111 protein-coding genes and 1 riboswitch (2 of these 112 running past the window's edge) are annotated in these 112,261 nt (G+C 66.1%); of the genes, 51 read left to right on the plus strand and 60 right to left on the minus strand.

What is annotated here, in order from left to right; all coding sequences use genetic code 11:
- Positions 1-103: the 5' portion of a DUF1622 domain-containing protein gene (locus PRN20_RS01105; RefSeq protein ID WP_273955094.1), read on the minus strand. The gene continues 272 nt to the left of window position 1, outside the view; the window shows 103 of its 375 coding nt (coding positions 1-103); its start codon is at positions 101-103; its stop codon lies beyond the left edge, outside the window.
- A 97-nt stretch (positions 104-200) separates the two neighbouring features.
- Between PRN20_RS01105 and PRN20_RS01110 the strand changes: the two genes are divergently transcribed.
- Positions 201-422, plus strand: a complete 222-nt coding sequence (locus PRN20_RS01110; protein WP_273955096.1) for a hypothetical protein — start codon at positions 201-203, stop codon at positions 420-422.
- A 32-nt stretch (positions 423-454) separates the two neighbouring features.
- On the opposite strand, the gene PRN20_RS01115 is transcribed toward PRN20_RS01110, so the two are convergent.
- Complete coding sequence (locus PRN20_RS01115) at positions 455-904, minus strand: YidH family protein (protein WP_273955099.1); 450 nt, start codon at positions 902-904, stop codon at positions 455-457.
- A 430-nt stretch (positions 905-1,334) separates the two neighbouring features.
- Here PRN20_RS01115 and PRN20_RS01120 point away from each other — a divergent pair, with 430 nt between their 5' ends.
- Positions 1,335-2,837 carry an arylsulfatase gene (locus PRN20_RS01120; RefSeq protein ID WP_273955100.1) on the plus strand — a complete coding sequence of 501 codons (1,503 nt, stop codon included), beginning with the start codon at positions 1,335-1,337 and terminating at the stop codon, positions 2,835-2,837.
- A gap of 157 nt (positions 2,838-2,994) precedes the next feature.
- On the opposite strand, the gene PRN20_RS01125 is transcribed toward PRN20_RS01120, so the two are convergent.
- Positions 2,995-3,747: an SDR family oxidoreductase gene (locus PRN20_RS01125; RefSeq protein ID WP_443112537.1), complete on the minus strand. Its 753-nt coding sequence runs from the start codon at positions 3,745-3,747 to the stop codon at positions 2,995-2,997.
- Positions 3,748-3,846: 99 nt separating this feature from the next.
- Between PRN20_RS01125 and PRN20_RS01130 the strand changes: the two genes are divergently transcribed.
- From PRN20_RS01130 to PRN20_RS01150, 5 genes are all read left to right on the plus strand, one after another.
- Positions 3,847-4,860 (plus strand): phosphotransferase family protein, encoded by a 1,014-nt coding sequence (locus tag PRN20_RS01130; RefSeq protein ID WP_273955102.1) that lies wholly within the window; start codon positions 3,847-3,849, stop codon positions 4,858-4,860.
- A 7-nt stretch (positions 4,861-4,867) separates the two neighbouring features.
- Complete coding sequence (gene eno / locus PRN20_RS01135; RefSeq protein WP_273955104.1) at positions 4,868-6,169, plus strand: phosphopyruvate hydratase; 1,302 nt, start codon at positions 4,868-4,870, stop codon at positions 6,167-6,169.
- A 12-nt stretch (positions 6,170-6,181) separates the two neighbouring features.
- Positions 6,182-7,207: a LacI family DNA-binding transcriptional regulator gene (locus PRN20_RS01140; RefSeq protein ID WP_273955105.1), complete on the plus strand. Its 1,026-nt coding sequence runs from the start codon at positions 6,182-6,184 to the stop codon at positions 7,205-7,207.
- Positions 7,208-7,351: 144 nt separating this feature from the next.
- Positions 7,352-9,163 (plus strand): IlvD/Edd family dehydratase, encoded by a 1,812-nt coding sequence (locus tag PRN20_RS01145; protein WP_273955107.1) that lies wholly within the window; start codon positions 7,352-7,354, stop codon positions 9,161-9,163.
- A gap of 139 nt (positions 9,164-9,302) precedes the next feature.
- Positions 9,303-9,758: a Crp/Fnr family transcriptional regulator gene (locus PRN20_RS01150; protein WP_273955108.1), complete on the plus strand. Its 456-nt coding sequence runs from the start codon at positions 9,303-9,305 to the stop codon at positions 9,756-9,758.
- 215 nt (positions 9,759-9,973) lie between these two features.
- Here PRN20_RS01150 and PRN20_RS01155 read toward each other — a convergent pair whose 3' ends face one another.
- Entirely contained in the window at positions 9,974-10,360 is a 387-nt protein-coding gene (locus tag PRN20_RS01155) for a DUF3307 domain-containing protein (protein WP_273955110.1), read from the minus strand.
- Positions 10,361-10,549: 189 nt separating this feature from the next.
- Between PRN20_RS01155 and PRN20_RS01160 the strand changes: the two genes are divergently transcribed.
- Entirely contained in the window at positions 10,550-11,314 is a 765-nt protein-coding gene (locus PRN20_RS01160; RefSeq protein WP_273955111.1) for a FecR family protein, read from the plus strand.
- Positions 11,315-11,335: 21 nt separating this feature from the next.
- On the plus strand, positions 11,336-13,504 hold the full coding sequence (locus PRN20_RS01165) for a CHASE2 domain-containing protein (RefSeq protein ID WP_273955113.1): 2,169 nt from the start codon (positions 11,336-11,338) through the stop codon (positions 13,502-13,504).
- A gap of 100 nt (positions 13,505-13,604) precedes the next feature.
- Here the strand turns inward: PRN20_RS01165 and PRN20_RS01170 are convergent, their stop codons facing one another.
- The 8 genes from PRN20_RS01170 to PRN20_RS01205 form a co-directional block, all read right to left on the minus strand.
- A complete protein-coding gene (locus tag PRN20_RS01170) occupies positions 13,605-15,011 on the minus strand; it encodes a protein adenylyltransferase SelO (protein WP_273955114.1) in 1,407 nt (468 codons plus the stop codon).
- 163 nt (positions 15,012-15,174) lie between these two features.
- Positions 15,175-16,368 (minus strand): class I SAM-dependent RNA methyltransferase, encoded by a 1,194-nt coding sequence (locus PRN20_RS01175; RefSeq protein ID WP_273955115.1) that lies wholly within the window; start codon positions 16,366-16,368, stop codon positions 15,175-15,177.
- A 190-nt stretch (positions 16,369-16,558) separates the two neighbouring features.
- Entirely contained in the window at positions 16,559-19,411 is a 2,853-nt protein-coding gene (locus PRN20_RS01180) for an FAD-binding and (Fe-S)-binding domain-containing protein (RefSeq protein WP_273956755.1), read from the minus strand.
- Positions 19,412-19,641: 230 nt separating this feature from the next.
- Positions 19,642-20,475: a PadR family transcriptional regulator gene (locus tag PRN20_RS01185; protein ID WP_273955116.1), complete on the minus strand. Its 834-nt coding sequence runs from the start codon at positions 20,473-20,475 to the stop codon at positions 19,642-19,644.
- 164 nt (positions 20,476-20,639) lie between these two features.
- On the minus strand, positions 20,640-21,446 hold the full coding sequence (locus PRN20_RS01190; RefSeq protein WP_273955117.1) for a hypothetical protein: 807 nt from the start codon (positions 21,444-21,446) through the stop codon (positions 20,640-20,642).
- Between the two features lie 82 nt (positions 21,447-21,528).
- Positions 21,529-22,140 carry a hypothetical protein gene (locus PRN20_RS01195; RefSeq protein WP_273955118.1) on the minus strand — a complete coding sequence of 204 codons (612 nt, stop codon included), beginning with the start codon at positions 22,138-22,140 and terminating at the stop codon, positions 21,529-21,531.
- 88 nt (positions 22,141-22,228) lie between these two features.
- The gene (rplS, locus tag PRN20_RS01200) at positions 22,229-22,777 is read right to left on the minus strand and encodes a 50S ribosomal protein L19 (RefSeq protein WP_273955120.1); all 549 of its coding nucleotides are present in this window, start codon (positions 22,775-22,777) and stop codon (positions 22,229-22,231) included.
- Between the two features lie 245 nt (positions 22,778-23,022).
- Positions 23,023-23,607, minus strand: a complete 585-nt coding sequence (locus PRN20_RS01205; protein WP_273955121.1) for a HupE/UreJ family protein — start codon at positions 23,605-23,607, stop codon at positions 23,023-23,025.
- A 40-nt stretch (positions 23,608-23,647) separates the two neighbouring features.
- A riboswitch (cobalamin riboswitch) is annotated at positions 23,648-23,843 on the minus strand.
- A 74-nt stretch (positions 23,844-23,917) separates the two neighbouring features.
- Here PRN20_RS01205 and PRN20_RS01210 point away from each other — a divergent pair.
- Together PRN20_RS01210 and PRN20_RS01215 are read left to right on the plus strand one after the other, a co-directional pair.
- On the plus strand, positions 23,918-24,292 hold the full coding sequence (locus PRN20_RS01210) for a hypothetical protein (protein ID WP_273955122.1): 375 nt from the start codon (positions 23,918-23,920) through the stop codon (positions 24,290-24,292).
- 41 nt (positions 24,293-24,333) lie between these two features.
- Entirely contained in the window at positions 24,334-24,849 is a 516-nt protein-coding gene (locus PRN20_RS01215; RefSeq protein ID WP_273955123.1) for a copper chaperone PCu(A)C, read from the plus strand.
- Positions 24,850-25,027: 178 nt separating this feature from the next.
- Here the strand turns inward: PRN20_RS01215 and trmD are convergent, their stop codons facing one another.
- The 4 genes from trmD to ffh are packed head-to-tail and all read right to left on the minus strand — an operon-like array spanning position 25,028 to position 28,280.
- Positions 25,028-25,708, minus strand: coding sequence for a tRNA (guanosine(37)-N1)-methyltransferase TrmD (gene trmD, locus PRN20_RS01220; RefSeq protein ID WP_273955125.1), 681 nt, complete (start codon positions 25,706-25,708; stop codon positions 25,028-25,030).
- The gene (gene rimM, locus PRN20_RS01225) at positions 25,705-26,247 is read right to left on the minus strand and encodes a ribosome maturation factor RimM (RefSeq protein ID WP_273955126.1); all 543 of its coding nucleotides are present in this window, start codon (positions 26,245-26,247) and stop codon (positions 25,705-25,707) included. The genes trmD and rimM overlap by 4 nt, the downstream gene beginning before the upstream one ends.
- A 3-nt stretch (positions 26,248-26,250) precedes the next feature.
- Positions 26,251-26,646 (minus strand): 30S ribosomal protein S16, encoded by a 396-nt coding sequence (gene rpsP / locus PRN20_RS01230; protein WP_273955127.1) that lies wholly within the window; start codon positions 26,644-26,646, stop codon positions 26,251-26,253.
- Between the two features lie 29 nt (positions 26,647-26,675).
- The gene (ffh, locus tag PRN20_RS01235; RefSeq protein ID WP_273955128.1) at positions 26,676-28,280 is read right to left on the minus strand and encodes a signal recognition particle protein; all 1,605 of its coding nucleotides are present in this window, start codon (positions 28,278-28,280) and stop codon (positions 26,676-26,678) included.
- Between the two features lie 509 nt (positions 28,281-28,789).
- Here ffh and PRN20_RS01240 point away from each other — a divergent pair.
- The 5 genes from PRN20_RS01240 (at position 28,790) to PRN20_RS01260 (ending at position 33,831) form a co-directional block, all read left to right on the plus strand.
- A complete protein-coding gene (locus tag PRN20_RS01240; protein ID WP_273955129.1) occupies positions 28,790-29,332 on the plus strand; it encodes a DUF2087 domain-containing protein in 543 nt (180 codons plus the stop codon).
- 267 nt (positions 29,333-29,599) lie between these two features.
- Positions 29,600-30,475: a diaminopimelate epimerase gene (gene dapF / locus PRN20_RS01245; protein ID WP_273955130.1), complete on the plus strand. Its 876-nt coding sequence runs from the start codon at positions 29,600-29,602 to the stop codon at positions 30,473-30,475.
- Between the two features lies 1 nt (position 30,476).
- Entirely contained in the window at positions 30,477-31,742 is a 1,266-nt protein-coding gene (gene mtaB, locus PRN20_RS01250; RefSeq protein WP_273955132.1) for a tRNA (N(6)-L-threonylcarbamoyladenosine(37)-C(2))-methylthiotransferase MtaB, read from the plus strand.
- Positions 31,742-33,208, plus strand: coding sequence for a signal recognition particle-docking protein FtsY (gene ftsY / locus PRN20_RS01255; protein WP_273955133.1), 1,467 nt, complete (start codon positions 31,742-31,744; stop codon positions 33,206-33,208). Before mtaB ends, ftsY begins: the two co-directional genes overlap by 1 nt.
- Complete coding sequence (locus PRN20_RS01260) at positions 33,205-33,831, plus strand: septation protein A (RefSeq protein WP_273955134.1); 627 nt, start codon at positions 33,205-33,207, stop codon at positions 33,829-33,831. The genes ftsY and PRN20_RS01260 overlap by 4 nt, the downstream gene beginning before the upstream one ends.
- 39 nt (positions 33,832-33,870) lie before the next feature.
- Here the strand turns inward: PRN20_RS01260 and PRN20_RS01265 are convergent, their stop codons facing one another.
- From PRN20_RS01265 to ccmA, 6 genes are all read right to left on the minus strand, one after another.
- The gene (locus PRN20_RS01265; RefSeq protein WP_273955135.1) at positions 33,871-34,245 is read right to left on the minus strand and encodes a hypothetical protein; all 375 of its coding nucleotides are present in this window, start codon (positions 34,243-34,245) and stop codon (positions 33,871-33,873) included.
- A gap of 76 nt (positions 34,246-34,321) precedes the next feature.
- Positions 34,322-34,861: a DsbE family thiol:disulfide interchange protein gene (locus PRN20_RS01270; protein WP_273955136.1), complete on the minus strand. Its 540-nt coding sequence runs from the start codon at positions 34,859-34,861 to the stop codon at positions 34,322-34,324.
- Positions 34,858-35,031 (minus strand): heme exporter protein CcmD, encoded by a 174-nt coding sequence (locus tag PRN20_RS01275; protein WP_273955138.1) that lies wholly within the window; start codon positions 35,029-35,031, stop codon positions 34,858-34,860. Before PRN20_RS01275 ends, PRN20_RS01270 begins: the two co-directional genes overlap by 4 nt.
- Positions 35,028-35,792: a heme ABC transporter permease gene (locus tag PRN20_RS01280; RefSeq protein ID WP_273955139.1), complete on the minus strand. Its 765-nt coding sequence runs from the start codon at positions 35,790-35,792 to the stop codon at positions 35,028-35,030. The genes PRN20_RS01275 and PRN20_RS01280 overlap by 4 nt, the downstream gene beginning before the upstream one ends.
- 10 nt (positions 35,793-35,802) lie before the next feature.
- Positions 35,803-36,456 (minus strand): heme exporter protein CcmB, encoded by a 654-nt coding sequence (ccmB, locus tag PRN20_RS01285; protein ID WP_273955140.1) that lies wholly within the window; start codon positions 36,454-36,456, stop codon positions 35,803-35,805.
- Positions 36,453-37,133 carry a heme ABC exporter ATP-binding protein CcmA gene (ccmA, locus tag PRN20_RS01290; protein WP_273955141.1) on the minus strand — a complete coding sequence of 227 codons (681 nt, stop codon included), beginning with the start codon at positions 37,131-37,133 and terminating at the stop codon, positions 36,453-36,455. Before ccmA ends, ccmB begins: the two co-directional genes overlap by 4 nt.
- A 138-nt stretch (positions 37,134-37,271) precedes the next feature.
- On the opposite strand from ccmA, the gene acnA reads away from it, so the two are divergent.
- The 4 genes from acnA to PRN20_RS01310 all read left to right on the plus strand — a co-directional run bounded on the left by acnA (position 37,272) and on the right by PRN20_RS01310 (position 42,094).
- Positions 37,272-40,037, plus strand: a complete 2,766-nt coding sequence (acnA, locus tag PRN20_RS01295) for an aconitate hydratase AcnA (RefSeq protein ID WP_273955143.1) — start codon at positions 37,272-37,274, stop codon at positions 40,035-40,037.
- Between the two features lie 163 nt (positions 40,038-40,200).
- Positions 40,201-40,932 carry a DUF1223 domain-containing protein gene (locus PRN20_RS01300; RefSeq protein ID WP_273955144.1) on the plus strand — a complete coding sequence of 244 codons (732 nt, stop codon included), beginning with the start codon at positions 40,201-40,203 and terminating at the stop codon, positions 40,930-40,932.
- 308 nt (positions 40,933-41,240) lie between these two features.
- Positions 41,241-41,627 (plus strand): DUF2794 domain-containing protein, encoded by a 387-nt coding sequence (locus PRN20_RS01305; RefSeq protein WP_273955145.1) that lies wholly within the window; start codon positions 41,241-41,243, stop codon positions 41,625-41,627.
- A complete protein-coding gene (locus tag PRN20_RS01310; RefSeq protein ID WP_273955146.1) occupies positions 41,624-42,094 on the plus strand; it encodes a GNAT family N-acetyltransferase in 471 nt (156 codons plus the stop codon). Before PRN20_RS01305 ends, PRN20_RS01310 begins: the two co-directional genes overlap by 4 nt.
- A gap of 10 nt (positions 42,095-42,104) precedes the next feature.
- Here the strand turns inward: PRN20_RS01310 and PRN20_RS01315 are convergent, their stop codons facing one another.
- Together PRN20_RS01315 and PRN20_RS01320 are read right to left on the minus strand one after the other, a co-directional pair.
- Positions 42,105-42,602 (minus strand): GNAT family N-acetyltransferase, encoded by a 498-nt coding sequence (locus PRN20_RS01315; RefSeq protein WP_273955147.1) that lies wholly within the window; start codon positions 42,600-42,602, stop codon positions 42,105-42,107.
- Between the two features lie 85 nt (positions 42,603-42,687).
- Positions 42,688-43,428: a Bax inhibitor-1/YccA family protein gene (locus PRN20_RS01320; protein WP_273955149.1), complete on the minus strand. Its 741-nt coding sequence runs from the start codon at positions 43,426-43,428 to the stop codon at positions 42,688-42,690.
- A 287-nt stretch (positions 43,429-43,715) separates the two neighbouring features.
- Between PRN20_RS01320 and thpR the strand changes: the two genes are divergently transcribed.
- The 3 genes from thpR (at position 43,716) to PRN20_RS01335 (ending at position 45,534) form a co-directional block, all read left to right on the plus strand.
- Positions 43,716-44,255, plus strand: a complete 540-nt coding sequence (gene thpR / locus PRN20_RS01325) for an RNA 2',3'-cyclic phosphodiesterase (protein ID WP_273955150.1) — start codon at positions 43,716-43,718, stop codon at positions 44,253-44,255.
- 197 nt (positions 44,256-44,452) lie between these two features.
- Positions 44,453-44,986, plus strand: coding sequence for an invasion associated locus B family protein (locus PRN20_RS01330; RefSeq protein ID WP_273955152.1), 534 nt, complete (start codon positions 44,453-44,455; stop codon positions 44,984-44,986).
- A gap of 41 nt (positions 44,987-45,027) precedes the next feature.
- On the plus strand, positions 45,028-45,534 hold the full coding sequence (locus tag PRN20_RS01335) for a hypothetical protein (RefSeq protein WP_273955153.1): 507 nt from the start codon (positions 45,028-45,030) through the stop codon (positions 45,532-45,534).
- A gap of 16 nt (positions 45,535-45,550) precedes the next feature.
- Here the strand turns inward: PRN20_RS01335 and PRN20_RS01340 are convergent, their stop codons facing one another.
- Positions 45,551-46,402 (minus strand): 23S rRNA (adenine(2030)-N(6))-methyltransferase RlmJ, encoded by an 852-nt coding sequence (locus PRN20_RS01340; protein WP_273955155.1) that lies wholly within the window; start codon positions 46,400-46,402, stop codon positions 45,551-45,553.
- A gap of 47 nt (positions 46,403-46,449) precedes the next feature.
- Complete coding sequence (locus PRN20_RS01345) at positions 46,450-47,097, minus strand: LysE family translocator (protein WP_273955156.1); 648 nt, start codon at positions 47,095-47,097, stop codon at positions 46,450-46,452.
- An 86-nt stretch (positions 47,098-47,183) separates the two neighbouring features.
- Here PRN20_RS01345 and PRN20_RS01350 point away from each other — a divergent pair, with 86 nt between their 5' ends.
- The 12 genes from PRN20_RS01350 (at position 47,184) to PRN20_RS01405 (ending at position 59,374) form a co-directional block, all read left to right on the plus strand.
- Complete coding sequence (locus PRN20_RS01350; protein ID WP_273955158.1) at positions 47,184-47,672, plus strand: GNAT family N-acetyltransferase; 489 nt, start codon at positions 47,184-47,186, stop codon at positions 47,670-47,672.
- A 194-nt stretch (positions 47,673-47,866) separates the two neighbouring features.
- Positions 47,867-49,987 (plus strand): EAL domain-containing protein, encoded by a 2,121-nt coding sequence (locus tag PRN20_RS01355; protein WP_273955159.1) that lies wholly within the window; start codon positions 47,867-47,869, stop codon positions 49,985-49,987.
- A 48-nt stretch (positions 49,988-50,035) separates the two neighbouring features.
- Positions 50,036-50,671: an RNA polymerase sigma factor gene (locus PRN20_RS01360; RefSeq protein ID WP_273955161.1), complete on the plus strand. Its 636-nt coding sequence runs from the start codon at positions 50,036-50,038 to the stop codon at positions 50,669-50,671.
- Positions 50,668-51,057, plus strand: coding sequence for a VOC family protein (locus PRN20_RS01365; protein WP_273955163.1), 390 nt, complete (start codon positions 50,668-50,670; stop codon positions 51,055-51,057). The genes PRN20_RS01360 and PRN20_RS01365 overlap by 4 nt, the downstream gene beginning before the upstream one ends.
- Positions 51,058-51,177: 120 nt before the next feature.
- Positions 51,178-52,992, plus strand: a complete 1,815-nt coding sequence (typA, locus tag PRN20_RS01370; protein ID WP_273955166.1) for a translational GTPase TypA — start codon at positions 51,178-51,180, stop codon at positions 52,990-52,992.
- Positions 52,993-53,103: 111 nt separating this feature from the next.
- On the plus strand, positions 53,104-53,718 hold the full coding sequence (locus tag PRN20_RS01375; RefSeq protein WP_273955168.1) for a DedA family protein: 615 nt from the start codon (positions 53,104-53,106) through the stop codon (positions 53,716-53,718).
- 127 nt (positions 53,719-53,845) lie between these two features.
- Positions 53,846-54,139, plus strand: coding sequence for a YggT family protein (locus PRN20_RS01380; RefSeq protein WP_273955169.1), 294 nt, complete (start codon positions 53,846-53,848; stop codon positions 54,137-54,139).
- A 2-nt stretch (positions 54,140-54,141) separates the two neighbouring features.
- On the plus strand, positions 54,142-54,582 hold the full coding sequence (locus tag PRN20_RS01385; protein WP_273955171.1) for a GNAT family N-acetyltransferase: 441 nt from the start codon (positions 54,142-54,144) through the stop codon (positions 54,580-54,582).
- Entirely contained in the window at positions 54,579-54,887 is a 309-nt protein-coding gene (locus PRN20_RS01390) for a DUF167 family protein (protein WP_273955173.1), read from the plus strand. The genes PRN20_RS01385 and PRN20_RS01390 overlap by 4 nt, the downstream gene beginning before the upstream one ends.
- 138 nt (positions 54,888-55,025) lie before the next feature.
- Positions 55,026-57,185: a sodium-translocating pyrophosphatase gene (locus tag PRN20_RS01395; RefSeq protein ID WP_273955174.1), complete on the plus strand. Its 2,160-nt coding sequence runs from the start codon at positions 55,026-55,028 to the stop codon at positions 57,183-57,185.
- Positions 57,186-57,357: 172 nt separating this feature from the next.
- Positions 57,358-57,954 carry a hypothetical protein gene (locus tag PRN20_RS01400; protein ID WP_273955175.1) on the plus strand — a complete coding sequence of 199 codons (597 nt, stop codon included), beginning with the start codon at positions 57,358-57,360 and terminating at the stop codon, positions 57,952-57,954.
- A 184-nt stretch (positions 57,955-58,138) separates the two neighbouring features.
- Positions 58,139-59,374: an AGE family epimerase/isomerase gene (locus PRN20_RS01405; RefSeq protein ID WP_273955176.1), complete on the plus strand. Its 1,236-nt coding sequence runs from the start codon at positions 58,139-58,141 to the stop codon at positions 59,372-59,374.
- Positions 59,375-59,572: 198 nt separating this feature from the next.
- On the opposite strand, the gene PRN20_RS01410 is transcribed toward PRN20_RS01405, so the two are convergent.
- On the minus strand, positions 59,573-60,451 hold the full coding sequence (locus PRN20_RS01410; RefSeq protein ID WP_273955178.1) for a heme-dependent oxidative N-demethylase family protein: 879 nt from the start codon (positions 60,449-60,451) through the stop codon (positions 59,573-59,575).
- A gap of 13 nt (positions 60,452-60,464) precedes the next feature.
- The gene (locus PRN20_RS01415) at positions 60,465-61,292 is read right to left on the minus strand and encodes a polysaccharide deacetylase family protein (protein WP_273955179.1); all 828 of its coding nucleotides are present in this window, start codon (positions 61,290-61,292) and stop codon (positions 60,465-60,467) included.
- A gap of 116 nt (positions 61,293-61,408) precedes the next feature.
- Between PRN20_RS01415 and PRN20_RS01420 the strand changes: the two genes are divergently transcribed.
- Both PRN20_RS01420 and PRN20_RS01425 read left to right on the plus strand, forming a co-directional pair.
- Positions 61,409-62,062 carry an NAD(P)-binding oxidoreductase gene (locus tag PRN20_RS01420; protein WP_273955181.1) on the plus strand — a complete coding sequence of 218 codons (654 nt, stop codon included), beginning with the start codon at positions 61,409-61,411 and terminating at the stop codon, positions 62,060-62,062.
- On the plus strand, positions 62,059-62,796 hold the full coding sequence (locus PRN20_RS01425; RefSeq protein WP_273955183.1) for a phosphotransferase family protein: 738 nt from the start codon (positions 62,059-62,061) through the stop codon (positions 62,794-62,796). Before PRN20_RS01420 ends, PRN20_RS01425 begins: the two co-directional genes overlap by 4 nt.
- Here PRN20_RS01425 and PRN20_RS01430 read toward each other — a convergent pair.
- Genes PRN20_RS01430 through rlmN form a run of 4 tightly spaced genes read right to left on the minus strand, consistent with a single transcriptional unit; the run spans position 62,793 to position 65,449 of the window.
- Positions 62,793-63,212, minus strand: coding sequence for a GNAT family N-acetyltransferase (locus tag PRN20_RS01430; protein ID WP_273955185.1), 420 nt, complete (start codon positions 63,210-63,212; stop codon positions 62,793-62,795). The two genes, PRN20_RS01425 and PRN20_RS01430, sit on opposite strands and share 4 nt — an antisense overlap.
- On the minus strand, positions 63,212-63,910 hold the full coding sequence (locus PRN20_RS01435; RefSeq protein ID WP_273955186.1) for an HAD family hydrolase: 699 nt from the start codon (positions 63,908-63,910) through the stop codon (positions 63,212-63,214). Before PRN20_RS01435 ends, PRN20_RS01430 begins: the two co-directional genes overlap by 1 nt.
- 9 nt (positions 63,911-63,919) lie before the next feature.
- The gene (locus tag PRN20_RS01440) at positions 63,920-64,216 is read right to left on the minus strand and encodes a restriction endonuclease (RefSeq protein ID WP_273955188.1); all 297 of its coding nucleotides are present in this window, start codon (positions 64,214-64,216) and stop codon (positions 63,920-63,922) included.
- Positions 64,217-64,225: 9 nt separating this feature from the next.
- Positions 64,226-65,449, minus strand: a complete 1,224-nt coding sequence (gene rlmN, locus PRN20_RS01445) for a 23S rRNA (adenine(2503)-C(2))-methyltransferase RlmN (protein ID WP_273955190.1) — start codon at positions 65,447-65,449, stop codon at positions 64,226-64,228.
- Positions 65,450-65,621: 172 nt separating this feature from the next.
- Here rlmN and dinB point away from each other — a divergent pair, with 172 nt between their 5' ends.
- The 3 genes from dinB (at position 65,622) to PRN20_RS01460 (ending at position 69,856) form a co-directional block, all read left to right on the plus strand.
- Positions 65,622-66,866 (plus strand): DNA polymerase IV, encoded by a 1,245-nt coding sequence (gene dinB / locus PRN20_RS01450; protein ID WP_273955192.1) that lies wholly within the window; start codon positions 65,622-65,624, stop codon positions 66,864-66,866.
- 58 nt (positions 66,867-66,924) lie between these two features.
- A complete protein-coding gene (locus PRN20_RS01455) occupies positions 66,925-68,082 on the plus strand; it encodes a serine hydrolase domain-containing protein (protein ID WP_273955193.1) in 1,158 nt (385 codons plus the stop codon).
- A 286-nt stretch (positions 68,083-68,368) separates the two neighbouring features.
- The gene (locus tag PRN20_RS01460) at positions 68,369-69,856 is read left to right on the plus strand and encodes an MDR family MFS transporter (RefSeq protein ID WP_273955194.1); all 1,488 of its coding nucleotides are present in this window, start codon (positions 68,369-68,371) and stop codon (positions 69,854-69,856) included.
- Positions 69,857-70,056: 200 nt separating this feature from the next.
- Here PRN20_RS01460 and PRN20_RS01465 read toward each other — a convergent pair whose 3' ends face one another.
- The gene (locus PRN20_RS01465; RefSeq protein WP_273955196.1) at positions 70,057-70,662 is read right to left on the minus strand and encodes a chloramphenicol phosphotransferase CPT family protein; all 606 of its coding nucleotides are present in this window, start codon (positions 70,660-70,662) and stop codon (positions 70,057-70,059) included.
- 161 nt (positions 70,663-70,823) lie between these two features.
- Positions 70,824-71,357 carry an inorganic diphosphatase gene (gene ppa / locus PRN20_RS01470; RefSeq protein ID WP_273955197.1) on the minus strand — a complete coding sequence of 178 codons (534 nt, stop codon included), beginning with the start codon at positions 71,355-71,357 and terminating at the stop codon, positions 70,824-70,826.
- A gap of 108 nt (positions 71,358-71,465) precedes the next feature.
- Here ppa and PRN20_RS01475 point away from each other — a divergent pair, with 108 nt between their 5' ends.
- Complete coding sequence (locus PRN20_RS01475) at positions 71,466-72,032, plus strand: hypothetical protein (RefSeq protein WP_273955199.1); 567 nt, start codon at positions 71,466-71,468, stop codon at positions 72,030-72,032.
- 119 nt (positions 72,033-72,151) lie between these two features.
- On the opposite strand, the gene PRN20_RS01480 is transcribed toward PRN20_RS01475, so the two are convergent.
- From PRN20_RS01480 to PRN20_RS01525, 10 genes are all read right to left on the minus strand, one after another.
- Positions 72,152-72,472, minus strand: a complete 321-nt coding sequence (locus PRN20_RS01480; protein WP_273955200.1) for a heavy metal-binding domain-containing protein — start codon at positions 72,470-72,472, stop codon at positions 72,152-72,154.
- A gap of 2 nt (positions 72,473-72,474) precedes the next feature.
- Entirely contained in the window at positions 72,475-72,906 is a 432-nt protein-coding gene (locus PRN20_RS01485) for a tellurite resistance TerB family protein (RefSeq protein WP_273955202.1), read from the minus strand.
- 89 nt (positions 72,907-72,995) lie between these two features.
- Positions 72,996-76,286 (minus strand): error-prone DNA polymerase, encoded by a 3,291-nt coding sequence (locus tag PRN20_RS01490; RefSeq protein WP_273955203.1) that lies wholly within the window; start codon positions 76,284-76,286, stop codon positions 72,996-72,998.
- A complete protein-coding gene (locus tag PRN20_RS01495) occupies positions 76,283-77,989 on the minus strand; it encodes a Y-family DNA polymerase (protein WP_273955205.1) in 1,707 nt (568 codons plus the stop codon). The genes PRN20_RS01490 and PRN20_RS01495 overlap by 4 nt, the downstream gene beginning before the upstream one ends.
- The gene (locus tag PRN20_RS01500; protein WP_273955206.1) at positions 77,880-78,731 is read right to left on the minus strand and encodes an ImuA family protein; all 852 of its coding nucleotides are present in this window, start codon (positions 78,729-78,731) and stop codon (positions 77,880-77,882) included. The genes PRN20_RS01495 and PRN20_RS01500 overlap by 110 nt, the downstream gene beginning before the upstream one ends.
- Positions 78,732-78,865: 134 nt before the next feature.
- The gene (locus PRN20_RS01505) at positions 78,866-79,354 is read right to left on the minus strand and encodes a chemotaxis protein CheW (RefSeq protein WP_273955208.1); all 489 of its coding nucleotides are present in this window, start codon (positions 79,352-79,354) and stop codon (positions 78,866-78,868) included.
- A gap of 55 nt (positions 79,355-79,409) precedes the next feature.
- Positions 79,410-81,677 (minus strand): chemotaxis protein CheW, encoded by a 2,268-nt coding sequence (locus tag PRN20_RS01510; RefSeq protein ID WP_273955209.1) that lies wholly within the window; start codon positions 81,675-81,677, stop codon positions 79,410-79,412.
- Positions 81,678-81,729: 52 nt separating this feature from the next.
- Entirely contained in the window at positions 81,730-82,089 is a 360-nt protein-coding gene (locus PRN20_RS01515; RefSeq protein WP_443112518.1) for a response regulator, read from the minus strand.
- A gap of 2 nt (positions 82,090-82,091) precedes the next feature.
- On the minus strand, positions 82,092-82,352 hold the full coding sequence (locus PRN20_RS01520; RefSeq protein WP_273955211.1) for an STAS domain-containing protein: 261 nt from the start codon (positions 82,350-82,352) through the stop codon (positions 82,092-82,094).
- A gap of 110 nt (positions 82,353-82,462) precedes the next feature.
- On the minus strand, positions 82,463-83,488 hold the full coding sequence (locus tag PRN20_RS01525) for a 3-hydroxyisobutyryl-CoA hydrolase (protein ID WP_273955213.1): 1,026 nt from the start codon (positions 83,486-83,488) through the stop codon (positions 82,463-82,465).
- A gap of 44 nt (positions 83,489-83,532) precedes the next feature.
- Between PRN20_RS01525 and PRN20_RS01530 the strand changes: the two genes are divergently transcribed.
- Complete coding sequence (locus tag PRN20_RS01530; protein WP_273955215.1) at positions 83,533-84,876, plus strand: NAD(P)H-dependent oxidoreductase; 1,344 nt, start codon at positions 83,533-83,535, stop codon at positions 84,874-84,876.
- A gap of 22 nt (positions 84,877-84,898) precedes the next feature.
- Here PRN20_RS01530 and PRN20_RS01535 read toward each other — a convergent pair whose 3' ends face one another.
- The 7 genes from PRN20_RS01535 to PRN20_RS01565 all read right to left on the minus strand — a co-directional run bounded on the left by PRN20_RS01535 (position 84,899) and on the right by PRN20_RS01565 (position 91,515).
- Entirely contained in the window at positions 84,899-85,597 is a 699-nt protein-coding gene (locus PRN20_RS01535; RefSeq protein WP_273955217.1) for a sulfotransferase domain-containing protein, read from the minus strand.
- Between the two features lies 1 nt (position 85,598).
- Entirely contained in the window at positions 85,599-86,579 is a 981-nt protein-coding gene (locus PRN20_RS01540; protein ID WP_273955219.1) for a zinc-binding dehydrogenase, read from the minus strand.
- Positions 86,580-86,776: 197 nt separating this feature from the next.
- A complete protein-coding gene (locus PRN20_RS01545; RefSeq protein ID WP_273955221.1) occupies positions 86,777-87,766 on the minus strand; it encodes an ABC transporter substrate-binding protein in 990 nt (329 codons plus the stop codon).
- 48 nt (positions 87,767-87,814) lie between these two features.
- The gene (locus PRN20_RS01550) at positions 87,815-88,948 is read right to left on the minus strand and encodes an ABC transporter permease (protein WP_273955222.1); all 1,134 of its coding nucleotides are present in this window, start codon (positions 88,946-88,948) and stop codon (positions 87,815-87,817) included.
- The gene (locus PRN20_RS01555; RefSeq protein WP_273955223.1) at positions 88,945-89,895 is read right to left on the minus strand and encodes an ABC transporter ATP-binding protein; all 951 of its coding nucleotides are present in this window, start codon (positions 89,893-89,895) and stop codon (positions 88,945-88,947) included. Before PRN20_RS01555 ends, PRN20_RS01550 begins: the two co-directional genes overlap by 4 nt.
- Positions 89,892-90,839 (minus strand): HlyD family secretion protein, encoded by a 948-nt coding sequence (locus PRN20_RS01560; protein ID WP_273955224.1) that lies wholly within the window; start codon positions 90,837-90,839, stop codon positions 89,892-89,894. The genes PRN20_RS01555 and PRN20_RS01560 overlap by 4 nt, the downstream gene beginning before the upstream one ends.
- Before the next feature lie 10 nt (positions 90,840-90,849).
- On the minus strand, positions 90,850-91,515 hold the full coding sequence (locus PRN20_RS01565; RefSeq protein WP_273955226.1) for a TetR/AcrR family transcriptional regulator: 666 nt from the start codon (positions 91,513-91,515) through the stop codon (positions 90,850-90,852).
- Between the two features lie 1,212 nt (positions 91,516-92,727).
- On the opposite strand from PRN20_RS01565, the gene PRN20_RS01570 reads away from it, so the two are divergent.
- From PRN20_RS01570 to PRN20_RS01595, 6 genes are all read left to right on the plus strand, one after another.
- Positions 92,728-95,388 (plus strand): DNA translocase FtsK, encoded by a 2,661-nt coding sequence (locus PRN20_RS01570; RefSeq protein ID WP_273955227.1) that lies wholly within the window; start codon positions 92,728-92,730, stop codon positions 95,386-95,388.
- A 156-nt stretch (positions 95,389-95,544) separates the two neighbouring features.
- On the plus strand, positions 95,545-96,192 hold the full coding sequence (locus tag PRN20_RS01575) for an SRPBCC family protein (protein WP_273955229.1): 648 nt from the start codon (positions 95,545-95,547) through the stop codon (positions 96,190-96,192).
- Positions 96,192-96,533, plus strand: a complete 342-nt coding sequence (locus PRN20_RS01580; protein ID WP_273955231.1) for an ArsR/SmtB family transcription factor — start codon at positions 96,192-96,194, stop codon at positions 96,531-96,533. Before PRN20_RS01575 ends, PRN20_RS01580 begins: the two co-directional genes overlap by 1 nt.
- Positions 96,534-96,612: 79 nt before the next feature.
- Positions 96,613-97,257, plus strand: coding sequence for a LolA family protein (locus PRN20_RS01585; protein ID WP_273955233.1), 645 nt, complete (start codon positions 96,613-96,615; stop codon positions 97,255-97,257).
- Between the two features lie 80 nt (positions 97,258-97,337).
- On the plus strand, positions 97,338-98,144 hold the full coding sequence (gene xth / locus PRN20_RS01590) for an exodeoxyribonuclease III (RefSeq protein WP_273955235.1): 807 nt from the start codon (positions 97,338-97,340) through the stop codon (positions 98,142-98,144).
- 8 nt (positions 98,145-98,152) lie between these two features.
- The gene (locus PRN20_RS01595) at positions 98,153-98,539 is read left to right on the plus strand and encodes a RidA family protein (RefSeq protein ID WP_273955236.1); all 387 of its coding nucleotides are present in this window, start codon (positions 98,153-98,155) and stop codon (positions 98,537-98,539) included.
- A gap of 18 nt (positions 98,540-98,557) precedes the next feature.
- On the opposite strand, the gene PRN20_RS01600 is transcribed toward PRN20_RS01595, so the two are convergent.
- The 3 genes from PRN20_RS01600 to PRN20_RS01610 all read right to left on the minus strand — a co-directional run bounded on the left by PRN20_RS01600 (position 98,558) and on the right by PRN20_RS01610 (position 100,920).
- Positions 98,558-99,010: a cyclic nucleotide-binding domain-containing protein gene (locus tag PRN20_RS01600; RefSeq protein WP_273955238.1), complete on the minus strand. Its 453-nt coding sequence runs from the start codon at positions 99,008-99,010 to the stop codon at positions 98,558-98,560.
- A 207-nt stretch (positions 99,011-99,217) separates the two neighbouring features.
- Positions 99,218-99,901 (minus strand): response regulator transcription factor, encoded by a 684-nt coding sequence (locus tag PRN20_RS01605; protein ID WP_273955239.1) that lies wholly within the window; start codon positions 99,899-99,901, stop codon positions 99,218-99,220.
- 341 nt (positions 99,902-100,242) lie between these two features.
- Positions 100,243-100,920 (minus strand): YggS family pyridoxal phosphate-dependent enzyme, encoded by a 678-nt coding sequence (locus PRN20_RS01610; protein WP_273955240.1) that lies wholly within the window; start codon positions 100,918-100,920, stop codon positions 100,243-100,245.
- Between the two features lie 101 nt (positions 100,921-101,021).
- Here PRN20_RS01610 and leuS point away from each other — a divergent pair, with 101 nt between their 5' ends.
- Genes leuS through holA form a run of 3 tightly spaced genes read left to right on the plus strand, consistent with a single transcriptional unit; the run spans position 101,022 to position 105,158 of the window.
- Complete coding sequence (gene leuS, locus PRN20_RS01615) at positions 101,022-103,640, plus strand: leucine--tRNA ligase (RefSeq protein ID WP_273955242.1); 2,619 nt, start codon at positions 101,022-101,024, stop codon at positions 103,638-103,640.
- The gene (locus PRN20_RS01620; protein WP_273955243.1) at positions 103,627-104,139 is read left to right on the plus strand and encodes a hypothetical protein; all 513 of its coding nucleotides are present in this window, start codon (positions 103,627-103,629) and stop codon (positions 104,137-104,139) included. The genes leuS and PRN20_RS01620 overlap by 14 nt, the downstream gene beginning before the upstream one ends.
- Positions 104,139-105,158 (plus strand): DNA polymerase III subunit delta, encoded by a 1,020-nt coding sequence (gene holA / locus PRN20_RS01625; RefSeq protein ID WP_273955244.1) that lies wholly within the window; start codon positions 104,139-104,141, stop codon positions 105,156-105,158. The genes PRN20_RS01620 and holA overlap by 1 nt, the downstream gene beginning before the upstream one ends.
- Positions 105,159-105,414: 256 nt before the next feature.
- On the opposite strand, the gene PRN20_RS01630 is transcribed toward holA, so the two are convergent.
- From PRN20_RS01630 to rho, 6 genes are all read right to left on the minus strand, one after another.
- Positions 105,415-106,278, minus strand: a complete 864-nt coding sequence (locus PRN20_RS01630) for a ParB/RepB/Spo0J family partition protein (RefSeq protein WP_273955245.1) — start codon at positions 106,276-106,278, stop codon at positions 105,415-105,417.
- Positions 106,279-106,288: 10 nt separating this feature from the next.
- Positions 106,289-107,089: a ParA family protein gene (locus PRN20_RS01635; RefSeq protein ID WP_273955246.1), complete on the minus strand. Its 801-nt coding sequence runs from the start codon at positions 107,087-107,089 to the stop codon at positions 106,289-106,291.
- A gap of 28 nt (positions 107,090-107,117) precedes the next feature.
- Entirely contained in the window at positions 107,118-107,771 is a 654-nt protein-coding gene (gene rsmG / locus PRN20_RS01640; RefSeq protein ID WP_273955248.1) for a 16S rRNA (guanine(527)-N(7))-methyltransferase RsmG, read from the minus strand.
- Positions 107,771-109,633, minus strand: a complete 1,863-nt coding sequence (gene mnmG, locus PRN20_RS01645) for a tRNA uridine-5-carboxymethylaminomethyl(34) synthesis enzyme MnmG (RefSeq protein WP_273955250.1) — start codon at positions 109,631-109,633, stop codon at positions 107,771-107,773. The genes rsmG and mnmG overlap by 1 nt, the downstream gene beginning before the upstream one ends.
- Positions 109,634-109,717: 84 nt before the next feature.
- Positions 109,718-111,043, minus strand: coding sequence for a tRNA uridine-5-carboxymethylaminomethyl(34) synthesis GTPase MnmE (gene mnmE / locus PRN20_RS01650; protein ID WP_273955251.1), 1,326 nt, complete (start codon positions 111,041-111,043; stop codon positions 109,718-109,720).
- A gap of 105 nt (positions 111,044-111,148) precedes the next feature.
- Positions 111,149-112,261, minus strand: the 3' portion of a protein-coding gene (gene rho / locus PRN20_RS01655; RefSeq protein ID WP_273955253.1) for a transcription termination factor Rho. It continues 153 nt past the right edge of the window; 1,113 of the gene's 1,266 nt are visible here — the last part of the coding sequence; its start codon lies off the right edge, out of view; the stop codon is at positions 111,149-111,151.

Below are 112,261 nucleotides of genomic sequence, written 5' to 3' on the forward strand. Positions count from 1 at the left end.
GGATGAACGCATCGATCGTGCCGTAGGCGACGACCGCCAGCGCCATCAGGTTGAACAGCGGGACAAAGAACTCGGTGGCACGGGTAAGCCACTCCTCAAGCATTCCTGCCCTCCTCGGCGAGGAGGAGGCGGACTTGGTCCCGCCACACATCCATGCGAAAGTTGGTTAGCGAGTAGTAAATGCGTATGGAGTGAGTGCAGTGCTTCGCGAGACCAATGGCGAGTGGAATGGGGGCAATGGCCGCTGGTGCCGGGCCTGCAAGCAGCCGATCGAACAGGGCCAGGCCGCGACACGCCTGACGTTCGACCAGGATCCGCACGGCTTCGATGGTCTCACCGGCGACTATCACACCACCTGTTCGAGGCCCTACGCCTCGATCGCCCGGGCGCTCGACGCCCTGTCGCGCTTTCCGCGCGGGTAGTCCGGTCGCGTCGGCCAGCATCGCCGCCCTCCTCAGATGAACGGGCCGAGCCGGAACAGGATGCTGAGGACGGCGAATATGCCGACCAGCAGCAGCAGAACGGCGAGGACCAGGTTGAAGGAGAACGGGAAGGGGCTCTCGGCGTGGATGCTTCCCTCACGTTCGAGCGCGGCACGTTGCCCCCTGAGCTGGGCCATGTATCTGAGCTGGTAGATGATGCCGGCGATGAGCGTCACGATCCCGATGAGGATCAGAGTGACGCCGAAATTCCGCGCCGCATGGTCGCGAAGCTGCCCCGTGCCCTGGATACCCTCGATCACCTTGTAGATCGTGAACCCGAAGCTGATCAGTGACAGCGACGTGCGGGTCACGGCCATCATGTTGCGGTCCGCCGCGAGGCGGGTGCGCTGGAACGCCAGCCCGGTCCGTCGGGCTGCCAGGTCCGTCCCCCGGTCGTCGTCGATCATGAAGGGATCGGGCATCACGCCCCCCTCGATACGATCAGACGCGAGGAAGTCTGGTTCTCCGCGGCCATGGGCCATCCTCAGTGGGCGGCCCGAGCCCGGTTATCGATGCTCTGGTGACTCAGTCATGGCGCGCGCGTTGCGGCACCAGCGAGGAGACTGCTCGGGGACTTAAAGCATGGTGCGCTTTGCGCCGTGGTTTCCGTGAAAGGAGCAAACTGGCGAAAACTCGTCGCGCAATGGAGGCAATCCGGGCCGCGGGTTAAGGAAGTCGCAGCGCCCACGCGGGGGGCGCTTGTCGTTCGGCGACTCCAGTCGGCCTCGTTTGAACGGAAATAGAGTCTGTTTTTCGCCGTTCACTTAACGGCGCGCTGCACCAAAACATGGAGAAGTCCCCGCAGCGGGTTCCTCACGCTCGCGTTCAACCAGGAGCGAGAGGGATTTCATCATGCCCGCCAGCAAACCAAACGTCCTCGTGATGTGGGGCGACGATATCGGCCAGTCGAACCTCAGCTGCTACAGCAAGGGGGTGATGGGCTACCGGACGCCCAATATCGATCGCATCGCCGATGAGGGGATGTGTTTCACCGACTCCTATGCCGAACAGAGCTGCACCGCCGGCCGGGCCTCCTTCATCACCGGTCAGTGTGGCCTCCGCACCGGGCTCACCAAGGTCGGTCTCCCCGGCGCCGAACTCGGGCTCAAGGCCGAGGACATCACCATCGCCGAAGCGCTGAAGCCGCTGGGCTACCGCACCGGCCAGTTCGGCAAGAACCACCTCGGCGACCGCGACGAGCACCTGCCCACGATGCACGGGTTCGACGAGTTCTTCGGCAACCTCTACCACCTCAATGCTGAGGAGGAGCCGGAGGAAGTCGACTATCCCAACGAGAAGGACTTCCCGAACTTCAGGAAGAAGTACGGCCCGCGCGGCGTGCTGCACTGCTGGGCCGACGGCAAGGGCGGGCAGAAGATCGAGAACACCGGCCCCCTGACGAGGAAGCGCATGGAAACGATCGACCTCGATTTCCTTGCGGCAGCCAAGAAGTTCATCCAGGCCGCCCACGATGCGGGCGAGCCGTTCTTCGTGTGGTTCAACACCACGCACATGCATGCCTGGACCCACGTGGATCCGAAGAGCCGTGGCCAGTCCGGCCGCTGGCAGTCCGAGTACCACGACGTGATGATCGATCACGACAAGTGCATCGGCGAGATGCTCGACTTCCTCGACAAGCTCGGCATCGCCGACAACACGTTCGTGCAGTACTCGACCGACAACGGCCCGCACATGAACACCTGGCCCGATGCGGGGATGACCCCCTTCCGGTCCGAGAAGAACACGAGCTGGGAGGGCGCCTATCGCGTGCCGTGCATGGTTCGCTTCCCCGGCAAGATCAAGGCCGGCTCGGTGTCGAACGAGATCATCAGCCACCTCGACTGGTTCCCGACCATCCTCGCCGTTGCCGGCGAGGACGACATCGTCGACAAGCTGAAGAAGGGCCAGAAGATCGGCGGCCAGACCTTCAAGGTCCACCTCGACGGCTTCAACCTGCTGCCGTACCTGACCGGCAAGGCGGACAAGAGCCCGCGCCAGGGCTTCATCTATTTCACCGACGAGGGCGACGTGGCGGCACTGCGCTACGACAACTGGAAGATGCTGTTCCTCGAACAGCGGGTCGAGAAGACGCTCAAGATCTGGCAGGAGCCGTTCATCGTCCTGCGCACGCCATACATCTTCAACCTGCGGTTGGACCCGTACGAGCGCGCCCAACAGACGTCGAACACCTACTACGACTGGATGTTCCGGCACATCTACATGCTGGTGCCGGCGCAGGCCATGGTCGGCGAGTTCCTTGCCACCTTCAAGGAGTTCCCGCCGCGGCAGAAGGCGGCGAGCTTCAGCCTCGACCAGGTGGTCGAGACCATGACCGATGCGGCGACGGGCGCGTAGTCACAAGGGCCGGGCAGCCGACTGCTGCCCGGCCCTCCCAGTCCGCTGCACCGGGACTGGTCAATCCATCCGTGTCGCCGACTCGCCGAGATACCGGTAGCGGAAGCCATCGAGCGCGGTGAACCTGCCGCTCGTGCAGTTCCCCCGATTCCCGCTGCTACATCGTGATGCCGCCGTCGGCGATGAAGTTCGTGCCCGTGGCGTAGGCACTCTCGTCGCTCGCGAGATAGACGCAGAGGTGAGCGATTTCCTCGGGTTGCGCCATGCGCCCCATGGGCTGGCGGGCGATGAAGGTCTTCCAGATCTCGTCGTGGTCGCCCAGCGAATTTGCGCGCTCGTGCAGCGAGGGACTGTCGACGCTGCCGGGGCAGAGGGCATTCGCCCGGATGCCGTTCTTCATGTAGTCGAACGCCACCGACTTGGTGAAGCCGATCACGGCGGCCTTCGACGACATGTAGCTCACCCGGTTGGGCACGCCCTTCAGCGAGCTCGCGACCGAGGCGACGTTGATGATCGAGGCCCCGCCCTGCGCGATGAACGCCGGCAGGAACGCCTGGGTCAGGATGAACATCGGCGTCACATTGATGTCGAAGCTCAGCTGCCAGTCCTCGAGGCTCGTCGTCCCGAGCATGCCCTGATGCACCCAGCCGGCGCCGTTGTAGAGCACGTTGACGCCCTGGTGCCGCGCCGCAGCTTCCCGGAGCGCCAGATGGTCGGTCACGTCGAGCGCATAGACCTCGTGACCCGAGGAGATTCGGTTGAGCTCCTCGCCCTTGAGCGCGATGCCCGCCGCGTCGCGGTCGGTCGCGATCACCCGAGCGCCCTCGCGGGCGAAGGCAACCGCGGACGCTCCACCGATACCGGCCGCCGCGGCCGTCATGAACACTACCTTGCCTTCCAGCCGGCCCATTGGCATCTCCTCCGATTTGACGATACCGGCTTCGGCGCCGGTCGATTGTTCCAATGCCTCCCATCCGCTACCATTCCAGTCAAGGGAGCGATGAACCGCATGCACGATGACAACCTGAGCTGGGAAGCCCTGCTTCCCCCGATTTTCGCCGCCGCCGGTGTGGATTGCGGCCCTACGCTGACGGTCGAGCCGCTGACCGGCGGGGTCTCCTCCGACATCGTCCGCATCACCCTTGCCGATGGCCGCCTCTATTGCGCCAAGCGCGCGCTGAGCAAGCTCAAGGTGGCGAGCGACTGGCAGGCGCCGCTCGAGCGCAACCACTACGAAGTGGCCTGGCTGCGCCGCGCCAACACGATCGTTCCCGGCGCCGCGCCGCGGGTGATCGGCGAGGACCAGGCCCATGGCATCGCACTGCTCGAATATCTGCCGGCCGAGGACTATGTGCTGTGGAAAGCCGAACTCCTCGCCGGCCGCGCCGATCCCGAGGTTCCGGTCGCGGTTGCCGACGCGCTCGGCCGCATCCATGCCGCGACGCTGAACGACCCTTCCGCCGCCGCCCAGTTCCCCACCGATCACCTGATCGATGCGCTCAGGCTCGATCCCTACCTGCGCTTCACCGCCGGCCGCCATCCCGATCTTGCCGACCGCATCCTCGCGGTGCTTGAGACCACCGCCTCGACCAGGCTCGCGCTCGTCCACGGCGACGTCAGCCCCAAGAACATCCTGGTTTCGCGTCGCGATGGTCACCCGGTCCTGCTCGATGCCGAATGCGCCTGGTACGGTGATCCGGCCTTCGACGGCGCCTTCTGCCTCAACCACCTGCTGCTCAAGTCCATCCACCTGCCGGCGATCGGTGATACCCTCCTCGATCAGGCGACGGCCTTTGCCTCGACCTGGCTCGGACACTTCCCCGCTTCTCTGCGGGCGGAAGTCGAGGCGCGGACGGCGACGCTCCTCCCCTGCCTCATGCTTGCCCGCGTCGACGGCAAGTCGCCGGTCGAGTATCTCAGCGACGAGAACCGCCAGGTCGTGCGCGACCGGGCCATTCCGCATATCCGGAAGCCACCGGCGGATCTCGTTCATCTTTTCGACAGCCTTCGTTCATCGCGGTAGTTTCGACATGTCAGCCATCAAGACCATTCACGGCCGCCAGGTGTGGGATTCGCGCGGACGCCCCACCGTCGAGGTCGAGGTCACCCTCGCCTCCGGCGCCATGGGCCGCGCCATCGCCCCCTCCGGTGCCTCGACCGGCAGCCGCGAGGCACTCGACAAGCGCGATGGCGGGCCCCGCCTCGGCGGCTACGGCGTCAACGCCGCCCTCGCCGCCGTCAACGGCGAAATCGCCAGCCGCCTCAGGGGAATGGAGGGCGCCGACCAGTCGGCCGTCGATGCCGCCCTGATCGGGCTCGACGGCACCGAACAGAAGACGCGGCTGGGCGGCAACGCCATCGTCGCCACCTCCTCGGCCATCGCCTGGGCCGCCGCTGCCGAGCAGAAGATCCCGCTCTGGCAGCACCTCAGGCACCTCGCCGGGCTCGACCCGGCGACCCCGCATATCCCCGCCCCGATGATCCAGATCTTCGGCGGCGGCCGGCATGCCGGCAACCGCATCGACATCCAGGATTTCCTCATCCTCGCCCTCGGCGCCACGAGCTTTGCCGAAGCCACCGAGCAGATCGCCGAAGTCTACATCGCGGCCGCCAAGTCCATGGCGAAACAAGGAAAACTCAACGGCGTCGCCGATGAGGGCGGGGTGTGGCCCGACTTCACCGCCAACGAGGACGGGCTCGACCTGCTCACCCGCGCCATCGAGGATGCCGGTTTCCGGCCGGGCACCGATATCGGCATCGCCCTCGATGTCGCCGCGACATCCTTCTTCTCCAATGGCGCCTACCGCCTCGCCCTCGAAGGCAAGGCCCTCGACACGCTGCAGATGATCGACCTGCTCGCGGGCTGGGTCGACGCCTACCCGATCGTATCGCTCGAGGACCCGCTCGCCGAAGACGACGACGCCGGCTTTACAGAAATCACCCGACGCCTCGGCAATCGCATCCAGGTCATCGGAGATGATTATCTGACAACTTCTTCGTACCGTATCGTACACGCAGCAGAGCGGAATTCCTGCAATTCCGTATTGCTGAAATCAAACCAATGCGGCACGTTGACGGAACTGATTGCTGCCAGTGCGCAGGCCAGATCATTCGGCTGGAATACGATTCAGTCAGGCCGATCGGGTGAAAGCGAGGACATAACGCTCAGTCATCTCGCGGTAGGTTTGCTGTCGGACCAGATCAAGGTCGGTTCGATGACCCGCTCCGAGCGGACTGCAAAATGGAACGAAGTCATTCGCATCGAGGAGCACTTGTCCTCGCCAGGTTACTGCGATTTAGGATACCTCAAATCGAATAGTGAATTCTGGTAGTCGGGGAACTGCTTGGAATCTGGAGAAAAAAGACGGCGTCCAAACCGACCGGTTCGCGTCGAGGACGTAGCAAGGGTCGCCGGGGTCTCCCCGATAACGGTCTCGCGTGCGCTCTCGTATCCCGACAAGGTCAAGGAGGAGACGCGCGCCCGCATCCTCGAGGCCGTAGCCCAGACCGGCTATGTCGTGAACCGCTTCGCCTCGTCGCTCCGCTCGGGCCGCTCCAACGTCATCTCGGTCTTCGTCTCCAGCCTGATGAACCCGCATTTCGCGAGTTCCATGCAGGGCATCCTCGATGCCTTCGAGGGCAGCCCCTACCAACTGATGTTCGCCCAGACCGGCTATTCCGAACAGTTCGAGGCCGACCTGCTCGAAACGGTGCTGCCCTTCCGCCCCGCCGGAGTGGTCTTCACCGGCGTCATCCGCTCGGACAAGTCGCGCGAGGCGCTGCAGCAGCTGGCCATTCCCGTCATCGAGATGTGGGGCTACCGGCCCGATCCCATCGACATGCTGCTCGGCTTCTCCAACCATGAGGGCGGCCGGCTGATGGGCGAGCACTTCGGCCAGAAGGGCTTCCGCCGCATCGCCTATTCCGGCCACACGATCGAGCGCGGCGCCGAGCGCATCGCCGGATTCCGGGAGGGGCTCGCGCGGCACGACGCCACGATCAATCTCATCCATCCCATGGAGGGTACGCGCCGCATCGCCGACGGCATCGATGCCTTCAGGGATATCCGCGCGCAGCTGCCAGACGTCGACGCCATCTTCTTCGGCACCGACATCCTCGCCACCGGCGCGGTGCTGGGTGCGGAAAAGATGGGCGTCGAGGTACCGCGCGAGGTCGCCATCGCCGGCTTCGGCGGGCTCGACTATACCCCCCATGTCCGCCCCTCGCTGACCACCATCCACGTCTCCGGCTACGAAATGGGGCGCGATGCCGGGCGCATGCTGCTCCGCCGCCTCAATGGCGAGCGCGTCGACAAGCCGGTGGTCCAGCAGCCGATCTCCCTCGAGGCGCGCGACTCGACCAATCGCTGAGGTACGTGCAGCGAGCCATTGTCACCGGATGAGCGGATGTCTATCATCGCCACCGGTACGATCCTCCCTCAATCGAAGGAATGCCTGCCCGAACCGTTAGGTTTGGGGTATTGGATCGGCCGGTACAGATTTGAGGAGATCACCATGAGTTCGGGTAATGGCGTGACCAAGACGGGCAAGAAGCTCCGGTCGCGCGCCTGGTTCGACAATCCGGAAAACCCGGACATGACCGCGCTGTATCTCGAGCGCTACCTCAACTACGGCATCTCGCGGGAGGAACTGCAGTCGGGCAAGCCGATCATCGGCATCGCCCAGACCGGCTCCGATATCTCGCCCTGCAACCGTCACCACCTCGAGCTCGCCAAGCGCGTCCGCGACGGCATCCGCGATGCCGGCGGCATCGTCATGGAATTCCCGGTTCACCCGATCCAGGAAACCGGCAAGCGTCCGACCGCCGGCCTCGACCGCAACCTCGCCTATCTCAGCCTCGTCGAAGTGCTGTACGGCTACCCGCTCGACGGCGTGGTGCTGACCATCGGCTGCGACAAGACCACGCCCGCCATGCTGATGGGCGCCGCCACCGTCAACATCCCGGCGATCGCTCTCTCGGTCGGCCCGATGCTCAACGGCTGGTTCCGCGGCGAGCGCACCGGTTCGGGCACCATCGTCTGGAAGGCCCGCCAGATGATGGCGGCCGGCGAGATCGGCTACGAGCAGTTCATCGAGCTGGTGGCGTCCTCCGCCCCCTCGACCGGCTACTGCAACACCATGGGCACGGCCTCGACCATGAACTCGCTGGCCGAGGCGCTGGGCATGCAGCTGCCCGGTTCGGCCGCCATCCCGGCGCCCTACCGCGACCGTCAGGAAATGGCCTGGCGCACCGGCATGCGCATCGTCGAGATGGTGCACGAGGACCTGAAGCCCTCCGACATCCTGACCAAGGACAACTTCATCAACACCATCGTCGTGAACTCGGCGATCGGCGGCTCGACCAACGCCCCCATCCACATCAACGCCATTGCCCGCCATATCGGCGTCGATCTCAACATCGACGACTGGCAGAAGCACGGCCACAAGGTCCCGCTGCTGGTCAACATGCAGCCGGCCGGCGAGTACCTGGGTGAGGACTACTACCATGCCGGCGGCGTGCCGGCCGTGGTCAACGAGCTGATGAAGCAGGGCCTCATCCGCGAGAATGCCCCGACCGTCAACGGCAAGACCATCGGCGAGAACTGCCGCTCGACGACGATCCAGGACGACAAGGTCATCCGCCCGTTCTCGAACCCGATGAAGGCCGAAGCCGGCTTCCTCGTCCTGCGCGGCAACCTGTTCGACAACGCCATCATGAAGACCTCGGTGATCTCCGAGGAGTTCAAGCAGCGCTACCTCTCCGACCCCAAGTCGCCCAATGCCTTCGAAGGCAAGGCAGTGGTGTTCGATGGCCCCGAGGACTACCACAAGCGCATCGACGACCCGTCGCTCGCGATCGACGAGCACACGCTGCTCTTCATGCGCGGCGCCGGCCCGATCGGCTACCCGGGCGCGGCCGAGGTCGTGAACATGCGGCCGCCGGATTACCTGATCAAGAAGGGCGTCACCTCGCTTGCCTGCATCGGCGACGGCCGCCAGTCCGGCACGTCGGGCTCGCCCTCGATCCTCAACGCCTCGCCCGAGGCGGCGGCCGGCGGTAACCTCGCGATCCTCAAGACCGGTGACCGCGTCCGCATCGACCTCAACACCGGTGCGGCCGATATCCTCATCTCCGACGAGGAGATCGCCAGGCGCCAGGCCGAGCTGCAGGCCGCCGGCGGCTACAAGTACCCGGCGCACCAGACCCCCTGGCAGGAGATCCAGCGCGGCATCGTCGACCAGCTCGGCGCAGGCGGCGTGCTCAAGCCAGCGGTCAACTACCAGCGCCTGGCGCAGACCGCCGGTCTGCCCCGCGACAACCACTGATCAACAAGCAAAGGGCCGGTTCAAACCGGCCCTTTCTTCTTGCGGTGGCCGGGCGAATAAGACAACTAGCAGCGGCAATGTTTGACGAATGAGACCCGCCCGGCGCACAATTGCCGGGCATGATGCGGGTGAGGGCTCGATGTCTGATATTCTGGACTATTGCAAAGGGCGCAAGGCACAGACCTTCAAGCCCGGCGAAGTTCTGATCCGCGAAGGCGGTCAGGAAGGCAAGCTCTTCGTCCTGATCGACGGCCAGGTCGAAGTCCTGCGCAAGGATACCCAGGTCAGCTACATCGACGAGCCCGGCTCCATCTTCGGCGAGATGGCGCTTCTTCTCGACATGCCTTCGAGCGCCACGGTCAGGGCGCTCTCTACCGTCAAGGCCTATGCCATCGAGGACGCACTGAGCTTCCTTGGCGGCCAGCCCGAGATCGCGCTCTACGTCGCGACCCTCCTCGCCCGCCGGCTCTACTACACCACGTCGTACCTCGTGGACCTGCAGCAGCAGTCCGAAGGCCGCCGCGAGGACCTCGACCTCGTCGACAAGATCCTCGCCCAACTCGTCGAGCCCGACGAAAAGCACAAGCGCAAGTAGCGCTAGGCGCGCTCACCCACCCTATCAGGTGATCCCCTCGGGCCTGTCCCGGTGATCCAGCCAGGCGAAGTCCTTCGCGTGGGGAGACTATTTCGCCGCGCCGACGCGCGGCGGCTGGATTGCCGGGACAAGCCCGGCAATGAGGAACAAATGGAGCCTCGGGATGCAGCCGCGCCGCCGTCGCTCCCAGCAAGCGGAATTCGCGTGCGCTGCCGTTACACCACGCCCTTGGCCACCAGCACGGCGTAGATGATCACCCCGTAGGTCAGCTGGTGCAGGATCTGGTCGACGCCGTGCAGCGCCCAGAACCGCCGCGGCTGCGTGTCGACATGCACGCCCTTGGAGTAGTGGATCTTCAGCCAGTCGAGCACGTAGTGCACGACGAACTCGGCGACCACGATGCCTACCAGCCACCCGGCCGGCGTCCCCGCGACGAGCAGCACCAGCCCGGTGAGTGCCGCATGGACGCCCGCATGCGCATATCCGCCGATCTTGCGGATGTCGCCCTTGCCGCCGAGCATCCATCCCGGCTGCAGGAAATAGTCGGCCACGTAGTGCTTGAGCTCGAGCCCGGCGAACAGCAGAAAAAAGAGTGCGACCATTCGGTCTGTCCTTAGCGAGGCGGTCCCCCTGTGGCCCGCGCCGGACTCCGATGCTGGCAAGTCGGCCCTGTTGAGGCAAGCACTGAGTTGTGCCCTAATGATCGAGTCGGGGCCATGGCATTCATGGCCCGTTCAGATGCGCACTGTCAGATGTGCCGCGCCGGACGTGTGCCAGGCCAGGAGGTAGTGATGCGTATGCTGCTCGCCTCGTTCACACTGCTTCTTGCCTTTGCCGCATCGCCGGCCTTGGCCGCCTCCGGGAAGGCGCTGGGCGTCGATCCCGCGGCCCGGCTCGAGGATGAGGAAGGCCCGAGGACCCTGGTGGTCGGCACCGATATCTTCATCGGCGACCGCGTCGTCACGGACGCCAGGGGCCTCGTCCAGATCAAGTTTTCCGACAGGACCGAGCTGGTGGTCGGCCCGCGGTCGTCTCTGGTCATAGAGGACTACCTGCTGCGCGAGGACGGCTCGGACGGCAGGTTCGCCATCAACGCACTGAGCGGCACCTTCCGCTTCGTCACCGGCGGCGCCCCCAAGGACCGCTACGCCATCAAGACGCCCACCGGCACCATCGGCGTGCGCGGCACCGCCTTCGACATGAACGTCCACTCCGACCACGCCTCGCTGCTGCTCTACCATGGCGCCGTGACCATGTGTAACAACGCCGGGGCCTGCATCGATGTCGGCGATTTCTGCGACATCGGCATGTTCGACCTGAGCGAGGCGCGCCTGCTCGGCAACGCCGTCGACATGCGCGGCGCCGAACGTACGGCGATGCGCGGCATGTTCCCCTGGTCCGTCTCCGAGAGCGACCTCATCAGCGCCTTCTGGGTGGCCGAGGCCCGCTCCTGCCTCAACGGTGCCCCGACCAGCGCCACGCCCGAGAGCCTAAGCCCCAACGGTGAGGGCGGAAGCCCGCCGCGCCGTCAAGGCAACCCCAACCGCCTCCCCTGATCCCGAGGACCATCGACTCACATGCTCCGGCGCCTCGTTCCCATTCTCGCCGGCCTCGTCGTCGTCCTGCTGCTGACGCTCTTTCGCATTGCCGATCCCTTCCCGATCCAGGTAATGCGCGAGATCGCCTTCGATTTCTACCAGCGCCTGGCGCCCCGGCCCCAGGCGGAATTCCCCGTCCGCGTCGTCGACATCGACGAAGCCTCGCTGGCCGAGATCGGCCAGTGGCCCTGGCCGCGCGACCGCCTTGCCACCCTCACCGACCGGCTGACCGAACTTGGCGCCGCCGCCATCGGCTTCGATATCCTCTTCCCTGAAGCCGACCGCATGTCGCCCAGCCGCATTGCCGCGACCATTCCCGGCGTCGATGCCACAACGCTCCCCGACAACGACCAGATCTTTGCCGCCTCCCTCAGCCGATCGCCCTCGATCCTGGGCTTCTCGCGCACTCCCGGCGGCCGGCCGCTGACCGGCGGCCCCAGGGGCGGCTTCGCCATCTCCGGTCCCGATCCGACCGACGGCCTGCCCTTCCTCTCCGGCACCGCACCGCCTATTCCCGTGCTGCGGGACGCGGCACCCGGTCTTGCCGCGCTCAGCCTCAATTCCGAGCTATCGGCCACCGCCGTCCGGCGCCTCCCCATGCTGTGGACCAATGGCAACGCCATCTTCCCCACGCTCTCGGTGGAAGCACTGCGCGTCGCGATGGGCATCGGCGCCGTCGTCGTCCTCGGCGATACTGCCGCCACCGGCTATGTCGAGGGCCTGCGCATCGGCGATTTCAACGTCCCCCTCACGTCCGAGGGCGACCTCTGGCTCTATTACAGCCGCCCCAACGACGACCTCACGATCTCGGCCTCCGACCTGCTCCGCCCCGGCTACAAGCGGCTCGGCGATCGCATCGCCGGCAACATCGTGCTCGTCGGCACGTCGGCTTCAGGCCTGCTCGATCTCCACAACACCGTGCTCGGCGATAACGTGCCCGGCGTCACCATCCACGCCCAGGCCATCGAGCAGATCATCGCGGGCACCTATCTCAGCCGCCCCGACTGGGTCGGCGGCCTCGAGATCGTCGGCTTCCTCGCCCTCGGCACGCTGCTGGTGCTGATCGTGCTCACCCTCGGTCCCATTGCCGGCCTCGTTGCCGGCGGCCTCTGCGTCGGCGGGGCCGTCGCCTTCTCGTGGTGGATGTTCCGCACCCAGGGCACGATGCTCGATCCGAGCTACCCCATTGTCGGGCTGACGCTGCTCTACCTCGCCCTCGTCTTCTTCCGCTTCCTCACCACCGAGCGGGCCAAGCGCCAGATCCGCCGCGCCTTCGGCTACTACGTCGCCCCCTCGCTGCTCGCCCAGATCGAAAAGAGCAACGAGAAGCTGAAGCTGGGCGGCGACGTGCGCCGCATCACCGTGCTCTTTTCCGATATGCGGGGCTTCACCTCGCTCAGCGAACGGCTTGAGCCGCGCCGCATCCTCACCATCCTCAACACCCTGTTCGGCGCGCTGGGCCACGAGATCGTCGGGCGCATGGGTACCATCGACAAGTTCATCGGCGACGCCATCATGGCATTCTGGAACGCGCCGGTGGATGTGCCCGACCATGAGCGGAAGGCCCTCCGCGCCGCCCTCGGCATGCGCGAGAAGCTCGCCCAGCTCAACGCCACGGACGCCTTTCACCTCCGCGCCGACAGGGCCCCGGTCGAGGCCCTCGGCATCGGTATCGGCATCTCGACCGGCGAGGCACTGGTCGGCAACATGGGCCTCGAGACCCGCTTCGACTATTCGGCCCTCGGCGACACCGTGAACGTCGCGGCCCGGGTCGAGAGCGCCTGCAAGGAGGTCGGCTACGACATCCTCGTCTCCGACGCGGTCCGCCTCGTCGCCTCCGATTTTGCCCTGCTCGAGGCTGGCGCGCTCGCCCTCAAGGGCAAGGCCGAACGGGTGAAGATCCACCTCCTCGTCGGCGATTCCGAACTCGCCAAGTCCGGCGCCTTCAGCCTGCTGCGCACCACCCACAACGAGGTGCTCGAAGCGCTGCGCACCGGCAACGACGTGCGCGGCGGCCTCGCCGAATGCCTCGCGCTCTCCGCCCGCGTCGAGCCCGGCCTCGTCAAGTTCTACGAAACCCTCCCCAGCCGCCGTGCAGATTTCGAGGCGACCGATACCCTCCCGCCCGAGGTGGCCAAGGTAGGATGAAATCCCGGCCGGGCGCCTCCCTCCCCCTTGAGGGGAGGGACCGAGGGAGGGGGTGGTCCAGTGGATCACCGATGGACCCTCAGTTCAGGGAGAACACAGCTCACTCTCCCGCATAAACCTCGCGCATTTCCTCGATCTCGCCCAGCGCCGCATAGATCGGGCGCCAGTCGTCGGCCTCGGCGATCGGCGCCCACAGCGCCTCCATCTCGTCGATCAGCATGGTGCGGGGCGTATCGCGCTTGAAGTAGGGATGGTCGAGATTGGCGTCTGCCGCCCGGCCATGCGCCGCGATCATCCCCTTCAGCGCCGCGAACCCCTCGCCACGGTAGTGCTCCGCCGCCGGGCTCCGCAGCGCCCGCGTTTCGTCCCCGCCGCGCCAGTCGAAGAAGAACTGCTCGTAGCCCATCTGCGATTGATGGAGGAACGAGAACACCTCGGCGACGAGCGTCGAGTCCTGTTCGAGCCCGAGCGGCTCAAGCCCGAGCCGATCGAGGATCGCCGCCCAGATCGAGCGCTGGAACGCCGGCCAGTAGCGGTTGAGCGCCGCCTCCATTTCCGTATGCTCGCCCAGCGGCAGCAGCACCTCGGCAAGGCGCGTCAGGTTCCAGGCGAGGACGTCGGGCTGCTTGCCGAAGGCGTAGAGCCCCCACTCGTCGAAATAGGCGGCGGTGAAGTTGGGGTCGTAGGTCGGCAGGAACCGCCACGGTCCGTAGTCGAAGCTCTCGCCGGTGATGTTGATGTTATCGGTGTTCAGCACACCATGGACGAACCCGGCCGCGATCCAGCGCGCGCCCGTCTCGGCCACCGCCTCGCTCACTGCCCCGAGGAACTTCGCCGCCCGGCCATTGTCTCCGTCGACCCAGAGCTCGGGGTAGTAAGCCTTGACCGAATAGTCGAGGAGGCGTCCCAGCCGCTCGTCTTCCTTGAGGTAGCTGAGCCGCTGGAAGGTGCCGATGCGCGTATGTCCGTGGCTGAGACGCACCAGAACGGACGATCGCGTCGGCGAAGGCTCGTCCCCGCGCTGCAACTCCTCACCCGTCTCGATGAGGCTCAGCGATTTCGAGGTATTGACCCCCAGCGCTTCGAGCATGGCCGTCGCCAGCACCTCGCGCACGCCGCCCTTGAGCGTCAGCCGCCCGTCGCCCCCGCGCGACCAGGGCGTGCGCCCCGATCCCTTGGTGCCCAAATCCATCAGGCGCCCGTCATTGAGGTCCTCGAGCTGGGCGAAGAGGAACCCGCGGCCATCACCGATATCTGGGTTGTAGGTCTGAAACTGGTGCCCGTGATAGCGCAGCGCCAGCGGCTCCGCGAACGAGCCCTCAAGCAGCTCGAACCGTCCGAAATGGGCAATCCACTCCTCGTCCGTCAGCCCGTCGAGCCCCACCGACGCCGCCGCCCGCTGGTTGCGATAGCGCAGGATGTGCTGGGGAAAGGTGGCCGCCCGGACCTTGTCGAAATAGCCCTCGCCGAGCTCTGCATGGGTAGTGCGGGGTTTGAACGGAGTCATCGTGGCTTAGCCCCTCATCCGGCGCTACGCGCCACCTTCTCCCCGACGGGGAGAAGAATCCTGCAGAGCCGGTGACGGGCACCATTCCTCTCCCCGTCGGGGAGAGGGTGGATCGCGCGCAGCGCGAGACGGGTGAGGGGTCGCGGAGCCGTGATGCTGCAAGTCACCGCCGGAACACCCCCACCACCTCGACATGCGTCGAGTAGGCGAACTGATCCACCGGCACCACACTCTCCAGCCGATACCCGCCCTCGATCAGGATCGCCGCATCGCGCGCAAATGTCTTGGGCTCGCACGAGACAGCCACCACCGTCTTCACCTTACTCCGCGCGAGTTCCCTGGCCTGCGCTTCGGCCCCGGCCCGTGGCGGGTCGAACACCACTGCATCGAACGGGTCGAGCTCTATCGGCGCCAGTGGGTCGCGGAACAGGTCACGGACCTTGCCCTCGACCGGCTTCAGCCCCTGCACGTGGTTCACCGCCTTGACCAGCGCCGCGATTGCCGGCCGGTCGCTGTCGGCCGCGAACACCCGCGACTGCTCCGCGAGCCGCAGCGCGAACGGGCCCGCACCGGAGAAGAGGTCCGCGACCGACTTCGCCTTGCCCACGCCCTCGACCACCAGCCGCGCCAGCGTCGCCTCTGCCGCTTCGGTTGCCTGGAGGAAGCTCGCCGGCGGGATTTCCACCAGCCCCTTGCCCATCTTCACTGCCGGCGGCCGCGCCATGAAGATCGGCTCGCCATTGAAGGTCAGCCGCGCCAGCTTGTGGGTCCGCGCGAACTCGGCAAGCTGCACCGGCTTGAGTTTCCGCTCCGATTTCACCGAGAGGTCGAGCCCCGTGTCGGTGAGCGTGAAGCTCGCATCGCAATCGCCCGCCAGCGGATGGAGCGCCCGCGCAATGCGTGGCGCCGCCTTCTGCAGGCTGGGCACGAGGATCGCGCAGCTCTCGATGTCGAGCACCTCGTGGCTCCGGGCCCGCATGTAGCCCGCGGCGCCCTTGCGCACATGCAGCGTCGCCCGCCGGCGCCCGAGCCCCGTCGCATCGATGAGCTCTGCCACCTCCGCCACCACGCCGGCATGCGCCAGCGCCGTGACGACCAGATCGCGCTTGAACGCCGCATAGGCCGCCGGGCTCATATGCTGCAGCGCACAGCCACCACAGCGCCCGAAATAGGAACTGATCGGCTCGATCCGGTCGGGGCTCGGCTCGAGCACCTCGACCAGTGTGCCCCGCTCACCGTCGACATCCGCCTCGACCCGCTCCCCCGGCAGGGTGAACGGCACATACACGCGATTGCCGCCGGTCTCGGCGACACCGTCGCCATGCTGCCCGAGGGACTGGATGAGAAGTTCGGTCATGGCCCTGCCTTAGCAGCCCTTGCCTATGGCCGTAAGACCCCTCATCCGGCGCTTCGCGCCACCTTCTCCCCGACGGGGAGAAGAATACCGAGCGGCCGGTGGGCCACCACTGTTCCTCTCCCCGTCGGGGAGAGGGTGGATCGCGCACAGCGCGAGACGGGTGAGGGGTTGAGTTCCCACCCTTGCGCCCCTACCGGCTCACCCGCTCCAGCAGGCTCGCGATCGAGAAGAACGGGATCCCCATCCGCTCGCTGAGCCCCGTGGCGCAGGTCGAGACCGTGGAGAGGCCGAACTCGCAGCCCTCGGGGATCTGCGCCTTGGCGAAGCGCGTCGCGTGCGCGTTGAGCTCGGGCACATAGAGGCCCTTGTCGCCGGCATAGCCGCAGCAGGTGATGGCATCGAGCACCACGACCTTGTCCGCAATCGCCACCGCCAGCGCCTCGATCGCCGACTGTTCCTTGAGCCGCTGCGCCGAGCAGTTGTGGTGCACCGCCACCGCCGGCAGCTTGCCGGTGATCTTCAGCCGCGGCAGCACCTCGGCGATGAGGAACTCGGCCGAGTCGGCGACCGGCGCCGCGCCCGGATGCTCGCGCATGTGCTTGGCGCAGGTCGAGGCGTCGGTCAGCACCGGGAAGCGGCCGGCGCCGGAGAGCCGGTCGATCTCGGTGCGCGTCGAACTGCCCACCCGTTCCGCCTCGTCGGGGAACCCCTTGGAAAGGAACGGCTGCCCGCAGCACTGCCCTTCGGCATGCTCGGGCACTACCGGATCGAAGCCCGCGCGCCTGAGCAGCGCCATCATCGCGTCGGTCGTGGGCAGCATGCCGTTCTCGGCCGTGGCCGAGCCGAACATGCGCGTCGCGCAACTGGGGAAGTAGACCACCCGTCCCTGCGGCGCACCGGTCGCCACCGGCCCCGGTTTCGGCGCACCCGGCCCCGGACGCAGCGCCGGCGAGACGCGCGGCACCGCCTTGGGCGCCAGCGCATGGAGCGCCCCCGCCACCGCATCGACGACCCCGTCGCCGACGACCCGGCGCGAGAAGGCCTGCGTCGCAACGCCCAGCTTCATTCCCGTCTCGAGCGCGACCGTATGATCCGCAACCCAGTGCGCGACGCCCTTGGCCCGTTCGGTCCGCCGCCGCGCGCGTTCGCCGATCACCATGGTTCCGGTTTCGATTCCCACCGGGCAGCGAAGTGAGCAGAGATTGCATGCAGCGCAGGTATCGAGCCCGGCATACTGGAAGCCCTCGTCGAGCGCCGCGAGCCGCTCGGGGTCCTCACCCGTCTGGCGCAGCCGCGCCCGTTCGCGCGTCACGGCGATACGCTGGCGGGGCGAGAGGGTCATGTGGTGGCTGGGGCAGGCCGGCTCGCAGAAACCGCACTCGATGCAGAGGTCGATGACCTCGTCGGCCAGCGGCATCAGCTTCAGGTTCTTGATGTGGATATCCGGATCGGGATTGAGCAGGACACCCGGATTGAGCAGCCCCTCCGGATCGAACAGGCGCTTGATCTCATGCATGATGAGATAGGCCTTGGTGCCCCACTCGGCCTCGACGAACGGCGCGATGGCGCGGCCCGTGCCATGCTCGGCCTTCAGAGAGCCGCCATAGCGGACCGACACCAGCTCCGACAGCTCCTTCGAGAAGTGATCGAACTTCACCGCCGCCTGCGGATCCATGAAGCTGTCGCTCATCTGGAAGTGCAGGTTCCCGGCCAGCGCGTGCCCGAAGATGATCGCATCCTCGTAGCCGCAATCGTCCAGAAGCTTCCGCATATCGATGACGAAGTCGGCCAGCCGGTCGATCGGCGCCGCCACGTCCTCGGTCAGCATCGAGGTGCCCTTCGGCCGAGCCGCCCCGCCGGTGGCGAAGAAGCCTTTCCGCACATCCCAAAGCCCGTGTGAAATGTCTTCGTCGGCCGAGAAGGTGATGTCCGTCGCGCCTTCCGAGGCGAGGATCGCCGAAGCCTTCGCCGTCTCCTGCTCCAGCGTCGCCTGATCGGGCGCCGAGATGTCGATGAGGATCACCGGCGAGGTCTCGGTGAAGAACTTCACATAGGGCTGGATCGCCGGCAGGTGTTCCACCGTCTGGAGCGCCCGCCGCTCGATATACTCGGCCGCGGTCACCCCGGTCGTCGTCTGCACCCCGCCATTGGCGAGCTTCGAGATGGCGCGCGCGCACGAATAGGGATCGGGGAACGGGATCAGCCCGGTCACCTTGTAGGGGTGCTCGGGAATGGTGTTGTAGGTCACCTCGGACACGAACCCGAGCGTTCCTTCCGAACCCACGATCAGGTGGATCAGGATGTCGATCGGGTCGTGGAAATCGAGCAGCGCATTGATCGAGTAGCCGACCGTGTTCTTGATCCGGTACTTCTTCCTGATCAGCTCGACCAGTTCCGGGTCGGCCGCCACCTTCTTGTGCAGCGCCGTGAGTTCGGCGAGCAGGTGCGCATGCGACACCCGGAACGCCGCGACCGATTCCGGATCGCCGGAATCGAGCACCGTGCCGTCGACCAGCATCACCCTGAGGCGGTGCATGGTGTGGTAGGTGTTGTAGGCGACGCCGCAGCACATGCCCGACGAGTTGTTGTTCACCACCCCGCCGATCTTGCAGGTCGCCTGGCTCGCCGGATCCGGCCCGAGCTTGGCGTTGAACGGCTTCAGTGCCCGGTTGGCGTTGGCGACGATCACTGCCGGCCCCAGCGTCACCCTCAGGCCCTCATCGTGGACCTGCAGCTTCTTCCAGCCGTCGCCGAGCACCGCGAGGACACCCTCGGTGATCGCCTGTCCGGAAAGCGACGTCCCCGCCGCCCGGAAGGTCAGCGGCAGCCTCTCGGCCCGCGCCGCCTCGATCACGGCCCGCACCTCGTCCTCGGTGTTGACGATCACCACCACTGCCGGCACCAGCCGGTACGAACTCGCATCGCCCGAATAGGCGTAGGTCATCAGCGCGTCGGTCATGATCCGGTCCTTGCGGATCACGTCCTTGAGCCGCGCCACTACGCCCTGCGCCGCCGAAGCCCTGTCCACCCCGATGGGGGCCATCTCGTTCACGTCAGTTTCCGCCCTTTTTGGATTGGACCGGGATCAGGACAAGCGGCAGGCTTTCCGTTCGATCGCGCGACCAAGCAAGCATTGCTGACATGTTAGAGCCATTCCAACCTGCGTGGTAGTCGGCGGTTGGTCGCGTGGCGAAACAAAGTGGCGCCGCAGCACAAAAAGAAACTCCCGCCGGCCGGAGGCGGGCGGGAGTGATGCAGGCGGCAGGGGCCGGTTTAGCCGAGATCGATGTCGTTCGGGTCGTCGTCGAGCCCCGCGCGAATATCCTGGGCCGCACGGCGAAGGATTTCGCTGATCCGGCTCTCCTGCTCGGGCCCCTGCCGCAGGGCCTGCTTGATCGCCTTCTTGAGCGCCTTGCGGGCCTCGTTCACTTCCGGCGCCACGTCGTCGATATCACGGTCGGGCCGCTCCGCTCGGAAGGGCTGTTCCGGTCGTTCCGGGCGCTCCGGCCGGTCGGGGTGCGGAGGCGGCGAAGTCTCGCGGTCGCCGAACCAGCCGCGGCGGCCAAATTCCTTGCCCATGCCGCGAAAGTGCTCGCGGAAGTGCTCGGCCTCCTCGGGCGTGAACGGGAAATCGCGGCTCTGCATGCGCTCGCGCAGGTGCTCCATGCCGGAGCCGGCCTTGGCGAGGAATTCGAGCGTCGACTGGATCGCTTCCCGATTGTCCTCGAGATGCGTCCTGCCCTCATCGGTGATGGTGTAGAGCTTCTTGTTCCCGTCGGCCGCCGAGGTCACATAGCCCGCTTCCTCGAGATAGGTCAGCGCCGGATAGACGATGCCCGGGCTCGGCGAATAGAAGCCATGCGAGTGCTCCTCGATCGCCTTGATCAGGTCGTAGCCGTGCCGGGGCTGCTGCTCGATCAGGTAGAGTGCGACGAGCCTGAGGTCGCCCGAGGCCAGCATCCGCCCGATGCGGAAATTGCCCCCGAACCCACCCCAGTCGCCTGGGTTGATGTTGGCTTCGAAGTTCCCGAACTTGCGGAACCCGCGCCGCGCCATGGCTTCCATGCGCCGCCAGTTCCGGTCCCACCTATGGTCGTGATCGTGCATCTGTCACTCCAAGATATATCTTACGATGGCCGAAAGATATGCCTCCACCACCGGAGCTTCAAGATAGCTCTCAAGATATATCTTAAATCAGCGATACTGCCTGATCCTCCCCCGCGCGGCGGGGGAGGGGAACCACCCGAAGGGTGGTGGAGGGGGCGGCCAAGCTATCCGGCGATCGCCTTCACGTACCGCTCCGCCGAATTCCGCACCCGCGCCTTGGCGTTCTCGGTCATCACCCGATCCCACCACGCGGAGTAGATCCGGTCATAGGCGAACCCCTCGACGCAGCCCACGATCCGCTCCACCTCGCGCGCCGGCAGCGGGATCAGGTTGGGGTAGGAGTACATGAAGCTCACCCAGCGGGTGTCGGGCACCACCATGATGGTGTCGCCGGTCATCAGCACCCCTCTGCCGTCCGCGCCCGGCCAGTGGAGCGCCGTCGAGCCCTCGAAGTGCCCGCCGCAGCGCACGAGCGTCACGCCCTGCCCCAGGTCGAGCGTCTCGCCGTTCCAGAAGCTGACCCGCTCCGACGGTCGCATCACGTAGGGCCGGTTGGCCTCGTGGATATGGATCGGCACGCCGCCCAGCGCCTCGGACCAGTCGACCATGGAGGAGTAGAAATGCGGGTGCGAGATGGCGATCGCTCGCACCCCGCCCAGTTCCTTGATCCGCGCGACGGCTTCGTCCGTCACCAGCGGCGTGCAGTCCCACAGCACCCCGCCGCCCGGCTGCCGGATCAGCAGCATCCGCTGCCCGATGGCGATCGACGGCGTCGCCCCGATCCCAATCAGCCCCGGCTCCTGCTCCTTGAACTCGATGGTGTGGTTCTGCTGCAGCTCACTGAGCGTCGTCCAGCGCTGCCCTGCGGCCGTCACATACTGGCGCTCGTCATCGCAGATCGCGCAGCGTTCTGGCGGCACGGCGGACGGCGCATGGCCCACGCCACAGGTGACGCAGATAAAGGATTGCATCGGAAGGTCTCCGGTTCGAAAGGCTGCCGGCGTCTTTCTAGGACGAACCGCGATGAACCGGGAATGAAATGCGGTGCGGCTTCTAGGCCACCAGTCCCTTCCACTGCTCAAGCTCGTCCAGCGTCTCGCCCGCGCCGGCCAGGACGAACTGGTAGATATCGAAGCTGCCCACCATCACGCCGTAATATCCCGGCCGTCCGCGCGCCTCGTGCTTGAGCTTGAGGATCAGGTCACGGTTCGTGGTGGTGAGATCGGCCCTGAGGTTTGCGTCGCGGGCCTGGCGCACCGCGAAGTCGAAGGGCTCCCAGCCCCAGATATCGCACTTCCAGTCGTTGCCGGCAAAATCCCGGAACTCGATGCCCCAGTAGAGGCCGGCGCCGAGCGGATGGGGATCGACATAGTCGTTGAGGTAGTTCGCCTTGTGCAGCTGCAGCCCGGCCCGGTCGAACTGGATGGCGATGTCGGCGCCGAGCCCCGCCCATTCGGCCCAGCGCTCGGCCTCGCAGGGCATGTGGATGTCGATGTCGCGCCAGACCATCAGGTCGTAGCCGGCGCTGCCGGTCACAACCGCTTCGCCGAAGCGGGCGTTGAGCAGTTCGAGCAGGCCGGTATCGACCAGCAGGTTGCGCGCCTCGAGCCGCAGGTCTGCGGCCAGCTGGCGCCTCTCTTCCGCGTCCTGAAGAGCAGCGTCCATCCCAAAGTCCCCGCTTGGAATCAAAAGCCCGGCTCTTGAGCCGGGCTGAAACTCTAGGCGATCAAGCGCCCAAACTGTGGCAGCCGGATTACTCGGCCTTGCCTTCGGTCGCCGCAGCCTCGGCGGCGGCAGCTGCTGCAGCGGCGGCCTCGGCGGCTTCCTTCTCGGCGAGTTCCTTGGCCAGGGCCTCGGCAGCGGCGATGCGCTCGGCCTCGCGGGCGTTCTTGGCCGAGAGGGCGGCTTCGCGCTCGCCGGCTTCGATCTTCTTGGTGCGGGCGCCCACGTTCTCGAAGATACGGGCCGACTTACCGCGACGGTCGCGCAGGTAGTAGAGCTTGGCGCGACGGACCTTGCCGCGCTTGATCACTTCGACGCGGTCGATGTTCGGGCTGAGCACGGGGAACACGCGCTCGACGCCTTCGCCGTAGGAGATCTTGCGGACCGTGAAGCTTTCCATAATGCCGGCGCCGGAGCGGGCGATCACGACGCCTTCATAGGCCTGCAGGCGTTCCTTGTCGCCTTCACGGATCTTGACCCACACCTTGACGGTGTCGCCATGGGTGAATTCGGGGTGGTTGGCCTTGGCAAGGAGCTTGTCGTGCTGCTCCTTGTTGAGCTCGGCGATGATCTTGGACATCGGTTGTTCCGTTCTTGAATCTTTTCACAGGGGCGTTTCGCCGGCTCTGCCGACCGCCCGGTCTTGTTTGCACGGATTATATGCGCTTATTGGCCCGGCCGAAGCTCGGGCGAGCGGGGCTATAGAGCAAGAATGCCCACGAGTCTAGGCTTCGAGCTGTCCCGCGGGGCAAATCGCTCCAGCGGAGCGATTTGAGGTTGGCAGGCCCTGAGGGCTCCGCTCAAGCGGCCCCCGGTGAGGACCGATCAGAGCCAGCCGGCCAGCACGCCGATCCCGCCCAGCGCGAACACGCCGCCCGCGACCTGTGCAACCGGCTTGCCGTACTTGCCGACGAGCTTGGCGACGCCCATCGCGGCGCCGATACCGACCAGGTGCAGCAGCCCCGTTGCCAGCATGAAGCCCACCGCATACTCGAAGCCCGCCGCGTTCGTCGGCATCTCGGCGCCATGCGCATGGCCGTGGAAGATGGCGAACACGCCGACCAGGCTAGCGGCAGCGGCAACCGGCATCGGCCGGCCCAGCGCCGCGGCGCCGCCGATCACCACGCTCGAGAGCGCAATGCCGAGCTCGACGAACGGCACGTCAACCTGTGTCACGCCGAGGCCGAACCCGACCGCCATCATGACGACGAAGCTCGCCGGCACCAGCCACAGGGCCCGGCCACCCAGCACATAGGCGAACACGCCCACCGCCACCATGGCGAGCACGTGGTCGAGGCCGCCGATGGGGTGCATGAAGCCGTAGGCAAGGCCGGCCGTATCGCCGTGCCCGGTATGGGCAAAGGCCGCCGTCGGCAGGGCGATGAGCAACAGGGTAATCAGCGCGCGCATTTCAAAATCTCCAAATCCGGGACCCACCGTCCCGCGTCGCGTTACAGTTCAAACGACGGCCGGTCTCCTGGCTCCGGGCTCCCCGTCTCGCCTTCCCAGTCGCAAACCAGTGGCTCGCTGAGGCGGGGTCTTGGGCCCGTTACAGTCGCGGGGGCGGCGCCGGCATTCGACCGGCTTCCCGTTTCACGCGGACGTTCCTTCTCGAAGCGCCGCGCACCGTCACGACTGTTGTGTCACCCGGTTTGCGCAAGATCAATGACACGGGCTGCATTTGCCGCATGACGCTGGTGCAGGACATGCGCTAGATGCCTTGCCTGTCGTGACTGGAGAGCTGCCCTTGGTCGGCCTGCGCCACATCGGAGGAGACTTTGCCCGCGCCCTCGTGGTGCTGGCGCTCGTCTTCCTCAGCTTCGCGCACGCTCCCGTGGCCGCCGCCTCCGGTGATGTCCTCACCGCAACCATGGACATGAGCTGGTGCGGCGACGCCCCGGACACCGGCACCGACACCACACACGCCCCCTGCCATGCCTGCCGCCTCGGCGCCGGCGCCGACCTGCCGCCGCCGGCGGCACTGCCGCTGGCGCCCGGCGAAGTCGCCGACGTCCATTACGGCCCCCTGCCCGTCCTCGCGCTGCCGGCCACGCCGCTCGGCATCGCCAACGCCCGGGGCCCACCCTCCGCCTGATCCTTTCCGCGCATTCCAACGCCAATCGAAAGATCAGACAGATGAAGCACATCCTCGTTCCGGCCCTTGCCGGCCTCGCCCTCCTTGCCACCCCGGCCTTCGCCCATAACGGCCTCGTCCACGATGGCTGCCCGGTCGGCCAGGCCTTCAGTGCCGGCGACCTCACCATCACCGGCGCCTATACCCGCGCCATGCTGCCCCAGGCCAAGGTCGCGGGCGGCTATCTCGTGATCGAGAACAAGGGCACCGCCCCCGACCGCCTCCTCGGCGGCGCCACCGAAGCGGCCCAGACCGTCCAGATCCATCAGATGAAGATGGAGGGTGACATGATGAAGATGAGCCAGGTCGAAGGCGGGCTGGAGATTCCCGCCGGCGGCAGCGTCGCGCTCGAACCCGGCGGCTACCACGTCATGCTGATGGGCGTCGGCACCCCCTTCAAGGAAGGCGAGTGCCTCGAACTGACGCTGAAGTTCGAGAAGGCCGGCGACGTTCCCGTCATCCTCAACATCGGTGGCACGGCGGCAGATGCGCCGCCCGAAGGCCACGAAGGGCACTGAGGTCGGAGGCATCCGGCGCAGGCAGCCTGCCACGCTCGCGAAGCAACACTCCGTCATCCCCGGGCTCGACCCGGGGACCCATCGATGGTTCCGCGCGCGCCGAGAGATAGGTCCGCGGGTCAAGCCCGCGGGTGGTTGACTGGCACGCTCAGCGCGCGTCCCCCCGCGAACTCACGCCCTACTTCAGCAGATCCGGCCGGCGCGCCCTGGTGAGAGCCTCGCTCTCGGCGCGCCGCCACTTTGCGACCTTGCCGTGGTCGCCCGAGGTGAGCACTGCCGGAATCTCGCGGCCCTCGAACGCCTGCGGCCGCGTATACTGCGGATATTCGAGCAGCCCGTTCTCGAAACTCTCGTCGGCATGGCTCTCGGCCGCCCCCAGGACACCGGGGATCAGCCGCACCACCGCCTCGAGCAGCACCATGGCCGCGACTTCCCCGCCGGCGAGCACATAGTCGCCGATCGAGATCTCCTCGAGGTTCCGCGCCTCGATCACCCGCTGGTCGATGCCCTCGAACCGCCCGCAGACGATCACCGCCCCCGGCCCCGCCGCCAGCTCGCGGACCCGCGCCTGCGTCAGCGGCTTGCCCCGCGGCGACATCAGGATGCGCGGCCGCGCATCGCCCTCGGGCGACACCGTGTCGATGGCCCTGGCGAGGATATCGGGCTTCAGCACCATGCCGGCACCACCACCTGACGGCGTATCGTCCACCGTCCGGTGCCGGTCGGTGGCGAAGTCCCGCAACTGGGTGGTTTCAAGGCTCCACAGCCCGTCCGCCATTCCCCGCCCGATCACCGAGGCGCCCAGCGGGCCGGGGAACAGTTCGGGGAACAGCGTGATGACCGAAGCCGAAAAGCTCAATCGGCTTCCTCTTCGCCCGGCTCCGCCTCGATTGGCGGCTCGATGACGAGATAGCCCTCGGCAAGCCGGATTTCCGGCACCACTGCCTTGGTGAATGGATAGAGGAAAGTGTCCCCGCTGCGCTCGTCGCGCACTTCGAGGATGTCGCCGGCCCCATAGTTGGGGACAGCCGAGACGATGCCGACCGCCGTTCCGTCCTTGAGCTGGACCCTGAGGCCCAACAGGTCGGCGTGGTAGAAATCGTCCTCTTCGGCGATCTTGGGCAGCAGCGAACGGTCGACGTAAAGTTCGACGCCGTTCAGCTTCTCGGCCGCGTTGCGGTCGTTCACCCCCTCGAGGCGCGCCACCAGCACATTGGTGGTCGTGCGCGCCGCGAGGATACGGATCGTGAGGCCCGGTCGGTTGGTCTTGAGCGGGCCATAGTCGACGAGCGCCAGCGGGTCCTCGGTGAAGGACTGGATGCGTACTTCGCCCTTGATCCCATGGGCCGCACCGATGCGGCCCATGAGCAGGAGATTGTCGCTGTCGCCCGTTGCCACGGCTTACTCGGAAGCGGCGGCTTCTTCGGCGGCCGGAGCCGGAGCGGCGTCGGCAGCGGCCTTGTCGGCAGCAGCCTGGGCGCGGGCTTCGGCACGCTCGGTGGCCTTCTTGCCCGGCACGGCCCGTTCCGGGTTGTTGCGCGCTTCGCGCTTCAGCAGGCCCGCGGCGTCGAAGAAGCGCGCGACGCGGTCGGTCGGCTGGGCACCGACGCTCAGCCAGTGCTGGGCGCGCTCGGTGATCAGGGTGACGCGCTTTTCCTTGTCGGCGAGCTTGGGATCATAGGTGCCGATCTTCTCGATGAAGCGGCCATCGCGCGGCGAACGGGCGTCGGCAACGACGACGTGGTAGTAGGGGCGCTTCTTGGTGCCGGCGCGGGCGAGACGGAGTTTCAGAGACATCGTTCAGTCCTTCAGTTTGATTTCGTTCGTTATTTCTTCTTCGGCACGAAGCCGCCACCGAGGCCGGGAAGGCCTGGGAAACGCGGCGCGCCGCCAAGCCCGGGAAGTCCCGAGCCGGATTTGAGGAGCTGGCCGACATCGGTCGGCAGCTTGTTTTCGGTGAGCTGCTTGGGGGCTGCCTGCTGCTGCGGGATCGATGCCGGATCGATCCCCATGCGCCGCGCCAGCTGCTCGAGTTCGGCCGGGTCCATGTTCTCAGGCGAAGGCATGTTGCCGAGGCCGGGGATCTTGCCCCCCATCTTGCCGCCGAACATGCCCGAGAGCGCGCCCATGCCGCCCTTCGATACCTTCTTCATCATGTCCGCCATCTGGCGGTGCTGCTTCATCAGCTTGTTGACGTCCTCGACCTTGGTACCCGAGCCATTGGCGATGCGGATGCGCCGCTTGGCATTGAGCAGGTCGGGGTTCTCGCGTTCCTTCTTCGTCATCGAGTTGATGATGGCGATCTGCCGATCGAAGATCTTCTCGTCGAGATTGGCGCCGGCCATGGCCTTCTTCATCTGGCCCATGCCCGGCATCATGTTCATGAGCGAACCCATGCCGCCCATCTTCTTCATCTGCTGAAGCTGGCCGCGCAGATCCTCGAGGTCGAAGACGCCCTTCTTGAGCTTCTTCGCCATCTTCTGCGCGTCTTCGGCAGTGACGTTCTGCGCCGCCTTCTCGACGAGGCTGACGATATCGCCCATGCCGAGGATGCGGTCGGCGATGCGCGAGGGATGGAAGTCCTCGAGCGCATCCATCTTTTCGCCGACGCCGATCAGCTTGATCGGCTTGCCGGTCGCAGCCCGCATCGACAGCGCCGCGCCGCCACGGCCATCGCCGTCGACGCGGGTGAGCACGATGCCGGTGATATCGACGCGCTCGTCGAACGAGCGCGCGAGGTTCACCGCGTCCTGGCCGGTGAGAGCGTCGGCGACGAGGAGGATTTCGTGGGGATCGGTCGCGGCCTTCACCGCCGCCGTTTCCTCCATCAGTTCCTCGTCGATATGCGTGCGACCCGCCGTATCGAGGATGAGGACGTCATAGCCGCCGAGCTTGCCCTCGCGCTGCGCGCGCTTGGCGATATCGACCGGCTTCTCGTTGGCCTGGATCGGCAGCGTGTCGACGCCGATCTGCTCGCCGAGCACCCGCAGCTGCTCCTTGGCGGCCGGGCGGCGATCGTCGAGCGAGGCGAGGAGGACCTTCTTGCCCTGCCGCTCCTTCATGCGCTTGGCGAGCTTGGCCGAGAGCGTGGTCTTGCCCGCGCCCTGCAGGCCCACCATCAGCACGGTCATCGGCGGGGTGGTGTTGAAGTCGATCGGGACCTGCGTCTCGCCGAGCACCTTGACCAGCTCGTCGTGGACGATCTTGACGACCTGCTGGCCCGGCGTCACCGAGCGGGTGACCTCGATGCCCACGGCGCGGTCGCGCACCTGCTCGACGAAAGCCTTGACGACTTCCAGCGAAACGTCGGCCTCGAGCAGCGCCCGGCGCACTTCGCGCAGCGCTTCGTCGACGTCCTTCTCGCCGAGCGCACCGCGCCCGCGAAGTCCGTCGAAGATTTTCCCAAGCCGGTCGCTAAGGCTCTCGAACATCACACCATCCTTGTCCCGTTTGCACGGGATGTGGGGTCCACCGGCTCAAACGCCAAACACACCCGAGGGCGCATCGCGCTGTCGGGTGGGAGCCTCCGGGATCTCTTTATACCTTCGCGGGTCCCGGTCGGCCTTCAGGTGTCTGGACCTGATGGATCAGCGCGCCGAATAGAGGAGGAATGGGGCGGAGTCAAGGAAAGGCCGCACCGATCCGGCCTCCCGCGTCGGGGAAAGGGTGGCACTGCCGGGAGCTAGGGCGAGGGGGCATTGGCCGCCGCCATCCACCGCCCAGCGATGCCGCAATGCGATCCCGGCCATGCCCCCATGCCTTGTCCCGCCTCACCCGGACAAGCTATACCCCGCTCGGGTCTGCAGTTCACCCAGGCGCCGCCGCCCCGCAAGGGGAGCTAAACCTGCCTCCATCCGTCGCGACAGCACTTGTCCCCGTGCCAGTTCGCAAGCCGGCGGCCGCGACATCCTTTCGGATCGGCACCAACCGAGGATGAGTCATGTCCCGAACTGCTGTCCCACTGCGGGTGGATGATCTTTCGCCCTTCGCCAAGACCCTGCGCCAGAGCCTCGCCGGTCACGAGGGCACGCCGACCCATGTCGAGCTGCTCAACATGCTGGCGAGGGCCGCCGGCTTTGCCAACTACCAGCACCTGCGTGCCGACGCCGCGACAGCCGGTCGGCTCGCCGCCGCAGCCGAACCGGTGCCGCGCGCCGACCTCAACCAGGTCGAGAAGGCGGCGCGCTATTTCGACGGCCAGGGCGTGCTGATGAGCTGGCCCTCCCGCCTCAACCTGCAGACACTCTGCCAGTGGGTGTTCTGGTCGCGTGTCCCGCGCGGCGCGGTCTTCACCGAGCGCGAGATCAGCGACCTCATCCAGGACTGGCACGATTTCGGCGACCACGCCCTCATCCGCCGGGCCATGGTCGACGCCCGGATGCTCGAGCGCACGGTCGACGGCCGCCAGTACCGCCGCATCGAGCGGGCGCCACCGGCAGAACTGGAGCCGCTGCTGGCGCACCTGTCGGCGCGGGCCGCCTAGCCGGTGCAAAAAGGACCCCCACCCCTGTCCCCTCCCCGCAAGGGGGAGGGAGACACCTACACATCTGCCGGTGCGGTACGAAGACTTGCGAGCGCAGCTCACCTCCCCCTTTGCGGGGGAGGGACAGGGTGGGGGGTGCGTTTCCCGCACCGCCCTCGCCGATGAACCGGACCGCGACTCCCCCGCCACTGGCAATTTCCTGCCACTTCCGCCATATACACCCCCTAACGGCAGCCGCCCTTCATGGGGCGATCCGAGGTCACGCGCATGTCCAACGCCCCATTCCTCAAGATGAACGGGCTCGGCAACGAGATCATCGTCGCCGACATGCGCGGTCGCGCCGACCGGGTGACGCCTGCCGCGGCAGTGGCGATCAACGCGGACCCTGCGACCAGGTACGACCAGATCATGGCCATCCATGATCCCCGGACTCCCGGCACGCAGAACTACATCGAGATCATCAATTCCGACGGTTCGCTCGCCCAGGCCTGCGGCAACGGCATGCGCTGCGTGGTGCAGAAGCTAAGCGCCGAGAACGGCCAGAAGCACTTCGTCTTCGAGACGCTCGCCGGCATCCTCACCGGCGACGAGCGCGAGGACGGCCTCATCACCGTCGACATGGGCAAGCCCCGCTTCGGCTGGCAGGAGATCCCGCTGGCCGAGGAGTTTTTCGACACCACCGGCATCGAGCTGCAGATCGGCCCGATCGACGCGCCCGTCCTCCACACGCCGGCGGTGATGTCGATCGGCAATCCGCACGCGACCTTCTGGGTCGAGGACGATGTCTGGTCCTACGCGCTCGACCGCTTCGGCCCGCTGCTCGAGAACCACCCGATCTTCCCCGAGCGCGCCAATATCTCGATCGCCCGGGTCGTCGCGCCCGACCACATCATCCTGCGCGTCTGGGAGCGCGGCGCCGGGCTGACCCAGGCCTGCGGCACCGCCGCCTGTGCCGCGCTCGTCAACGCCGCCCGTACCAGGCGCACCGGCCGCAAGGCGACCGTCACCCTCCCCGGCGGCGATCTCGTCGTCGAGTGGCGCGCCGACGACCATGTGCTCCTGACCGGACCGGCCGAGCTCGAGTTCGCCGGCAGCTTCGATCCCTTTACCGGCTCGTGGTCGCGCGAGCAGCAGGTCGCCTGAGATGAGCGTAGAGACGCTCACCTTCGGTTGCCGCCTCAACGCCTATGAGGCCGAGGTCATGAAGGCCGAGGCCGAGAAGGCCGGCCTGTCCGATACGATCATCATCAATACTTGCGCCGTCACCTCCGAGGCGGTCCGGCAGGCCAAGCAAGCCATCCGCAGGGCCAAGCGCGACCACCCCGAGCGCAAGATCATCGTCACCGGCTGCGCCGCCCAGACCGAGGCGCGCTCCTTCGGCGACATGGCCGAGGTCGACCTCGTCATCGGCAACGCCGACAAGATGAAGGCCGAGAGCTACCAGCCCATGGCCTTCGGCGTGCCGCTGAACGACAAGGTGCAGGTCAACGACATCATGTCGGTCAAGGAGACCGCCGGTCACCTGATCGAGGGCATGGATGGCCGCGCCCGCGCCTTCGTCCAGGTCCAGAACGGCTGCGACCACCGCTGCACCTTCTGCATCATCCCCTATGGCCGCGGACCCAGCCGCTCGGTGCCGATGGGCCTCGTCGTCGAGCAGATCAGGAAGCTCGTCGGCAACGGCTACCGCGAGGTCGTCCTCACCGGCGTCGACATCACCTCCTACGGACCGGACCTGCCCGGCACGCCGACCCTCGGCAAGCTGACCCAGCAGATCCTCCGCCACGTGCCCGACCTGCCGCGGCTCCGTATCTCGTCGATCGATTCGATCGAGGCCGACCCGGCCTTCTATGACGCCATAGCATCCGACCCGCGCCTGATGCCGCACCTCCACCTCTCGCTGCAGTCGGGCGACGACATGATCCTCAAGCGCATGAAGCGCCGCCACTCGCGCGCCGACGCGCTCGAGGTGGTGAGCAAGCTCCGTTCGCTCCGCCCCGACATCGTCTTCGGCGCCGACATCATCGCCGGCTTCCCCACCGAGACCGACGAGATGTTCGAGAACTCGCTGAGCTTCGTCACCGAGGCCGACCTCACCTATCTGCACGTCTTCCCCTACTCGCCCCGTCCCGGCACCCCGGCTGCGCGCATGCCGCAGGTGGACAAGCGGGTGGCGAAGGAACGTGCCGCCCGCCTGCGCGCTTTGGGTGAGACCCAGTACGAAAAGCTCGCCGCCACACGCATCGGGCAGGTCGAGAGCGTCCTGGTCGAGCAGGATGGGATCGGGCGTCAGGAACAGTTCATCCCGGTGTCAGTACCGGGTCATCTGCAGGGTGAGATTGTGTCAGCCCGCATTACCCATTTCGAGAACGGCAACCTTGTCGGCGAAGCACTGAGGACCGCTGCCTGATGGCTGAGGAAAAGAAAAAAGGCTTCTTCCAGCGCCTGTTCGGCGGCGGCGACAAGCCTGCTCCGGCGCCCGAAACCGCCGACGAGCCCACGGTCGAGGAAGAGCTCCCCGCCGACATCGTCCTCGACGACGTCGTCGAAGCCGCCCCCCTCGTCCTCCCGCCCGACCAGGAGATCGCGCTCGAGGAGGCCATGCACGAGGCCGGCATGCTCATCGAGCCGAACGGCCCCGGCGAGCTGGCAGCCCCGGCAGAGCCGGAAGCGCCGCGGGAGCCGACGGTCGATGAAGAGTTCGTCGCCGACATCATCCTCGACGAGGTGGTCGAAGCGGCCCCGCTCGTCCTGCCGCCCGATCAGGAAATCGCGCTCGAAGAGGCCATGCACGAAGAGGGCATGACCATCGAGCGGCACACACCCCGTCCGCCGGGCGAGCCGCCCGCCGGCCCACCCGAAGCGACCCCGGCCTATATCGAGAAGGTCGAGGAACAAGCCGCTCCTGAACCCGAGCCCGTTCCGGCGGTTCCCGTATCGCCCGCTCAGGGCAAGAAGCAGGGCTGGCTGCAGCGCCTTGCTTCCGGCCTCAAGCGCTCCTCGGACCAGCTGACTGGCTCGATCGCTGCCGTCTTCACCAAGCGCAAGCTCGATCAGGCAATGCTCGATGACCTCGAGGACATCCTGATCCAGGCCGATTTCGGCGTCGACATGGCGACCGCGGTCACCGACGCCCTGCGCCGCGACCGCTTCGACCGCGATATCACGTCGGAGGAAGTCCGCGACGTCCTCGCCACCGAGATCGTCAACGTGCTCGATCCCGTCGCACAGCCGCTGCGCATCGACGTCAACCACAAGCCCTACGTCATCCTGATGGTCGGCGTGAACGGCACCGGCAAGACCACCACCATCGGCAAGCTCGCGAGCCTGTTCCGCAGCGAGGGCAAGTCGGTGATGCTCGCCGCCGGCGACACTTTTCGCGCTGCCGCGATAGAGCAGCTGCAGGTCTGGGGCGACCGCACCGGTGCGCCCGTGATCAAGAAGCCCGCCGGCTCCGATGCCTCGGGCCTCGCCTACGAGGCAGTCGAGCGCGCCAGGGCCGAGGGCACCGACGTTCTCCTCATCGACACCGCCGGGCGCCTGCAGAACCGCGACGAGCTGATGGGCGAACTCGAAAAGATCATCCGCGTCATCAAGAAGGTCGACCCTTCGGCCCCGCATGCCACCCTGCTGACGCTCGATGCCACGACCGGGCAGAATGCCCTAAATCAGGTCGAAATCTTCGGTAAGCGTGCCGGCGTCACCGGGCTGGTCATGACCAAGCTCGACGGCACCGCGCGCGGCGGCATCCTCGTCGCCATCGCCAAGAAGTTCGGCCTCCCCGTGCACTTCATCGGCGTCGGGGAAGGCGTCGACAATCTGGAACCGTTCGCCGCGCGCGATTTCGCCGCCGCGATCGCAAGGACCGCTGAATGACCGAACAGACCAAGCCTGAAGAGATCAACTGGACGGAGCTGAAACCGCAGATCATCAAGATCGGGCTCGAGCTCGGCCCGTTGCTGATCTTCTTCTTCACGAACGCCAACTACGACATTTTCACGGCCACCGCCTGGTTCATGGGCGCCATGGTCGTCTCTCTGGTGCTGAGCTGGGTGCTGCTCAGGAAGATCGCCGTCATGCCGCTGGTGACGGGCGTCGTCGTCCTGATCTTCGGCACGCTGACGCTCGTCCTCAAGGACGACACCTTCATCAAGATGAAGCCGACCATCGTCAACTCGCTCTTCGGCTTGACGCTGCTGGGCGGGCTGTTCTTCGGCCAGTCGCTGCTCAAGTATGTCTTCGGCGAGGTCTACAAGCTCAAGCCCGAGGGCTGGCGGGCGCTGACCATCAACTGGGGCCTGTTCTTCATCTTCCTCGCGGTGGCCAACGAGGTGGTGTGGCGCCTGTTCGACACCGATTTCTGGGTGGCGTTCAAGGTGTGGGGCATCATGCCCGTCACCATCGTGTTCTCGATGCTGCAGCTGCCGCTGCTTACCAAGTATGCGCCCGATCCGGACGCGCCCATCGATCCCATCCCTCCGATGGATCCCCTGCCCTGACATGAATCGGGGCCGGCTTGCCGGCCCCACCCATGAGCGCTAGTGCCGCTTGATCAGTTCGTCCTTGGTGACGTTCAGCGTCAGGCCGTCATCCGATACGGAAGCGATCTGCTCGGGGGTGATGTAGCGGTCCGCTGCGAACAGCCCGTTGGCGTCGATGCGGACGAACCCCTGGTGCAGCAGGCGCTCGCGAATCTCCTCGGGCATATCGTCGGGATGGAAGGCCCTGGCGATATCGTCGATGAACGAGCTTTCGCGATCGCGCAGGTCGCTGAGCCCGCTCGCCTCGACTTCGGGCGTGTCCGGGTCATCGTCGCCGAAGCGCACGAACTCGACCTTGCCGATCTCGTGGTGCTCGCGATCGAACACCTTCATGCCTTGCTCGACGAAACGCAGTGTGCTGCCGGTTTGCATCTGGTCCTCTCCATTATGCCGCCGCATGGCTTGCGGCTTCGAGGAGAAGAATGGCGGCCCGGCTCGGCGGGTTCCGTCAGCCGGCGCGTGCCTTTTCGATCGCCGGGATCACGTCGCGCCGGAGCGTCTCCTCCGAGATCGGCCCCACATGCTTGAAGGTGATGACGCCTTCAGCATTGACGACGAACGTTTCCGGCACGCCGTAGACGCCCCAGTCGATGGAGACGCGGTTGTCGCTATCGCCGCCGATCCGCGCATAGGGGTTGCCCAGCTCATTGAGGAACTTCGTGGCGTTCTCCGGCGCGTCTCGCTGGTTGATTCCGAAGATGCGGACGCCCGTTTCGGCGCGCAGCTTCTCGAGCAGCGGATGCTCGTCGCGACAGGGAATGCACCAGCTGGCAAAGACGTTGACCACCGTCACCCCGCCCTTGAGCGCCGCCGTATCGAAGCCCTCGACCCCCGTTCCGGGCACGGCGGCGAGCGCGAACTCCGGTGCCGGCTTGTTGATCAGCACCGAGCGCACGAGGCTGGGATCGCGGTTCATGTTGAGCGCGAATATGGCAACCAGCCCGACGAGGAGGACGAGCGGCAGGACGGCGAGCAGGATGCGCTTCAACTGTTGGTCTCTGCAGAGCGGCGACGGATACCGGCCTTGTCGAGGGCCGCGAGCCTCTCTTTCACACGCCGGGCTTCCCATACGACATAGCCGATGAGCCCGAAGGTGAGCAGCGCCACCCCGGCATAGGCCCAGGCGATGAATTCGACATGCATCCCGTCACCGATCACTTGGCGCCTCCCTGGAGCGCGGCCTGCCGGCTGAGCGAATCGGCCCGGCGCCTGAGGATTTCGGTCCGCATGCGAACGATCTGCAGCAGCGCAAAGAGCAGCGTGAAGGCCAGCATCATCGCCAGCAGCGGCGTGAGGATCGATGCCGGCATGCGCGGGCCTTCGGCCGTGAACACGCTTGCCGGCTGGTGCAGCGTATTCCACCAGTCGACGGAGAACTTGATGATCGGGATGTTCAGGGCGCCCACCAGCGTCACGATGGCAACGATGCGGCCGGCCTTGAGCTGGTCGTCGAAGGCGCGCCACAGCGCGATGATGCCGAGATAGATGAGCAGCAGCACGAGCGTCGAGGTCATGCGCCCATCCCACTCCCAGAACGTGCCCCAGGTCGGCCGGCCCCACAGGGCGCCGGTATAGAGCGCGAGGGTCGTGAACACTGCACCGAGCGGCGCCGCCGCCTTGTTGGCGACGTCCGCCAGCGGATGACGCCAGACGAGCGTTCCCAGGGCGGCGCAGAACATCACGCCATAGACCGCCTGGCTCAGCCAGGCGTTGGGCACGTGCACGTACATGACGCGCACCATGTCGCCCATCTGGTAGTCCTCGGGCGAGTTTAGGAAGGCGAACCACAGCCCCACGACGAAGGCGACGACCGTCGCTCCGGCCAGCGGCCAGACGACATGGCGCGTCCAGTTGAGGAACTGGCCCGGATGTGCCAGGCGGCTGAACCAGTTGGGCTGTTTGACAGTGTCGACGGACATGGGTCTCGCTCTATTCCCCGGCCGCGCGCAAGGCAAGCGCCGCGGCCAGCGGGGAGAAGGCCGTGACGACGAGGCTCAAGGCAATGAGGAACAATGTCGCGCCGCCTCCGGCCATGGGGTCCAGCATGCCGACGCCGAAGATCATGATCGGGATGCAGAGCGGCAGGATCAGCACCGGCGCGATCAGTCCCCCCCGCCGCAGTCCCACCGTCACCGCCGCCCCCAGCGCGCCGAAGCTGACCAGCGCCGGCGTGCCGATGAGAAGGGCGAGCACCGTCCGCCCCCACTGCTCCCATGACATCGAGAGCAGGAGCGCCAGCACCGGCGTTGCGAACAGCAGCGGCAGCGCCGTCACCAGCCAATGCGCAATCACTTTTGCGGCAACGACCGCTTCGAGCGGCAGCACCGAATGGCGCAGCAGCACGAGCGAGCCGTCCTCGTCGTCGCTGCGGAACAGCCGGTCGAGCCCGAGCAGCATCGACAGGAACGCCGCGATCCACACGATCCCCGGAGCCAGCCGCGTGAGCTGCGGCCGGTCGGGACCGATGGCGAAGGGTACGATCACGCCTACCATGATGAAGAACAGCACCAGCGTCATCGCCTCGCCGCCGGCGCGGAAGGCGAGCTTGAGGTCGCGGCTGATCAACGCCTGGAACGCCTTCATGCCGCCTCTCCAAGAAGCAGCGTCTCGATCGTCGCCTCGTCCCCGAGCAGCAGGTCGTGATGGGTCGCGATGATCGCCACCCCGCCCGCCGCGCGGTGCGCGTCGATCAGGAGGGCAAGCAGCGTCTCGCCGGCAGCGTCCAGCGCAGCGCTCGGCTCGTCGAGCAGCCACACCGGCCGCACCGACACCAGCAGGCGCCCCAGCGCCAGCCGCCGCAATTGCCCCGACGAAAGATACCCCGCCTCGAGTTCGGCGAGCTTGCCGATACCCACCTGCTCGAGCGCGGCCGCGACCGGCAGCCCGGACGGCCCGTTCACGGCCCGCCAGAACTCGAGATTCTCGGCCACCGTCAGGCGCGGCTTCAGCCCGCTCTGGTAGTTGACGATATGCACCCCGTCGCGCGCGATGCCCTCGATCGTGCCGGTGTCGGGCCGCACGATACCGGCAAGCGCCATCAGCAATGTCGACTTGCCCACCCCGTTGGGCCCGCGCAGGAGCAGGACGCCGCCCGGGGGGACCTCGAACGACAGATCCCGGAACAACAGCCGTTCGCCGCCGCGCGTGACCGTGAGTCCGCGCGCCGTCACATGCGTGGGCACAAGGGCCCCGGGCGCGCGCTGTGGCAGGTTCATGGCCGCCATGCCTAATGAACCCACGACGGTACTGGCAAGCGTCATTTAGTTTCTCTATAAGCCAGCCCTAGATTGGAATCCTTCCAGTCAACCGACCTTTTGCCCCTTGTCCCACGGGCCTTTCACGGGTCTCGCGTCAGGACCAGGCGGCGCCTTGCAACACCAGCGCGTGAAGGCGACACCGTGACCTCCAAATCCCTCGACAGCTTCAAGTCCAGAACCACGATCACAGTCGGGGACAAGACCTACGCCTACTTCTCGATTCCGCTGGCCGAGAAGAACGGACTCAAGGGCGTTTCGCAGCTGCCGCACTCCATGAAGGTGGTGCTCGAGAACCTGCTGCGCTTCGAGGATGGCGTCACCGTCACCCGCGCCGATATCGAGGCCGTCGCCGACTGGCTGCGCACCCGCGTTTCCGAGCATGAGATCAGCTACCGCCCGGCGCGCGTGCTGATGCAGGACTTCACCGGCGTTCCCGCCGTGGTCGATCTCGCCGCGATGCGCGATGCCACTGCCAAGCTCGGCGCCGATCCCCAGAAGATCAATCCGCTGGTGCCGGTCGATCTCGTCATCGATCACTCGGTGATGGTCGACAGCTTCGGCACCCCGCTTTCGTTCCTGCAGAACGTCGAGCTCGAGTACGAGCGCAACGGCGAGCGCTACGAGTTCCTGCGCTGGGGCCAGAAAGCCTTCGACAACTTCCGCGTCGTGCCGCCCGGCACCGGCATCTGCCACCAGGTGAACCTCGAATACCTGGCCCAGACCGTCTGGACCCGCCAGGACGAAGTCACCGGCGAAACCTACGCCTACCCCGACACCCTCGTCGGCACCGACAGCCACACCACCATGGTCAACGGCCTCGCCGTGCTCGGCTGGGGCGTGGGCGGCATCGAGGCCGAGGCTGCCATGCTCGGCCAGCCCATCACCATGCTGATCCCCGAAGTCATCGGCTTCAAGCTGACCGGCAAGATCAACGAGGGCATCACCGCCACCGACCTCGTGCTCACCGTCACCGAGATGCTGCGCAAGAAGGGCGTGGTCGGCAAGTTCGTCGAATTCTACGGCCCGGGCCTCGACTACCTGAGCCTCGAGGACCAGGCGACCATCGCCAACATGGCCCCCGAATACGGCGCCACCTGCGGCTTCTTCCCGGTCGACAGCGACACCCTCACCTACCTCGAGACCTCAGGCCGCGACGCCGACCGCGTCGCGCTGGTGAAGGCCTATTCCGAGGCCCAGGGCATGTACCGCACCACGTCCTCTCCCGACCCGCTCTTCACCGATACGCTCGAGCTCGACCTCACCACGGTCGTCCCCTCGCTCTCCGGCCCGAAGCGCCCGCAGGACCGCGTCGCGCTGGTCGATGCCGCGCCGAAGTTCGCAGAGGCGATGAAGGACCTCGCCGGCGGTCGCAAGGAACGCACGGAACTGCCCGAATCGAAGGCGGAGAGCCGCTACGTTGATGAGGGCGCCACCGGCGTCGACGATATTCCCGAAGAGGCCGCCTTCCCGGTCAAGGGGTCCAGCTACGGCCTCCAGGACGGCCATGTCGTGATCGCCGCCATCACCTCGTGCACCAACACCTCGAACCCCAACGTGCTGATCGCGGCCGGCCTTGTCGCCCGCAAGGCCCGCGCCAAGGGCCTGAACTCCAAGCCCTGGGTCAAGACCTCGCTCGCTCCCGGTTCGCAGGTGGTCACCGACTACCTCAATGCCGCCGGTCTCTCGGCCGATCTCGACGCGCTCGGCTTCAACCTCGTCGGCTATGGCTGCACCACCTGCATCGGCAACTCGGGCCCGTTGCCGGAAGCGATTTCCGAGTGCATCAACGCCAACGACCTCGTCGCCGCCTCGGTGCTGTCGGGTAACCGCAACTTCGAGGGCCGGGTGAACCCCGACGTGCGCGCCAACTACCTGGCCTCTCCGCCGCTGGTCGTGGCCTACGCCATCGCCGGATCGATGCATGTCAACCTGACCACCGACCCGCTCGGCACAGGCTCGGATGGCAAGCCCGTCTACCTCAAGGACATCTGGCCGACCAACCAGGAGATCGCCGACGTGGTCCGTACGGTGATCACGCCCAAGATGTTCCTCGGCCGCTACTCGGACGTCTTCAAGGGCGACGAGAACTGGCAGGCCATCTCGGTCGAGGGCGGCGAAACCTATCGCTGGAACTCGAGCTCCACCTATGTGCAGAACCCGCCCTACTTCGAGGGCCTGACCATGGAGCCGGCGCCGGTTACCGACATCGTCGAGGCGCGCGTCCTGTCGCTCTTCCTCGACTCGATCACCACCGACCACATCTCGCCCGCCGGCTCGTTCAAGCCGACGACCCCGGCCGGCAAGTACCTGGTCGATCGTCAGGTCGCGCCCAAGGACTTCAACTCCTACGGCGCCCGCCGCGGCAACCACGAAGTCATGATGCGCGGCACCTTTGCCAACATCCGCATCAAGAACCAGATGCTCCCGGGCGTCGAAGGTGGCTTCACCAAGGGGCCGAACGGCGAAGTCGTGCCGATCTACGACGCCGCCATGGCCTACCAGAAGTCGGGCACCCCGCTGGTGATCTTCGCCGGCAAGGAATATGGCACCGGCTCGTCGCGTGACTGGGCCGCCAAGGGCACGCGCCTGCTCGGCGTGCGCGCCGTGATCGCCCAGAGCTTCGAGCGCATCCACCGCTCCAACCTCATCGGCATGGGCGTCCTGCCGCTGCAGTTTGCCGACGGCGAGAGCTGGCAGACCCTGAAGCTCGACGGCAGCGAGACGGTCTCGATCGAGAACCTCGGCGAGCTCGCCCCGCGCGCCAGCGTCAAGGTCAAGATCGTTCGCGCCGACGGCCGTGTCGAGGAGATTTCGACCCGCTGCCGCATCGATACGGTCAACGAGCTCGACTACTACAAGCACGGCGGCATCCTGCACTACGTGCTCCGCAACCTCGTTGCGGCCTGATAGCAATCGACTGCGCGGGCGGCTCCTTGACGGGCCGCCCGTGCCCTTCCGCGCGGACCCCGGTGGGCGCGCCCAGTGCCCGGAATCCCGGGTTTTCCCCCATCACGGGTTCTCGCGCCGATTTTACTCGCGCGCGATTGGCGGCGTGCCTACAAACGTCGCCATGCTTTTCCGATTGATCACTGCGGCGGCCGTGACTTTGCTCAGCTTCGTGGCCCCGGCCTCTGCCGGCGAGCTGAAGGTTGCGCCCAAGGCCGTGCTCGAGCTCTTCACCTCGCAGGGCTGTTCCTCGTGCCCCAAGGCCGATGCCATGCTCGCCGAAATGAGCAGGCGCCCCGACGTGGTCACGCTCGCCTACCATGTGGACTACTGGGACTATATCGGCTGGGAAGACACCTTCGGCACCAAGGAGAATTCCGACCACCAGCGCGACTATGCCGAGAGCTGGGGTTCGGGCCGCATCTTCACGCCGCAGCTCGTGGTCAACGGCAAGGGCGGTCTTGTCGGCGGCAAGCGGGAGGCGGTTAATGTCGCGCTGACCGGCGCGGCACTACCCTTGGCCGTCTCGCTCAGCGAAGCCCCCGACGACATGCTCAAGATCAGCGTTGACGGCAAGGACGGCCTGCCCGGCGCCATGATCTGGCTCGTGACCTACATCGATAGCGCCGACGTGACCATCGAGCGCGGCGAGAATGAAGGCAAGCAGGTCGTCTACACGCAGATCGTCACCGGCCGCCAGGTGCTGGGCATGTGGGACCCCAAGACCGGCGCCAACCTGACGCTGCCGCTCGCCGAGGTCCTGACCGGCAACGCGAATGGCGCGGCCGTCCTTGTGCAGGAAGACCGCAACGGCCTGCCCGGCCCCATCCTCGGCGCCGCCAGCTTCACCCGCTGAGGCAAACCAGCTCCGCTCAAAACAAAACTCCTGTCAGCTTGCGCAGACGGGAGGACAGAATGACTGGTGCATGTAAGAGGCGGCCGGCATTCGAGCATCGTGGTTTGGGGGCTCGGTCAGCCCGGATGCCGGCCACTGGAGGCAATGTCTGTACGGTGCCGGTCCAATCTGGCGCCATGTGGGAGGGAATGTGACGGAAATGCGGATTCTGCGCTGCGCCTCCGACCACCGCCCTTGGAGGTAGCCGTTTGGCTTGCCAAGCGTTGCGATAGACGCGATCATGACAGGCACGTGACGGGGAAAGGACAATGGCGGATCAATCCGACGAGATAGGGTCTGGGCTCCTGATCGACTTCCAGCCGGTCGTGAGCCCCTCCCAGACGAGCCATCAGGGCCGCTTCGTTCCGGCGATCGCCTTCGACCGCAGGGAACTGCAGACCATCCTCAACCTCTATGGCCGCAAGGTCGCCGAGGGCGAGTGGCGGGACTATGCCCTCGATTTCCTGCGCGACAGGGCCCTGTTCTCTATCTACAAGCGCGCCTCCGAGCGCCCCCTTTACGTCGTCGAGAAGAACCCCAAGCTCCGCCTGAAGCAGGGCCAGTACATGGTGCTGAGCCAGGAAGGCCGCGTCCTCAAGCGCGGCCACGACCTTGCCAACGTTCTTCGCGTGCTGGAGCTGGCCGTCGTCAAGTGATCGCCATCCGCTCGGCCACGCCGGCGGATGCCGCGGCGATGAGCGCGGTACTGATCGACTCGATCACCCGACTTTGTCTCGAAGACCACAGGAACAATGCCGAGGCGATTGCTGCTTGGACCGCCAACAAGACGCCCGCGACGGTGCTGAAGATGTTCGACAACCCGAACGTCCGTCTGTTTGTCGCCGAGCGCGATGACGAGATCGCCGCCGTCGGTTGCCTCAACGGCACCGACGAGATCGGCCTGAACTACGTTGCACCAACGCATCGCTTCATGGGCGTCAGCCGCGCCCTGCTCGCGGCGATGGAAGCGATCATGCAAGACAGCGGCGTCGTGCACGGCAAACTGTTCTCCTCTGCCACGGCACGGGAGTTCTATCGCACCGCCGGATGGGTCGACGTAGATGGATCCCTGTCGGGGCGGCTGGTCGCCGGCTATCCGATGCACAAGCGGCTGGCTAGCTGACCCGAGGGCGCTACAGCGCCTTCTGCAGGTGCACGATGTCTAGCCAGCGGTCGAACTTGTACCCCACCGCCTCGTAGCGCCCCACGTGCCGGAAGCCCGCCTTTTCGTGCAGGCGCACCGAGTTGGCCCGCTCCGCCGTGATCACCGCGATCATCTGCTTGAACCCGGCGACCCGGCACTGGGCCATCAGTTCGTCGAGCAGCCGTCCGCCGATCCCCTTACCCACCGCGTCCTTGGCCAGGTAGATCGAATCCTCGCAGGTGAACCGGTAGGCCGCCCGCGGCCGGTAGAACGAGGCATAGGCATAGCCGATGGCCCGTCCCCCGCACTCGGCGATGATCAGCGGATGCCCGAGATCGAGCAGCTTGCCGAAGCGCTCCGCCATCGCGGCCTCGCCCGGCGCCTCGGTCTCGAAGGTGATCACCGTCTCATCGACATAGTGCCGGTAGATCTCGGTGAGGGCAGGCACGTCGGACCAGGTGAAGGGGCGGAAGGTGACGTCGCTCATCAGGCGCTCATGCAAAACGAAGGGGCCGCGATCTGTTTAGATCGCGGCCCCCCGAACTGCCAATCAGACTTGCTGATTGCTGGGATTATTCCCTGTTACCGAACAGGCGGAGCAGCATCAGGAACAGGTTGATGAAGTCGAGGTAGAGCGACAGCGCGCCCATTACGGCGGACTTGTGCAGCACCTCGGAGCCCAGACCCTCGTCGTAGCTCTCCTTGATCTTCTGCGTGTCGTAGGCGGTGAGGCCCACGAAGATCAGCACGCCGATCGCCGAGATCGCGAATTCGAGCATGCTCGAAGCAAGGAAGATGTTCACGATCGAGGCAATGATCAGGCCGATCAGGCCCATGATCAGGAAGTTGCCGATGCCCGTGAGGTCACGCTTGGTGGTGTAGCCGTAGAGGCTCATCGCACCGAACGTGGCAGCCGAGATGAAGAACACCTTGGCGATCGAGGCGTCGGTATAGACCATGAAGATCGAGCTGAGGCTCAGGCCCATGACGGCCGCGAACACCCAGAACAGGAGCTGTGCGGTGGCACCGGAGAGTTTGTTGATGCCGAAGCTCAGCACCAGCACGAAGGCCAGCGGAGCGAAGGCGATCACCCACATCAGCGGGCTCTGGAAGATCAGCGAGCCCCAGGCGGTCATCTGACCGTCGGCGCCCACAGCGGCCTGAGCGCTGAAATAGGAAACAAGGCCGGTCACCACGAGACCGATGCCCATGTAGTTGTAGACCTTCAGCATATAGCTGCGCAGGCCCTCATCGATGGCCGCGGCGGTCCCGGCCCGCTGGGCGGCGATAGTCGGACGGTCGAATTCAGCCATGACGAATAAATTCCTTTCCTGGCGACAGTGACGGGGCGCTCCTCCGAGCCCTTGCCGTCGGTACAGCAATATGAGGTCTGCCGACGTCGAATACAAGACGCTGCGCTTCCCTTGGCCGATTCGCAATGTCGCAGCACGCCAACGGGTTAGCCCGGGCTTTTCGCCTCATGGGGCAGCACCCAATGACGAAGATGTGTCACCTCGCTTGCCCTGCTCCGGTCCAGACCGTACGGTCAAAGGGACAGCGAGGCCGAATCATGGCCACGTGGCGGCAAAGGGAGGGTCGGATGCCCAGGCTCTTTACCGGAATAGAGGTGCCCCCCGAAATCGGCCTGGCCCTCTCTCTCAAGCGCGGCGGCCTCGCTGGCGCCCGCTGGATCGACCCCGAAAACTACCACATCACCCTGCGCTTCATCGGCGATGTCGACCACCATGTCGCCAATGAGGTGAGCGACATGCTCGACCGCCTGGCCGACAGCGAGTCCTTCTCCATCAGGCTCGACCACCTGGGCTCGTTCGGCGGCAATACGCCGCGTGCCCTGTTTGCCGGCTGCTCGTCCAACGCCGCCCTGCTCCGCCTGCAGGCCGCGCAGGAGCGGGTACTGCAGCGCTGCGGGCTTTCGCCCGAAAGCCGCAAGTTCGTACCGCACGTCGCCCTCGCCCGCCTGCGGGGCATCCCGGCCGAGGAAGTGGCCCGCTTCATCGCCCTCTCGGGCCGCTTCACCCCGCTCGAATTCCCCGTTCGCCGCTTCGTCCTCTTTTCTTCCAAGGACTCGGTCGGCGGCGGCCCCTACCTCGTCGAGCAGGCCTATCCGCTGGCGGCATAGGGGGCGGTGTTAACGCTTCTTTTACCCTGCGGGCCCAAACAGAAAATCGCGCGACAGACGGCGTCAAATTGCCGACATGATTGCCGCTAAGGTCGCCTCTAACTCAAAATGCGCGACCGGTTTGAGACCTTGGTAACCATACCGTGGCAGGATGCTCAGGTGCTGGTTGCGCAACTTCGGACAAGGATGTTCGGGCGATGACATCATCTCGTTTGGCGCTTGCGAGCCTCGCGGCCGCAGCTATGTGCGCCACCCTTGCGGCGCCGGTCTCCGCGCAGGAAATCAAGCAGTTGGGGACCTACAAGGCGTGGACCGCCTGGACAGGCGCCGATTCGAGCGGCGCCATGTGCTACATCTCGGCCCAGCCCGAGGATTGGAGCCCCAAGGAAGTGAACGGCGCGCCGGTGCGGCGCAGCCCGATCCACTTCCTCATCATCAACAGGAAGGGCCTCGGCACCAAGAACGAGGTCCAGACCCAGGTCGGCTATCCCTTCGCCGCAAATGCAGGCGTCGTCGCCACGATCGACGGCCGGAGCTTCCCCATGGTCACCGAGGGCGAGGCCGCCTGGCTCGCCGTCGAGGCTGACGAACCCGGCTTCGTCGAGGCACTCAAGGCCGGCTCCAAGCTCGTTGTCACCGGCACCTCGCTGAAGGGCAACAAGATGACCGACAACTACAACCTGTCGGGCGTCACTGCCGCGCTTGGCGAGATCGCCAAGGCCTGCGCCTGACGGGCGTGCAACTGGCCCGCCCACCTGACCGTTCGGTATCCATGACTGTCCGCGCCCTCGCTATCGCCGCCATTGCCCTGCCCGCTCTGGCCACCACGGCCCTGGCGCAATCGGTCCAGCTGCTTGGCGAATACCGCGACTGGTCCGCCTATTCGGCAACCGAGTCGACCGGCCCCGTCTGCTTCGCGCTGAGCAAGCCTACTGAGGTCAGCCCCAGCCCCGACGACTTCAGCGAGGCGTTCCTCTACCTCACCAATCGCCCCGGTGAGGGCGTGCGGAACGAGTTGAACCTCGTCGCCGGCTTTACCTTCGCGCCCGACACCCCTGCCACCATCAGCATCTCGGGCCAGACCTTCGAACTGATCACCGACAAGGATGCGGCCTGGCTGCTCGACCCCAGCCAGGGCGAGAACCTCGCCGGCGCGCTGCGGGCGGGATCGACCCTGGTCGTCGAAGGCACCAGCGACAAGGGCATCCGCATCACGCAGACCTTCTCGCTCTCCGGCGCCACCGCCGCGAGCCGCGCCATCGAGAGCTGCACCGGCTGACCGGCGGCGAAAACCGTCAAGCCTCGCCCCTGATCCACTCGAGCTTGTGCCGCCCCTGCCCGGGGTCGCCCAGCAATTGCGCCAGCGCGGGTAGCAGCACGCGCAGCTCGCCCTCGAGCGTGAAGGGCGGATTGACGAGGATCATCCCCGAACCATGCAGGCGCGGCGGGTTCGACGCCGGGCGGACGCTGACCTCGGCCCTCAGCATCTTCGGAATGCCCGTCGCATGCAGCCCCGAGATGAAGTCGTGCACCGCGCGCGTATCCTTGAGCGGGTACCACAGCGCGTAGATGCCGTTGGCGAACTTCCTGTGCCCCTTCACCAGCCCATCGATCATGCGGTCGAACTCACCCTTCTCCTCGAATGGCGGATCGACCAGCACCAGCCCTCGCTTCTCCTTGGGCGGCACATGCGCGTTGAGCGCCAGCCAGCCGTCGAGATGGATCACCCGCACCTGCACGTCGCCCTCGAACAGGGCGCCGAGGCGCTTGACGTATTCGGGATGCAGCTCGAGCGCCGATAGCCGGTCCTGCGGCCTGAACAGCTTCCGGACCAGCAGCGGCGAGCCCGGATAGGTCTCGACCCCGCCACCCGGGTTCATCTCGGCGATCACCTTGAGATAGGGCTCGGCCAGCGCCTGCGCCTTCTGCGGCAGCGGCGTCTTGAGCAGCCGCCCGATCCCGTCCACCCACTCGGGCGAGCGCTTGGCGATCTCGCCGGTGAGGTCGTACCTGCCGATCCCCGCATGGGTATCGATCACCCGGAAGGCCGCATCCTTCTTCTGCAGGTACTGGACAAGCCGCGTCAGCACGATGTGCTTCATCACATCGGCGAAGTTCCCGGCATGGAAGGCGTGCGAGTAGTTCATTCGGAGCGTTCCCAGAAATAGTGCGGATCGGTTGTCCGGTCCGACACTTAGTGACGCGCCTGCGCCGTGAGGATGGTGGCGGCGAAAGCCGTGAAGATCGCGGCAAAGCTCCAGTTCAGCGCCCGCTCGATCCACTTGCTGCGCTTGAACGCTTCGGCGAGCCAGCCGGCAGCGAAGACGATCAGTACACCGAGCGGAATCGACAGCACCACGAACTGTGCGCCGAGGAACAGCAGCTTGCCCGCCGCCGCCGGATCGTGTGCCTCGACGAACTGCGGCAGGAAGGTCACGAAGAACAGGACGACCTTGGGGTTGAGGAGATTGATTCCGAGCCCGGTCGCATAGCTCTGCCACAGCGTCGGGGTCTTCTTCGCCGCCTCGCTGAGCCGCAGCCCGCCACCATGGGCGATCGCCTGCCACGCCAGCCAGATCAGGTAGACAGCGCCACCGATCTTCAGCGCCATGAACAGCGGCGGCGCGGCGAGGATCAGCACCGAGATGCCGAAGGCGACGAGCGTGGTGTGCACCATGATCCCGGTCATCGCCCCGAACATCGCCGCCAGCCCATGCGCCCGTCCGTAGTTGATCGCACGGCTCATCTGCAGCGCCATGTCGGGGCCGGGCGTGATCATCAGGACGAAGGTGGCGACCGAAAAGCCGAGAATGACGGCAAGGTCGGGGACGAAGGAGGGCATGAAGACACCGAGGGGTTGCGTCTCGTCGTCTTTGACACGCCCAGCACCCGCTTGCCAGCCCCATCGCCGGCAGGCGACAAGGGAGCATGCCCAACACGCTGATCACGCCGATCGACCAGGACGACCTGGCGCGCGTCGCCGACCTCGCCCATCGCATCTGGCCCGAGGCCTTCGCCGGCATCCTGCCGGCCGACCGCATTCCCGGCATGCTCGCCGAGATCTACGCGCTCGACGCCCTACGGGCCGATACCGCCGAACGTGGCCACCAGTACTGGCTCGCCACGCTCGACGGGCATGACGTTGGCTTCGCCTCCGCGTACCGCACCGATGGCCGGGTGTGGATCAAGAAGCTCTACCTGCTCGCCGAAACGCGCGGGCTGGGGCTCGGCAAGGCACTGATCGCCACGGCCCGCGCCCATTTCGGCGCCGAGCTGCCGGTGGCCCTCTACGTCAACGACGGCAACGCCGCGGCCATCGCATTCTACCGTTCCCAGGGCTTCGAGGTCGAAAAGCATGTGCCGGTGCAGATGGGCCCCTACCAGTTCACCGACTACGTGATGCTGAAGCCCGCCTGAGCAGCGCTGAGCACGTAAGCAAGAGTCCCACATCCTGAAGGGCGCCCGCGTGCAGCCCGCGCGGGCGCCTTTCATTTGCGCCCCCGCTCCCCGCGCAACCGATGTAATCGATTTCTGCGACTTAAATCGTTCTTAACTCGCGCTGATTAGCGTTCTCCGCTTGGGATTATGGGGTTTGAGGGGCCTGAACAGAAGTGAAGGCACGGGGCGATTCCGATCAGCGGGCGGCCGATGCGTTGCTGCTCAATGCGACCTTGCAGTCCATTCCATATGGCTTCTGCGTGTGGTCGTCGCAGTTCAAGCTGCTGATGTTCAATCAGCACTATCTCGATATCTATGGCTTTCCCTCGCGCCGCGTGCGCAAGGGCATGACGCTCGAAGCGATCGTCAAGCTCTCGTCCGAGATGGGCAACCATCCCGAGGAGTCGCCGGCCGAGTTCCTCGCCGCCTACAAGCAGGAACTGCTCAACAATCGCTCCGGCGCCCGCGCCAAGGTGCGTGAGCGCGTCGCCGGCGATCGCTGGCTCGAGACGGCGCATGTCTACTCGCCCGGCCTCGGCTGGGTGGTGACGCACGAGGACGTCACCGAGGAGATCGCTTCCACCGAGATCATCCAGCGCCGCAAGCGCGAACTCGAGCGCCAGAACATCCGGCTCGATGCGGCCGTGAACAACATCAGCCAGGGCCTCTGCATGTACGACCCCAAGGGGCGGCTCGTGATCTGCAACCAGCCCTACCAGCGCATCTACGGGCTGCCCGACTACCTGATGAAGCCTGGCACGCAGCTCGACGACATTCTCGCCCACCTGTTCGACGAAGGCATGCAGGCCGGCGCCAACCGCGAGGAGTACATCCAGTGGCGGCGCGAGGTGATCGCCCGCGGCGAGTACGGCAAGAACGTCCACGAACTCAACGGCCGCACCATCATGATGCAGCACCATCCCATGAAGGATGGTGGCTGGGTCACCACGCATGAGGACATCACCGAGCAGCGCCAGCAGGAAGAGCGGATCCGCCATCTTGCCCGCCACGACGCGCTGACCCAACTGCCCAACCGCCTCCAGTTCCTCGAGGAGATGGAAGCCGCCGAGCCGGGCCTCGATCGCGGCGACCATATCGCGGTGCTCTGCATCGACCTCGACCACTTCAAGTCGGTCAACGACACGCTCGGGCACTCGCTCGGTGACAAGCTGCTGCAGCAGGTTTCGGCACGCCTCTGGGGTGCAACGCGCGAGAACGACGTGCTGGCGCGCCTCGGCGGCGACGAGTTCGCGCTCCTCCTGCGCGACGTCTCCCAGCCCGCCGAAGCCGCCGCCATTGCCGAGCGCATCGTCAAGGCCATGTCGAACCCCTTCACGATCGACGGCCACCAGCTCGTCATCGGCACCTCGGTCGGCATCGCCATGGCCCCGCAGGACGGCGAGACGGCCGAGACGCTGATGAAAAACGCCGACCTTGCGCTCTACAAGGCCAAGAACGAGGGGCGCTCGACCTACCATTTCTTCGAGCCGGGCATGGATGCCGCCATCCAGAAACGACGCACCATCGAGGCCGGCCTGCGCCTCGCGCTTGCCAAGGGTGAGCTCAAGCTCGTCTTCCAGCCGCTGGTCGGTTTGAAGGAGAACCGCATCACCTGCCTCGAAGCGCTGCTCCGCTGGCACACCGCCGATCGCGGCATCGTCTCGCCCACCGAGTTCATCCCGGTTGCCGAGGAAACCGGCCTCATCGTCCAGATCGGCGAATGGGTGCTGCGCGAGGCCTGTCGTACCGCGGTCACCTGGCCTGCCGGCGTGCGCGTCGCGGTCAATCTCTCGCCCGTCCAGTTCAAGAACAAGCGCCTCTACGAGACGGTCGAAGCGGCGCTGCGCGAAAGCGGGCTGTCGCCCACCCGGCTGGAACTCGAGATCACCGAGTCGCTGCTGCTCTCGGACAACGAGCCGACGCTCAAGACCCTCCATCGCCTGCGCGCCCTGGGCGTCCGCATCTCGATGGACGATTTCGGCACCGGCTACTCGTCGTTGAGCTACCTGCGCAGCTTCCCCTTCGACAAGATCAAGATCGACCGCTCCTTCATGCGCGACCTGAAGTCGAAGGGCGACAGCCTTGCCATCATCAAGGCGGTGATCGGGCTCGGCCAGTCGCTCGGCATGTCGACCACCGCCGAGGGTATCGAGACCGAGGAACAGCTCGCCGCCGTGCGCGACCATGGCTGCAGCGAGGTCCAGGGCTTTCTCTTTTCCCCACCCGTCAGCGCGCAGAAGGTCACGGAGATGCTGGCCGAGCAGGATCGCCCCAAGCTCCGCGTCGCCTCGTGATTTGTCAGCCTCCCCGTGCGGGGCAATAGTGCCCCATGGGAGGAGGCCATGCACCAGTCCGCCTATGACAGCCTGCTGGCCTCGGCCCGCTACCAGTGCCGCGGCTCGACTGATGCCGAGGATCTGCTGCACGAGGCGCTGATCGAAGCCGTGCGCGCCGGCCGTGGCGACCTTTCGCGTCCCGAGCACCGGCGCTGGCTGATGGGTGTGGTGCGCAACAAGGCCCGCATGGCGGCGCGCTCCGCCCACCGCCGTCGGGAGCGCGAAACCGCCTGGCACGACCTCGCGGCACCACCGCCCGCGCCTCCCGGCGAAGCCGCCCTCCATTTTGTCGCAACCCTGCCGCCCGCCCTCAAGGCCGTCGCCGCCCTGGCCCTGTCGGGACACACTAGGCGCGAGATCGGCTATCTGTTGCGCCTCGACGATGCGGCCCTCCGCCAGCGCGTCATCGCGCTCAAGAAACGGATACTGAACGCCGGGATCGAGATGCCCGCGGGCCTCCCCGGGCTCGGCCTCGATCTGGCCTATGGGCGCATCCGCGACGCGCTGTTGCCGGCACTCCTGCGCGAAGGCGGCATTTTTGCCAGCCACGATCCCGACGGGCATCTTTTTGTCGTCCGTCGCTCACAATCCGTCGAACCGCGGCAACTAGGGTCGTCAGGCAAACAAAGGAGCCCAGCATGATCCCCAAACCGCACCGCGCCAGCATCGTCTTCTACGTCGCCGATATTGCTCGCACCGAAGCCTTCTACCGCGACACGCTCGGCATCGAGCTCAACCGGCTCGAAGGCGCAGAGCCCTTCTGGCTGCAGGGCACCCTCGACCAGGGCCTCGAGCTCGTATTCTTCGAGATGGAGGGCGTGCGCGGCAACACCCCGGCCCTGATCTTCGACATCGCCGAGGGCGGCATCGACGACGTCGTCGCGGGGCTGGTCGAAAAGGGCGTCACCATCGTCACCCCGGTCAGCGAGGCCCCGGGTGGCTGGAGCGCCGACTTTCTGGATCCGGATGGCTTTGGTCTGGGCCTCTACCAGTCGGGCGACAAGCCGCGATCGCTGAAGAAGGCGTAAGCCGAAGCGGGCTCTTGACAGATTCCGCAACTCAGCTATTCGGCGATTTTTCTTGAGAATGCGGCTCGTGTCCGATAAGGGGCGCGCTATCTCCAGAAAATCCGATCGGCCCCGCCCCTCATGTCTTTGCGCAACATCGCAATCATTGCCCACGTTGACCACGGTAAGACCACCATGATCGACGTCCTGCTCAAGCAGTCGGGCTCGTTCCGCGACAACCAGCGCGTTGAAGAGCGCGCGATGGACTCGAACGATCTCGAACGTGAGCGCGGCATCACCATTCTGGCCAAGGTCACCTCGCTGGTCTGGAAAGATACGCGCATCAACATCGTCGACACTCCCGGCCACGCCGATTTCGGCGGCGAGGTGGAGCGCATCCTGTCGATGGTCGATGGCGTGGTGATCCTCGTCGACGCCGCCGAGGGCCCGATGCCGCAGACCAAGTTCGTGCTGGGCAAGGCCCTGGCCCAGGGTCTCCGTCCGATCGTCGCGATCAACAAGATCGACCGTCCGGACGAGCGCCACCTCGAAGTGCTCGAGGAAATCTTCGACCTGTTCATCGCGCTCGACGCGACCCCCGAGCAGCTCGATTTCCCGGTGCTCTACGGCGCCGCCAAGCTCGGCTGGATGTCCGACAAGCCGGAAGGCCCCAAGGATTCCCTCGCCCCGCTGCTCGACAAGGTGCTCGAGTACGTGCCGGAGCCCAAGGTCGAAGCCGGCCCGTTCCGCATGCTGGTCACCACCATCGAGCGCAACCCGTTCCTCGGCCGCATCCTGACCGGCCGCATCTTCTCCGGCTCGGTCAAGGCCGGCGACGCCATCCATTCACTCGGCCGAGACGGCAAGGAAGTGGAGAAGGGCCGTGTCTCCAAGGTCCTGGCTTTCCGCGGCCTCGAGCGCACCCCGATCGACGTTGCCGAAGCCGGCGACATCGTCGCCATTGCCGGCCTCGAGACCTCGACCGTCGCCGACACCCTGACCATCCCCTCGGTCAGCGAGCCGCTGCCCAGTAAGCCGATCGATCCGCCGACCCTGTCGGTCACTTTCCGCATCAACGACGGCCCGCTGGCCGGCCGTGAAGGCGACAAGGTGCAGTCCCGCGTCATTCGCGAGCGGCTGCTGCGCGAAGCCGAAGGCAACGTCGCTATCCGCGTCACCGAGGGCGAGGACAACGATTCCTTCGACGTCGCTGGCCGTGGCGAATTGCAGCTTGCCGTGCTGATCGAAAACATGCGCCGCGAAGGCTTCGAGCTCACCATCGGCCGTCCGAAGGTGGTCATGCGCGAAGAGAACGGCGTCAAGCTCGAGCCGATCGAGGAAGTCATCATCGACGTCGATGACGAGCACACCGGCGTCATCGTCCAGAAGCTGACCGAGCGTAAGGGCGACCTCGTCGACATGCGCCCCTCGGGCGTCGGCCGGACGCGCCTGCGCTTCTACGTCCCCACCCGCTCGCTCATCGGCTACCAGCCCGAGCTGCTGTCGGACACCCGCGGCACGGCCATCTTCAACCGCCTGTTCCACGAGTACCAGCCGTTCAAGGGCGCCCTGCCGGGCCGCCGCACTGGTGTGCTGATCTCCAACGGCACCGGTCAGGCCGTGACCTACGCGCTGTGGAACCTCGAAGAGCGTGGCGCGATCATGATCGACGGCGGCGTCGACATCTACGAGGGCATGATCATCGGCGAGCACAACCGCGAGAATGACCTCGAGGTCAACGCGCTCAAGGGCAAGCAGCTGACCAATATCCGCACCACGAGCAAGGATGAAGCGGTTCGCCTCACCCCGCCCAAGAAGCTCACCCTCGAGCAGTCGCTCGGCTACATCGCCGACGACGAGTATGTCGAGGTGACGCCCAAGTCGATCCGCCTGCGCAAGATTGCCCTCGATCCGAACGAGCGCAAGAAGATGATGCGCGCCGCCAAGGCGAGCTGAGGCAACGAAGGCCCCCTCACCCGGTCCTACGGACCGACCTCTCCCTTGGGGGGAGAGGTCGCCGCATAGCGGCGGGTGAGGGGGCCTTGCCCCACTGCAATGGAGTATCGCTTGGCCACCTGGATCACCCAGATCATCACTGACCTCGGCTATGTCGGCATTGCCCTGCTGATGCTGCTCGAAGCGGTGTTCCCGCCCATTCCCTCCGAGCTGATCGTGCCTTTTGCTGGCTTCGCCGCCGGCCAGGGGCAGCTCAGCTTCGTCGGCGTGATCCTAGCCGCCACCATCGGCTCGCTGGTCGGCATGCTGCCCTGGTACTTCGCCGGACGCCTCTTCGGGCTCGAGCGGGTCAAGTGGCTGGCCGACCGCATCGGGCGCTGGTTCGCCTTCAATGCCGACGAGATCGACTATGCCGCGCGCATCTTCGAGCGCTGGGGAAGGCCCATCGTCCTCGTCGGGCGGCTCTTTCCGATCCTGCGCACGCTGATCTCGGTCCCAGCCGGCCTCGCCAAGATGAACTTCGCCACCTTCGCGCTGTTCTCGGCCATCGGCATGCTGATCTGGAACACCGTGCTGGTCAGCGCCGGCTACCTGCTGCACGAGCACTACCACCTGGTCGAAAGCTTCATCGATCCGCTGACCTGGGTCGTCCTCGCCGCCGTGGTCGGGCTCTATGTCTTCCGCCTCTTCACCTGGCGCCCGAGCCGCGTAAGCGAGAAGACCTGACGCGTTGCGGCAGTTCTCAGCTCAACTGAAGTGCGCCAAGCTACCGTCTCTCAACACAAAACTGGCCCATCGGCTTGTCGCTAGGCACATCGCCCCCTAAATAGGGCGACGAACCCGAGGGCGCCCCATGACTTTTGCCATTCTGCAGACGCTGAGCTTCATTCTGAACATCGTCTGGTGGATCTTTCTGATCATGATCATCATGAGCTGGCTGATCAGCTTCAACGTGATCAACACCCGCAACCAGTTCGTCGATGGCATCTGGCGCGTGCTCAACCAGATCACCGAGCCGATCCTGAAGCCGATCCGCCGCGTCATCCCGCCCGTCGGCGGGCTCGACCTGTCGCCGCTGATCGTCTTCGTCATCATCTTCTTCCTGCAGAACCTCCTGGCCTCCTGGGCCGTGGGCCGCGTGCTCTGACAATGTCCACGCTGCCGGCCGGGTTCGAGATCTCGACCGATCCCGGCCGGATCGACATCGACTACGTGCACACCTATCTCAGCGCCGACAGCTACTGGGCCCAGGGCATCCCGCGCGATCTCGTCGCCCGCTCGATTGCCGGCTCCCTGGCTTTCGGCCTCTACGGCCCCCAGGGACAGGCCGGCTTCGCCCGCGTCATCACCGACGGCGCCACCTTCGCCTGGCTGGCCGACGTGTTCATCGATCCGGCGCAGCAGGGCAAGGGCCTCGGCAAGGCGCTCGTCGAGGCCATCCTCGCCCACCCCGACCTGCAGGGCCTGCGCCGTTTCATGCTCGTCACCGCGGACGCGCACGGCCTCTACGAGCAGTATGGCTTCACCGCCATCGACCGGCCCGAGCGGCTCATGGCGATCGTCCATGCCGATCCCTACCGGGCCCCGTGACCGCGCCGTTCGAACGCCTGCACGACGGCCTGCGCCTCCACCTGCGCGTCACCCCCAATGCCGCCACTGACCGCATCGAGGGCATCGAGCAGCGCGATGACGGCACCGCCGTGCTCCGCGTCCGTGTCAGCGCCGTCCCCGACAAGGGCAGGGCCAATGCCGCCGTGATCGTGCTCCTCGCAAAAACCCTCGGCGTTCCGAAATCGGCGATCACGCTCGTTTCGGGCGAAACGGCGCGCCTGAAAACCGTGCGGATCGCCGGCGACCCCGAAACGCTCGTTCTCAACCTCGAAAAGCTCGGCTGAGCGAGAATCGGCGCACCTTGCGCCGTCTGCGACGATTTGGCACAAGTTTGCCACGCGATCTTCGGGGGGCGAGGAGGAGCGGTTCGCCGCTGCAACTACGGAGCGTTCCCCGCTGACGTCACATCGAGGGAACTATCTATGACACCATTGCTATGGGCGATCGTGGTTTGCGGTCTGCTCTCTATCGTTTACGGCGTCGTCACGACGCAAGGCCTCCTGAAGGCCGATGCGGGTTCCGCCCGGATGCAGGAGATTTCCGCCGCAGTGCGTGAAGGCGCCTCCGCCTATCTCCGCCGCCAGTACACCACCATCGGCATCGTCGGCGTGGTCATCTTCATCCTCGCCTTCTTCCTGCTTGGAGCCTACGCCGCCATCGGCTTTGCCATCGGCGCCATCCTCTCCGGCGCCGCCGGCTTCATCGGCATGAACGTCTCGGTGCGCGCCAACGTGCGCGTGGCGCAGGCGGCGACCAAGTCGCTCGCCGGCGGCCTCGACCTCGCCTTCAAGTCGGGTGCGGTCACGGGCCTCCTCGTCGCCGGCCTCGGCCTCCTCGGCGTCACGCTCTACTTCATCATCCTCACCCAGATGTTCGGGTTCGAGCCGACCAGCCGCACCGTCATCGACTCGCTCGTCGCCCTCGGCTTCGGCGCCTCGCTGATCTCGATCTTCGCCCGTCTGGGCGGCGGCATCTTCACCAAGGGTGCCGACGTCGGCGGCGACATGGTGGGCAAGGTCGAAGCCGGCATCCCCGAGGATGATCCGCGCAACCCCGCGACCATCGCCGACAACGTGGGCGACAATGTCGGCGATTGCGCCGGCATGGCCGCCGACCTGTTCGAGACCTACGTGGTGACCGCGGTCGCCACCATGGTGCTCGCGGCGATCGTCCTGCCCGATGCGTTCAAGCTCGCCGGCATGGTCCTGCCGCTGGCTATCGGCGGCGCCTGTGTCGTCACCTCGATCATCGGGACGTACTTCGTCAAGCTCGGCGCCTCCAACAACATCATGAACGCCCTCTACAAGGGCCTCATCGCCACCGGTGTCCTGTCGCTCATCGTGCTGCTCCCGACCCTCATCTGGGTGTTCGGTGGCCTCGACGTGCAACTCGGGCTCGAGGGCGGCAAGCAGTTCACGCCGTGGAACCTGTTCTGGTGCGGCGTTGCCGGCCTCGTCATCACCGGGCTGATCATCGTCATCACCGAGTACTACACCGGCACCAACAAGCGCCCGGTCAACTCGATCGCCGAAGCCTCGGTGACCGGCCACGGCACCAACGTCATCCAGGGCCTCGCGGTCTCGCTGGAATCGACCGCCCTGCCGGCGCTAGTGATCATCGTCGGCATCATCGTCACCTATAACCTTGCGGGCCTCTTCGGCATCGCCTTTGCCGTCACCACCATGCTGGCGCTGGCCGGCATGATCGTCGCGCTCGACGCGTTTGGTCCGGTCACCGACAATGCCGGCGGCATTGCCGAAATGGCCGGCCTCGACAAGGAAGTGCGCCACAACACCGACGCGCTCGACGCCGTCGGCAACACCACCAAGGCCGTCACCAAGGGCTATGCCATCGGTTCGGCCGGCCTCGGCGCCCTGGTGCTGTTCGCCGCCTATACGCAGGACCTGCAGTACTTCTCGGCCCAGGAAGGCGCCCCGGCGATCTTCCAGGGGCTCGGCAACCTGAGCTTCTCGCTCGCCGACCCTTATGTCGTCGTCGGCCTGCTCTTCGGTGGCCTGCTGCCCTTCCTCTTCGGCGGCATGTCGATGACCGCCGTCGGCCGCGCGGCGCAATCCGTCGTGGTGGAAGTCCGCCGGCAGTTCAAGGAAAAGCCCGGCATCATGCAGGGGACGGACAAGCCGGATTACGGCCGCGCCGTCGACATGCTGACCAAGGCCGCCATCCGCGAAATGATCGTCCCGAGCCTGCTTCCGGTGCTCTCGCCGATCGTCGTCTTCGCCGTGATCTACTGGATCGCCGGCAACGCCGCCGCCTTCTCGGCGCTCGGCGCCATGCTGATGGGCGTGATCGTCACCGGCCTCTTCGTCGCCATCTCCATGACCGCCGGCGGCGGCGCCTGGGATAACGCCAAGAAGAGCTTCGAGGACGGCTTCACCGACAGCCACGGCGTCAAGCACTACAAGGGCTCGGACGCCCACAAGGCCTCCGTCACCGGCGACACCGTCGGCGACCCCTACAAGGACACGGCAGGTCCCGCCGTGAACCCGATGATCAAGATCACCAACATCGTCGCGCTACTGCTGCTCGCAGTGCTGGCGCATCTCGGTGGCGGCGGGGTGTAGGCCGCTGTCAGCCGACACGGTAGCGAATGATAAAGGCCCGGGAGCGATCCCGGGCCTTTTTTTGGCTCGGCAAAGTCTGCCCCACCCCGACAGGGTATCAACACCTTGTTGACACCCTGCTTGTTGCCGTGTACGTTCAGATCACTGGATCACAGCAAGGGAGACCGCGACCATGAGTGAGACTCAAGAGACCCGTTCGTCCGCCTATGCAATCTTGGAGGCTGCCGGCTACAGCCTCACACCCATCGGCAAGGGAAACAGGGTGGTGATGAAGGTTCAGAAGGGTGGCAGCACCTTCGACGCGCTGGTCAAGACGGCGTCCCTCGGGAACGCCATGGTCAAGACCAGCAGCGGCGACCCCGACACTGCTAAGATCTCAGGTTTTGGTGGAGACACTAGCCATGTTATCTTTGCCGTCGGGGGGCGCCGGGGACGCGTGGATGCCTACCTTGTCCCTTCCATCGAAGCGGAAGAGGCGTTCCGAAAGGCGCAGCGGGACTATCTGCCGGAACATCCGAATGCAGTTAAGAACACAACGTGGGTGATATACTTCGGAAGCAACGGAGATGCCGGAGCGAACGGGTACGCGAACAAGTGGGCGAAGTATCGCATTGTGCCGGACGGAGGCCCAAGCGCTGCCGGGCAGGATGCTCCTGAACGGACTGATCCCGCTGAGCCCGGAAAGCTGACAATTGCTGAAGCCAAGAGACTGCTTGCGCTCTCGCTTGGCGTCAGACCGGAAGATGTCAAAATCTCGATCAACGCCTAGCAACCGTCCATACCTTCAGTCCCTCGGGTCTAGAGGCCGAGAGCTATCCCGGCCTCTGCTTGACGCAATCCTTGAGCCGCCTGCCGAGGTGACCTTGGCGCTGGCCGTGGGACTTGGCGATACCAGTTTGCTCCTGTAGCCATGTCTTGAGACTGCCGAGACGAGCCACATGGAGGAGCCCCACATGCCTGCATCGCCCACCACCCCCTGGCTCAGCCGCCCGTATCACCGCCAGTGGCTTCGCGATCAGGCCGAGGCGCTGTTCGCCTTCTACGGCAATCGCGCCTTCAATCCCGCCGGCGGGTTCTTCGAGCTCACCGCCACCGGCGCTCCGATCAAGCCTGATAACCCCGTACGCGGCATCCACGGCACGGCGCGCATGGTGCATTGCTTCGCCATTGCGAGCCTGCTCGGCCGCCCGGGCTCGGACCCGATCGTCGACCACGGCATGAACTACCTCTGGAACAACCACCGCGACGCCGAGCGCGGCGGCTATTTCTGGGCTGTCGATGACGATGGCGCTTCGGACAACGGCCGCAAGCAAGGTTACGGCCACGCCTTCGTGCTGCTCGCCGCCTCGAGCGCCAAGCTCGTCGGCCACCCGCTCGCCGACCGGATGATCGCCGACGTCACCGAAGTGATCGACACCCGCTTCTGGAACGCCAGGCATGGCGCCATCGACGAGGAGTTCAACGCCGACTGGTCGCCGATCAGCCCCTATCACGGCCAGAACTCCAACATGCACCTCACCGAGGCGCTGATGGCCGCCTTCGAGGCGACCGGCAATCGCGAGTACCTGAGCAAGGCCGAGCAGATCGCCGACCTCCTCATCAACCGCCTCGCCCGCGAGAACGGTTTTCGCGTGGCCGAGCATTTCGACGCCGACTGGCAGGTCGACAAGGGCTATACCGGCGACCAGATGTTCCGCCCGCCCGGCACCACTCCGGGCCACTGGCTCGAGTGGTCGCGCCTCGTGCTCCAGCTCTGGGCGCTCGGCGGCAAGCGGCACGCCTGGATGCCTGAGGCGTCTGAAGCCCTGTTCCGCCAATCCGTCACCATCGGCTGGGACGAAAAGCACGGCGGCTTCTTCTACAACCTCGATTGGTCCGACAAGCCGGACATGCGCCACAAGCTCTGGTGGCCGGTCTCCGAGGGTGTCGGCGCCGCCGCCTTCCTTCTCGCCCACCGGCCGAGCGAATTCCACGAGACCTGGTACCGCAACATCTGGGACGTGATCGCCCGCCACCACCTCGACCACGTCAACGGCGCCTGGCACGAGCAGCTGACCGAGGACATGCAGCCCGCCTACTCGCTGTTCGTCGGCAAGGGCGACATCTACCACGCCCTGCAGGCGTGCCTGATCCCGCTCTACCCGGCCGAAGGCAGCGTGACGAAGGGGATCATCGAGACGATGAAATAGCCCGGCCACTGCCCCACCTCCCCCTTGACGGGGGAGGCAAGCGAAGCTTGGCGGCTTGCCGCCTAGCGTAGCTCGGAGGGGGTGCGCCTCGAGCTCCGAGGTGCGCCTCTCCCCCCACCCCTGTCCCCTCCCCGCAAAGGGGGGAGGGTGACGTGCGCTCCAATGTCTTCGCACCGCTTGGCCCCGTGCTGGCAGGCGCTAGCCCGCAATCCCCGAAATCCGCCGTACCAGCGTCTCGCGCTCCGCCGCGAGCCCCTTGTACTCCGCCTGCTCGAACGTCAGCCCCTCGAGCTGCTGCACCAGCGCCGCCACCACCTCCCGGCCCTCAGCCTGCCGCGCCAATGCATCCACCGGCTCGAGATAGATCCGGATCGTGAACAGCACATCGCCTGTCCCGAGCTTGGTGATCGTCTGCCGCTCGAGCCGAACCACGGCCCTCTCGCCCTCTGTCCCAAATCGCGGCACCGCATGGCTCGGCTCTGGATGGAACAGAGCGCCGTCGCCGAACAGCGACCAGTTCCAGCGGATCATCGCCGCGCCGGGCTGCAAATTGTCGAACATCCGGGTGATCAGTTTCGCCGGCCGCGTCCCCGCGCCGAACCCCGGCACCGGCGCATGCACCTCGTGCATCGGCCGCCCGAACTTGTCGCCGAGCCGCCAGGCCGAGGGAAAGCAGAGCGCCGCTGCGGCAAGCCGCCAGCCCTCCTGCCCGCGCCGCATCAGCACCAGGTCCTCCTGCACCAGCAGCGCCGCCGTTTCGAGCGCCGGACGGCCGCCATCGAGGGCAACCAGTGCCCCCGTCGGCCGGATCCGGATCGCCTCGCCTTCGCGGCGGTAGGTTTCTGAGTGATCGGCGAGAAGGTGCGCCACCAGCCGCTCCAGCACCTCCTGTTGGGCGGGCTCCGTCCCCGCCTCTGCGGCGAACACCTCGGCATGATACTCAGCGAGGAGCCTCGACTTCTCGGCGAGGTAGACCCCTATTTCACCATCGACATCGACCCAACGCCTCGGATCGAGTGGTTTGATGCCGATAGAAAAGGCTTGAGCCAGCGGGTCGGCGAGGGGTGGGAGCGGCATCTCGGGCGGAGCCTCAGCCCCTCCGCATTCGCTCGCGGAACCCGCGCATCCCCACCAGTTCGACCCCGAGCTCGGCATAGGCCTGCTCCACCGCGCCCGAACGGAATATCTCGTACTCCCCCAGCCGGGTCGGCGCGTCATCCGAGATCATCGCGATGTCGCCGTGCTTGGTGAAATGGAACGCGCCCCAGTTGAGTCCGGGCTTCGCGCTCGCGAGGATGGCGCGATAGTCCGTCGCCGTCGGGGCGAGATTGCCGAAGGGAGTCGACAGCACGCCGTCGAACTCGGGGTTGCCCCGGTCCGCCGCGCGTTCTCGCGCCCGCTCCAGCGCCGCTGACGGCTCCACCCAGCTGTCTCCATGCCCCGGCAGGAAGATCGGCAACTGGTAGTCCGCCCCCAGCCGCTCATAGATTTCGACGAACTCGGGCAGCCATACCGTACCCATGTGCGCATCGAGATGCGTCACATCGATACCGGCTTCGAGCGCCCCGTCCACCTGCGCCCGCAATTCTCGTTCCACCGCCGCCGGATCGGCCAGCCGCGTGTCCGCCACCCGGCGCGGGAAGTATCCCTCGGCGTCGCACATGCCGTTGCCGACCACGCCCGTGATCGGACGCCAGCGCATGCGGTCGAACTCGGCCGTCAACGTCAGGTGCACCCCGATGTCGAGTTGGGGGTTCGCCCGTGCCAGCTCTGCCATGTGCGGAAACCATGGACAGGGCACCATCACCGAGCCGCAGGTGACGACACCCTGCTCGCACAGCTCGAGGAACGCCATGTTGGCACTCCAGCTCGCTCCCAGGTCATCGTGGTGCATCACGATCTGCCGTCCAGCGCTCATCGAATCGTCTCCCGTTCCCCGCGGGAAGCCTATCCACCCTTGACCGGCCGCGATACGCCCGCACTTGCCCGATGGCTCAACCTGCGGCACGCTTTGATGAAACGAGGAGAGATCGCATGCGTATCACCGTCATCGGCGGCTCGGGCCGCACCGGCCGGCTCATCGTCGAGCAGCTCCTCAGCAACAAGCACGCGGTCGTCGCCACCATACGCAGCACTAGGCACATGGCCGACCTCGTCAAGCTCGGCGCCGAAGTGCAGCTGGTCGATCTCGACAAGTCGGAGTTCGACGTGATCGTCAACGCGATGAAGGGCTCGGACGCGGTGATCTTCGCCGCGGGGTCGGCTGCCGGCGAGACCAGCGAACTCGACCGCAAGGGCACGCTCCGCACCGTCCGGGCCGCCGAGAAGGCCGGCGTTCCGCGCTATGTCTCGATCTCCTCGATCGGCGCCAGCACCGGGCTCTCGACCCGATCGATGGACGAAGAGATGAAGGACTACTACCGGCAGAAGCGCGCCGCCGCCAAGCACATCACCGGCTCGAGCCTCAAGTGGACCATCATCGAGCCGGGTCAGCTCACCGACGAGCCCGGTACCGGCAAGGTGACGATGACCGAAGAGGCACTCGATATCGGGCCTATCCCCCGTGCCGACGTCGCGGCGGTGACCGTCGCCGTGGTGGAAGAACCGCGGACGGCCGGCCATGTCTATCAGGTGATCGGCGGCCAGACCGCCATCGACACGGCGCTCGAGGCGCTGCTCGGCAAATGATGGAGATCGGCCCGCTCCTCGGCGGCGGACGCGTCGCCGACGCCTATGCCTATGGCGAGCATGTCCTCAAGCTCTACAAGGATCGGCATGCGCGTTCGACCGTCTTCGCCGAGGCGGCCATCCTCGCCATCGTCGCCGACCATCCACTGCCGGCTCCGGCCGTCCACGCGGCCGGCCTCTATGACGGACGCTGGGGCCTCGTCATGTCCCGCGCGCCGGGCGCGCCGCTTGCCGATGTCGTGCTGGCCGATCCCACTTCGGCGCCCGAAGCGCTCGAAGCCATGGTGGCCATGCACCTCGCCATGCATGCCCGAACCGAAGTGCGCCTCACGCCCATGAAGCGGCGGCTTCAGGGCCGCCTCGCCGTGGAACCCCGCCTCGACGCGGGCGCACGCCAGCGCCGGCTCGCCGACCTCGCCGCCCTGCCCGATGGCGACCGGCTGTGCCACGGCGATTTCCACCCGTTCAACATCATCGGCTCGCCCGGCGCCGCGATGATCGTCGATTGGCCCGATGCCACCTCCGGCCCGCCCGCCGCCGATGCCTGCCGCAGCTACCTGCTGCTCTATCCGCACGTGCCAGATTTCGCCGAGGCCTACCTCGCGCGCTACGCCGCCCTCAGCGGCATAGGCGCCGCCGATATCCTCGCCTGGCTACCCGTCCTCGCCGCCTCGCGGCTTTGCGAGAACGTGCCCGAGGAGGTCGAAGCCCTGCTGCCGCTGGCCAACGCCTAGAGCTTGAACTCGTAGTAGTGCATGTGCTCGGCCTTACCCCCGAGCTTGTTGTAGAGCCCGTTGGCCTCGACATTGTCGAGCTCGGTCCCCAGCCACGCCTCGCGGCAGCCGAGCTCCCGGCCCCAGTCGAACATCATCTCCACCATATGGGTGGCAATCCCCTGCCTCAGGTGCGTCGAGGCGGTGCCGACTTCGTCGACATAGAGCTCGTCCACCTTGTCGGGATGTCGATGGATCACGGCAGAACACTGCCCGACCACCAGCTCGCCGTCGAAGGCGAGGATCATCAGGTGCCCGGGCTCGACCAGATAGGCCGCGAGCCGCTGCGCATGGACGGGTTCATCGAACACATCGGCGGCGACGTTGAGGAAGACCAGCTCGTCACCGGGCCCCATGCGCCTGTACGCGATCGCCATCAGCCGATCTCCTCGACCAGCGGCAGCACGGCGGCGACGTCCGGCAGGCGGCGGAAACGCTGGCTGTCGGCCGGGTCGTCCGCAAGGTCGAGCGACCACACCAGCTCGGAGGGCACATGCACGCCCCAGGCGCCCGCGGCGATGGCCGGCACCACGTCGGCGCGCATCGAGTTGCCGATCATCATGGCGCGCTGCGGCCCGTCGCCGTGCCGGGTGAAGATGCGCTCGTAGATCGGGCGCGTCTTGTCCGAGACGATCTCGATCTCGTCGAAGAACGGCAGCAGCCCCGATGCAGTGAGCTTGCGCTCCTGGTCGAACAGGTCGCCGCGGGTCACGACCAGCAGCCGGTGCGTGGATTTCAGCGTCTCGAGCGTCTCCCGCACCCCCGGGAACGGATCGACCGGATGGGTGAGCATAGCCCGCCCCAGTTCGATGATCTCGCCGATCACCGCCGCCGAGATCGTGCCCTTCGTCAGCGACACCGCCGTCTCGACCATCGAGAGCGTGAAGCTCTTCACCCCGAACCCGTAGTCCCTGACATTGGCAATCTCGGTGTCGTGCAGCCGGCTACCCACCATTTCCGGCTCTCCATAGCCTGCAAGCAGTTCGACGAAGCGCGCCTTGGCGGCGACGAAGTATCTCTCGTGGTGCCAGAGCGTGTCGTCCGCATCAAAGCCGATCGTGGTGAGATAAGGCATGGCAGCTCGCTATCTGGCGCCGCGGATGCGCCGTGTCGGGGCGTGGAAACCGGGCGGCTTGTCGGCCACCCAGTCGATGAAGCGCCCGATCTCCGGATCGGCTCGCAGCGCTTCCATGCTGTTGAGGCGTCGCGCCAGCTCGCCCTCCGAGAAGCGGGCGTGGATGGCGCTGTGGCAGATCTGGTGCAGCAGCACCGTACCCAGGTGCGTGCCGCCCTTGAGGCGGGGCGTCAGGTGGTGCCGGCTCGACTTGGCGTCGGTCGGAATGGGGCGCTGGCAAAGCGGGCAAACGGGATCGTCCGCCATGGCCTTTCCTCAGGCGGTGAGCGCGTCGCGCTCCTTCTTGCTGAGCCGCTCGGTGGCGCTCTTGAGCTGACCGCAGGCCGCGAAGATGTCGCGTCCGCGCGGCGTGCGCACCGGCGAGGCATAGCCCGCGCGGTTGACGATATCGGCGAACTGCTCGATCCGCGCCGAGGTCGAACACTCGTAATTGGTGCCCGGCCACGGGTTGAACGGGATCAGGTTGATCTTGGCGGGAATGCCCGAGAGCAGCCGCACCAGCTCGCGCGCATCGGCGTCGGAGTCGTTGATGTCGCGCAGCATGACGTATTCAAACGTGATCCGCCGGGCATTCGAGAGCCCCGGATAGTTCCGGCAGGCCTCGATCAGCTCCTTGAGCGGATACTTCTTGTTGATCGGCACGAGGATGTCCCGCAGATCGTCGCGCACCGCATGCAGCGAGATTGCCAGCATGACGCCGATGTCGCGGCCGGTCGGCTCGATGAAGGGCACGACGCCCGAGGTCGAGAGCGTGATGCGGCGCTTGCTCAGCGAGATACCGGCCTCGTCGGAGGCGATCAGCAGGGCCTGCTTGACGTTCTCGTAATTGTAGAGCGGCTCGCCCATGCCCATCATCACGATATTGGTGATGGCGCGGCTGTCGCCTTCCGATCCGCCCGAGCCGCGCGGCGCGGGCACGAGGCCATCGGTCGGCCGCTCGCCGCCCGGAAAGTCGCCCAGCCGCTCGCGCGCCATGAGGACCTGGCCCAGGATCTCGCCCGCCGTCAGGTTCCGCACCAGCTTCTGCGTGCCCGTGTGGCAGAACGAACAGGTGAGCGTGCACCCGACCTGCGAGGAGACGCAGAGGGTCCCGCGGTCTTCCTCGGGGATGTAGACGGTCTCGACGTCAACCGGTGGCAGCAGCGGGTTCTTGGGGTCGCGGAAGCGGAACAGCCACTTGCGCGTCCCGTCGATCGACACCTGCTCGGTGACGATCTCGGGCCGGTCGAGCAGGAACGTGTCGCTCAGCTTCTGGCGGAATCCCTTCTGGATATTGGTCATCCGGTCAAAGTCGGTGACCCCGTTGTGGTAGATCCAGTTCCACAGCTGGCTCGAGCGCATCCGCGCCTCGCGCTCGTCGAGCCCGATCCCCATCAGCGTCTCGCGCAGTTGCGGCTTGGTCTGGCCGACAAGCGAAACCCGTCCGGCACTCGGACGGTCGGCATGGGCGTGGTAATCGAGGTCGAGGGCGATACTCATCGTGCGGGCGGCTCTCTCAGGGGCGTTCCCTTGGGGCGCAACAAGGCGCGGCCCATAACATAGGAACACCAATAGCGCAAAACACGGGTTCGCGGGTGCCGATAGTTAATCGCGGGACCGCTTGACTCCATCGGCCGTTCGTTCACCATATGTTCTCAACACGGTGAACCCGATGGACCGCGCCACCATCCTCCATGCCGATCTCGATTCCTTCTACGCCTCGGTCGAGCAGCTGCTGAACCCGGAGCTGCGCGGCAAGCCGATCGCTGTCGGCGGCGGTGTCGTGCTCGCCGCCTCATACGAGGCCAAGGCCTTCGGCGTGCATGGCGGCATGTCGGGCTGGGCGGCGAAGGAACTCTGCCCCGAACTGATCTTCACCGGCGGCCATTTCGAGGAGTACCAGCGCCTTGGCGATGCCGCGATCGCGGTGCTCCACGACTTCACTCCGCTCGTCGAGCGCATCTCGATCGACGAGGCCTTCGCCGATGTCGCCGGCTGCGAGCACCTGTTCGGCCCGCCCGCCGCCATCGCGACCACCATCCGCGCCCGCGTCCGCGCCGAACTCGGGCTGCCCATCTCGATCGGCGTCGCCCGCACCAAGCACCTCGCCAAGGTCGCCTCGCAGGTGGCCAAGCCCGATGGCCTCGCCGTCGTCGAGCCCGAACGCGAGCTCGAGTTCCTCCACCCGCTGCCCGTCTCGCTGATGTGGGGCGTGGGTCCCGTCACCGAGGGCAAGCTCGAGGACGAGGGCATCCTGACCATCGGCCAGCTTGCGGAGAAGCGCACCGAGTGGGTGCAGCGCCTGCTCGGCAATGCCGCCGGCGGGAAGCTGAGCGCGCTCGCCTGGAACCGCGACCCGCGCGCCATCGTCACCAATCAGCGCGCCCGTTCCGCCGGCGCCCAGTCGGCGCTGGGGCGCAAGCCGTTCGCAGAGCACATCTGGCGGCCGACGCTCCGCCACCTCGCAGATCGCATCGCCGGCCGGCTGCGGGCCAAGTCCTGGTTCGGCTACACCGTCACCGTGCGAGTCCGCTTCCGCGACATGAGCGCCGTCACCCGCTCGCTCACCATCGACCAGCCGCTCGCCGCGACCACCAGCCTCGCCGAGATCGCCGAGGATCTGGTGCGTGTCGTCCACGCCGATCATCCAGACCAGCGGACCATCACGCTCCTCGCCATCTCGGTCGCCCACCTCATCCGCGATCCGCTGCTGCAGCTCGAGTTGCCCCTTGGCCTCGCCGACGAGGCGCGCCGCTCGGGCAGCCAGCGGGGTCGCGCACGCCTCACGGCCGACCACGCCATGGACAAGGTGCGCGATCGCTTTGGCCGCGAGGCCATCGGCTACGGCTCGGCCATGCTCGAAACCCCGCGCGATGTGCCCGACGCCTTCCGCGGCCTCGCCGAAAAACCGCTCTGATCGACTGCCCAACTTCGGCCACGCCGCCCTGCGAGCCCTCTGCGGATTGGGGAAGTTCATGCGCAAGTTGTTGCTGGGACTGCTGTTCCTGCTTGTGGGTGCCGGCACGGCAACCTGGGCCTATGCCCCCTACCTGCCCCAGCTCATCGCCGAAGGCGTGCCGCCGCTGACCTGGCCGGCAGTCGGCCACTTTGCTCCTCTTGCAGGTGACGACAAAGCGCCCGGGCTGAGCCTCTCGCCCGAGGCTGCCACCCGTCCGCTCGTCCCCGAACTCGGGGCCGCCTTTGCCGCAACCGGCGGCAAGGCCCTGCTCGTCGCCCGCGACGGTCGGCTGGAGCTCGAGCACTACGCGCCGGGCATCTCGGACGCGACCCGCTTCAACTCCTTCTCCATGGCCAAGACCCTTGTCGGCGCCCTCGTCTACAAGGCTCTGGCCGAGGGCCGGATCTCCAGCCTCGACCAGACGCTGGGTGAGCTTCTGCCCGCCGACCGCGGGCTCGCCGGCGTAACCCTGCGCTCGCTGCTTGAGATGCGGAGCGGCATTGCCTTCGACCACGGCGAGGCCAAGGCCGACGCGATCAGCGGCGACAAGACCACCGATACCTCGGCCAACCCGTTCGGGCCGCTGGCGCGCCTGCACTTCCTCGGGCTGGGCGCGATCGAGAACGGCCTGGTGGCCGAAGTTGCCACGACGCCGGCGGAGTTCTCCTACCAGAACATCAACACCGCTCTTCTCGGCGAGGTGCTGGAGACCGTCTACGGCGAACCGCTCGCTACGCTTCTGACGACGAGGATCTGGGGCCCCTCCGGGGCAGGCAGCGCCTTTTGGCGCCAGCCGGCCGCCGATGCCTCCGTCTCTGCCTATTGCTGCATCTACGCCACCGCGCGCGACTGGATTCGCATCGGCATGTTCCTCGCCGGCAACGGGAGGCCGGAGGCGCCCTTCCTTCCAGACGCGCTCTGGCGGGCGTTCCTCGGTCTCGACATCGGCTATGCAGAGCGGCGCGACGACAACTACGGCCACCACATCCGCCAGAACGTGCTCGACCGCGCCGGCCAGCCGCTCCAGGGCCCGTTCTCCTACCTCATGGGCCAAGGTGGCCAAGTGCTGTACCTGATGCCCGACAAGGGGCTGGTCGTCTACCGCTCCGGCGAGCAGGCCCAGCTGCTGCATTCGACCCTCTACCGGGCCTGGAACAGCATCTACGCACCCTGACCGCCGCCTGGATATCACTTCAGTGATCGCTTTAGCATTGACGGGCGTCCTTCCTACGCTTAAGTCCACGCTTAACTTAATTCCGTGTCCTGGTGTCGATCTGGGTGTCGATCTGGCGCCGGCTGAACCGTCTTGTTGTCGGCGAACGGAGTTTCCAAATGCTGACACTTCTTGTCACAGGCCTCGTGCAAATAAGCCATGCACAACACGACACTGGCGCTCACATCTTAACCATGCAATACACCCGCCCCCTCATCGAAAATCATGCTCAGAAAGCAGGCCGCCCATGACCAGCGAAGCCATTGACGATATTTCGCCTGCTGTAACCGCCGCCCCGGCCGACGCCTCGACGGCGGCCCGTAACCGGCTGGTCATCGCGCTCCTGCTTGTCTCGACCTTCGTCGTCTTCCTCAACGAGACGATCATGAGCGTCGCCATCCAGCCGCTGATGACCGATCTCGGCGTCACGGCCACGGCTGCCCAGTGGCTCACCACGGCGTTCCTGCTCACCATGGCCGTGGTGATTCCGATCACCGGCTATCTGCTGCAGCGCATCAACACCCGGCCGATCTTCATGCTCGCCATGTCGATCTTCTCGGTCGGCACCCTGATCTGCGCCGTCTCGCCCGGCCTCGAACTGCTGGTCTTCGGCCGCGTCATCCAGGCGACGGGCACGGCCATCATGATGCCGCTGCTGATGACCACGGTAATGACGCTGGTGCCGCCCGAGGCCCGCGGCAAGACCATGGGCAACATCTCGATCGTCATGTCGGTGGCGCCCGCCATCGGCCCGACCATCGGCGGCTTTATCCTCACCCATTTCGACTGGCGCTGGATGTTCATCCTCGTCCTGCCGATCGCGATCGGTGCCCTCGCCCTCGGCGCGGCCAAGATGAAGAACATCTCCGAGCCGCGCTCGACCCCGCTCGACATCCTGTCGGTGATTCTGTCGGCGCTCGCCTTCGGCGGCATCGTCTATGGCCTCTCGGGCTTCGGCGAAGCGGCCGCCGGAGAACACGGCCTGTCGCCGTGGATTCCGCTCGGCATCGGCCTCGTCACCATGGTGCTCTTCGTCTTCCGCCAGCTCACCCTGCAGAAGGAAGATCGCGCGCTCCTCGACCTCAGGACCTTTGCCCACACCAACTACACGCTGTCGGTGATGATGATGGGGATCGCCATGATGGCGCTGTTCGGCGTCATTATCCTGCTGCCGCTGTTCCTGCAGAACGTCATCAAGCTCGATCCCCTGCAGATCGGCATGATGTTGCTGCCGGGCAGCCTGACCATGGGCCTCCTCGGCCCGATCGTCGGCCGGCTCTATGACAAGTGGGGCACCACGCGCCTCCTGGTCCCCGGCTCGATCCTCGTCAGCGCAGTGCTCTGGGGCCTCACCCTTGTCGACCAGAACACCTCGGTGTGGGTGATCCTTGCCGGCCACGTCACGCTCTGCATCGGGCTGGCGATCATGTTCACACCGCTCTTCACCGCCTCGCTGAGCTCGCTCCCCATGTCACTCTATTCGCATGGCAGCGCCATTCTCGGCTCGGTTCAGCAGGTGGCGGGCGCCGCGGGCGTTGCGCTGTTCATCGCCCTGATGACCATTCAGAGCACCACGCTCATGGCGAACGGTGTCGATCAGGTGGAGGCGCTTGCAGCCGGCATCCGTACCGGTTTCCTCTGCGGTGCCATCATCTCGCTGTTCGCCATCGCCGCGGCCTTCTTCGTCAAGAAGCCGCCGGCGAACCCGGAAATGGCGGGCATGGGCGGCCACTAGTAACCAACGCTTCACGTGAATCATCGGGCGCCGGAAACCCCTCCGGCGCCCGATTCTTTTCCGACCGCCTGTCGAAACAGGCCCGATCGCCGCGATAGCAGGACGCTCTATATGGTCGCCAACGAACGGGCCGGAACGGTAGATGTCACCCGCCCGACCGGGCGCATCTATTAAGCCCGGGTATCGGTTCCCCACGCTGGCTATCCGTGAGCCAGCCGCTCAAACGCACTTGGTCGCGGTGGATCGGTCAGCGCTGCCGCGATCCGCCCGGCGCACTCTTCCGGCGTCATCGCGCTGGTATCGAGCTCGAGGTCGTAGATGCCGGGCTGGTGCACCGCCTCCTGCCAGCGCGCCACCGGCTCGGGCACGCCTTCACCCGCAGCGTAAAAGCCGCCCTGCGGATTGGCATTGCGCCGCGCCATGATCACCTCGATCGGGCACCGCACGCCGACGAAGAGCACGTCGAGCCCGCTGAGTCGCTGCGCCGCGGCCTCGAGGATACCGAGCGGTCGCGAATACCAGTCATGATGGCCGACATCGACGACCACGTCGAATCCGGCTCGCGCCCGGGATGCTATGTCGTCATAGAGTTCGGAGTAGAGCCGGATCACCTCTGGCTCGAGGTCCGGGCGCTCGCCGCCCGGCCTGAGGCCGATGCCCGGCCGAAGCGCCTCCGGCAACCCGGCCGCCATGGTGTCGACGCCAAGATTCACCCAGGTCCCGGGAATGTCGGCGACGATTGCGCGGGCAATTGAACTTTTGCCCGCGCGGGGGACGCCGTTGAGGATGACGATGCGACCGTTCATGCGCCACCACTAGCCGGAAAAAAGAAAGGCGCTCAACCCTTTCGGGGAGCGCCTTTCCGTTGGGTCGGGACCTGGCTGCCGGGAGGGAACAGCGCCCGATCGACCAACCGTTGATCGCTATATGCGATCGGGTCGGTCGAGTTTCAAGGGCGCCCCGGCGATTACTTCGAGGCCTTGGCCCGCTCGATCGACTCGAGGATCACGGTACGAGCCTCGGCGACGTTGCCGATCTTCTCGATCTTGGCCCACTTGCCCGGCTCGAGGTCCTTGTAGTGGGTAAAGAAGTGCTTCACGCGCTCGAGCTGGATCGGCTGCATGTCGCCGATGTCGTGGATCGCGTCGTACATCTTGGTGAGCTTCGATACCGGCACGGCGAGGATCTTCTCGTCCGTGCCGCCATCGTCTTCCATGAACAGCACGCCGAACGGCCGGCAGCGCACGACGGCGCCCGGCACCAGCGGTCGCGAGTTCATCACGAGCACGTCAAGCGGGTCGCCGTCGCCGCATAGCGTGTGCGGAACGAAGCCGTAGTTCCCGGGGTAGCGCATCGGGGTATAGAGGAAACGGTCGACGAACAGCGCGCCCGAAGCCTTGTCGATCTCGTACTTGATCGGCTCGCCGCCCAGGGGCACCTCGATGATTACGTTGAGGTCATCCGGGGGGTTCTTGCCGATTTCGATGGCGTCGATATTCATGGAAGGTGCCTTGAGGGGAGAAGTTCGGGGCGCTTTTGGCCCATCAGGGGCCATGATTGCAAGGCATGGGTACGCGGGGAGCCCATGCAGTATCAGGGAGAATGTGCCGTGATCGATCGGATTTTCGCCAGTGCGCTTAGTGTCGCTCTTGTTCTGCCGGGAGCCGCATCGGCCCAGCAGATCGAGTCGAGCTACACCGATCTCGATCTCAACACGATGTGCACCGTAGTAGAATCCGACGATTTCGGCACCATGTGGGCGTGCGAGGGGTTGAAGGGATTCCCGGTGATGGTGACCGAGGGCGACCTCAGGATGTTCGTCTCCTACGGCCTCCACTCGACCACCGAGAAAGCCGCCGAGCAGACGCTCGGACCGTTCAACCGGCTGGGCGAGAAGATCGAGTGGCGCGTGTCCAACGCCGAGGGCCATTGGAAGCCCTTCGCCACGATCCTGCGCTTCTTCACCCAGCGTGAGGATAGCGAGAAGGCGGGCCAGGTTCTCGTGGTCACCAAGGTCGCGACCGGCGCCACCTGCCACATCGCCTATGTCGATGCCCTCGCCAATCCCGACGCCAACGAGCTCGCCCGCAAGGCCGCCGACGAAAAGGCCAAGGATTTCGACTGCGACAAGGACGAGCCCGAATATGTCGGCAAGTTCGAGGCCTGGGAGCGCTAGGCCCGCACCGGCACCTACTCGGGATGCTGCTGCCATCGCCTCTCTCCCCCTTGAGGGGAGGGATTGAGGGAGGGGGTGGTGCGGTGGTTCGCGGATGGACCCAACCGCGTCAGTACGCCCTACAGCCTGACTGCCGTCCCCGAGACCGACACCATCAGCATCGAGCCACCCTGCCCGACAACCTCGTAGTCGATGTCGACACCCACCACGGCATCGGCGCCAAGGCGCCTTGCTTCCTCGCGCAGATCTTCGAACGCGGTGTGGCGCGCCTCGCGCAACGCGCTTTCATAGGCTCCGGCCCGGCCGCCCACGATGTCGCGGATGCCGGCGAACAGATCGCGGAAGATGTTGGCGCCGACGATAACCTCGCCGGTGACGATGCCCAGGTAGTCGCGGATCGGCCGGCCCTCGAGCGTCGGCGTCGTGGAGATGACGACCATCTTTATGTCCGCGCCACCTGGGCGCGCAGCACCGTGCGGTCGCGCGACGACACCCCGATCAGTTCGGCGATGCGCCACACCATGTTGTCCTCGAGCTCGTGGTTCCGATCGTCGGCAAAGACCACCTGCCACATCATGCGGATGATCTCGATCTTCTCGGAACTGTCGAGCGAGGAGAGCGCCGAGGTGAAACGATAGAAGTCGACCGATTCCTGGTCGCGCTTGGTTGCCTCGACGATCAGCTTTTTCACTTCGGCCTCGTTGAGCCCGTAATAGTCCATGAGCGTACCCTCGAGCGCATGGCGCTCGGCCTCCGACACTTGCCCGTCGATGGCGGCAAGGTGGACCAGCAGCGCCGCGACGGCGAGCTTGGGCTCCATGCTGAGCATGGTCGCATCGGGCCGCGAGAAGATGGAACGAAGGGCGTCGAACATTGGCATCCTTTGCTTTGATCCGGGGAAAGATAAGGGCTGCTGACCCATCGTGAAAGAGGCAGCAGTTCCGGATGTCCAACACGCTTCCGCTAGTGGAAGTTGCGTCCGGAAGGCAGCGCCGCCCGCGCCTGTCGCTCGAGCATCTCACGGCGCCGCCGTTCGCCCTCGTCGCGATCGGCGGCACCGAGGTCGTGTCCCTGGGCGAGTTGCACGAGCTCCGGGGTGAAATCTGTGAAGCTGCGCGAGACGAGATGAGTGACAAGGCCTTCGCGCTGCAGCTGGCCGCGCACCGCGAGGAGCCTTGAGCCGAGGACGACGCGGCGGTTCTTGTCGAAGGTCTTGCTCCACACGATGATGTTGGCGATCCCTGTCTCGTCCTCGAGCGTCATGAAGATCACGCCGCTCGCCGTCCCCGGCTGCTGCCGCACCAGGACGAGGCCGGCAGTCTCGACGATACGGCCGTTAGGCAGGTCGATGAGGTCGGCACATTTGACCGTGCCGCGCCGGTCGAGCTCGGGCCGCAGGAACCCGAGCGGGTGCCCCTTCAGCGACAGCGACAGCGTCCGGTAGTCATGCACCACCGATTCGCCCGGCGCCATGACCGGCAGGTCGGTCGCTTTGTCGTCGGGGTGGGAAACGCGTTTGGCCTCGGCAAAGAGCGGCAACTGCTCGGCCCCGGCGACGCCGTTGAGCCCGCGCACGATCCACAGCGCCTCGCGGCGGCTGAGCCCCATCGATCCGAAGGCGTCGGCCTCGGCCAGCTTTTCGAGCGTAGCGACCGGTACGCTGGTACGCACCCAGAGGTCGCGGATCGAGGCATAGCCGGTGCCGCGCCGGGCAACGATGCGGTTGGCGTGGTCCTCCTTGAGCCCGACCACCTGCTTCAACCCAAGGCGGATGGCATTGGTCGAGAGGATATCGCCCTGCATCTCCCTATGCTGCTTGGCGATCCGCTCATGGGCTGGAGGCCCGGGCTCAAGCAGGTGCGCCAGATCGGAGAGATTTACGTCGGCCGAGCGCACCTCGACCCCGTGCTCGATAGCGTCGCGCACGATCTGCGCCGGCGAGTAGAATCCCATCGGCTGGCTGTTGAGCAGTGCGCACGCGAATACATCGGGGTAGTGGCACTTCATCCAGCACGAGGCATAGACCAGCAGCGCGAACGACGCCGCGTGGCTTTCCGGGAAGCCGTAGTCGCCAAAGCCCTCGATCTGGCGGAAGCAGCGCTCGGCGAATTCCCCAGCATAGCCCTTCCCGGTCATGCCGGAGATGAACCGCTCCTTCAGCGTGTGAATTGTTCCGTTGCGCCGGAAGGTCGCCATGGCGCGCCTGAGCCTGTCGGCCTCGCCCGGAGTGAAGCCGGCGGCGACGACCGCGATCTGCATCGCCTGCTCTTGGAACAGCGGGATGCCATAGGTGCGCTTCAGCACCTCATGCAGGTCGTGCGGCATCTCTTCGACCGGCTCGATGCCGAGCCTTCGCTTCAGGTAGGGATGCACCATGCCGCCCTGGATCGGGCCCGGGCGGACGATCGCCACCTCGATGACGAGATCGTAGAACTCCCTGGGCTTGAGCCGCGGCAGCATCGACATCTGCGCCCGGCTCTCGATCTGGAACACCCCGATCGTGTCGGCCCGGTGCGTCATTCGGTAGACCGGCGCCTTGACCTCGTCGTCCGCCTCCTCTGCCATCAGTTGGTCGAGCGTGACGTCGCGCCCGTAATGCTGGTGCAGCAACTCGAACGAGCGCCTGAGGCAGGTCAGCATGCCGAGCGCCAGGATATCGACCTTCAGGATGCCCAGAGCGTCGATATCGTCCTTGTCCCATTCGACGATGGTGCGGCTCTCCATCGCCGTCTTCGAGATCGGCACCAGGCTTTCGAGCGAATCCCGGGTGATGACGAAGCCGCCGACATGCTGGCTCAGGTGCCTCGGGAAGCTCTTCAGCACCGAGACGACGTTGAACATCTGCGTGAGCGTCGGATCGTCCGGATCGAGCCCGAGCATCTTCGTACCCTGGGCACCCGCCGCATTGCCCCAGCCCCAGTGCAGCTGGTTGAGCGCACCGATCGTGTCGTCGGAAATCCCGAACACCTTGGCGGTCTCGCGGATAGCGCTCTTCGAACGATAGGAGATCACCGTCGCGGTCAGCCCGGTGCGCTTGCCGCCGTACTTCTTGTAGACGTACTGCATCACCTCCTCGCGCCGCTCGTGCTCGAAATCGACGTCGATATCGGGCGGCTCGTCGCGCTCGGTCGAAAGAAACCGACCGAACACCAGCTGGACCTTGGTGGGATCGACCTCGGTGATTCCCAGGCAATAGCAGACCGCCGAATTGGCCGCCGAACCCCGCCCCTGGCAGAGAATTTTCAGCTCGTGTCTGGCATAGCGGACAACGTCCTCTACGGTAAGGAAGTAGGACGCGTAACCCTTATAGGCGATTAGGCAGAGTTCATTCCAAAGCACCCTCTTAATGCTGTCGGGGACGCCGCGCGGATAACGCCGCGCCGCTCCCACCCAGGTCAGTCGCTCCAGCGTCTCCTGCGCCGTCTCGCCATTACCGATGGTCTCGGTCGGATAGTTGTATCGCAACTGGTCGAGCGAGAAGCCGATCCGGTCGAGCAGTACCTGCGTTTCGGCAAGCGCCTGGGGGTGATCGGAAAAGAGCCGCGTCATCTCACCCGGCGGCTTCAGATGCCGCTCGCCATTCTGTTCGAGCCGGCGGCCGGCCGTTTCCAGCGTCAGGTGCTCGCGGATGCAGGTCACCACGTCCTGCACGATCTTGCGGCTGGGCTCGTGGTAGAGCACGTCGTTCGCCGCCAGCAGCGGCACGCCGTTTCGCGATGCGATGTCGGCCAACCGGTTGAGCCGCCCGCGGTCGCTGCCCTTGAAGCTACAGGCTGCCGCAAGCCACACATTGCCCGGCGCCATCGTCGCCAGCGTTTCCAGCACCCGCTCCGATCCTGCCCAATCCGTCTCGTCGGCACTGAGGATCAGCAACTGGCCCTCGGCAAAATCGGCCAGGTCGGCAAAGTGCAGGATGCACTTTCCCTTCTCGCTCTCTGCCCTGAGGTTGCCGCGGCTCAGCATGCGGCAAAGCCGTCCATAGGCCTCGCGATCGGAGGGATAGGCGATGATCTCGGGCGTGATGTCGTCGAACACCAGCCGCACCCCGACCACGTAACGGAAGTCCGGCGCCTTCTCCCTGAGATCGCGCCAGGCGACATAGCCGCGGACGACGCCGGCAAAGCTGTTGCGGTCGGCAATGCCGATACCGTTCATCCCCAGCGCGATGGCGGCCGAAACCAGCTCCTCCGGGTGCGAGCCCGATCGCAAGAAGGAAAAGTTGCTCGTCGCCGTCAGCTCGGCATAGGCGCTCATGCGAAGAACCCGTGCATGAACCAGCGCGGCGCTTCTGTCGTACCGAACAGCCCGAGCCGGAACACCCAGAAGCGCCGCCCGCCATCGTCCTCGATGACGTAGTAGTCGCGCGTCACTTGCATGGGGTCGAAGGCCGTGAGCTTCGAAACATGCTCGGGCTTCTTGGGCAGCTGTTTGGCTTTCTTGTCCGCCTTCTCATCGTCCCGCGGGTCGCCGCGCTTCTGCGGCGGCAGGATGGTCGCGAGGTTCTGCCCGCTCCGCCACCACTCGGCATCGATCCGCTCCGGGCCCGAGGCCTTGGCAACGCGGTAGCCGATGCGCCGCCAGGTCATCCGCATGGGCGGCCCGTCCGGCACCTCGGCGATGACTTCGATCGCCTCCGGGTTGGGCAGCAGCCGCAGCGGCCGCACCAATGTCTGGTCCGGCGCCGCTTCAGGATCGTCCTCCGTACGCGCCACTACCGGCTCGAGCTTGATGGCCCGCTCGGGGATGTGGGTGTTGACGAACTTGCTGCGCATCAGCGCCGCCGCCCCCAGCCGGTTACTCATTCGGTCGTAGAGCCGGTCGAGGTCCCGCGCACCATCGTCGGTCTCGAACGCGCCGATCTGCGTACTCGCCATCGGCGACAGCGAACTGGCCGCCAGCCGGATCATGTCGATACCGAAGCCGGCATCGTACTCGCCCACCAGCCGCTCCGAGCGATGCACGAACAGCTGCGCGATGTGCGCCGGGTCGCGCGTCGCCCGCGCCGCGTTGATCGACAGCGTGATGACCTTGTGGTCGACCCGATAGAGGAAGAGGTGAAAGCTCTGCGCCCCTATCTGCTCGGCCTCGAGCCGGAGAGCAAGGCGCACCGCCAGGTCGCGCGCCATCATCAGCACGTCATCGAGATAACCGATCGGTTCGGCAAGGCGTTGCTCGGCAAAATGCTCGGCGAGCGGGATGCGCGGCGTGATCTTTTCCTCGATCTCGCCCAGCGCCTGGTCGAGCCGGAGTAGCAGCGACAGTCCGAACCGCGCCTGCAGCGCCTTTCGTGGCCGTCCATAGAGCTGGCCGATGCGCTTCAGTCCCATCTGGTTGAGCCCGGCCACCTGCTCATCGCTGAGCCGCAGCGCCACCACCGGCAGGTCGGCGAGGGCATCACGCTGCTTGTCCGGAGCAATGATCCCCGGCTGGAAGTGGCTCAGCGCCCATGCCGCCCCCACCGTATCGGCGATCGCACCGGAAACGGTAAAACCCAGCCGGGAGAGGCGCCCGACCAAGTGTTCCAGCATCTTTTCCTCACCGCCGAACAGGTGCGCCACCCCGGTGATATCGAGCACCAGGTCGCCATAGGCGGCGACGTCGGTGAGCACCGAGACGATCGGGCTCGCATTGGAGTGCCAGTCGGCGAAATCGGCGAAGACGTGTTCGAATGCGTTGCGGTCGGCTTCGCGCACCTCGAGATCTGGCACCAGCGCACGTGCGTCGGAGAGGTTCTGGCCTGGCGCGAGCCCGGCCTTGCTCGCTGCGGCGTCGACCGCCATGAGCTTCATCGCGCCCTTCTGCCTCTCCCACAGCGCCAGCGGACGCCTTGAGGCAGCGAGGGCGGGATCAGCCCGCTTGAGCGTATCGGTCGCCCAGCGCGGCAACGACAGGACGAGGTGCCGGCGCGGCGTAGCTTTGGCCAGTCCGGCTTCCGTCTTCAGCAGGAACGAACCCATTTTCAGTCCAGTCCAAAGTAAGGCGCATAGTTTCGGCCCGCGCGGTTTTCCCGGCGAGCCGCCGCTTTTCGATCTCGACGAGATAGCGCGGCGGCCCGGGGGCCTGCGGGTCGAACGGCTGGCCGGCGCTCAATTCCGGCTCAATCCGCCAGCGGAGTTTTGCAGCGCTCGCCTCGCGCTCCCGCCCATAGCGGATGAGGAACACCGAGCTGCCGCCGGCCGAGCTTCTCAGCGACAGCCGCCGCGACGCGGTGAAATCGAGCGCCTTGGGATGTCCATGGATGTCGGCGATCACCCCGGCCACCGCCCGGCAGGCAACCGCCTCCTCCATGGCCCAGAGCAGTTCGGTGAGCGAATTGGTGCGGGCGAGGATCAGCTTGTCCGGATCGATGCCGAAACGCTGCAACCCCAGCGCATAGGGCACGCCCATCTCCTGGGCCTGTTCGGCCAGTTGCAGGTAGAGAATGGCCTGCCGCCCGCCGCCGATCAGCCCACGGGCAAGTCCGAGAGCAAACCCCAGTCCCGCCGTGCCGTTGCGCTGCTCGTCGACGAACACCTCGTGCAGCACGCCGGGTGGAATGGCGAGCAGTTCCTCTACCCGCGGACGCGTATCATTGGCAGCCACCGGTCGGCCTGGCCGCTGCGCGGCAACAGCCGCTCCTTCGGCCAGAACAGGCCGCTTTTCCAGCGCGGCGATCTTGCGCCGCAAGGCATCGAGATCTGCAATGGCGAGGCCCCGCATATCAAGCCTCCTATCTGCTCACGAGAACAAATAGGGAACACTATTAAACGGGAGAGAGTCAAGCAGAAGAGTCCGGCCAAACAAAAAGGCCGCCCCAGCGGAGCGGCCCTTTGGAACTTCACGACAGACCGGCCTCAGCCGTCCATCTTGGCGCCCGACACCACCGCGTGCAGGTCGATCAGGCCGACCATGCGGCTGTCATGGGTCACGATGCCGTTGAGCAGCTCGGTGTCGATCGAGTTGCCCTCGGGTACATGGTGGATGTCTTCCTTGGCCACGGTGAGAATGTCGCTCACCGCGTCGACGAGTATGCCGACCCACTTCTCGCCCACCGACATGACGACCACGACGTGATTCTTGGTCGGCGAGGTCTGGCCTTCGCCGAAGCGGGCGCGCAGGTCGAAGATCGGCACGATCGTGCCGCGCAGGTTGATCACCCCGCGCACGAACTCGCGGGTATTGGGAAGCGGCGTCGCGCCGTTCCAGGCCCGGATCTCGCGCACCGTGGTGATCTCGACGCCGTAGGTCTGCTCGCCGATCGAGAAGGCGATCAGCTGCAGGCTGTTGGCGGTCTGGGCCGCGGAGCCGCCCGAAATGTCGTCCTTGAATGCCAGGGCTTCCATGGTCTTGTGCCTTTCCTGCCGGCCTCCTGGCCGGCTTCAGTTTCCCGGCGCGGGCCTAGGCCGCGCTCTTGTGATGCGATGTCTGCGATGATTTGAGGCCCTGCACGTCGACGATCAGCGCCACGTTGCCGTCGCCCAGGATCGTGCCGCCGGCGATGCCCTCGATCGACTGGAAGTTCTCCTCCAGCGATTTGATCACCACCTGCTGCTGGCCGATGATGTCGTCGACGATCAGCGCCACCTTCACCCCACCCTCGGCCTCGCAGAGAACGACGAACCGGTTGTCGCGCTCCACATCGGTCGTCATGGCGAAGCGCGAGGCGAGGTCGACGACCTGCACATACTCGCCGCGCACCTGCAGCACCTGCCCGCCGGTGGGCATGCGCGAGAACTTGGCACGGGCGCACTGGATCGTCTCGACGATCGAGCTCAGCGGAATGACGTAGGGGCTGCCGGCAACCTTCACCAGCATCACGTCGAGCACGGCGAGCGTCAGCGGTAGCCGCAGCGTCATCCGCGTGCCCTTGCCCGGCCAGCTCTTCACATGCACCGAGCCGCCGATCTTCTTGATGTTGGACAGGACCACGTCCATGCCCACGCCGCGGCCGGAAATGTCGCTGATCGCCTCGGCCGTCGAGAAGCCGGGAGCAAAGATCAGCTGGTCGATCTGGTCGTCGCTCAGCGTCTGTTCGGGGCCGACAACACCACGGTCACGCGCCACCTGCAGCACGCGCTCGCGGTTGATGCCGCCGCCATCGTCCTCGACCGCGATCAGGATGTTGCCGCCCGCCTGCTCGGCCGAGAGGCGGATTGCTCCGCCCTCGGTCTTGCCTGCGGCGAGCCGCTTTTCCGGGCTCTCGATGCCGTGGTCGGCCGAGTTGCGGATCATATGGGTCAGGGGGTCGGAAAGCTGCTCGATGATCGTCTTGTCGATCTCGGTATTCTCGCCGATCGTCTCGAGCCGGATCTTCTTGCCGGTCTTGGTCGCCAGCTCGCGCACGAGGCGCGGCATGCGAGAGAACACCGTCTTCACCGGTTGGGCGCGGATCGACATCACCGAGTCCTGCAGGCCCCGGGTGGTCTGCGCCAGCACTTCGAGACCGCGCACCAGTTCCTGGTAGCGGGCGCGTAGCGTCTCATCCATCTGCTGGGTGAGCATCGACTGGGTGATCACCAGCTCGCCCACCATGTTGACCACGCGGTCGATCTTGTCGAGGTCGACGCGGATCGACTGCACGCCGTTGCGGCGGTCCTCGACGCCCGAGCGCCGGTCGTTCTCGCCCTCGAACTCATGATGCTCGGCCGCGGCCTGCTTGAGCGGGGTCGGCATCACCGGCGGGGCAGCCTTGAGCACCGGCTTCATGCTGTCGGCAAGCTCGGCAAAGCTCAGCACCGGCGCCAGCTCAAGTTCTTCTTCCGCGATCGCGGGTTCGGCCGCGAATTCGGCAAAGCTCGGCATGGCCTCGATCTCGGCGTCCAGCGCCTCTTCTTCCACCACCGGGGCGGCGCCGCGCACGATCTCGAGATCGCAATTGCCCTCGACGAACTCGAACACCTCGGCGATCGCCGCTTCCGACGCCGTCTCGGAGCGGAGCGTGATCTCCCAGCTGCAATAGACCCCGAACGGCTCGAAATCGTTGAGCGGCGGAACCTCGTCGATGATGGCCCGGACGTTCGTCTCGCCCAGTGTCGCCAGCTCGCGGAAGAGCAGCAGCGGGTCATTCGCCCGCGCGTAGAGCTCGGAATGGGGCGTGAAGCGGATGGTCCAGGCGCCCATCTCGGGCAGGAGCGGTGGCGCCTCGAAGGCGTCGTCGATAATCGCGATGTCGAGCGGCTCGGCGAATTCGGACGGATCGTCCTCGGCGCCGGCGATGTTCACCATCACCGGCACGAAGTCGATGTCGAACTCCTCCAGCGGCTCGCCGGCCATGTCGGGATCACCCGAGGTCAGCGCGTCGAACTGCTGCTTCTCGTGGTCGCCATAGCCCGCTTCGAGCGCCGTGCCATCCTTGGCGGCCGCGACAAAGTCGGCGACGATGTCGTTGGCGCGGATGCAGAGCACGGCCACGGAGTCCGAAAGCTCCACCCGCCCGTCGCGGACGTGGTCGAGCAGCGTCTCATAGGCATGGGCGAACGCAACCAGCGCCTGGAAGCCGAAAGCGCCGCCACCGCCCTTGATCGAGTGGATGGCGCGGAACACCGCGTTCAGCCGGTCGCTCGAGCGATCGCCCTCCTCGATGGCCGCGAACTGCTCCTCCAGTTCGAGCAGCAACTCGGAGCATTCGTCGAAATAGGTCGCCTTGAAGTCGTCGAGGTCGCTCATGAGGTAGTCACGAACCCTTCTGGGTTGGTCCTGAAGGCAGTTCTGCCGGTGATCAGTGCACGACGCGGTGGATGACCGAGATCAGCTTCTCGGGGTCGAACGGCTTGACGATCCAGCCGGTGCCGCCCGCCGCGCGGCCCTGGTCGCGCTTGTCCTGGCTGGTCTCGGTGGTGAGGATCAGGATGGGCAGCGCGTTGTGCACGCCCGAGGCCCGCACCTGCTTGATGAACTCGATCCCGTCCATCACCGGCATGTTGATGTCGGTGATCACGACATCGACGCTCTCGTTCTTGAGCACGTCGAGGCCCTGCTGGCCGTCCTCGGCCTGCAGCACCTCGAAACCGGCATTGCTCAGCGTATGGTGCAGCATCGCGAGGATGGTCCGCGAGTCGTCCACCGTAAGTACGCGCATGATTATCCTTCCATTATCCCTGCGAACCGGCCCCCAAGACCGAGACGCGACACCGCGGCGCGAAAAGCTTCGCTCGGCGCGGTGACCTTGAAACCGAAATTGTTGCGGCGCGCCGTTTCGGCAGCGCTCAGCAGCAGGAACAGGGCATTGGTCGCGATGCGCTCAGTCCCCGAGCACGCGACTCTCACTTCGCCCGACTCGACGGCATCGACCAGCTCGTCCCGAATGGGATCGAGCGCGTCGAGATCGACGATTGCCGGCAAGGCAATGGTTCTGCTGCTTGGCTCTGCCATGGACTGGCTGTCCCCCAACCGACTGGTCCGGGCGTGAGCATCCGATGGAACGGTTTAAGAAGTGATAATCCGCGCCCGATTCAGGCTATTTGGCCGGCTCCGACCACGGCCTGGATCGAGCCGGTGTCGACACCCTCGAGCGTTCGCGGCCGCCACTGTGGTCGCTGGTCCTTGTCGACCAGCACGGCCCGCACGCCCTCGGCGAAATCCGGCAGCCGCGACAGGTACTTCGCGAGCCTCAGGTCGAGCGCCAGCACGTCGGTGACATCGGCCATGCGCCGCGCCGCCTGGTGGCTCTCGAGGATGGCGACCAGACTTGTGGGCGACCGCAACGGCAATTGCGCCAGCTGCGGATCGGCACCGGCCAGCCGGACGATCGTATCGGCATCGGTCCAGTCGAGCCCAACGTGCCTGTCGGCCGCGGCGCACAGCACCGCCTCGCCCAGCGGCGCCATCTCGACCTGCATGAGCGCTCCCAGCGCCGCCTCGACACGCGCCGCCCCGGCCGCCGCGATCACTCCCGCTCGCACCGCCTCGATCCGCTCCGGCCGGATCGCGCAGTCGGCAAGCCCGAGCGCAATGGCATCGGCGGCACCGGCCGGCAAGCCCGACATGGCGAAGGCCAGGGCCCGGTGCGGCTGGGCCTTGCCCAGGATGTAGTTGACCCCCACGTCGCAGACGAACCCGATGGCCGCCTCGGGCATGGCAAAGCGCGCCTCGGTGGTGGTGAAACGGAACGTGCAGTGCCCCGCGATCCCGATCCCGCCGCCCATGATGATGCCATGCGTCAGCGCCACCAGCGGTTTGGGATAACGCGCTATGACGCCGTTCATGTAATACTCGGCGGCAAAGAACGCGTCGCCCACTTCGGGCTGGCCGGCCACCACCGCCTGCCGGATCGCGCGGACGTCGCCGCCCGAGCAGAAGCCGCGCGGGCCGCGGCCCTCGAACAGCACCAGCCGGATATCCGCATCGTCGCGCCACAGCTCGAGCGCGCGCGTGATCCCGTCGATCATCTCGAGGCTCAGCGCATTGATAGCCTCGGGCCGGTTGAGGGCGATGATCCCCAGGTTCCCCTCGCGAATCACATCGAGCTGGCCGGTCATCTCTCAGGTTCCCATGTTGCCGCCCGGGTGGTAGAGCACCGCCCATGAAGGCCATCAACCCCCCGACTCCGCTCACCAATGTGCATCTCACGGGCATCGCCCGTGATCTCAAGGCGCGTGCCGATGCCGGCAAGCCGATCCGCATAGGCGTCATCGGTTCGGGCGAGATGGGGACCGATCTCGTCACCCAGGGTGGCCTGATGCGCGGCATCGAAGTCGCCGCCATCGCAACCCGCCGCCCGCACACCGCCCGCGCCGCCATGGCCATCGCCTATGGCGACGACGAGCACGCCGTCGAGGCCGATACCCAGTCCAAGGTTTCCGCCGCCATCGAGGCCGGCAAGATGGCCGTCACCTCCGCCGAGACGCTGGTCCAGAACCCGCTGATCGACGTCGTCATCGATGCCACCGGCAAGCCCGGCGTCGCCGCCGACTACTGTCTGACCGCGATGGAGCACGGCAAGCACCTCGTGATGATGAACGTCGAGGCCGACGTCACCATCGGCCCGTACCTCAAGCAGCAGGCCGACCGCCTCGGCGTCATCTACTCCGTCGGCGCCGGCGACGAACCTTCCAGCTGCATGGAGCTCATCGAGTTCGCCACCGCGCTCGGCTACCGGATCGTCTCGGCCGGCAAGGGCAAGAACAACCCGCTCAATCACGACGCGGTTCCCGACGACTATCGCGAGGAAGCCATCCGCCGGAACATGAACCCGCGCATGCTGGTCGAGTTCGTCGATGGGTCCAAGACCATGGTGGAGATGGCCTGCATCGCCAACGCCACTGGCCTCGTCCCCGATATCCCGGGCATGCACGGCCCCAAGGCCGACCGCGACGACATGGCCAAGGTCCTGATCCCCAAGGCCGATGGCGGCGTGCTCAACAAGAAGGGCGTCGTCGACTACACCATCGGCAAGGGCGTCGCCCCCGGCGTCTTCGTCATCGTCGAGGCCGAGCATCCGCGCATCATCGAGCGCATGGACGACCTGCATGTCGGCAAGGGTCCGTACTACGCCCTGTTCCGCCCCTACCACCTGACTTCGCTCGAAGTGCCGCTGACCGCTGCCCGCATCATGCTCTACGGCAAGCCCGACATGGTGCCGCTGCCCAACCCGGTCGCCGAAGTCTGCGCTGTCGCCAAGCGTGACCTCGCAGTGGGCGAAACCTTCGATGCCATCGGCGAGACCTGCTACCGCAGCTTCATCCTGACGGTCGAGGACGCCCGCCGCCAGCAGGCCGTCCCGGTCGGCCTCCTCGAAGGCGGCAAGGTCACTGCCCCGGTCAAGAAGGGCGAGCTTCTCACCCGCGCCAACGCCACCCCCGACCAGACCACCCGTCTCTACGCCCTGCGCCAGCGCCAGGACCAGATGTTCGACCTCAACGCCTGAGACGGGTTCCGGCCGAGCTTCTCTAGGTCCGCGGGTCGCCGTATCCCAGCAGTGCCATTGCGGCGGCGTTGCCGGGGCGCGACCAGAACAGCTCGTGCAACTCGTCCGGAAGCTCATCACGGTGCGAACCGACGATGCCGCGTCGGAAGAACAGCGCATCCCTCTCCCGCAGCGCGGCGAAATCAGGCGCTTCTCCACCCTCGATCGGCTGGATTTCCGGCAGCAGCGCAGTCATCGCCTCGGTCACACTGCGGACCGGATCGGCAATCAGATCGTCGTAGCGCAGCACCATCCGATGACCGGCCGCGGGCCGCATCCAGCTCAGTACATTGGCGCCCCAGCCGCCGGTGCCGGTCGGCGTATCGCGCTCGACTATCTCGCGCAGCCGCGCTTCGAACTGCGAGGGTTCGTCCTCGCTCATCATCCGCGCCCACGACACCAGGCTGTCCCGCCCGTCCCGCACCAGGCAGATCGCCCTGTCGCCCTCTTCGACGTCGAGGTCGCGCTGGCGGTGCGTCTTGACGAAGTGCACGGTGCTCGAGGCGCGCGTCGCCGCATAGCTCGCCGATCGCTCTTCGTATCCGACAAACCGCTCCCCGAGCCGTCGCGCGACTCCGTCGACATCGTAGACGGTCGAACTGCGCACCCCGTAGAGCCGGCTCAGCAGAATACGCAGGAACGTATTGCCTGACCGTGGAAACGACGCGAGCCAGACGATCACCTCAGCTCCCCCGCAACGCGATCTTCCCCAGCCGCCCCTTCGTATTGCTGGCCTCGGCCGCTTCCGCCGCCTGATCCAGTCCGAACACCTCGGCGATCGGCAGCTTCAGTTCGCCCTTCGCCGCCTTCTGCACGAACTCGATCAGGGCCCCGCGGATCTGCTCCGGCGTGTGGAAGGTCGAGGGCTTCGCCGCCCAGAAGCCTTTGACGATGGCGCGCTTGAACAAGAGGTTGTCGGCACTGATCTGCACCGGCCGCCCGCTCAGCGCCCCGAACGAGACGAGCCAGCCTTCGTCGGCGACGAGATCCATGAGCTCGTCCGAGGCACGTCCGGCGATCGAATCCAGCGCCCGCCTGATCGGCGCGCCCCCGGTGATCGCCCGCGCGCGCTCCTGCCAGTCTTCATGCTCGGTCGAAACCGCGTCGCCGATGCCTTCGGCGGCGAGTTCGGCAATCGCCGCCTCGCGTCGCACCACGTTCAGCACGCGCACGCCACGCTCTTCGGCGAGCTTGGCAATGATCTTGCCCACTGCGCCGTTGGCCGCGTTCTGGACGATCCACTCTCCCGCCGAGACTTCGAGTTCGCCCAGCAGCCGCCAGGCGCTCAGCGGCATCGAGACCAGCTGGCAGGCCGTCGCATCGTCGACGCTGTCCGGCACCGGCACCAGCGAGGCGGCGTTGCCGATATAGTACCCGGCCCAGGTGGCGCTCCCGCCGCCCGTCACGCGTTGGCCGACCGCCAGGTTGGTAACTCCCTCGCCCAGCTTGTCCACCACGCCCATCGCCTCGGTACCGGGCACATGCGGCAGCGGCGGCTTGTAGCCGTAGTGACCGGTTACGATCATCAGATCGTGGTTATGGATCGGCGACAGCACCATCTTCACCCGCACATGTCCGGGCCCGGGCTCCGGCAACGGCCGCTCCTCGACATGCAGCACATTTCGCGGGCTGCCAAACTCGTCGAACACCACTGCCTTCATCATTCACGCTCCATGAAACCGGGCTCGCCTTCGAACCGCTTCGCCAGCACGCTGACGACCCCCGGGACCTTGGGGTGATGTCGCGGTTGGAGGGATAGACCGCGTTGATGCCGACTGACTGTATCCTTCATTCGGGCAAAACCCTGACCAAACGGGACCTTCTATACTCGCCCTTCTGGAGTGATGGCCCCGACCGACCGCTAGCGCGCCACCGCGTAGCTCCAGGCCAACGGGTTCGGCGACACCTTGCCGGGCTCGCGGCCGAGCACGTCGCGGATCAGATCGTCCAGCACGCGCTGCCCCGCAAAGGCGCTGGCGTTGAACCAGTACTCGCCGGCGAGGAAATGCAGCTCCCTGGCGTGCAGCTCGGCAAAGCGCGCCCCGATCGGCGTCTCGAGCAGCATCTGGCGCGCATCCGACCCGGTCATGGCATAGACGAAGATATGGTCGGCCTCGATCTGGTCGATCTGCTCCAGCGACACCGGATAGGCGAACGGCCCGCCCTGCGCGACCTTTGCCGCCGCCTCGGGCGCCAGCACCTGCGGCGCGAACCGCAAACCCGCCTCCAGCGCCAGCTCCGCCCCGAAGGTCTTGCTGGTGAACAGCCACAGCTGGGTCGGCGATTCCACCTGGACGAAGGTGAAGGTCGCAGGCGCATCACCCAGTGCCGCCCGGAATGCCACAAGGCGGGCATCGAGCGCCGCGTCCAGCGCCTGCTGTTCGGCCTGCTTGCCGAACAGTTCCGCCACCAGCGCCGGCACCTCGCGCCACGAGGTCGCCTTGTCGGGATCGATCGCCACCGTCGGCGCCAGCGCGCGGGCAAATCCGTTGGCCGCGTCCCAGTAGATCGAGGTGACGACGAGGTCCGGATCAGCGAGCAGCAGCAGCTCCCCGTTCATCTCCCAGGTGTTGCCGACTTCGGTCGCCTTGGGGTCGAGCCGCCCAGCAACGCCCGGGAAATCCTGCACCATGACGCTCGAATAGTAGCTCGTCGTCACCGACGGAATGTCGAGCGCCACCGCGAAGGCGATATTGCTGTCGATGAAGGCCACGCGTTGCGGATCGTCCGGCACGCACACGGGCTCCGCCAGCAGCCGGTGGGCGAACTGGTGGGTCCCCGGCCCGCACTCGGCCGCGCTCGCCTGCCCTCCGAGGAGGAGCACCGCCACCAATCCGGCCAGCATTCGCATCGGTGCCTCCGTCGAAACCCGGCGAGAGCTATGTCCTCCGGCGGCCCGCTAGTCCAGCGTCTGCCGGTAGCGCAGCATGGCGACGCCCGAGATGACGAGCAGGATCGCCGCCAGCGCCCAGAGTTCACGCGTGACGTCGGCGACATCGCCCCCCTTCAGCATCACCATGCGCACGACGCGCAGGAAATGCGTCGCCGGCACCGCCTGCCCAAGCGTCTGGGCCCAGCCCGGCATGCCGGCGAATGGAAACATGAAGCCTGAGAGCAGGATCGACGGCAGGATGGTGAAAAAGCTCAGCTGCATGGCCTGCATCTGGCTCTTGGCCGCCGTCGAGATCAGGAAGCCGAGGGAGAGGTTCACGAGGACGAAGAGGTTGAACCCCAGGTAGAAGGCCCAGAAGCTGCCCTCGAAGGGCACCCCGAACACCAGCTGCGCCGCGATGAGGAAGACGATCGTCTGCACATAGCCGACGAACACATAGGGCAGGATCTTGCCCAGCATCACCTCGAGCGGCCGCACCGGCGTCGCGATCAGCATCTCCATCGTGCCCCGCTCCGTCTCCTTGACGATGGCGATGGCGGTGATCATCACCATGGTCATCGAGAGGATGATGGCGAGCAGGCCCGGCACGATATTGGTCGAGGTCTTGCCCTCCGGGTTGTACTCGCGGTGGACGATCATCGAGAAGGCGGGCGCTGCCGCCTGCTGCGCCAGCGGCCCGGTGAGCGTCTCGGCGATCGCCACATTGACGATGCCGTTCAGCGCCGACACCGCCCCGCCCGTCGCCGAGGGGTCGGAGGCATCGGCGGCAACGAGGATTTCCGGGCTTCGCCCGCGGATCACGTCGCGCTCGAAATCGCGCGGGATGACGACGACGAAATTGGCCTCGCCCCGCCGCAGCGCCTCCTCGCCGGCCCCCACCCCGGCCACGCCGCCCTTGAAGTCGAAATAGGTCGAGTTCTGCATCCCCGCGATGACGGCGCGGGTCAGCGGCCCGTTGTCGCCGACCTCGACCAGCGTCGGCAGGTGGCGCGGGTCCGAGTTGATGGCAAAACCGAAGAGGAACAGCTGGACGATCGGCAGCCCGATCATCATCCCGAAGGTGATGCGGTCGCGCCGCATCTGGATGAACTCCTTGTAGAGCACGGCGCCGAAGCGCTGGATCGAGAAGAAGCCGCTCATGCCACCTTCTTCCCGCCATCGCCGGCGAAATTGTCCCGCGCCCCCGCCATCAGGTAGATGAAGGCCTCCTCGAGCCCCGCGACCTGCAGGCTCCAGTCGTGCGTCCCTTCCGCCTTCAGCCGCTCGACCGTGGCACGCAGTGCCTCCCGGTCCGTCCCCGAGACATGCAGCACCGTACCGAAGCGGGCAACCTGCTCGACGCCGGGCTCCGCCAGCAGCCGATCCTCGAGTCCCATCAGGTTGGGCCCGGACACACGCCAGGTCTCGAGCCCCACCATTTCAGGAATGAGCGCCGAGGGCCCGTCGATCAGCTTCTTGCCGTAGGCGATGTAGGTGATGAAGTCGCACTGCACCGCCTCGTCCATGTAGTGGGTCGAGACCAGCACCGTGACGCCCTGCGCCGAGAGCCGCCGGATCTCGTCCCAGAAGTCGCGCCGCGCCTTGGGGTCGACGCCCGCCGTCGGCTCATCGAGCAGCAGCAGCTTGGGATCGTGCAGCAGGCACGCGGCCAGCGCGAGGCGCTGCTTCCAGCCGCCCGACAGCGAGCCCGCGAGCTGCTTCTGCCGATCGGCCAGCCCCAGGTGCTCCAGCGCCTCGTCCACCCGCTGCCTGCGTCGGTCGAGCCGGTACATGCGCGCCACGAAGTCGAGGTTCTCGCGGATCGACAGGTCCTCGTAATACGAGAACTTCTGCGTCATGTAGCCGACCTGCTCCTTGATCTGGTCGGCTTGCTTCCGCACGTCGAAGCCGAGGCAGGTCCCCTCGCCCTCGTCCGGCGTCAGCAGCCCGCAGAGCATGCGGATGGTGGTGGTCTTGCCCGAGCCGTTCGGCCCGAGGAAGCCGTAGATCGCCCCCTTGGGCACCTGGATATCGAAATGGTCGACCACGCGCTTGGGCCCGAAACTCTTGGTCAGGCCTTTGACGTCGATGACCAGCTCGGTGCTCACTTGAGCCGCTCCACCGTCACCGGCTGGCCCGGCGGTAATGCCGCGCCGGTGAGCGTCGCCTCGGCGAGGAAGGTGAGCCGCTCCCGCTCGTCGCGCGAATAGATCACCGGCGGGGTGAACTGCGGGTCCGAGGCGAAAAAGCTCATCGTCGCCGTCAGCCCGTCGGGGCAACCGTCGCAATTGACCCCTACCGTGTCGCCCATGGCGAAGGCCGCCCGCTCCGCTTCGGGCAGGTAGAACTTCACCTTGAGCGCCCCCTTGGGCAGGATCGACATCACCGGCGTTCCCGCCTGGACGATCTCGCCGGGATCGAAGAACACCTTTTCGATCCGGCCCGCCACCGGCGCCGTGATGGTGCGGTCGGCAAGGTCCCATCTGGCCTTCTCGGCATCGGCACGCGCCGCCGCCAGATTGGCCTCGGCCTGCTGCTGCTGGGCATCGCGTGCCGGCAGCTCGGTCACCTTCAGCTGGGCCGAAAGCTGATTCACCAGCGCCTCGGCGCTCTTCTGGGTGGCGATGTCCTGGTCGAGCTGCGAGCGCGGCACCAGTCCCTGGTCGAACAGTTTCTGCGTGCGCGCGGCGCTCTCGCGGGCGAGGTCAAGGTCGGCCTCCGCCTTCTGGAGGCTCGCCCGCGCCACATCGAGCTCATCCTCGCGGCCGCCCGTCGTGAGGTTCGCATAGGCTGCCTCGGCCGCCGTGACGCGGGCTTCGGCCGCCTGCAGCAGCGAGATCTGCTGGTCCTGCTTGAGCCGGAACAGGAGGTCGCCCGCGAGCACCTCGTCGCCCTCCTTGACCGAGATGGTCTCGATCTGGCCGGCGCTGACTGGCGACGCATAGACGTAGCGCGCCTCGATATAGCCATTGAATGTCGACTCGGTCGTCGCCCCGAAGCCGGGGATGACAATCGCGATGAGGCCGGTGAGCCAGGCAAGGAACGTTTCCACTTCCCTCTCTCTAGCTCGCCGACCAGGTCTTGGCGCTCGGCGGCGCGCTCAACCCGTCGAACAGGATGCTGAGGTGGTTGTCGACCAGCTTGTCGAGGTGCAGCCCGCCCTCGGGCATGATCCCGAAGAGCTCGGCCATGGCGACATGGAGCAGCAATGGACCGATGATCGACCGGATGGTCAGGCTGGGGTCGACCTGACGCAGGTAACCCTGATCGATGCCGCGCCGGATCAGCCCTTCCACCGCGGGGATGACCCGGTCGATCACCTCGCGCCGGTACATCTGGGCCAGCTCCGGAAAGCCCAGCACCTCGCGGAAGATCAGCTTGGGCATGGCGAGGATCCTGGGATCGCTCAGTCGGGCGGCCAGCATGTTGAGCACCAGCCCGATGACGATCCGCGGGTCCCCCTCGTAGTCGTGCAGCGTCTGCAACGCCGAATCGGCGATCGGGACGATCGCCCGCCGCACCAGCGCCTCGAGCACCGCCTCCTTGGAGGGAAAGTAGAGATAGACGGCGCCCTTGCTGAGCCCGGCGCGCTTGGCGATGTCCTCGACCCGCGTCGCGGCGAAGCCCTTCTCGATGAACAGCGCCAGCGCCGCGTCCAGCACCTCGTCCGGCCGGGCCTCCGCCCGCCGCCGGAATTTCGGCCCCCGATCTTTCTCGATTTCGTTCACTGCCGCTTAACCGTAACTGACTGCGTGGTCAGTAAGGTAATAACTGACCGGACGGTCATTTGCAAGTTGCGGGCTGGCGAGCACGCGACTTTCGGCCAACTGTGTACGCTAACGCCCGCATCACGCACACCGAACGGAGCCCAGGATAACGTTGTCCTTGTCCCCTTGCGGCGGACGCCCCCAAGCGCGGCCGGCAGTCGAAACCTCCTTGACTGTCCGGCCGCAGCTCTGTCCTGGGGGTGCTTTCCGGAAATTGCGGCTGTTGCTGCGGGCTTCGAGTTGGAGCCGCGCCATCGCATGGGTCCCCGGGTCAAGCCCGGGGATGACGGTAGATGGTGGGGCGTGGGCGGTGCGACACCCTCGATGTCATCCCTGCGCAAGCAGGGACCCATCTCACCGCCGGCGCCGGCTGATGGTTGGGTCCCTGCTTGCGCAGGGATGACAGCCGGTGGGGTGGTGGACATACCGATGCATCCGACAGCCACGCGGCTTCGGAGTTCTCAAAGAGCGCATCTCTCGCGAAGAGAGATGAAGCGGGGCCGGCGAGGCGATTGCCCCTCGCGGGTAGTCCGCAGTGTTTGTGAGGCTCGCGCCTCGCCGGCCGGCCGGGGTTTTGGGCTTTGCCGGAGCGGATCCCGGGACCGTGGTCCCAACACCGTCTCGCCCGAGCCGTGGAAGCTGTCCTGCTGGTCCAGATCCTCGGGGGTCACAGGTGACCCCCGGACGTTTCCAGGCAGGCAGTCCGCTCTCCCCACGGAGAGCTGGTCGTTGGAGCAGAGCTGCCTCTGCCCCGGCGATATGACAGTGCGCCCGAGGGCGAACCGGCTCAGACTTGGGCCTGGATGATGCGACCACCACCCACCCGGTCTCCGCTGCACCAACCACTCGTCATGATCTCGCTTCGGTGCGGCGGACGGGGGGAGAGTCGCATGGGGCGGAGGTGAGGGGGATAAGTGGTGCGCTTGGCGCGGCTCTGGCGGGGCTGGAGCGAGGGGCGCACCCCCTCCCGGCCTCCTCCGTCTAGGGGGAGGTGAAGAGGGTGGCTGGTGTTGGTTGAGAGATGGGTCGGTAGCGCGGCACTATCGGGACCCACCGCACCGCCCCCATCCCCCGGTTAGCAACGGATTAACCCTAACCGCCTAGCATCGGGTCTTGGATCGGCGTGCCGTCTGCGCGCCGGGTCAGCGTTCCAGTTCAGAGTGTACCCAGACGATGCCTGCACAGCACCTCATCGAAGACGCCCGTCGGGCCTCCGGCCCTGCCATCGCGATTCGCATTCCGGCGCGCGTCATGGGCGCCATCGCGCTGGGGCTGGTGGCGATCGTCATGCTGGCCCTCGCCACCTGGTCGGTCGATGATCCCAGCTTCTCCTATGCCTCGGGCGAGCCGGCGCGGAACTGGCTCGGCTTTCCGGGCGCGGTGATCGCCGACATCTCGTTCCAGGTCTTCGGCCTCGGCATTCTCGTGCTGCTCGTGCCGCCAGCGCTCTGGGGCTGGGCCATGGTTCGCCAGCGTATTCCTTCGCGCATGGCGCTGCGCGTGCCGGCCTGGGTCGGCTCGAGCATCCTCGTCTGCGGCGTCTTCGGCTTTATCGCTGCCCCCGAGTCGTGGCCGCTGCCCACCGGGCTCGGCGGTCTCATCGGCCAGAGCTTCACCAATCTTGCGACCCTCGCCACCGGTGAGGCCCCGCAGCCGGTGACGGCCGTGCTCTTTGCCATCATCATCGCCGCCCCGACCCTGGCGCTGTTCTGGATCGCCATGGGCCTGGGCAAGGTCACCCTGCCCGATCTGCCCAAGGCGACGAAGGGCAAGGCCCGCACCGCCTCCGCCAAGGCCGCTCCCGTCGTCGACGATCGCGATGATGGGCCTGACCGCGATTCGGTCTTCGACGTGATCCTCGGCGCCGCCGTTCATCTGGGCTTTTCGGCCCGCGCCGCCGTGAAGCGCGCGTCGGCCCACATCGCCGAGCGCCGCGCCGCCGAACGCGAAGCCGACGCCTGGCGCGGCGAAGCGGTCGAGCCGAGCCTCCACAATCACGCCCCGTCCGTCCCCGTGGTGCAGCCCGAGGCGCCCTTCGTCGAGCACCGCTCGATCGTCGGCGCCCACGAGGAGCCGCCCTTCGACGACTATCCCGAGGAACCCGAGGAGGATGGTCTGGGCGCAGCGCGCTGGGAGATGCAGACCCCGCTGCGCGGCCCCATGGCCAACCGCAGCCCCGGCCCCATCCCCCATGCTCCTGCTGCCCATCCCAGCGCTGCAACCGCTTCTCCGCGCGTTGCCGCACCGGCGCCGCGCGTCCAGCAGGGCACCCGCGCCGCCCGCGAGGCCCAGGGCTCGCTGCTCGACGAGCAGCAGGGCTTCGAGCTGCCGGCGCTGAGCCTGCTCACCCCGCCCAAGCACAAGGGAGCGAGCCCCGAGCATGCGCCCGAGCGGCTGGAAGCCATGGCCCGCAAGCTCGAGTCCGTGCTCGCCGATTTCGGCGTCAAGGGCGACATCATCAACGTCCGCCCCGGCCCCGTCGTCACCCTCTACGAGCTCGAGCCCGCTCCCGGCATCAAATCGAGCCGCGTCATTTCGCTCGCCGACGACATCGCCCGCTCGATGAGCGCCATCTCGGTGCGTGTCGCCGTCGTTCCCGGCCGCAACGCCATCGGTATCGAGCTGCCCAACGAGGTGCGCGAGACCGTCTACCTGCGCGAGATGCTGGCCTCGTCCGACTTCGAGAAGATGAAGGGCAAGCTCCCCATCTGCCTCGGCAAGACCATCGGTGGCGAGCCGATCATCGCCGACCTCGCCCGCATGCCCCACCTGCTCATCGCCGGCACCACCGGCTCGGGCAAGTCGGTGGGCATCAACACCTTCATCCTCAGCCTGCTCTACCAGATGACCCCCGAGCAGTGCCGCCTGATCATGATCGACCCCAAGATGCTGGAACTGTCGATCTATGACGGCATCCCGCATCTGCTGACGCCGGTGGTCACCGATCCCTCCAAGGCCGTGGTTGCCCTCAAGTGGGCCGTCCGCGAGATGGAGGACCGCTACCGCAAGATGTCGAAGATCGGTGTGCGCAACATCGACGGCTTCAACCAGCGCGTCGGCGAGTCGAAGGCCAAGGGCGAGGTGATCACCCGCACCGTGCAGACCGGCTTCGACCGCGAAACCGGCGAGGCGATCTTCGAGAGCGAGGAGTTCAACCTCGAGCCGCTGCCCTTCATCGTCATCATCATCGACGAGATGGCCGACCTGATGATGGTCGCCGGCAAGGAGATCGAAGGTTCGGTCCAGCGCCTGGCACAGATGGCCCGTGCTGCCGGCATCCACGTCATCACCGCGACGCAGCGCCCGTCGGTCGACGTCATCACCGGCACCATCAAGGCCAACTTCCCCACCCGCATCTCGTTCATGGTGACCTCGAAGATCGACAGCCGCACCATCCTCGGCGAGCAGGGGGCAGAACAGCTGCTCGGCAACGGCGACATGCTCTACATGGCCGGCGGCGGCCGCATCCGGCGCCTGCACGGCCCGTTCGTCGCCGATAGCGAAGTCGAAAGCGTCGTCAATCACCTCAAGTCGCAGGGCGCGCCGGACTATCTCGAATCGATCACCGCCGACGAGGATGAACTCGACGAAGACGGCATGGTCGGTGGCGGCGACGACTACGGCGGGTCGGGCGACGAGCTCTACGACAAGGCCGTCAACGTCGTCCTCCAGGACAAGAAGGTCTCGACCTCTTACATCCAGCGCCGCCTCGCCATCGGCTACAACAAGGCCGCGACTCTCATCGAGCGCATGGAGCGGGAAGGCGTCATCTCGGCCGCCAACCATGCCGGCAAGCGCGAGATCCTCGTCGGCAACAACGCCGACGGCTACTGACGCATTCCCGACTTGTCCTCCCCCGGTACGAACCGGGGTAGGATCTCATTGGGGGATCGCGCTCCCGTCTCTTCAGTTGGAACAGCAGACCTTTCGGCTGGACTCTCTATAAGGTCGATCTTATATAAGCGTCGACTGATATAGAGGAGTATGACAATGCCATTCGATCTCGCCGCCCATCTGGGTGCCATGTCCCGCACCGTCGAGAACCTCGAGCGCGACGGCAAGCCGGCCAAGGCCGTCATTGCCGCCCGCACTTTCGAGACCGACGCCGCCGACCTGTGGGACGCGTTGACCAACCAGCAGCGTCTGCCTCGCTGGTTCGCCAGGATTGACGGCGACCTCAGGCTGGGCGGCCGCTTTCACGTCGAGAACAATGCATCCGGTACCATCACGGCTTGCGAGCCGAACCGCCACATCGCGGGAACCTGGGAGTTCGCGGGCGGGATGAGCTGGATCGAGATCCGCCTCTCGCCGGAAGGCAGCGGCACTCGCCTCGAACTCACCCATATCGCCCCCGTTGATCCCCATTGGGACAAGTTCGGCCCGGGTGCCGTGGGCGTCGGCTGGGACCTCGGCTTCATGGGCCTCGCCCGTCATCTTGCCGAGCCGCAGGCCGAAGTGGCGATGGAGGCCGTCCAGGGCTGGTTCGGGTCCGACGAGGCCAGGCAGATGATCCGCTCGGCCAGCGACGGCTGGGGTTCCGCCGCCATCAAGGCAGGTGAGAATGACGACCATGCCCTTGCCGCCGCCGAGGCAACGCGGCAGTTCTTCACGGGCGAGGCCCCTCCTCCGGAAATGTGATGCACGCCTTCGACGTCCTCGGCGACCCCGTCCGCCGCCGCATCCTCGAATTGCTCGCCGAGCGCGAACACGCGTCCGGCGAGGTGGTGGATGTGATCGCACGCGAGTTCGGCATCACCCAGGCGGCTGTCAGCCAGCATCTGAAGGTATTGCGGGACTCGGGGTTCGCCCACGTTCGGCCCGAAGGAACGCGCCGTGTCTACCAGCTCGATCCCACGCCCATGCGCGACATCGACGACTGGCTCGAGCGCTTCCGCGGGTTCTGGTCCCACAAGCTCGAGGCGCTCGCCACCGAGGTCGCGCGAGGGAAACGACGTCCGAACGGCGGCGAGGAACCGTGAAGGAACCTTCCCGCTGTTGCCGCAATTGCTATCTAGAGGCATGCTCACGTTTCCGGAGCCTCAAGGAAAAGACGCCCAGATGATCCGCCGCAGCTTCCTCGTCCTCGCCGCCCTGTTCACCGCCTTCCCGGCACTTGCACAGGCGCAGGGCGCCGCCGAACCGCGCCCCCTTACCGACGCCGAGCGGCAGCTGATCACCGAGATCAACCAGCACAACTCGGCCATCAAGACCATGGTCGGCCGGTTCCTCCAGATCGATACCCAGGGCAGCCGTATCGAGGGCACGTTCTTCCTTGAACGTCCCGGCAAGATCCTGTTCCGCTACAATCCGCCCTCCTCCGAGCAGATCGTCTCGGTCGGCCGTGGCTTCTACGTCGTCGATCGCAAGGAGCAGACGCAGTACGCCTACCCGCAGGACAAGGTACCGCTGCGCCAGTTCCTCGATGCCGAGATCAACCTGTTCAAGGCCAACATCGTCGCAGTCGCGCAGTCGGACGACTACTTCTCGCTGACGCTCCAGGACGACACGCCGGCCGGGGTCGTCCGTGTCGCGCTGGTGTTCGACACCGAGAGCAAGGATCTCAAGCAGTGGACGCTGACGGAGCCGTCGGGGTCCGAGCTGACCTTCTCGCTCTATGACGTCGACAAGAACGTCGAGATTCCCCGGTCCTACTTCTATATCGACCCGACCTTCCGCTCCGTTTCGGCGCCCAAGGAAGGCTGACGCGGTCGGCGCGAACCGGCTTTACGCCCCTCCTCCCGGTCTGCATAAGAGGCGCTCCGTTCCCACCGAGCGCCTTTTCCATGCCCACATCCCTAGCCACCTGGAACATCAACTCGGTGCGCCTGCGCCTGCCGCTGGTGCTCGATTTCCTGCGCCAGTATCAGCCCGATGTCCTCTGCCTGCAGGAGATCAAGTGCCTGAACGACCAGTTCCCGCGCAAGGAACTGACTGCCGCCGGCTACCCCTACCAGGCCGTGCACGGCCAGAAGGGCTATCACGGCGTCGCCATCGTCTCGAAGTTCCCGCTCACCGACATCTCCTCGCGCGTCTTCTGCGAGATCGAGGAAAGCCGGCACGTTTCGGCGATCGTCGATCTCGGCAAGGGTCCGCTGACGGTTCACAACTTCTACATCCCCGCCGGTGGCGATGAACCCGACCCCGAGATCAACCCCAAGTTCAAGCACAAGCTCGGCTTCCTGAGCGAACTCAAGGCCTGGTTCGGCGAGGATCATTTCCGGGAGCGCCAGCTGATCTGCGGCGACTTCAACATCGCCCCGCTCGAACACGATGTCTGGAGCCACAAGCAACTGCTCAAGGTGGTGAGCCACACGCCCGTCGAGACCGAGGCGCTGAACGAACTGCTCTCCGGCGGCCATGGCTGGGTCGACGTCGTGCGCAAGCACTTCCCGGCCGACCAGAAACTCTACTCCTGGTGGAGCTACCGCGCCCGCGACTGGGATGCAGCCGACAAGGGCCGCCGCCTGGACCACATCTGGGCCACGGCCGATATCGCCGAACACACCGTCGGCGCCGAGATTGTCCGGCCGGCCCGAGGCTGGAGCAACCAGCCGTCGGACCACGTTCCGGTGATCACGCGCTTCATCTGAGGATAGACATGCGCCAACTCGTCAGTTCCGGCTCCTACCTCGAGCCCGTCATCGGCTTCTCGCGGGCCGTCCGTGTCGGCAACATCGTTGTCGTCGGGGGCACCGCGCCGATCAAGGCGGGCGGCGGGACAGCGGCGGTCGGTGATGCCTACGGGCAGACGAAACGCTGTCTCGAGATCGTCTCCAAGGCGCTGGCGGATGCCGGCGCCCGGATCGAGGACGTGACCCGTACCCGCATCATCCTGACCGACATCGCCTTGTGGCAGGAGGCCGCCCGTGCCCATGCCGAGGTCTTCGGCGTCATCCGCCCGGTGACGACGCTGATGCAGGTGACGGCCTTCGTCGATCCCGACTGGCTGGTCGAGATCGAGGCCGAGGCCGTCGTCGCCGAGTGATTCACGTGGAACGTTGAGCTACTTGCGGAAACGCCCGCGGGCGCTCTCGATCGCGCCGAGGTAGGTCGAGAGCTCGCGCCGGATGCGGTCAGCCGCGCGCGCCGCGAGGTCAGGATACTGGTTGGCGAGCTTCATGAAGGCGGTGCGCGGCACGAACAGCGTCTCGACCGCGTCCACCGCCTTGATCGTCACCGGCCTGGCCTTTGCCACCACCAGCGCCATGGCGCCCAGAACCGAGCCCGTATCGTGGATCAGGAACGGATTGTCTTCCGCCCCCTCCTGCGTGCTCGACACCGTGCCTGAAACGAGGACATGCGCCCCTTCGGGAACATCGCCGGCTGCATAGATGACGCTTCCCGGCCGGAATTTCTTGCGCTCGGAAGCGAACGCAAGCAGCCGCCGCTGCTCGGCGTCGCAGATTTCGAAGAAATCCGCACGTCCCAGAATGGTCGCCGCGTCGTCGAGTTGCATACCGCCCTAGTTCCCGCGTCGCGTTCCGCAGGCGCGACTGGCGCCCGGCGACTTCGCCGCGACCCCCGATATAGAGCATTTCTTCCCGATGTCAGGAATCGAATTCACCCCGATCGATACAAAGCACACGGGGTTATGCACCGACAGAGAAATCCGGCTGGGACGCGGGGAGGGAGTAGGCCCGCGTCCCGGCCAGGTGGCCGTACTCTATGGTACCAGCCGATACCCACCCTCTTCCGTGACGAGGAGTCGGGCGTTCGAGGGATCGCGCTCGATCTTCTGGCGCAACCGGTAGATGTGCGTCTCCAGCGTGTGCGTGGTGACTCGGTTGTTGTAGCCCCACACTTCCTTGAGCAGGATCTCGCGGGTGATGGTCTTGGGACCCTGGCGGTAGAGATACTTGAGGATCGACGTTTCCTTGTCGGTCAGCCGCACCTTCGCCCCATCAGGCGACTCGAGGAGCTTGGCCGCGGGCTGGAAGCTGTACGGTCCGATGGTGAAGACCACGTCCTCGCTCTGGTCGTGCTGGCGCAGCGACGCCCGGATGCGGGCGAGCAGCACCGAGAAGCGGAAGGGTTTGGTCACATAGTCATTGGCGCCCGACTCGAGGCCGAGGATCTCGTCGGCGTCGCTGTCCTGCGCGGTCAGCATGATGATCGGGCTCTTGAAGCCCTCGCGACGCAGGATCTTCACCGCCTCGCGCCCGTCCATGTCGGGCAGCCCGACATCGAGCAGCATCAGGTCGACATGCGCGCCGCGCACCTTGCCCAGCGCGTCTGCCGCTGTTTCCGCCTCGAGAAGATCGAACTCGCGGTACTGGTTGAGCTGCTCAATCAGTGTCCTGCGAAGGTCCGCGTCATCGTCGACGATCAGAATGCGCCGTCTATTCATGGTGTTACCCCACCCCATCGGCCAGTAATCCTGAGTTAGGCCGGGCCCATCGGCCCCGCCAATCAAAACGTCGTTACACCGTCACACGGGGTAGGAACGTGATTTGACATGGGAAGTTTCAAGCTCCCTTCCTTGCCCTATCTAGACCCAGCTGACGGGACGCTGACAGCCGGGACGTTGTGTGTGTGCGGAACGGTACCGTTTGCGAACCCTTCCGCGCCGTTCTGCCCGGAAGCGCGTGCACAGAACAATGCTATGGCGTCATATTGACGCCCGGCCCGACGGCTTGCTCGTCCAGGCGACGAAGCGTCATGCCTCGACGAGCTCGAGCATCCGGTAGCTTATCCGCGGGTCCCGAACAGGGCAGACCCCACACGCACATCCGTTGCACCCATGGCGATGGCGGTCTCGAAGTCGCTGCTCATCCCCATCGAGAGCCTGGCTACGCCGGCGTCGCGGGCCAACGATGCGAGATGCGCGAAGTAGGGCCCCGGCGGATCGCCCTCGGGCGGGATGCACATGAGGCCCACGACATCGAGTCCGTGCTCGGCGCGGCAGCGGGCGACGAACGCCGGCGTCTCCGCCGGCGCGATGCCCGCCTTCTGTTCCTCGAGCCCGATATTGACCTGGACGAAGACCGGCAGCTGCCGCCCTGCCCGGTCCATCTCAACCTTCAGCACGCCCGCCAGCTTGTCGCGGTCGACCGTCTCGATGACATCGAACAGCGCCACCGCCTCGCGCGCCTTGTTGGTCTGCAGCGGGCCGATCAGGTGCAACTGTATGCCGTCATAGGAAGCCCGCAGCTCGGGCCACTTTTCCTTGGCCTCCTGCACCCGGTTTTCCCCGAACACGCGCTGCCCGGCGTCCAGAAACGGCCGGATTGCTTCGGCATCGAACGTCTTCGAGACGGCCACCAGTTCGACGTTGTCGGGCGGCGCTCCGAAACGGCGACGGGCCCGTTCGATGCGATTGCGAATGATCTCAAGGCGCCCAGCGGCGTTCTCTCGGGCGTTCTGCATGGCGCTCTCTGTTGACCGGCCAATAGAATTCTGATGAAGGTCCGGTAGCCAAAAACCCCCGCCGACGCAACGTAATCGGTGGCTTTAAGGACTGTTCCGAAGTGACTGGTAGAGTAACCGAGCGCTACAATCCGCGTGTCGAAGAACCGCGTTGGCAGAAGGCCTGGGACGAGGCCAAGACTTTCGTCGTCAGGAACGACGACCAGCGCGAGCCCTACTACGTCCTTGAGATGTTCCCCTATCCATCGGGGCGCATTCACATGGGCCACGTCCGCAACTACACCATGGGCGACGTTCTCGCGCGCTATATGCGCGCCAAGGGCCGCAACGTGCTGCACCCCATGGGCTGGGACGCTTTCGGCCTGCCGGCCGAGAACGCGGCCATGCAGAACAAGGTCCACCCCAAGAGCTGGACCTACGCCAATATCGAGGCGATGCGGAAGCAGCTGAAGTCCATCGGGCTCGGCATCGACTGGACGCGCGAGTTCGCCACCTGCGACGTCGAGTATTACTCCCAGCAGCAGAAGCTGTTCATCGACATGCTGCGCGAGGGCCTCGTCACCCGCCGCAAGTCGAAGGTGAACTGGGACCCCGTCGACATGACCGTGCTCGCCAACGAGCAGGTCGTCGATGGCCGTGGCTGGCGCTCTGGCGCCATCGTCGAGCAGCGCGAGCTGAACCAGTGGGCCTTCAAGGTCTCCGAGTTCGCCGAGGAACTGCTCGAAGCGCTCGATACGCTCGACCAGTGGCCCGAGAAGGTGCGCACCATGCAGCGCAACTGGATCGGCAAGTCCGAAGGCCTGCGCCTGCTGTTCGAGCTCAGCGCCCCATACAAGGACTTCACCTCGATCGAGGTCTTCACGACCCGGCCCGACACCATTTTCGGCGCGAGCTTCATCGCTATTTCGGCTGACCATCCGCTCGCCAAGGCTCTGTCGGACCAGCCGGCCGTTGCCGCCTTCATCGCTGAGACGCACCGCCAGGGTACGGCCACCGAGACGATCGACAAGGCCGAGAAGCTGGGCGTCTTCACCGGCCTGCACGTCAACCATCCGGTGAAACCCGGCGCCACGCTGCCGGTCTACGTCGCCAATTTCGTGCTGATGGACTACGGCACGGGCGCCATCTTCGGCTGCCCGGCCCATGACCAGCGCGACCTCGACTTTGCCCGCCGCTACGGCCTGCCGGTTATCCCGGTGGTGCTGCCCGAGGGCGCCGATCCCGAGGAGTTCGAGGTGGAGGCCGAGGCCTACACCGGCCCGGGCCGCGCCTATCACTCCGAGTTCCTCGATGGGCTCGACGTCGACGCCGCCAAGAAGAAGATCGCCGAGTATTTCGCCCAGCGATCGGTCGACAACCGCCCGCAGGGCGTGGTCGAGACCAACTATCGCCTGCGCGACTGGGGCGTTTCGCGCCAGCGCTACTGGGGCTGCCCGATCCCGGTCATCCACTGCGAGAACTGCGGCACCGTGCCGGTTCCCGACAAGGACCTGCCGGTCGTCCTGCCCGAGGACGTGACCTTCGATCGCCCCGGCAATCCGCTCGACCATCATCCGACCTGGAAGCACGTCGCCTGCCCCAAATGCGCCGGTCCCGCGATGCGCGAAACCGACACGATGGACACGTTCGTCGACAGCTCCTGGTACTTCGCACGCTTCACCGCGCCGCACGCCGACACGCCTACCATCCCGGGGGTCGCCAACAACTGGCTGCCGGTCGACCAGTACATCGGCGGCGTCGAGCACGCGATCCTGCACCTGCTCTACTCGCGCTTCTTCACCCGCGCGATGAAGAAATCGGGCCACCTGAACATCGACGAACCCTTCAAGGGCCTGTTCACCCAGGGCATGGTCGTCCACGAGACCTACAAGGACCAGGCCGGCGAGTGGCTCTCCCCCGCCGACATCTTGATCTCCGGCGGTGACAACCGCACTGCGGTTCACGCCAAGACCGGCGCTGCGGTGGAGATCGGCTCCATCGAGAAGATGTCGAAGTCCAAGAAGAACGTGGTCGATCCCGACGAGATCGTCCGCACCTACGGCGCCGACACCGCCCGCTGGTTCATGCTGTCGGACTCCCCGCCGGAGCGCGACGTGCAGTGGACCGAAGCCGGCATCGAGGGCGCTTCGCGCTTCCTGCAGCGCGTCTGGAAGCTGGTCGGCGACGCCGCCGAACTGCTGGCCCAGCCGGCTGGCGAGCCGGACATGTCCGACGCCGAGACGGCAGCGATCCGCCGCCTTGCCCACCGCACCGTGGCCAATGTCGGCACCGACCTCGAAGGCCTGCGCTTCAACCGCGCCGTGGCCCAGATCTACGAGCTGGCCAACGGGCTTACCAAGTTCACCGCAACGACCGTTGCGGCGAGCACGCCGGGCCGGGTCGGCGCCCTCGACGAAGGTGTGTCGCGCCTGATCCAGCTGGTCGCGCCGATGATGCCGCACCTGGCGGAGACCTGCTGGGCGGCGCTCGGCAAATCCGGCCTCGTCGTCGATGCTCCCTGGCCCGCCGTCGATCCGGCGCTCCTCATGGATTCGAGCGTCGTCATCCCGGTACAGGTCAACGGCAAGCGTCGCGGCGAGATCACCGTGCCCAAGGGCTCGGCCAACGATCTGGTCGAGAAAGAGGCCTTGTCTCTCGAGGCCGTAGCCCGCATGCTGGAAGGCAAATCACCCAAGAAGGTCGTGATTGTCCCGGACCGGATCGTCAATGTGGTCGTTTAGGCGACTGCTTCGCACTGCCCTGATCGCGCTGGGACTTCTCGGCGCGACGACGCTTGCCGGCTGCTCCGGCCTGACGCCGGTCTATGGCGAGCGCGGCCTCGGCGCTGAGCGCCACGCCTTCCGCTACGCCGACCCCGGTAACCGGCTCGAGCAGATCATCTACCAGGAACTGGTGCTGCGCATCGGCCGCACCGAGGACCCGATGAGCCCGACGGTCCGAATCGCGACCTCGAGCTACTCGCGCGACCTGACCCGATCGAACGTCGCCGGCCCCAACGAACAATCGGAAGCCGTCGTCGTGGCGACCATCCAGGTGCTCGACGCCACCGGCAAGGTCACGTTGCAGGCCACGCGCTCCGCCGCGACGGTCTACACCACCGACAACCAGGCTCTGGCCTCGTCCGAAGCGGAACGCCAGGCCTATGAGCAGTCGGCGCGCGAGCTGGCCGAGACGGTACGGCTCACCCTGCTGGGCGCCCTCAGCCAGCCGGCCGCCTGATGGTTGCGCTCAAGGCGCACGAAGTCGGCCGCTTCGTCGATCGCCCTGACCTCGAGGCCGGCATCATCCTCGCCTACGGCCCGGACGCCGGTCTGGTTCGCGAAACCGGGCAGCGGCTTGCCCGCCGCTTCGCCGGCAACGACGCCGACAGCATGAATCTCGTGGTGCTGGACGGTGGCGAGCTCGATTCCGACCCGTCGCGCCTCGCGGTCGAGGCCAAGACGACCTCGCTGTTCGGCGATCGCCGGGTGATCCGTGTCCGCAGCGCCGGCAAGTCGCTGGTCATGCCGCTGACCGAACTGCGCGACGATCCGGGCGCGATGATCATCCTCGAGGCCGGCAACCTGACGCCGAAGGACCCGCTGCGGGCGCTGGTCGAGGCCGCAAAGCTCGGCCGCGCCCTGCCCTGTTATCCCGATACCGACGAATCGCTGACCCGCCTGATTGCCGAGACATTCAACAAGGCTGGCATCCGGGCCGACCAGGACGCCGTCGCGGCGCTTCGAGATTCGCTCGGCAACGATCGCGAGATCACGCGCCGCGAGCTTGAAAAGCTCCTGCTCTATGCGGCCGAAACGAAGGTGCTGACGCGCGACGACGTCCTGACGCTCTGCGCCGACAATGCCGCGCTCGTCCTCGACCAGGTGATCGACGCCACGGCCAGCGGACATGCCGTCCAGCTCGACACGGCGCTCGAACGCGCTATCGCCCAGAGCGTGAATGCCCAGCAGATTCTCGCCTCGGCGTTGAACCACTTCGCGACCCTGCGCCGCTGGCGCGCGGAAGCCGATTCCGGCCGGTCCGCGTCCGCCGTGCTCGACAATGCCCGGCCCAAGCCGCACTTCTCGCGGCGCGCCTCGCTCGAGCGGCAGTTGCGGCTCTGGACGGACGATGCGCTGTCGGCCGCACTGGAGCGGCTGCAGCTGGCCGTGGGCGACAGTCGCAAGCGCTACGGCCTGCAGGACGTCGTCAGCCGACGGGCGCTGCTGGCTATTTGTGCAATGGCTGCAGAGCGTTAGCCGGATGTTTCACGTGGATCAGGCCGCCGTGGGGCGGCTGGATCGGCCTGGAACCTGGGGTATTCGGTCGGTAGTGGTCCAGAGAAGTTCCATTGCTTGAGCATGAACTTCCGGCAACAGGCCGCCGCGGCGCTGGCTCCGTCGACGCGATCGCTGCTTTCCAAACGAAAATCCCCGCTGTCGCGGGGATCAGGTCGACTAGGCGAGAGCGAGGCCGCCAGTTGCACGTGAAACAACCGGCCGGCGTGTCGTCATCTCAGCCGGTCAGCTTCATGCAGATGCCGTCGAGCTGCTCGAGCGTGCGGTAGCGGATCTCGAGGCGGCCGCCCTGGTCCTTGTGGTCGATGGCGACGTGGAGACCCAGGACGTCCGACAGGCGCTTCTCGAGCGCGGCCGTATCGGCATCCTTCTCGACCGGCACCGGCTTCTTCTTGGGCGCGTTGAGCTCGCGCTGCGTCATGGCCTCGGCCTCTCGGACCGAAAGCCCGCCGCCGACGATGCGCTTGGCCAAGGCGGCCGGATCGTCGGCCGTGATCAGCGTGCGGGCATGGCCGGCAGTGAGCTCGCCGCGGCTGACCATGCTGCGCACGTCATCCGGGAGCTTGAGCAGGCGCAGCGTGTTGGCGACGTGCGAGCGGCTCTTGCCGATCACCTGGGCGAGATCGTTCTGCGTGTAATCGAACTGCTCGATCAGCTGGCCGTAACCCATTGCTTCTTCCAGAGGATTGAGGTCGACGCGCTGGACGTTCTCGATGATGGCGAGTTCGAGCGCTTCCTTGTCGTCGACTTCGCGGATCAGCACCGGCACGTCATTGAGGCCGGCGCGCTGCGATGCCCGCCAGCGGCGCTCGCCGGCGATGATCTCGAACTGGTTGGGATCGTTGGTCGGGCGCACCAGCAGGGGCTGCATGACGCCCTTCTCGCGCACCGAGTTCGTCAGTTCCTCGAGCTGCTCGGGATCGAACTCGCGCCGGGGGTTGGCGCGGTTGGCAATGAGGAACGCGACGGGCAGGCGGCGCGTGGTGCCGTTCTCGGCCAGCCGAGCCGCGCCTTCCATGGTAGCCATGTCGCCGATAAGCGCCGCGAGACCGCGACCGAGCCGGGAGGGTTTGTCGTTCATTCGAAAGTCCTCATGCGGCCGCGAGCTGACGCTCGCGCCGGATCACCTCGGTAGCCAGGCGGAGATAGGCCTGGCTGCCGGCGCACTTGAGATCGTAGAGCAGGGCCGGCTTGCCGTAGGACGGCGCCTCGGATAGCCGGACATTGCGCGGTATCACCGTGTCGTAGACGAGATTGCCCATCTCGGAGCGAACGTCGGCCAGCACCTGCTCGCTGAGATTGTTGCGCCGATCGAACATGGTCATCACCACGCCCTGGATCGACAGGCGCGGGTTGAGCGTCGTGCGGATCTGCTCGATGGTCTGAAGCAGCTGGCTCATGCCTTCGAGCGCGAAGAACTCGCACTGCAGCGGCACCAGCACCGCATCGGCGGCCACAAGCGCGTTGATCGTCAACAGGTTGAGCGAGGGCGGGCAATCGATCAGGATATAACTGACCGGCTGGCCGTTAATCGAGAGCTCGCTGATCTGCTTGAACGCGTCACGCAGCCGGAAGGCGCGATCGGCCTGCTGCGCGATGCTCAGCTCGACGCCGAGCAGGTCGAGCGTCGAGGGGACGACCGCCACGTTGGGCACGCTAGTCATGACCGCAGCTTCGGCGACGCGCGCGTCGCCCATGAGGAGATCATAACTCGATACGTCACGACCGATGCGGGAGATGCCCAGCCCGGTTGAGGCATTACCCTGGGGATCGAGGTCCACAATCAGCACGCGCTCACCGATGGCGGCCAGCGCAGTTGCCAGATTGATGGCGGTAGTGGTCTTGCCGACCCCACCCTTCTGGTTTGCCAGGGTCAGGATTCGAGGAGCCAAGGGACGGCCTCCAGGCGTTTTCCGCCAACTAACTGTTTTTTCGTCGTAAATTGCTGACCTGCAGCAATGCGCCGGCCGCTTCGGTGGCGCTACGATTTATTAACACGTCGAAGTCCCAGGCCAAACGGCTTTCTTCGACTTCCCGGGCGTAATCCCGGCCCTTGTGCAGAATGGCCCGCGTTTCCGGGCCAAAGAAGGGGTGGATAAGTCCGAACAGGCCGGGAAGCGCGGCGAGAGCGCGGGAAGTGATGACGTCGAACCCGGCGCGAGTGCCGTCCGGCGCTGTTTCACGTGAGTCAAACGAGTCGCTGCGCCCACCATGTACGGCCGCATTGAGGCCGAGCTCACGGATCGCCTGGCGCAGGAAGGCGACCTTCTTGCTGATCGGCTCAACCAGCTGGTAGTGCGCGGGCCCGCCCTTCAGGGCGATCGCCAGCGGCAGGGCCGGCAGGCCGCCTCCCGATCCGACGTCGAGGAAGCGCGTATCCCCGGGTCGAAGGAGCGGCAGGACCTGCAGGGAATCGAGGATGTGCCGATCCCACAGATTCGCTTCTGTTTCACGTGAAACAAGATTCTGTACCGCGTTCCACTTCCTCAGCAGAACGGAAAACGATTCTAGGTCGCGGCGTACATCGCCGATGGGACGGGCGAAATACCCGGCATACGGGAGAAGGTCGTCCATCAACCTGCCCGGCGCAGGCTGCCGCGGCGGATCACCGACAGAATAAGAGTGATGGCGGCTGGTGTTACGCCGTCGATGGCCTGAGCCTGGGCGATGGTTGCAGGCTTCCTATCAGCCAGCTTCTGCCTGATCTCCATCGAGAGCCCGGGCATGGCGGCATAATCGAGCCACTCCGGAATGTCGCGGCCCTCGTCGCGCTTCATGGCGGCGATATCGGCCTGCTGGCGCTGCAGATAGACGGCGTACTGGGCGTCCACCGAAAGCTGCTCCATGACGGAGGCTGGGATCTCGGCCAGCTCCGGCCAGAGCGGCAGGACCTGCTCCACGGTCATGTCCGGGTAGGAGAGGAGATCGAATGCGCTGCGCTGCTGGCCATCGGCATTCACCTGTAGCCCGGCCTTGCGCGCTGTCGTTGGCGAAACCGTCAACGATGTCAGCAGCTTGCGGCCGGCGGTCAGTGCGGCGCTCTTCTGCGCGAAGCGCTCGCGTCGCTCCTCCCCGACCAGTCCAACCGCAACTGCCTGCGGCGTGAGCCGCTGATCGGCATTGTCGCTGCGCAGGTGCAGGCGGAACTCGGCGCGCGAAGTGAACATCCGATAGGGCTCTGAGACGCCACGCGTGACGAGATCATCGACCATGACGCCGAGATAGCTCTCGGTGCGCGACAGGCGCAGCGCCTCGGCGCCCTTGACGGCGAGGCCCGCATTGGCGCCGGCATAGATCCCCTGAGCGCCGGCTTCTTCATAACCGGTAGTGCCGTTGATCTGGCCGGCGAGGTAAAGGCCGGGCAGGCGGCGGAGCTCCAGCGTTGGCTTCAGCTCGCGCGGATCGACATAGTCGTACTCGATGGCGTAGCCCGGCCGGATGATGCGGACGTTCTCGAGCCCCGGCATCGACTTCAGGAACTGCTCCTGGACGTCGGCGGGCAGCGAAGTGGAGAGCCCGTTGGGATAGATCGTCGGATCGTCGAGGCCCTCGGGCTCGAGGAAGATCTGGTGGCTGTCGCGGTCGGCGAAGCGGACGATCTTGTCCTCGATCGACGGGCAGTAGCGCGGCCCGCGGCTCTTGATGCGGCCCGAATACATGGCCGAGCGATGGATGTTCTCCGCGATGATGCGGTGCGTGTCGACCGTCGTGCGGGTGATGAAGCAGCTGACCTGCGGGGTGGTGATGGCGGCGGTCAGCGCCGAGAAGGGCTCGGGCGGATCGTCGCCAAGCTGCTCCTCGAGGCCGGAGAAGTCGATGGAGGTGGCGTCCAGGCGGGCCGGGGTGCCGGTCTTCAGCCGCCCGAGGGTCAGGCCCAGGGCCTCGAGGCGGGTGGAAAGGCCGAGCACGGGCTTCTCGCCCACGCGGCCGGCCGGGACTGTCTCTTCACCGCGATGGATCAGGCCGCGGAGAAACGTGCCGGTGGTGAGGACCACGGCATTGGCGCCGAACCGGCGGCCATCGAGCAGCACGGCGCCGGCGATACGCCCGTTCTCGACGACCAGATCATCGACCTCCCCTTCGATGACGGTAAGGTTGGGTTGCGACGTGATCGCCGCCTGCATCGCCGCCTTGTAGAGCTTGCGGTCGGCCTGGGCGCGGGGGCCGCGGACGGCTGGGCCCTTTCGGCGGTTGAGGACGCGGAACTGAATGCCGGCGGCGTCGGCGACACGGCCCATCAGGCCATCCATGGCGTCGATCTCGCGCACGAGATGACCCTTGCCGAGCCCGCCGATAGCCGGGTTGCAGCTCATTTCGCCGATGGTCGCGAACTTGTGGGTGATCAGCGCGGTGGGAACGCCAAGGCGCGCCGAAGCAGCCGCAGCCTCGCAGCCGGCGTGTCCGCCACCTACAACAATGACGCCGAAGTCGGTCATGGCATGTTCCTTGTAGAGCGGCGGTCTACGGCAATGTTCCACGTGAATCAACCTTGCAGCCGCGGCCACCCGGTTTCACGTGAATCACTTCCCGATGCAGAAGGCGCTGAACAGCCGGTCTAGAACCGATTCGGCATCCATCCGGCCCAGCAGCCGCTCAAGCGCGGCAGACGCGTGGCGGAGGTCCTCGGCTGCCAGCTCCGGGTCTTCGAGGTGCTCGGTCACCTCGGCCAGGGCCGCGACGGCGGACTGAAGCGCGACACGGTCCCGCTCATGGCTGACGAGGAGGTCGGAGGCACGGACTGTGCCGGCACCAGACACCTCGTAGAGCCGCTGCAGCAAGGCCTCGATGCCGGCACCGGTGCTGACGGAGACAGACAGGTCCGCTCCCGGCATATCACCAAGGTCGCTCTTCGTGCCAACGATCGCGACCGGCGGCTGCCGCCAGGGTTCTGCCGCCAGTTCGGGGAAGGCTGGCGGTGGTGCCGTCGTGACATCCGGCGCCTGCAGCCATAGCACATGGTCTGCGCCGAGCATGGCCTCGCGGGCGCGTTCGACGCCGATCGCCTCGGCCTTCGACGTCGTGTCGCGGAGGCCGGCGCTGTCGATCAGGATGATGAGCTGGCCTTTGACGTCGAGCGGGATCTCCTTGAGGTCCCGGGTAGTGCCGGGTTCGTCGGAGACGATAGCGGCTTCTGACCGGGACAGGGCGTTGAGGAGGCTCGATTTGCCGGCATTTGGGGGGCCTGCCAGCACGACACGGAAACCGCTGCGGAGGATGCGGCCCTGTCCTCGGGTGGCGAGAACGTCTGCTATGTCGCTGCCAAGAGCTGTGACCTCGCTCGCGAACGAGTCTGGCAACGCGCCGACATCGCCTTCATCGGAGAAGTCGAGCTGGGCTTCGATCTCGGCGCGGAGGTCGAGCAGTCGCTCGCGCCAGCCCTCGACCTGCCGGGTGAGGCCTCCCTCGAGCCGCGCATAGGCGAGGGCACGCTGGTTCTCGGTTTCGGCCTCGATGAGATCGCCGAGACCCTGGGCTTCGACCAGATCGAGCTTGCCATTCTCGAAGGCGCGTCGGGTGAACTCGCCGGCTTCGGCGAGGCGGATCCCTGGGCGGGCAGAGAGCCTCCGCAACAGGGCGCGGACGACGGCCGGGGAACCGTGGACCTGCAGTTCGGCGCAGTCTTCGCCCGTGAAACTCGCCGGCCCCGGCATCCACGCGACGAGGCCGCGGTCGATGCGGTCGCCATCGAGGGTGATATCGCTGAGGGTGAGCTTGCGGGGGGTCGGGAGCTGGCCGAGGAGTTCCGCGACGATCATGCCGGCTGCCGGGCCGGACAGCCGAATGATGGCGACGCCGGAGGGAACGGCCCCTGACGACAGGGCGACGATCGTGTCGGTGTCAGGCATGGCATACCGCCCACGATGTGGGGGAGGCAGGATGGATCCCGGCTTGCACCGGGATGACATCGAGGGTGGTCGAACCGGTGGTGGGCATTTTCACGCCCGGCCGGATCAGGTGTTCATCGAGTCGAAGAAGTCGGAATTCGTCTTGGTCTGACGGATCTTGTCCATCAGGAACTCCATGGCGTCGACCGTGCCCATCGGGTTGAGGATACGGCGGAGGACATACATCTTGCGCAGGATGTCGGGCTCGACCAGCAGCTCTTCCTTGCGGGTGCCGGACTTGGTGACGTCCATGGCCGGGAAGATGCGCTTGTCGGAGACCTTGCGGTCGAGGACGATTTCCGAGTTACCGGTGCCCTTGAACTCTTCGAAGATCACTTCGTCCATGCGCGAGCCGGTATCGATCAGCGCGGTCGAGATGATGGTGAGCGAACCGCCATCCTCGATATTGCGCGCGGCGCCGAAGAAGCGCTTGGGGCGCTGCAGGGCGTTCGCGTCGACACCACCGGTCAGCACCTTGCCCGAGCTCGGCACCACCGTGTTGTAGGCGCGGCCGAGGCGGGTGATCGAATCGAGGAGGATCACCACGTCGCGCTTGTGCTCGACGAGGCGCTTGGCCTTCTCGATCACCATTTCGGCGACCTGGACGTGGCGCGAGGCCGGCTCGTCGAAGGTCGAGGAGATCACCTCGCCCTTCACTGAGCGCTGCATGTCGGTGACTTCCTCGGGCCGCTCGTCGATGAGCAGCACGATGAGGTAGCACTCGGGGTGATTGACCGCGATCGACTGTGCAATATTCTGCAACAGTACGGTTTTACCGGTACGCGGCGGCGCAACGATCAGCGCGCGCTGACCCTTGCCGAGAGGCGCCACCAGGTCCATGACCCGGGCGCTCTTGTCCTTGACCGTGGGGTCGGGCAACTCGAGACGCAGGCGCTCATCGGGATAGAGCGGCGTCAGGTTGTCGAAGTTGACCTTGTGGCGGACCTTCTCGGGGTCCTCGAAATTGATGGTGTTGACCTTGAGGAGGGCGAAGTAGCGCTCGCCTTCCTTGGGAGAACGGATCTGGCCTTCGATCGTATCGCCGGTGCGAAGCGAGAAGCGGCGGATCTGGCTGGGGGAGACGTAGATGTCGTCGGGGCCGGGCAGGTAGTTCGCGTCCGGGGAGCGGAGGAACCCGAAGCCGTCGGGCAGGACTTCCACCACGCCTTCGCCGGTGAT

Origin of the sequence: Devosia sp. ZB163, assembly GCF_028613635.1 — a bacterium.
Classification (GTDB): Bacteria; Pseudomonadota; Alphaproteobacteria; order Rhizobiales; family Devosiaceae; genus Devosia_A.

Excerpts from the sequence above, each read along its gene's own strand:
- holA (WP_273955244.1), top strand. The coding sequence starts at position 104,139 with ATGGTTGCGCTCAAGGCGCACGAAGTCGGCCGCTTCGTCGATCGCCCT.
- PRN20_RS01240 (WP_273955129.1), top strand. The coding sequence starts at position 28,790 with ATGTCCCGAACTGCTGTCCCACTGCGGGTGGATGATCTTTCGCCCTTC.
- PRN20_RS01465 (WP_273955196.1), bottom strand. The coding sequence starts at position 70,662 with ATGAACGGTCGCATCGTCATCCTCAACGGCGTCCCCCGCGCGGGCAAA.
- PRN20_RS01215 (WP_273955123.1), top strand. The coding sequence starts at position 24,334 with ATGAAGCACATCCTCGTTCCGGCCCTTGCCGGCCTCGCCCTCCTTGCC.
- ccmA (WP_273955141.1), bottom strand. The coding sequence starts at position 37,133 with ATGACGCTTGCCAGTACCGTCGTGGGTTCATTAGGCATGGCGGCCATG.
- ccmB (WP_273955140.1), bottom strand. The coding sequence starts at position 36,456 with ATGAAGGCGTTCCAGGCGTTGATCAGCCGCGACCTCAAGCTCGCCTTC.
- mtaB (WP_273955132.1), top strand. The coding sequence starts at position 30,477 with ATGAGCGTAGAGACGCTCACCTTCGGTTGCCGCCTCAACGCCTATGAG.
- PRN20_RS01180 (WP_273956755.1), bottom strand. The coding sequence starts at position 19,411 with ATGGCCCCCATCGGGGTGGACAGGGCTTCGGCGGCGCAGGGCGTAGTG.
- PRN20_RS01130 (WP_273955102.1), top strand. The coding sequence starts at position 3,847 with ATGCACGATGACAACCTGAGCTGGGAAGCCCTGCTTCCCCCGATTTTC.
- PRN20_RS01530 (WP_273955215.1), top strand. The coding sequence starts at position 83,533 with ATGAAGGCCATCAACCCCCCGACTCCGCTCACCAATGTGCATCTCACG.
- PRN20_RS01160 (WP_273955111.1), top strand. The coding sequence starts at position 10,550 with ATGCGTATGCTGCTCGCCTCGTTCACACTGCTTCTTGCCTTTGCCGCA.
- PRN20_RS01605 (WP_273955239.1), bottom strand. The coding sequence starts at position 99,901 with ATGAATAGACGGCGCATTCTGATCGTCGACGATGACGCGGACCTTCGC.
- PRN20_RS01320 (WP_273955149.1), bottom strand. The coding sequence starts at position 43,428 with ATGGCTGAATTCGACCGTCCGACTATCGCCGCCCAGCGGGCCGGGACC.
- ftsY (WP_273955133.1), top strand. The coding sequence starts at position 31,742 with ATGGCTGAGGAAAAGAAAAAAGGCTTCTTCCAGCGCCTGTTCGGCGGC.
- PRN20_RS01510 (WP_273955209.1), bottom strand. The coding sequence starts at position 81,677 with ATGAGCGACCTCGACGACTTCAAGGCGACCTATTTCGACGAATGCTCC.
- PRN20_RS01330 (WP_273955152.1), top strand. The coding sequence starts at position 44,453 with ATGACATCATCTCGTTTGGCGCTTGCGAGCCTCGCGGCCGCAGCTATG.
- ffh (WP_273955128.1), bottom strand. The coding sequence starts at position 28,280 with ATGTTCGAGAGCCTTAGCGACCGGCTTGGGAAAATCTTCGACGGACTT.
- PRN20_RS01260 (WP_273955134.1), top strand. The coding sequence starts at position 33,205 with ATGACCGAACAGACCAAGCCTGAAGAGATCAACTGGACGGAGCTGAAA.
- eno (WP_273955104.1), top strand. The coding sequence starts at position 4,868 with ATGTCAGCCATCAAGACCATTCACGGCCGCCAGGTGTGGGATTCGCGC.
- PRN20_RS01620 (WP_273955243.1), top strand. The coding sequence starts at position 103,627 with ATGTGGTCGTTTAGGCGACTGCTTCGCACTGCCCTGATCGCGCTGGGA.
- ppa (WP_273955197.1), bottom strand. The coding sequence starts at position 71,357 with ATGAATATCGACGCCATCGAAATCGGCAAGAACCCCCCGGATGACCTC.
- rlmN (WP_273955190.1), bottom strand. The coding sequence starts at position 65,449 with ATGAGTATCGCCCTCGACCTCGATTACCACGCCCATGCCGACCGTCCG.
- PRN20_RS01545 (WP_273955221.1), bottom strand. The coding sequence starts at position 87,766 with ATGCGAATGCTGGCCGGATTGGTGGCGGTGCTCCTCCTCGGAGGGCAG.
- rpsP (WP_273955127.1), bottom strand. The coding sequence starts at position 26,646 with ATGTCTCTGAAACTCCGTCTCGCCCGCGCCGGCACCAAGAAGCGCCCC.
- PRN20_RS01460 (WP_273955194.1), top strand. The coding sequence starts at position 68,369 with ATGACCAGCGAAGCCATTGACGATATTTCGCCTGCTGTAACCGCCGCC.
- PRN20_RS01540 (WP_273955219.1), bottom strand. The coding sequence starts at position 86,579 with ATGATGAAGGCAGTGGTGTTCGACGAGTTTGGCAGCCCGCGAAATGTG.
- PRN20_RS01630 (WP_273955245.1), bottom strand. The coding sequence starts at position 106,278 with ATGAACGACAAACCCTCCCGGCTCGGTCGCGGTCTCGCGGCGCTTATC.
- rplS (WP_273955120.1), bottom strand. The coding sequence starts at position 22,777 with ATGTCCAAGATCATCGCCGAGCTCAACAAGGAGCAGCACGACAAGCTC.
- PRN20_RS01435 (WP_273955186.1), bottom strand. The coding sequence starts at position 63,910 with ATGCCTTATCTCACCACGATCGGCTTTGATGCGGACGACACGCTCTGG.
- PRN20_RS01155 (WP_273955110.1), bottom strand. The coding sequence starts at position 10,360 with ATGGTCGCACTCTTTTTTCTGCTGTTCGCCGGGCTCGAGCTCAAGCAC.
- PRN20_RS01405 (WP_273955176.1), top strand. The coding sequence starts at position 58,139 with ATGCCTGCATCGCCCACCACCCCCTGGCTCAGCCGCCCGTATCACCGC.
- PRN20_RS01305 (WP_273955145.1), top strand. The coding sequence starts at position 41,241 with ATGGCGGATCAATCCGACGAGATAGGGTCTGGGCTCCTGATCGACTTC.
- PRN20_RS01500 (WP_273955206.1), bottom strand. The coding sequence starts at position 78,731 with ATGCGGGGCCTCGCCATTGCAGATCTCGATGCCTTGCGGCGCAAGATC.
- PRN20_RS01410 (WP_273955178.1), bottom strand. The coding sequence starts at position 60,451 with ATGCCGCTCCCACCCCTCGCCGACCCGCTGGCTCAAGCCTTTTCTATC.
- rsmG (WP_273955248.1), bottom strand. The coding sequence starts at position 107,771 with ATGGACGACCTTCTCCCGTATGCCGGGTATTTCGCCCGTCCCATCGGC.
- PRN20_RS01485 (WP_273955202.1), bottom strand. The coding sequence starts at position 72,906 with ATGTTCGACGCCCTTCGTTCCATCTTCTCGCGGCCCGATGCGACCATG.
- xth (WP_273955235.1), top strand. The coding sequence starts at position 97,338 with ATGCCCACATCCCTAGCCACCTGGAACATCAACTCGGTGCGCCTGCGC.
- PRN20_RS01595 (WP_273955236.1), top strand. The coding sequence starts at position 98,153 with ATGCGCCAACTCGTCAGTTCCGGCTCCTACCTCGAGCCCGTCATCGGC.
- PRN20_RS01345 (WP_273955156.1), bottom strand. The coding sequence starts at position 47,097 with ATGCCCTCCTTCGTCCCCGACCTTGCCGTCATTCTCGGCTTTTCGGTC.
- mnmG (WP_273955250.1), bottom strand. The coding sequence starts at position 109,633 with ATGACCGACTTCGGCGTCATTGTTGTAGGTGGCGGACACGCCGGCTGC.
- PRN20_RS01420 (WP_273955181.1), top strand. The coding sequence starts at position 61,409 with ATGCGTATCACCGTCATCGGCGGCTCGGGCCGCACCGGCCGGCTCATC.
- dinB (WP_273955192.1), top strand. The coding sequence starts at position 65,622 with ATGGACCGCGCCACCATCCTCCATGCCGATCTCGATTCCTTCTACGCC.
- PRN20_RS01145 (WP_273955107.1), top strand. The coding sequence starts at position 7,352 with ATGAGTTCGGGTAATGGCGTGACCAAGACGGGCAAGAAGCTCCGGTCG.
- PRN20_RS01185 (WP_273955116.1), bottom strand. The coding sequence starts at position 20,475 with ATGCACGATCACGACCATAGGTGGGACCGGAACTGGCGGCGCATGGAA.
- PRN20_RS01430 (WP_273955185.1), bottom strand. The coding sequence starts at position 63,212 with ATGGCGATCGCGTACAGGCGCATGGGGCCCGGTGACGAGCTGGTCTTC.
- PRN20_RS01600 (WP_273955238.1), bottom strand. The coding sequence starts at position 99,010 with ATGCAACTCGACGACGCGGCGACCATTCTGGGACGTGCGGATTTCTTC.
- PRN20_RS01335 (WP_273955153.1), top strand. The coding sequence starts at position 45,028 with ATGACTGTCCGCGCCCTCGCTATCGCCGCCATTGCCCTGCCCGCTCTG.
- PRN20_RS01425 (WP_273955183.1), top strand. The coding sequence starts at position 62,059 with ATGATGGAGATCGGCCCGCTCCTCGGCGGCGGACGCGTCGCCGACGCC.
- PRN20_RS01300 (WP_273955144.1), top strand. The coding sequence starts at position 40,201 with ATGCTTTTCCGATTGATCACTGCGGCGGCCGTGACTTTGCTCAGCTTC.
- PRN20_RS01340 (WP_273955155.1), bottom strand. The coding sequence starts at position 46,402 with ATGAACTACTCGCACGCCTTCCATGCCGGGAACTTCGCCGATGTGATG.
- PRN20_RS01190 (WP_273955117.1), bottom strand. The coding sequence starts at position 21,446 with ATGCAATCCTTTATCTGCGTCACCTGTGGCGTGGGCCATGCGCCGTCC.
- PRN20_RS01360 (WP_273955161.1), top strand. The coding sequence starts at position 50,036 with ATGCACCAGTCCGCCTATGACAGCCTGCTGGCCTCGGCCCGCTACCAG.
- PRN20_RS01525 (WP_273955213.1), bottom strand. The coding sequence starts at position 83,488 with ATGACCGGCCAGCTCGATGTGATTCGCGAGGGGAACCTGGGGATCATC.
- PRN20_RS01610 (WP_273955240.1), bottom strand. The coding sequence starts at position 100,920 with ATGCAGAACGCCCGAGAGAACGCCGCTGGGCGCCTTGAGATCATTCGC.
- mnmE (WP_273955251.1), bottom strand. The coding sequence starts at position 111,043 with ATGCCTGACACCGACACGATCGTCGCCCTGTCGTCAGGGGCCGTTCCC.
- PRN20_RS01115 (WP_273955099.1), bottom strand. The coding sequence starts at position 904 with ATGCCCGATCCCTTCATGATCGACGACGACCGGGGGACGGACCTGGCA.
- PRN20_RS01575 (WP_273955229.1), top strand. The coding sequence starts at position 95,545 with ATGCCATTCGATCTCGCCGCCCATCTGGGTGCCATGTCCCGCACCGTC.
- PRN20_RS01175 (WP_273955115.1), bottom strand. The coding sequence starts at position 16,368 with ATGACCGAACTTCTCATCCAGTCCCTCGGGCAGCATGGCGACGGTGTC.
- PRN20_RS01150 (WP_273955108.1), top strand. The coding sequence starts at position 9,303 with ATGTCTGATATTCTGGACTATTGCAAAGGGCGCAAGGCACAGACCTTC.
- PRN20_RS01395 (WP_273955174.1), top strand. The coding sequence starts at position 55,026 with ATGACACCATTGCTATGGGCGATCGTGGTTTGCGGTCTGCTCTCTATC.
- dapF (WP_273955130.1), top strand. The coding sequence starts at position 29,600 with ATGTCCAACGCCCCATTCCTCAAGATGAACGGGCTCGGCAACGAGATC.
- PRN20_RS01120 (WP_273955100.1), top strand. The coding sequence starts at position 1,335 with ATGCCCGCCAGCAAACCAAACGTCCTCGTGATGTGGGGCGACGATATC.
- PRN20_RS01280 (WP_273955139.1), bottom strand. The coding sequence starts at position 35,792 with ATGTCCGTCGACACTGTCAAACAGCCCAACTGGTTCAGCCGCCTGGCA.
- PRN20_RS01550 (WP_273955222.1), bottom strand. The coding sequence starts at position 88,948 with ATGAGCGGCTTCTTCTCGATCCAGCGCTTCGGCGCCGTGCTCTACAAG.
- PRN20_RS01580 (WP_273955231.1), top strand. The coding sequence starts at position 96,192 with ATGCACGCCTTCGACGTCCTCGGCGACCCCGTCCGCCGCCGCATCCTC.
- PRN20_RS01350 (WP_273955158.1), top strand. The coding sequence starts at position 47,184 with ATGCCCAACACGCTGATCACGCCGATCGACCAGGACGACCTGGCGCGC.
- PRN20_RS01415 (WP_273955179.1), bottom strand. The coding sequence starts at position 61,292 with ATGAGCGCTGGACGGCAGATCGTGATGCACCACGATGACCTGGGAGCG.
- thpR (WP_273955150.1), top strand. The coding sequence starts at position 43,716 with ATGCCCAGGCTCTTTACCGGAATAGAGGTGCCCCCCGAAATCGGCCTG.
- PRN20_RS01480 (WP_273955200.1), bottom strand. The coding sequence starts at position 72,472 with ATGGTCGTCATCTCCACGACGCCGACGCTCGAGGGCCGGCCGATCCGC.
- PRN20_RS01165 (WP_273955113.1), top strand. The coding sequence starts at position 11,336 with ATGCTCCGGCGCCTCGTTCCCATTCTCGCCGGCCTCGTCGTCGTCCTG.
- PRN20_RS01205 (WP_273955121.1), bottom strand. The coding sequence starts at position 23,607 with ATGCGCGCGCTGATTACCCTGTTGCTCATCGCCCTGCCGACGGCGGCC.
- typA (WP_273955166.1), top strand. The coding sequence starts at position 51,178 with ATGTCTTTGCGCAACATCGCAATCATTGCCCACGTTGACCACGGTAAG.
- PRN20_RS01585 (WP_273955233.1), top strand. The coding sequence starts at position 96,613 with ATGATCCGCCGCAGCTTCCTCGTCCTCGCCGCCCTGTTCACCGCCTTC.
- PRN20_RS01385 (WP_273955171.1), top strand. The coding sequence starts at position 54,142 with ATGTCCACGCTGCCGGCCGGGTTCGAGATCTCGACCGATCCCGGCCGG.
- PRN20_RS01365 (WP_273955163.1), top strand. The coding sequence starts at position 50,668 with ATGATCCCCAAACCGCACCGCGCCAGCATCGTCTTCTACGTCGCCGAT.
- PRN20_RS01125 (WP_443112537.1), bottom strand. The coding sequence starts at position 3,747 with ATGGGCCGGCTGGAAGGCAAGGTAGTGTTCATGACGGCCGCGGCGGCC.
- PRN20_RS01380 (WP_273955169.1), top strand. The coding sequence starts at position 53,846 with ATGACTTTTGCCATTCTGCAGACGCTGAGCTTCATTCTGAACATCGTC.
- PRN20_RS01570 (WP_273955227.1), top strand. The coding sequence starts at position 92,728 with ATGCCTGCACAGCACCTCATCGAAGACGCCCGTCGGGCCTCCGGCCCT.
- PRN20_RS01195 (WP_273955118.1), bottom strand. The coding sequence starts at position 22,140 with ATGGACGCTGCTCTTCAGGACGCGGAAGAGAGGCGCCAGCTGGCCGCA.
- PRN20_RS01490 (WP_273955203.1), bottom strand. The coding sequence starts at position 76,286 with ATGAGCGCCTATGCCGAGCTGACGGCGACGAGCAACTTTTCCTTCTTG.
- PRN20_RS01455 (WP_273955193.1), top strand. The coding sequence starts at position 66,925 with ATGCGCAAGTTGTTGCTGGGACTGCTGTTCCTGCTTGTGGGTGCCGGC.
- PRN20_RS01400 (WP_273955175.1), top strand. The coding sequence starts at position 57,358 with ATGAGTGAGACTCAAGAGACCCGTTCGTCCGCCTATGCAATCTTGGAG.
- PRN20_RS01515 (WP_443112518.1), bottom strand. The coding sequence starts at position 82,089 with ATGCGCGTACTTACGGTGGACGACTCGCGGACCATCCTCGCGATGCTG.
- PRN20_RS01170 (WP_273955114.1), bottom strand. The coding sequence starts at position 15,011 with ATGACTCCGTTCAAACCCCGCACTACCCATGCAGAGCTCGGCGAGGGC.
- PRN20_RS01440 (WP_273955188.1), bottom strand. The coding sequence starts at position 64,216 with ATGGCGGACGATCCCGTTTGCCCGCTTTGCCAGCGCCCCATTCCGACC.
- PRN20_RS01315 (WP_273955147.1), bottom strand. The coding sequence starts at position 42,602 with ATGAGCGACGTCACCTTCCGCCCCTTCACCTGGTCCGACGTGCCTGCC.
- PRN20_RS01505 (WP_273955208.1), bottom strand. The coding sequence starts at position 79,354 with ATGGAAGCCCTGGCATTCAAGGACGACATTTCGGGCGGCTCCGCGGCC.
- PRN20_RS01495 (WP_273955205.1), bottom strand. The coding sequence starts at position 77,989 with ATGGGTTCGTTCCTGCTGAAGACGGAAGCCGGACTGGCCAAAGCTACG.
- PRN20_RS01265 (WP_273955135.1), bottom strand. The coding sequence starts at position 34,245 with ATGCAAACCGGCAGCACACTGCGTTTCGTCGAGCAAGGCATGAAGGTG.